This window comes from Methanoculleus sp. 10, assembly GCF_913757945.1.
Lineage (GTDB): Archaea > Halobacteriota > Methanomicrobia > Methanomicrobiales > Methanoculleaceae > Methanoculleus.
The window spans coordinates 162643-271072 of record NZ_CAJYDP010000003.1 but is presented as its reverse complement, the minus strand read 5'-3'; the positions used below and the strand labels follow the sequence as shown (position 1 = coordinate 271072).

114 protein-coding genes, 1 tRNA gene, 1 other RNA gene and 1 pseudogene (2 of these 117 running past the window's edge) are annotated in these 108430 nt (G+C 64.9%); 57 read left to right on the top strand and 60 right to left on the bottom strand.

Going from position 1 to position 108430, the window contains the following annotated elements; genetic code table 11:
* On the bottom strand, nt 1–133 hold the start of the coding sequence (locus QZ408_RS04915) for a DUF2298 domain-containing protein (protein WP_292490094.1). It extends 1196 nt beyond the left edge of the window; only the first 133 of its 1329 coding nucleotides appear in the window; it begins with the start codon at nt 131–133; its stop codon lies beyond the left edge, outside the window.
* A gap of 96 nt (nt 134–229) precedes the next feature.
* On the opposite strand from QZ408_RS04915, the gene QZ408_RS04910 reads away from it, so the two are divergent.
* Nucleotides 230–1084 carry a 4Fe-4S dicluster domain-containing protein gene (locus QZ408_RS04910; protein WP_292490093.1) on the top strand — a complete coding sequence of 285 codons (855 nt, stop codon included), beginning with the start codon at nt 230–232 and terminating at the stop codon, nt 1082–1084.
* 21 nt (nt 1085–1105) lie between these two features.
* On the opposite strand, the gene QZ408_RS04905 is transcribed toward QZ408_RS04910, so the two are convergent.
* Nucleotides 1106–1366 carry a hypothetical protein gene (locus QZ408_RS04905; RefSeq protein ID WP_292490092.1) on the bottom strand — a complete coding sequence of 87 codons (261 nt, stop codon included), beginning with the start codon at nt 1364–1366 and terminating at the stop codon, nt 1106–1108.
* 35 nt (nt 1367–1401) lie between these two features.
* Nucleotides 1402–2661, bottom strand: coding sequence for a transposase (locus QZ408_RS04900; protein WP_292490091.1), 1260 nt, complete (start codon nt 2659–2661; stop codon nt 1402–1404).
* Nucleotides 2662–2909: 248 nt separating this feature from the next.
* Here QZ408_RS04900 and QZ408_RS04895 point away from each other — a divergent pair, with 248 nt between their 5' ends.
* The gene (locus QZ408_RS04895; RefSeq protein ID WP_292490090.1) at nt 2910–3218 is read left to right on the top strand and encodes a nucleotidyltransferase domain-containing protein; all 309 of its coding nucleotides are present in this window, start codon (nt 2910–2912) and stop codon (nt 3216–3218) included.
* A gap of 124 nt (nt 3219–3342) precedes the next feature.
* Nucleotides 3343–3537 (top strand): CxxC-x17-CxxC domain-containing protein, encoded by a 195-nt coding sequence (locus tag QZ408_RS04890; RefSeq protein WP_292490089.1) that lies wholly within the window; start codon nt 3343–3345, stop codon nt 3535–3537.
* A 100-nt stretch (nt 3538–3637) separates the two neighbouring features.
* Here the strand turns inward: QZ408_RS04890 and QZ408_RS04885 are convergent, their stop codons facing one another.
* The 4 genes from QZ408_RS04885 to QZ408_RS04870 all read right to left on the bottom strand — a co-directional run bounded on the left by QZ408_RS04885 (nt 3638) and on the right by QZ408_RS04870 (nt 6110).
* Nucleotides 3638–4507 carry an ATP-binding protein gene (locus QZ408_RS04885; protein ID WP_292490088.1) on the bottom strand — a complete coding sequence of 290 codons (870 nt, stop codon included), beginning with the start codon at nt 4505–4507 and terminating at the stop codon, nt 3638–3640.
* Complete coding sequence (locus QZ408_RS04880; protein ID WP_292490087.1) at nt 4504–5337, bottom strand: ATP-binding protein; 834 nt, start codon at nt 5335–5337, stop codon at nt 4504–4506. The genes QZ408_RS04885 and QZ408_RS04880 overlap by 4 nt, the downstream gene beginning before the upstream one ends.
* Nucleotides 5338–5350: 13 nt before the next feature.
* On the bottom strand, nt 5351–5692 hold the full coding sequence (locus QZ408_RS04875) for a NifB/NifX family molybdenum-iron cluster-binding protein (RefSeq protein WP_292490086.1): 342 nt from the start codon (nt 5690–5692) through the stop codon (nt 5351–5353).
* 61 nt (nt 5693–5753) lie between these two features.
* Complete coding sequence (locus QZ408_RS04870) at nt 5754–6110, bottom strand: NifB/NifX family molybdenum-iron cluster-binding protein (protein ID WP_292490085.1); 357 nt, start codon at nt 6108–6110, stop codon at nt 5754–5756.
* Nucleotides 6111–6270: 160 nt separating this feature from the next.
* Between QZ408_RS04870 and QZ408_RS04865 the strand changes: the two genes are divergently transcribed.
* The 6 genes from QZ408_RS04865 (at nt 6271) to QZ408_RS04840 (ending at nt 12238) form a co-directional block, all read left to right on the top strand.
* Nucleotides 6271–8667, top strand: a complete 2397-nt coding sequence (locus tag QZ408_RS04865) for an ATP-binding protein (protein WP_292490084.1) — start codon at nt 6271–6273, stop codon at nt 8665–8667.
* A gap of 5 nt (nt 8668–8672) precedes the next feature.
* Nucleotides 8673–9845 carry a cysteine desulfurase NifS gene (nifS, locus tag QZ408_RS04860; RefSeq protein ID WP_292490083.1) on the top strand — a complete coding sequence of 391 codons (1173 nt, stop codon included), beginning with the start codon at nt 8673–8675 and terminating at the stop codon, nt 9843–9845.
* Nucleotides 9846–9847: 2 nt separating this feature from the next.
* Nucleotides 9848–11194 carry a phosphomannomutase/phosphoglucomutase gene (locus QZ408_RS04855; protein WP_292490082.1) on the top strand — a complete coding sequence of 449 codons (1347 nt, stop codon included), beginning with the start codon at nt 9848–9850 and terminating at the stop codon, nt 11192–11194.
* A gap of 129 nt (nt 11195–11323) precedes the next feature.
* A tRNA-Ile gene (locus tag QZ408_RS04850) sits at nt 11324–11398 on the top strand.
* A 359-nt stretch (nt 11399–11757) separates the two neighbouring features.
* Nucleotides 11758–11916, top strand: a complete 159-nt coding sequence (locus QZ408_RS04845) for a hypothetical protein (protein ID WP_292490081.1) — start codon at nt 11758–11760, stop codon at nt 11914–11916.
* A 7-nt stretch (nt 11917–11923) separates the two neighbouring features.
* A complete protein-coding gene (locus QZ408_RS04840; protein ID WP_292490080.1) occupies nt 11924–12238 on the top strand; it encodes a hypothetical protein in 315 nt (104 codons plus the stop codon).
* On the opposite strand, the gene QZ408_RS04835 is transcribed toward QZ408_RS04840, so the two are convergent.
* The gene (locus QZ408_RS04835) at nt 12233–12409 is read right to left on the bottom strand and encodes a hypothetical protein (RefSeq protein WP_292490079.1); all 177 of its coding nucleotides are present in this window, start codon (nt 12407–12409) and stop codon (nt 12233–12235) included. The genes QZ408_RS04840 and QZ408_RS04835 overlap by 6 nt on opposite strands.
* Nucleotides 12410–13074: 665 nt before the next feature.
* Between QZ408_RS04835 and QZ408_RS04830 the strand changes: the two genes are divergently transcribed.
* Nucleotides 13075–14283 carry a M23 family metallopeptidase gene (locus QZ408_RS04830; protein ID WP_292490078.1) on the top strand — a complete coding sequence of 403 codons (1209 nt, stop codon included), beginning with the start codon at nt 13075–13077 and terminating at the stop codon, nt 14281–14283.
* A gap of 68 nt (nt 14284–14351) precedes the next feature.
* Here the strand turns inward: QZ408_RS04830 and QZ408_RS04825 are convergent, their stop codons facing one another.
* Together QZ408_RS04825 and QZ408_RS04820 are read right to left on the bottom strand one after the other, a co-directional pair.
* Entirely contained in the window at nt 14352–15722 is a 1371-nt protein-coding gene (locus QZ408_RS04825) for an MBL fold metallo-hydrolase (protein ID WP_292490077.1), read from the bottom strand.
* A gap of 86 nt (nt 15723–15808) precedes the next feature.
* Nucleotides 15809–17905 (bottom strand): acetate--CoA ligase family protein, encoded by a 2097-nt coding sequence (locus tag QZ408_RS04820; RefSeq protein ID WP_292490076.1) that lies wholly within the window; start codon nt 17903–17905, stop codon nt 15809–15811.
* 329 nt (nt 17906–18234) lie between these two features.
* Here QZ408_RS04820 and QZ408_RS04815 point away from each other — a divergent pair, with 329 nt between their 5' ends.
* The 4 genes from QZ408_RS04815 to QZ408_RS04800 all read left to right on the top strand — a co-directional run bounded on the left by QZ408_RS04815 (nt 18235) and on the right by QZ408_RS04800 (nt 22324).
* Complete coding sequence (locus QZ408_RS04815) at nt 18235–19395, top strand: iron ABC transporter substrate-binding protein (RefSeq protein WP_292490075.1); 1161 nt, start codon at nt 18235–18237, stop codon at nt 19393–19395.
* Nucleotides 19396–19425: 30 nt separating this feature from the next.
* Nucleotides 19426–20538, top strand: a complete 1113-nt coding sequence (locus tag QZ408_RS04810; protein ID WP_292490074.1) for an iron ABC transporter permease — start codon at nt 19426–19428, stop codon at nt 20536–20538.
* Nucleotides 20535–21305: an ABC transporter ATP-binding protein gene (locus QZ408_RS04805; protein WP_292490073.1), complete on the top strand. Its 771-nt coding sequence runs from the start codon at nt 20535–20537 to the stop codon at nt 21303–21305. Before QZ408_RS04810 ends, QZ408_RS04805 begins: the two co-directional genes overlap by 4 nt.
* A gap of 686 nt (nt 21306–21991) precedes the next feature.
* The gene (locus tag QZ408_RS04800) at nt 21992–22324 is read left to right on the top strand and encodes a DUF1622 domain-containing protein (protein ID WP_292490072.1); all 333 of its coding nucleotides are present in this window, start codon (nt 21992–21994) and stop codon (nt 22322–22324) included.
* A 21-nt stretch (nt 22325–22345) separates the two neighbouring features.
* Here the strand turns inward: QZ408_RS04800 and QZ408_RS04795 are convergent, their stop codons facing one another.
* Both QZ408_RS04795 and udg read right to left on the bottom strand, forming a co-directional pair.
* Nucleotides 22346–22777 carry an NUDIX domain-containing protein gene (locus tag QZ408_RS04795; RefSeq protein ID WP_292490071.1) on the bottom strand — a complete coding sequence of 144 codons (432 nt, stop codon included), beginning with the start codon at nt 22775–22777 and terminating at the stop codon, nt 22346–22348.
* A gap of 6 nt (nt 22778–22783) precedes the next feature.
* A complete protein-coding gene (gene udg / locus QZ408_RS04790; protein WP_292490070.1) occupies nt 22784–23401 on the bottom strand; it encodes a type-4 uracil-DNA glycosylase in 618 nt (205 codons plus the stop codon).
* A 339-nt stretch (nt 23402–23740) separates the two neighbouring features.
* On the opposite strand from udg, the gene lysS reads away from it, so the two are divergent.
* Nucleotides 23741–25267 carry a lysine--tRNA ligase gene (gene lysS, locus QZ408_RS04785; protein ID WP_292490069.1) on the top strand — a complete coding sequence of 509 codons (1527 nt, stop codon included), beginning with the start codon at nt 23741–23743 and terminating at the stop codon, nt 25265–25267.
* 20 nt (nt 25268–25287) lie between these two features.
* Nucleotides 25288–25482: a YwbE family protein gene (locus QZ408_RS04780; protein WP_292490068.1), complete on the top strand. Its 195-nt coding sequence runs from the start codon at nt 25288–25290 to the stop codon at nt 25480–25482.
* A gap of 12 nt (nt 25483–25494) precedes the next feature.
* Here QZ408_RS04780 and QZ408_RS04775 read toward each other — a convergent pair whose 3' ends face one another.
* From QZ408_RS04775 to QZ408_RS04760, 4 genes are all read right to left on the bottom strand, one after another.
* Nucleotides 25495–27381 (bottom strand): HAMP domain-containing sensor histidine kinase, encoded by a 1887-nt coding sequence (locus QZ408_RS04775; RefSeq protein WP_292490067.1) that lies wholly within the window; start codon nt 27379–27381, stop codon nt 25495–25497.
* A complete protein-coding gene (locus QZ408_RS04770) occupies nt 27378–29258 on the bottom strand; it encodes a HAMP domain-containing sensor histidine kinase (RefSeq protein ID WP_292490066.1) in 1881 nt (626 codons plus the stop codon). Before QZ408_RS04770 ends, QZ408_RS04775 begins: the two co-directional genes overlap by 4 nt.
* A 230-nt stretch (nt 29259–29488) precedes the next feature.
* Nucleotides 29489–31144 (bottom strand): thermosome subunit alpha, encoded by a 1656-nt coding sequence (gene thsA, locus QZ408_RS04765; RefSeq protein ID WP_292490065.1) that lies wholly within the window; start codon nt 31142–31144, stop codon nt 29489–29491.
* 57 nt (nt 31145–31201) lie between these two features.
* Entirely contained in the window at nt 31202–32116 is a 915-nt protein-coding gene (locus QZ408_RS04760; protein ID WP_292490064.1) for a transcriptional regulator, read from the bottom strand.
* Between the two features lie 48 nt (nt 32117–32164).
* On the opposite strand from QZ408_RS04760, the gene QZ408_RS04755 reads away from it, so the two are divergent.
* The 5 genes from QZ408_RS04755 to QZ408_RS04735 all read left to right on the top strand — a co-directional run bounded on the left by QZ408_RS04755 (nt 32165) and on the right by QZ408_RS04735 (nt 36888).
* Nucleotides 32165–33445: a tRNA(Ile)(2)-agmatinylcytidine synthase gene (locus QZ408_RS04755; protein WP_292490063.1), complete on the top strand. Its 1281-nt coding sequence runs from the start codon at nt 32165–32167 to the stop codon at nt 33443–33445.
* A 513-nt stretch (nt 33446–33958) separates the two neighbouring features.
* On the top strand, nt 33959–34894 hold the full coding sequence (locus QZ408_RS04750) for a deoxyhypusine synthase (protein ID WP_292490162.1): 936 nt from the start codon (nt 33959–33961) through the stop codon (nt 34892–34894).
* Nucleotides 34891–35526, top strand: coding sequence for an orotidine-5'-phosphate decarboxylase (pyrF, locus tag QZ408_RS04745; RefSeq protein ID WP_292490062.1), 636 nt, complete (start codon nt 34891–34893; stop codon nt 35524–35526). The genes QZ408_RS04750 and pyrF overlap by 4 nt, the downstream gene beginning before the upstream one ends.
* Before the next feature lie 115 nt (nt 35527–35641).
* Complete coding sequence (gene nrdD / locus QZ408_RS04740; RefSeq protein ID WP_292490061.1) at nt 35642–36004, top strand: anaerobic ribonucleoside-triphosphate reductase; 363 nt, start codon at nt 35642–35644, stop codon at nt 36002–36004.
* Complete coding sequence (locus QZ408_RS04735) at nt 36001–36888, top strand: adenosylcobinamide amidohydrolase (RefSeq protein ID WP_292490060.1); 888 nt, start codon at nt 36001–36003, stop codon at nt 36886–36888. The genes nrdD and QZ408_RS04735 overlap by 4 nt, the downstream gene beginning before the upstream one ends.
* A gap of 6 nt (nt 36889–36894) precedes the next feature.
* On the opposite strand, the gene QZ408_RS04730 is transcribed toward QZ408_RS04735, so the two are convergent.
* Nucleotides 36895–37089 (bottom strand): DUF1858 domain-containing protein, encoded by a 195-nt coding sequence (locus QZ408_RS04730; RefSeq protein ID WP_292392004.1) that lies wholly within the window; start codon nt 37087–37089, stop codon nt 36895–36897.
* 278 nt (nt 37090–37367) lie between these two features.
* Between QZ408_RS04730 and QZ408_RS04725 the strand changes: the two genes are divergently transcribed.
* Nucleotides 37368–38594 (top strand): nucleotide-binding protein, encoded by a 1227-nt coding sequence (locus QZ408_RS04725; protein WP_292490059.1) that lies wholly within the window; start codon nt 37368–37370, stop codon nt 38592–38594.
* On the top strand, nt 38591–39157 hold the full coding sequence (locus tag QZ408_RS04720; protein WP_292490058.1) for a nucleic acid-binding protein: 567 nt from the start codon (nt 38591–38593) through the stop codon (nt 39155–39157). The genes QZ408_RS04725 and QZ408_RS04720 overlap by 4 nt, the downstream gene beginning before the upstream one ends.
* A gap of 97 nt (nt 39158–39254) precedes the next feature.
* Here QZ408_RS04720 and QZ408_RS04715 read toward each other — a convergent pair whose 3' ends face one another.
* The 7 genes from QZ408_RS04715 to QZ408_RS04685 all read right to left on the bottom strand — a co-directional run bounded on the left by QZ408_RS04715 (nt 39255) and on the right by QZ408_RS04685 (nt 45599).
* Nucleotides 39255–39611 (bottom strand): DUF134 domain-containing protein, encoded by a 357-nt coding sequence (locus tag QZ408_RS04715; protein WP_292490057.1) that lies wholly within the window; start codon nt 39609–39611, stop codon nt 39255–39257.
* 69 nt (nt 39612–39680) lie between these two features.
* Nucleotides 39681–39863, bottom strand: coding sequence for a DUF5320 domain-containing protein (locus tag QZ408_RS04710; protein ID WP_292490056.1), 183 nt, complete (start codon nt 39861–39863; stop codon nt 39681–39683).
* A gap of 139 nt (nt 39864–40002) precedes the next feature.
* Nucleotides 40003–41067 carry a hypothetical protein gene (locus tag QZ408_RS04705; protein ID WP_292490055.1) on the bottom strand — a complete coding sequence of 355 codons (1065 nt, stop codon included), beginning with the start codon at nt 41065–41067 and terminating at the stop codon, nt 40003–40005.
* A gap of 258 nt (nt 41068–41325) precedes the next feature.
* Entirely contained in the window at nt 41326–44097 is a 2772-nt protein-coding gene (locus QZ408_RS04700; protein ID WP_292490054.1) for a hypothetical protein, read from the bottom strand.
* 13 nt (nt 44098–44110) lie between these two features.
* Nucleotides 44111–44242: a hypothetical protein gene (locus QZ408_RS04695; protein WP_292490053.1), complete on the bottom strand. Its 132-nt coding sequence runs from the start codon at nt 44240–44242 to the stop codon at nt 44111–44113.
* Between the two features lie 268 nt (nt 44243–44510).
* Complete coding sequence (locus QZ408_RS04690) at nt 44511–45215, bottom strand: hypothetical protein (protein ID WP_179965928.1); 705 nt, start codon at nt 45213–45215, stop codon at nt 44511–44513.
* 81 nt (nt 45216–45296) lie between these two features.
* Nucleotides 45297–45599, bottom strand: a complete 303-nt coding sequence (locus QZ408_RS04685; RefSeq protein WP_292490051.1) for a hypothetical protein — start codon at nt 45597–45599, stop codon at nt 45297–45299.
* A 533-nt stretch (nt 45600–46132) separates the two neighbouring features.
* On the opposite strand from QZ408_RS04685, the gene QZ408_RS04680 reads away from it, so the two are divergent.
* The 5 genes from QZ408_RS04680 to QZ408_RS04660 all read left to right on the top strand — a co-directional run bounded on the left by QZ408_RS04680 (nt 46133) and on the right by QZ408_RS04660 (nt 49990).
* Entirely contained in the window at nt 46133–46510 is a 378-nt protein-coding gene (locus QZ408_RS04680; RefSeq protein ID WP_292490050.1) for a hypothetical protein, read from the top strand.
* A gap of 54 nt (nt 46511–46564) precedes the next feature.
* On the top strand, nt 46565–47587 hold the full coding sequence (locus QZ408_RS04675; RefSeq protein ID WP_292490048.1) for an AI-2E family transporter: 1023 nt from the start codon (nt 46565–46567) through the stop codon (nt 47585–47587).
* An 82-nt stretch (nt 47588–47669) separates the two neighbouring features.
* Complete coding sequence (locus QZ408_RS04670) at nt 47670–48191, top strand: DUF1269 domain-containing protein (RefSeq protein WP_292490047.1); 522 nt, start codon at nt 47670–47672, stop codon at nt 48189–48191.
* Nucleotides 48192–48384: 193 nt separating this feature from the next.
* Nucleotides 48385–48996 carry a hypothetical protein gene (locus QZ408_RS04665; protein ID WP_292490046.1) on the top strand — a complete coding sequence of 204 codons (612 nt, stop codon included), beginning with the start codon at nt 48385–48387 and terminating at the stop codon, nt 48994–48996.
* A gap of 127 nt (nt 48997–49123) precedes the next feature.
* Nucleotides 49124–49990 (top strand): PHP-associated domain-containing protein, encoded by an 867-nt coding sequence (locus QZ408_RS04660; RefSeq protein WP_292490045.1) that lies wholly within the window; start codon nt 49124–49126, stop codon nt 49988–49990.
* Nucleotides 49991–49996: 6 nt separating this feature from the next.
* Here the strand turns inward: QZ408_RS04660 and cls are convergent, their stop codons facing one another.
* On the bottom strand, nt 49997–51430 hold the full coding sequence (cls, locus tag QZ408_RS04655) for a cardiolipin synthase (RefSeq protein WP_292490044.1): 1434 nt from the start codon (nt 51428–51430) through the stop codon (nt 49997–49999).
* Between the two features lie 295 nt (nt 51431–51725).
* Between cls and QZ408_RS04650 the strand changes: the two genes are divergently transcribed.
* From QZ408_RS04650 to QZ408_RS04620, 7 genes are all read left to right on the top strand, one after another.
* Nucleotides 51726–52277 (top strand): DUF308 domain-containing protein, encoded by a 552-nt coding sequence (locus QZ408_RS04650; protein WP_292490042.1) that lies wholly within the window; start codon nt 51726–51728, stop codon nt 52275–52277.
* 236 nt (nt 52278–52513) lie between these two features.
* Nucleotides 52514–52909: an STAS/SEC14 domain-containing protein gene (locus tag QZ408_RS04645; protein ID WP_292490040.1), complete on the top strand. Its 396-nt coding sequence runs from the start codon at nt 52514–52516 to the stop codon at nt 52907–52909.
* 240 nt (nt 52910–53149) lie between these two features.
* Complete coding sequence (locus QZ408_RS04640; RefSeq protein WP_292490039.1) at nt 53150–53680, top strand: LURP-one-related family protein; 531 nt, start codon at nt 53150–53152, stop codon at nt 53678–53680.
* 28 nt (nt 53681–53708) lie between these two features.
* Nucleotides 53709–54710 (top strand): AI-2E family transporter, encoded by a 1002-nt coding sequence (locus QZ408_RS04635; protein WP_292490037.1) that lies wholly within the window; start codon nt 53709–53711, stop codon nt 54708–54710.
* Between the two features lie 35 nt (nt 54711–54745).
* Nucleotides 54746–55771, top strand: coding sequence for a hypothetical protein (locus QZ408_RS04630; protein ID WP_292490036.1), 1026 nt, complete (start codon nt 54746–54748; stop codon nt 55769–55771).
* Between the two features lie 12 nt (nt 55772–55783).
* Nucleotides 55784–56094, top strand: an RNA gene (gene ffs / locus QZ408_RS04625) — signal recognition particle sRNA.
* 11 nt (nt 56095–56105) lie between these two features.
* Nucleotides 56106–57059, top strand: coding sequence for a malate dehydrogenase (locus QZ408_RS04620; protein WP_292490034.1), 954 nt, complete (start codon nt 56106–56108; stop codon nt 57057–57059).
* A gap of 27 nt (nt 57060–57086) precedes the next feature.
* On the opposite strand, the gene QZ408_RS04615 is transcribed toward QZ408_RS04620, so the two are convergent.
* From QZ408_RS04615 to QZ408_RS04605, 3 genes are read right to left on the bottom strand one after another with little or no spacing between them, the layout of a single operon-like run.
* Complete coding sequence (locus tag QZ408_RS04615) at nt 57087–57341, bottom strand: elongation factor 1-beta (protein WP_292490033.1); 255 nt, start codon at nt 57339–57341, stop codon at nt 57087–57089.
* A gap of 3 nt (nt 57342–57344) precedes the next feature.
* Nucleotides 57345–57506, bottom strand: coding sequence for a zinc finger domain-containing protein (locus QZ408_RS04610; RefSeq protein ID WP_292490161.1), 162 nt, complete (start codon nt 57504–57506; stop codon nt 57345–57347).
* Between the two features lie 48 nt (nt 57507–57554).
* Entirely contained in the window at nt 57555–58157 is a 603-nt protein-coding gene (locus QZ408_RS04605) for a uridylate kinase (protein ID WP_292490031.1), read from the bottom strand.
* Nucleotides 58158–58196: 39 nt separating this feature from the next.
* On the opposite strand from QZ408_RS04605, the gene QZ408_RS04600 reads away from it, so the two are divergent.
* Nucleotides 58197–59870, top strand: a complete 1674-nt coding sequence (locus QZ408_RS04600; RefSeq protein ID WP_292490030.1) for a phospholipase D-like domain-containing protein — start codon at nt 58197–58199, stop codon at nt 59868–59870.
* A 4-nt stretch (nt 59871–59874) separates the two neighbouring features.
* Here the strand turns inward: QZ408_RS04600 and QZ408_RS04595 are convergent, their stop codons facing one another.
* Both QZ408_RS04595 and QZ408_RS04590 read right to left on the bottom strand, forming a co-directional pair.
* Nucleotides 59875–60192: a helix-turn-helix domain-containing protein gene (locus QZ408_RS04595; RefSeq protein ID WP_292490028.1), complete on the bottom strand. Its 318-nt coding sequence runs from the start codon at nt 60190–60192 to the stop codon at nt 59875–59877.
* A complete protein-coding gene (locus QZ408_RS04590) occupies nt 60189–60422 on the bottom strand; it encodes a winged helix-turn-helix domain-containing protein (protein ID WP_292490027.1) in 234 nt (77 codons plus the stop codon). The genes QZ408_RS04595 and QZ408_RS04590 overlap by 4 nt, the downstream gene beginning before the upstream one ends.
* 70 nt (nt 60423–60492) lie before the next feature.
* Here QZ408_RS04590 and QZ408_RS04585 point away from each other — a divergent pair, with 70 nt between their 5' ends.
* Entirely contained in the window at nt 60493–60858 is a 366-nt protein-coding gene (locus QZ408_RS04585; protein ID WP_292490026.1) for a hypothetical protein, read from the top strand.
* A gap of 1 nt (nt 60859) precedes the next feature.
* Here QZ408_RS04585 and QZ408_RS04580 read toward each other — a convergent pair whose 3' ends face one another.
* From QZ408_RS04580 to QZ408_RS04565, 4 genes are all read right to left on the bottom strand, one after another.
* The gene (locus QZ408_RS04580; protein ID WP_292490025.1) at nt 60860–61075 is read right to left on the bottom strand and encodes a hypothetical protein; all 216 of its coding nucleotides are present in this window, start codon (nt 61073–61075) and stop codon (nt 60860–60862) included.
* Nucleotides 61076–61157: 82 nt separating this feature from the next.
* Nucleotides 61158–61670 (bottom strand): ferredoxin-thioredoxin reductase catalytic domain-containing protein, encoded by a 513-nt coding sequence (locus tag QZ408_RS04575; RefSeq protein ID WP_292490024.1) that lies wholly within the window; start codon nt 61668–61670, stop codon nt 61158–61160.
* The gene (locus QZ408_RS04570; RefSeq protein ID WP_292490160.1) at nt 61663–61938 is read right to left on the bottom strand and encodes a glutaredoxin family protein; all 276 of its coding nucleotides are present in this window, start codon (nt 61936–61938) and stop codon (nt 61663–61665) included. Before QZ408_RS04570 ends, QZ408_RS04575 begins: the two co-directional genes overlap by 8 nt.
* A 63-nt stretch (nt 61939–62001) precedes the next feature.
* Entirely contained in the window at nt 62002–63645 is a 1644-nt protein-coding gene (locus QZ408_RS04565; RefSeq protein ID WP_292490023.1) for an MBL fold metallo-hydrolase, read from the bottom strand.
* 134 nt (nt 63646–63779) lie between these two features.
* Here QZ408_RS04565 and QZ408_RS04560 point away from each other — a divergent pair, with 134 nt between their 5' ends.
* Complete coding sequence (locus tag QZ408_RS04560; protein WP_292490022.1) at nt 63780–64337, top strand: hypothetical protein; 558 nt, start codon at nt 63780–63782, stop codon at nt 64335–64337.
* 28 nt (nt 64338–64365) lie between these two features.
* On the opposite strand, the pseudogene ftsA reads toward QZ408_RS04560, so the two are convergent.
* Nucleotides 64366–65589 (bottom strand): annotated as a pseudogene (ftsA, locus tag QZ408_RS04555) (coenzyme F390 synthetase); the annotation flags it as partial.
* Nucleotides 65590–65727: 138 nt separating this feature from the next.
* Between ftsA and QZ408_RS04550 the strand changes: the two are divergent.
* Complete coding sequence (locus tag QZ408_RS04550) at nt 65728–67323, top strand: IS1634 family transposase (RefSeq protein ID WP_292490020.1); 1596 nt, start codon at nt 65728–65730, stop codon at nt 67321–67323.
* Here the strand turns inward: QZ408_RS04550 and QZ408_RS04545 are convergent.
* Nucleotides 67295–67462, bottom strand: a complete 168-nt coding sequence (locus tag QZ408_RS04545; protein ID WP_292490018.1) for a hypothetical protein — start codon at nt 67460–67462, stop codon at nt 67295–67297. The two genes, QZ408_RS04550 and QZ408_RS04545, sit on opposite strands and share 29 nt — an antisense overlap.
* 41 nt (nt 67463–67503) lie before the next feature.
* Complete coding sequence (locus QZ408_RS04540) at nt 67504–69012, bottom strand: SLC13 family permease (protein ID WP_292490017.1); 1509 nt, start codon at nt 69010–69012, stop codon at nt 67504–67506.
* 194 nt (nt 69013–69206) lie between these two features.
* Here QZ408_RS04540 and QZ408_RS04535 point away from each other — a divergent pair, with 194 nt between their 5' ends.
* Entirely contained in the window at nt 69207–70226 is a 1020-nt protein-coding gene (locus QZ408_RS04535; RefSeq protein WP_292490016.1) for a DUF3821 domain-containing protein, read from the top strand.
* Between the two features lie 7 nt (nt 70227–70233).
* Here QZ408_RS04535 and QZ408_RS04530 read toward each other — a convergent pair whose 3' ends face one another.
* The 6 genes from QZ408_RS04530 to QZ408_RS04505 all read right to left on the bottom strand — a co-directional run bounded on the left by QZ408_RS04530 (nt 70234) and on the right by QZ408_RS04505 (nt 76534).
* Nucleotides 70234–70536 carry a HEAT repeat domain-containing protein gene (locus QZ408_RS04530; protein WP_292490015.1) on the bottom strand — a complete coding sequence of 101 codons (303 nt, stop codon included), beginning with the start codon at nt 70534–70536 and terminating at the stop codon, nt 70234–70236.
* Nucleotides 70533–70889: an STAS domain-containing protein gene (locus tag QZ408_RS04525; protein WP_292490014.1), complete on the bottom strand. Its 357-nt coding sequence runs from the start codon at nt 70887–70889 to the stop codon at nt 70533–70535. Before QZ408_RS04525 ends, QZ408_RS04530 begins: the two co-directional genes overlap by 4 nt.
* 232 nt (nt 70890–71121) lie before the next feature.
* A complete protein-coding gene (locus tag QZ408_RS04520; protein WP_292490013.1) occupies nt 71122–72300 on the bottom strand; it encodes a DUF333 domain-containing protein in 1179 nt (392 codons plus the stop codon).
* A 101-nt stretch (nt 72301–72401) separates the two neighbouring features.
* Nucleotides 72402–74174, bottom strand: a complete 1773-nt coding sequence (locus tag QZ408_RS04515) for a DUF2207 domain-containing protein (RefSeq protein ID WP_292490012.1) — start codon at nt 74172–74174, stop codon at nt 72402–72404.
* A gap of 6 nt (nt 74175–74180) precedes the next feature.
* Nucleotides 74181–74759, bottom strand: a complete 579-nt coding sequence (locus QZ408_RS04510; protein WP_292490159.1) for a LemA family protein — start codon at nt 74757–74759, stop codon at nt 74181–74183.
* Between the two features lie 98 nt (nt 74760–74857).
* The gene (locus QZ408_RS04505; protein ID WP_292490011.1) at nt 74858–76534 is read right to left on the bottom strand and encodes a PAS domain S-box protein; all 1677 of its coding nucleotides are present in this window, start codon (nt 76532–76534) and stop codon (nt 74858–74860) included.
* 507 nt (nt 76535–77041) lie between these two features.
* Between QZ408_RS04505 and QZ408_RS04500 the strand changes: the two genes are divergently transcribed.
* The 3 genes from QZ408_RS04500 to QZ408_RS04490 are packed head-to-tail and all read left to right on the top strand — an operon-like array spanning nt 77042 to nt 79181.
* Entirely contained in the window at nt 77042–77398 is a 357-nt protein-coding gene (locus tag QZ408_RS04500; protein ID WP_292490010.1) for an STAS domain-containing protein, read from the top strand.
* Between the two features lie 5 nt (nt 77399–77403).
* The gene (locus QZ408_RS04495; RefSeq protein WP_292490009.1) at nt 77404–78771 is read left to right on the top strand and encodes a SpoIIE family protein phosphatase; all 1368 of its coding nucleotides are present in this window, start codon (nt 77404–77406) and stop codon (nt 78769–78771) included.
* On the top strand, nt 78771–79181 hold the full coding sequence (locus tag QZ408_RS04490) for an ATP-binding protein (RefSeq protein WP_292490008.1): 411 nt from the start codon (nt 78771–78773) through the stop codon (nt 79179–79181). Before QZ408_RS04495 ends, QZ408_RS04490 begins: the two co-directional genes overlap by 1 nt.
* On the opposite strand, the gene QZ408_RS04485 is transcribed toward QZ408_RS04490, so the two are convergent.
* Complete coding sequence (locus QZ408_RS04485; protein ID WP_292490007.1) at nt 79173–80012, bottom strand: nucleoside 2-deoxyribosyltransferase; 840 nt, start codon at nt 80010–80012, stop codon at nt 79173–79175. The genes QZ408_RS04490 and QZ408_RS04485 overlap by 9 nt on opposite strands.
* Before the next feature lie 35 nt (nt 80013–80047).
* Here QZ408_RS04485 and QZ408_RS04480 point away from each other — a divergent pair, with 35 nt between their 5' ends.
* The 3 genes from QZ408_RS04480 to QZ408_RS04470 all read left to right on the top strand — a co-directional run bounded on the left by QZ408_RS04480 (nt 80048) and on the right by QZ408_RS04470 (nt 83733).
* A complete protein-coding gene (locus tag QZ408_RS04480; RefSeq protein WP_292490006.1) occupies nt 80048–80539 on the top strand; it encodes a DUF367 family protein in 492 nt (163 codons plus the stop codon).
* Nucleotides 80540–80626: 87 nt separating this feature from the next.
* Nucleotides 80627–82489 carry a hypothetical protein gene (locus tag QZ408_RS04475; RefSeq protein ID WP_292490005.1) on the top strand — a complete coding sequence of 621 codons (1863 nt, stop codon included), beginning with the start codon at nt 80627–80629 and terminating at the stop codon, nt 82487–82489.
* Entirely contained in the window at nt 82486–83733 is a 1248-nt protein-coding gene (locus QZ408_RS04470) for a LarC family nickel insertion protein (RefSeq protein ID WP_292490004.1), read from the top strand. The genes QZ408_RS04475 and QZ408_RS04470 overlap by 4 nt, the downstream gene beginning before the upstream one ends.
* 268 nt (nt 83734–84001) lie before the next feature.
* On the opposite strand, the gene QZ408_RS04465 is transcribed toward QZ408_RS04470, so the two are convergent.
* Entirely contained in the window at nt 84002–84196 is a 195-nt protein-coding gene (locus tag QZ408_RS04465) for a hypothetical protein (RefSeq protein WP_292490003.1), read from the bottom strand.
* A gap of 325 nt (nt 84197–84521) precedes the next feature.
* Between QZ408_RS04465 and QZ408_RS04460 the strand changes: the two genes are divergently transcribed.
* Complete coding sequence (locus QZ408_RS04460; protein WP_292490002.1) at nt 84522–85349, top strand: PDC sensor domain-containing protein; 828 nt, start codon at nt 84522–84524, stop codon at nt 85347–85349.
* 177 nt (nt 85350–85526) lie between these two features.
* Here QZ408_RS04460 and QZ408_RS04455 read toward each other — a convergent pair whose 3' ends face one another.
* On the bottom strand, nt 85527–86264 hold the full coding sequence (locus tag QZ408_RS04455; protein ID WP_292490001.1) for a methyltransferase domain-containing protein: 738 nt from the start codon (nt 86262–86264) through the stop codon (nt 85527–85529).
* Between the two features lie 52 nt (nt 86265–86316).
* Complete coding sequence (locus QZ408_RS04450) at nt 86317–87576, bottom strand: transposase (protein ID WP_292490000.1); 1260 nt, start codon at nt 87574–87576, stop codon at nt 86317–86319.
* A 325-nt stretch (nt 87577–87901) separates the two neighbouring features.
* Between QZ408_RS04450 and QZ408_RS04445 the strand changes: the two genes are divergently transcribed.
* The 3 genes from QZ408_RS04445 to QZ408_RS04435 all read left to right on the top strand — a co-directional run bounded on the left by QZ408_RS04445 (nt 87902) and on the right by QZ408_RS04435 (nt 91348).
* The gene (locus tag QZ408_RS04445) at nt 87902–89836 is read left to right on the top strand and encodes a PAS domain-containing protein (RefSeq protein WP_292489999.1); all 1935 of its coding nucleotides are present in this window, start codon (nt 87902–87904) and stop codon (nt 89834–89836) included.
* Nucleotides 89837–90019: 183 nt separating this feature from the next.
* Entirely contained in the window at nt 90020–90523 is a 504-nt protein-coding gene (locus QZ408_RS04440; RefSeq protein WP_292490158.1) for a HEAT repeat domain-containing protein, read from the top strand.
* A gap of 177 nt (nt 90524–90700) precedes the next feature.
* Nucleotides 90701–91348: a hypothetical protein gene (locus tag QZ408_RS04435; RefSeq protein ID WP_292489998.1), complete on the top strand. Its 648-nt coding sequence runs from the start codon at nt 90701–90703 to the stop codon at nt 91346–91348.
* Here QZ408_RS04435 and QZ408_RS04430 read toward each other — a convergent pair.
* From QZ408_RS04430 to glgP, 5 genes are all read right to left on the bottom strand, one after another.
* Entirely contained in the window at nt 91345–91941 is a 597-nt protein-coding gene (locus QZ408_RS04430) for a hypothetical protein (protein WP_292489997.1), read from the bottom strand. The genes QZ408_RS04435 and QZ408_RS04430 overlap by 4 nt on opposite strands.
* A 5-nt stretch (nt 91942–91946) precedes the next feature.
* Entirely contained in the window at nt 91947–92891 is a 945-nt protein-coding gene (locus tag QZ408_RS04425) for a hypothetical protein (protein WP_292489996.1), read from the bottom strand.
* Nucleotides 92892–93177: 286 nt separating this feature from the next.
* On the bottom strand, nt 93178–94086 hold the full coding sequence (locus tag QZ408_RS04420; protein ID WP_292489995.1) for a sulfite exporter TauE/SafE family protein: 909 nt from the start codon (nt 94084–94086) through the stop codon (nt 93178–93180).
* Nucleotides 94083–94250 (bottom strand): hypothetical protein, encoded by a 168-nt coding sequence (locus QZ408_RS04415; RefSeq protein ID WP_292489994.1) that lies wholly within the window; start codon nt 94248–94250, stop codon nt 94083–94085. The genes QZ408_RS04420 and QZ408_RS04415 overlap by 4 nt, the downstream gene beginning before the upstream one ends.
* Before the next feature lie 16 nt (nt 94251–94266).
* On the bottom strand, nt 94267–96489 hold the full coding sequence (glgP, locus tag QZ408_RS04410; protein WP_292489993.1) for an alpha-glucan family phosphorylase: 2223 nt from the start codon (nt 96487–96489) through the stop codon (nt 94267–94269).
* A 555-nt stretch (nt 96490–97044) separates the two neighbouring features.
* Between glgP and QZ408_RS04405 the strand changes: the two genes are divergently transcribed.
* Nucleotides 97045–97419, top strand: coding sequence for a hypothetical protein (locus tag QZ408_RS04405; RefSeq protein ID WP_292489992.1), 375 nt, complete (start codon nt 97045–97047; stop codon nt 97417–97419).
* Here the strand turns inward: QZ408_RS04405 and QZ408_RS04400 are convergent.
* The 7 genes from QZ408_RS04400 to QZ408_RS04370 all read right to left on the bottom strand — a co-directional run bounded on the left by QZ408_RS04400 (nt 97409) and on the right by QZ408_RS04370 (nt 103000).
* On the bottom strand, nt 97409–97777 hold the full coding sequence (locus QZ408_RS04400) for a YigZ family protein (RefSeq protein ID WP_292489990.1): 369 nt from the start codon (nt 97775–97777) through the stop codon (nt 97409–97411). The genes QZ408_RS04405 and QZ408_RS04400 overlap by 11 nt on opposite strands.
* Nucleotides 97774–98283 (bottom strand): dual specificity protein phosphatase, encoded by a 510-nt coding sequence (locus QZ408_RS04395; RefSeq protein ID WP_292489989.1) that lies wholly within the window; start codon nt 98281–98283, stop codon nt 97774–97776. Before QZ408_RS04395 ends, QZ408_RS04400 begins: the two co-directional genes overlap by 4 nt.
* A 16-nt stretch (nt 98284–98299) precedes the next feature.
* Nucleotides 98300–99229 (bottom strand): ROK family protein, encoded by a 930-nt coding sequence (locus QZ408_RS04390; protein WP_292489988.1) that lies wholly within the window; start codon nt 99227–99229, stop codon nt 98300–98302.
* Between the two features lie 60 nt (nt 99230–99289).
* Nucleotides 99290–100549: a transposase gene (locus QZ408_RS04385; RefSeq protein WP_292489987.1), complete on the bottom strand. Its 1260-nt coding sequence runs from the start codon at nt 100547–100549 to the stop codon at nt 99290–99292.
* A gap of 182 nt (nt 100550–100731) precedes the next feature.
* Entirely contained in the window at nt 100732–100971 is a 240-nt protein-coding gene (locus QZ408_RS04380; protein ID WP_292489985.1) for a KTSC domain-containing protein, read from the bottom strand.
* 66 nt (nt 100972–101037) lie between these two features.
* Nucleotides 101038–101250, bottom strand: a complete 213-nt coding sequence (locus QZ408_RS04375; RefSeq protein WP_292489984.1) for a KTSC domain-containing protein — start codon at nt 101248–101250, stop codon at nt 101038–101040.
* Nucleotides 101251–101320: 70 nt separating this feature from the next.
* Nucleotides 101321–103000: a hypothetical protein gene (locus tag QZ408_RS04370; RefSeq protein ID WP_292489983.1), complete on the bottom strand. Its 1680-nt coding sequence runs from the start codon at nt 102998–103000 to the stop codon at nt 101321–101323.
* A gap of 457 nt (nt 103001–103457) precedes the next feature.
* On the opposite strand from QZ408_RS04370, the gene QZ408_RS04365 reads away from it, so the two are divergent.
* A complete protein-coding gene (locus QZ408_RS04365) occupies nt 103458–103742 on the top strand; it encodes a DUF5661 family protein (protein ID WP_292489982.1) in 285 nt (94 codons plus the stop codon).
* A gap of 105 nt (nt 103743–103847) precedes the next feature.
* Nucleotides 103848–104057 carry a hypothetical protein gene (locus tag QZ408_RS04360; protein WP_292489981.1) on the top strand — a complete coding sequence of 70 codons (210 nt, stop codon included), beginning with the start codon at nt 103848–103850 and terminating at the stop codon, nt 104055–104057.
* Nucleotides 104058–104252: 195 nt separating this feature from the next.
* Here QZ408_RS04360 and QZ408_RS04355 read toward each other — a convergent pair whose 3' ends face one another.
* Nucleotides 104253–104834, bottom strand: a complete 582-nt coding sequence (locus QZ408_RS04355; RefSeq protein ID WP_292489980.1) for a GNAT family N-acetyltransferase — start codon at nt 104832–104834, stop codon at nt 104253–104255.
* Between the two features lie 280 nt (nt 104835–105114).
* Here QZ408_RS04355 and QZ408_RS04350 point away from each other — a divergent pair, with 280 nt between their 5' ends.
* The 4 genes in view from QZ408_RS04350 to QZ408_RS04335 are tightly spaced (at most 56 nt apart) and all read left to right on the top strand, a layout consistent with a single transcriptional unit that may run on beyond the window.
* Nucleotides 105115–106140: a type II glyceraldehyde-3-phosphate dehydrogenase gene (locus QZ408_RS04350; RefSeq protein ID WP_292489979.1), complete on the top strand. Its 1026-nt coding sequence runs from the start codon at nt 105115–105117 to the stop codon at nt 106138–106140.
* Between the two features lie 56 nt (nt 106141–106196).
* A complete protein-coding gene (locus tag QZ408_RS04345) occupies nt 106197–107144 on the top strand; it encodes a tyrosine--tRNA ligase (RefSeq protein WP_292489978.1) in 948 nt (315 codons plus the stop codon).
* A gap of 7 nt (nt 107145–107151) precedes the next feature.
* Complete coding sequence (locus tag QZ408_RS04340; protein ID WP_292489976.1) at nt 107152–107928, top strand: serine protein kinase RIO; 777 nt, start codon at nt 107152–107154, stop codon at nt 107926–107928.
* Nucleotides 107929–107949: 21 nt separating this feature from the next.
* On the top strand, nt 107950–108430 hold the 5' portion of the coding sequence (locus tag QZ408_RS04335) for a KH domain-containing protein (protein WP_292489975.1). 62 nt of this gene lie beyond the right edge of the window; 481 of the gene's 543 nt are visible here — the first part of the coding sequence; it begins with the start codon at nt 107950–107952; its stop codon lies off the right edge, out of view.

Here is a 108430-nt window from a genome sequence, read left to right as displayed (position 1 = left end):
GGGAGGCCGGGTAGGCCGCCGGGTAGGCGTAGTCCCCGAGTGCGGGACGGAGACGGGGCCAGAGGGCGAGCTGGAGGCCTTTCAGGAGCCCAGCCCAGAGGAGGAGGGAGGATGCCTGCAGGAGGAGGTCCACACGCAGGTATCGGGGAGAGGGTATATGCGCTTTGTGCTCTCCGAACAAAGACATAGTTTAAACCGATTCCTGCCATACCCTACAGCCAGGAACCACATGACCGACAGGAAGAAGACCAGTGAGCCAGGGATCATCCGCCTCCGGGAGAAGGGAAAAGTCGCCGTGCGGGGGAAGATCCCCGCCGGCGTCATGACCGCGCCGCAGATGGCGGCGGTGGCGCGGATCGCCGAAGAGTTCGGGGACGGCACGGTCGGCCTGACCACCCGGCTCAATATCGAGATCCCCGGCATCGACCGGCGTGACGCTGGTGCGGTCGCGGAGAGACTCCGGGAGGCGGGGATCGAGCCCGGGAGCACCGGGGCCGCCCTCCGGTCGGTCGTCGCCTGCAAGGGCACGGTCTGCAGGCACGGGTGCTGCGACACGCAGGGGATCGCCCGGGCGATCGAGGAGCAGTACGGCGGATGCGTTCTCCCGTGGAAACTCAAGATCGCCGTCACGGGGTGCCCGAACAACTGCGCAAGGGTCCAGTCAAACGACATCGGCATCATGGGCCGGCGGTTCCCGGCGTTCGGCGCCGGGGAGTGCAACGGCTGCGGCGCGTGCGAGACGGTCTGCCGGGAGGGGGCGGTCCGGGTCGTCGACGGGGAGGCCCGCTACACCGAAGAGGCCTGCGCCGGCTGCGGTGACTGCATCGCGGTCTGTCCCACAGAGGCGATCGGCGTCGCGGCGGAGGGGCTGCGCTTCTCCATCGGCGGGAGGTCGGGCCGGGTCGTCCGGGACGGCGTCGAGGCCGACGGGCTGGCCGGCGAAGAGGAGGGGGCCGCGGTCGTCGGGCGGCTGCTCGACTACTTCCGGGAGAACGCGCGGCCGGGGGAGAGGCTCGGGGACCTCATGGAACGGGCCGGGGTGGAGGAGGTCTTTGCGGCCGCCGGGATGCGGCCGCGGCGGTGAGCGGAGACCCCGCTCACCTCGCTACAGGGGCACCTCCACTTTCTTCTTCTCCCGACGCCCCCTCTCGTAGCGGTCCCAGTCCCCGCACTCGGTGAGAACCTCCCACCTCTGCTGTATACCTTCCTCCTCCAGCCGCACAATCCGGGCAGTCCCGCCGAGGCTCTCCTCGACCTCGAAGAACTCCCGCGCCTTCTGCTCGTTGAACGGACCGTAACGCCTGACGTCGTCGTGGTCGCAGAGGACCTCGACCCTGTACTTCAGCCGGGAGATGTTCATCATCATTCACCGGTCCAGAGAATCGCCTGCAGATCTGTGAACTACCCCCCGCTTGCGCAGGGGGCTTCCTGCGAGTGCCCGGGGGTCTCGGGGATCCTCGGACCTGTTTGTCGCAGATTACCGGCGAACTGCCGGTAGCCCGTCCACAGGGCATTCTGTGATAGGAACCGTACCATGATGTTGACCGCACTGTTGTGGTCGCGATCGATGCAGTTCCCGCAGGCACAGTCCATAACGCGTTTCCCGAGCGGCATCTCGTGAACCGCTCCGCAGACACAGCAGGTCTTCGTCGTGTACCGTTCATCGACTGGTATTACTCTCTTACCTGCAAGGGCTGCCTTGTAGGTCAACAATCCGATGAACCGTGAGAGGTGTCCCGCGTTCTGGGTGGCGCGGTTGAGTCCGGGCGTGGCCTGCTTTGACTTGGGCATCTGCTTGACGGAGAGGTCGCCAACCAGGATCGTGGCGGCCCGGGTGTTCTCGATGAGCTTCCTGCTCAGTTTGTGCTGGAAGTCGTTGAGCTGGTTGCTCCGCTTCCGCTCCATCGTCCGCTTGGCACGGTTGAGTCTCTGCCACTGCCGGCTCTTCTTCTTGCAGTGGTCTCGTCGGGACTGCACGGCATCGATCTTCGGGTTCCAGTACTTATCCGGTCGGGCGTTGGTGACTTCAAGGAACTTCCCGTGGCTGTTGACCGCGACGTGCTGCGTGACCCCGAGGTCCCAGGCCTGGTAGAACCCGTTGTCAGCGTATTTCTGGTCCGGCTGAACCTCGTGGATGATGGAGATGTAGTACGCTTCCTGCAGATCGTCGTAGAAGAGATTCACCTGCTTGACGTTGAGGAACGTCCGATCTTCGGGCAGATCGAACGCCAGCGGTACATCGTTGTAGAAGTGCGAGAACCGGATACGCCCGTCGGTGATCGCAAACCCGCTCTGGTTGTAGCGCAGTGTGCAGAAGTGGTTTTTGCCCTTGAACCCCGGGGGGTTAGCATCTTCATCGCCGTTCTGTCGCAGGGCAAAGAACGACTTGAAGTTGTCGTCCAGCGATTTGAGGGTGGTCTGCAGAACTTTGGAGTAGACCCACCGGTACTCGGGGTACTTCTTCTTCAGGTCGGGAAGGGCGTTCGCCTGCTGCACATACCCGATGTACTGCTTATCGGGCCGATCCTTGTTCTCCTGGTAGTTCTGGTTTCGTTCGGCAAGAGCAAAGTTGTAGAGTAACCGGCATTTTTCGGAGAGGTGCCAGAGCACATCGGCCTGATCGGGTGTCACCTGAATCTTGATCTTCGTGGTGATGTGCATCAGAACCTCTCCTGTCGGTTATCCCATGAGGTATCTGCAGTTCTTTTGCTATAAAGAAGAGCCATGCAGGGTGAAAGTGAAACAAAACGAAGGGGCGCCGCTCCCATCCCCCAGCTTGCGCAGGGGGTCTTCCCGCTCTCCCCCTTCAACCCCGCAGAGATAAACCTTGGGGATCCCTCACCGGCACCGGGCAGAGAGACAGATAAACGATTCTTCCGCCCATATACCCTTAAAGGAGGCGTCTGGAAGTGCCGCAAAGGCCCGAGGATATCTCTCCGCACCGGACCGTGCGGTCGGTCGTCGATGTTTTGAGGAAGGCAAAACCCTGCCTTGAGCGGAGGTATCACATCCGCGCGCTCGGCATCTTCGGTTCCTACGCCCGAAACGAGCAGGGTCCGGGGAGCGATATCGAAGAGCCGATCGGCCGGGATGTCGCGGACGAGAAAGTTGACCTGGAGAGGATGCTCGGCGTCTCCGTGGACCTCGCCCTGAAGGGCGGGATCGCCCGGCGGCCGCGGCTCATGCACGCCGTCGAGGCGGAGGCGGTGTATGTCTGATTGTGCGGCAGCGGGTGCCCGGATCGCATCCCGGGCAGCTGGGGGTGCGGGGGGCACGCAAGGTGCCGTTGAAGTACCTTATATACTATACACCCGTATCTCTACAGGCAGTGTTCTTATCTGCATGAGCAATCCAATGGATTATAACAGAAGCAACAGAAATTTCGGTGGACCGAGGAACTTCGGCGGCCCCCGTGAAATGACGAAGACCGTTTGTTCAGACTGTGGGAAAGAGTGCGAAGTCCCCTTCAAGCCGACCGAGGGCAGACCCGTCTATTGCCAGGACTGCCTCCCGAAGCACAGAAAACCCCGGTTCTAAAACAATACCAAACCCTCTTTTTTCACAACGTCTTCCGGCCGGAGACGGGACGGTCGCGATACCCCGAACTGCGGCGCGGGTCACAAAAAGGGTGGCGGGCTCACGGGAGCCCGAGTTCGGCGAACAGGGTATCCCGGAGCGCCCGGAGTGCCTCCGCCGCCGGCGAGTCGCCCCGCGTCACGGGCCGGCCCTCCCGCACCGCGTCGACCACCGCCGGGTCGAACGGGATCTTCCCCGCCACCCGGATCCCCTCCCTTTCGCAGTAGTCCTCGATCCGCGCGCAGATATCCTCCACGAGATCGAACCGGTTGATGACGACGAAGATCCGGACGCCGAACCGCCGGCAGACCGTCACGAGCCGTGTGAGATCGTGGAGCGCAGAGACCCCCGGCTCCGTCACGGCGAGGACCGCGTCCATGCCGCTCACCGTCGCGATCAGCGGGCACCCGATCCCCGGCGGCCCGTCGGCGAGCAGCAGGTCGGCACCCTCCGAGAGGGCCACCGCCCGCTTCTTCACCCCGGTGACGAGCAACCCTGAGTTCCCGGAGCCCGGGAAGAGCCGGGCGTGGGCGAGGAACCCCCGGTCCGTCGCCGATGTGCAGATCCTGCCGCTGACCCGCGGCTCCATCGAGACCGCCCCCGTCGGGCAGACGTAGGCGCAGACGCCGCAGCCCTCGCAGTGGAGGGGATCCACTCTCCAGGCATCGTCCCGGCGCACGATCGCCCCGAACCGGCAGCGGTCCGCACAGATCCCGCAGTCGCGGCAGACCCCGAGATCGATCCGGGCCGCCGCAAGCCCCCGGAACTCCTCCGTGGTGAGCCGCCGGGGCTCGAGGAGAAGAGAGAGGTTCGCGGCGTCGACGTCGCAGTCGGCGAGGACCTGCGGCACCCCGCTCGTATCCGCGAGCGCCGCCGCCACCATCGTCTTCCCGGTGCCGCCCTTGCCGCTCACGACCGCGAGCCGGATCACGGGCTCACCCCCGCAAAGAGGTCAACGAACCGCTCCTCCCACCCGGGGAGGAGCGCGGCGATGAGCCCGCCCCGGTTCTGGACGGCGGCGATCTCCCGCGAGAACGGGATCGTCATGAGGACGGGGAGCCCGCGCTCCCGGCAGAACGCAACCGTCGCCGCATCCTCTCCGTCGCTTCTGTTGATCACGACGCCGGCAGGGATCCCGACCTCCTCCGCCACCTCTGCCGCGAGGCGGAGGTCGTGCAGCCCGAACGGCGTCGACTCCGTGACCAGGAGGCAGAAATCGCTCCCCTCGAGGGTCTCGATCACCGGGCAGGCGATCCCCGGGGAGGCGTCGTAAATGACGAGCGGGTGCCCCTCCGCACGCGCCTTTGCCGCCCGGATGACCGCCGGGGCCTGCACCTCCCCCTCGTTCAGGACCCCGCTGATCAGGACCAGCCGGGAGAGCGGGCGCGAGCACGCGATCCGGCCGATGGTCCGCGGGACCTCCCGGACGGCTCCCTGCGGGCAGACGAGGGTACACCCGCCGCAGGAGTGGCAGAGGTGCGGGAAGGTGAGGACGCAGTCCTTCACCACGGCAAGCGCCCCGAACCGGCAGAACTTCCCGCACTCCCCGCAGAGGGTGCAGCGGGCGGGGTCGATCACCGGGACCGGGGTCGTCACCGGCACATCCGTCGTCGCGGCCGGGAAGAAGAGGTGGAGGTTCGGTTCCTCGACGTCGCAGTCGACGAGCGCGACGTCCCGGGAGCGGGCAAGCGCCCAGGCGAGGTTCGCCGCCACCGTGCTCTTCCCGGTCCCGCCTTTGCCGCTTGCAATCGCGATCTTCATGCCGGATCCCGCCTCAGGCGAGGGAGATCGGCTGCAGGTCCCCGGCGGTATACGCCGCGAGGGCGTCGGCCGCGCTGCCGCCCCCGCGGCAGGCATACACCCTGATCCCGCCCGCCTCAAGCGCTTTGGCGGCGTTCCCCCCGACCTGCCCCGTGATGAGGACGGTTGCGCCATGCTCCGCGAGCACCTGGACCGCCCGGGGCCCGACCCCGCCGGCAGCGTTGATGAGAGGATTCTCAACCGATTCCGACTTTCCCGTCTTTGTATCGACGAAGACGAAGTAAGGCGCCCGGCCGAACCGCTCTTCGACCGGGGCGTCCGTGCCCGCGGCGCGGGCCGTGATACAGACAATCATAGCGTTACCTCATGGGAATTATTACCCATATGAGCATAATACTATAGGTCGATGCACCCGCTCAATGCCCACCGCACTCTCCGCCGTCCTCGTGGTGGCAGGAGCTCTCCCCCGGCGAGAGGCGGCCGGCGATGTAGTCCTGCGCGATATAGTCCACGTTCCCGCTGACACCGAGGAGCACCTCGATACCGTTCCCGCGGAAGAGGTCGACGGCCCGCGGCCCCATCCCGCCGGCGATGATCAGGTCGATCTTGTGCTCCGCAAGGAAGACCGGGAGCCGTCCGGGTTCGTGGCCGGGGTTCTTGAGGTCGCCCCTCCGGTAGATGATCGACTCCTCGACGTCGAAGATCGCATACCCTTCGCAGTGCCCGAAGTGCCCGGACACCTGGTTTCCGTCCTGTGCTATTGCAATTCTCATAGGGACACCTGTTCCTCGCGATCTCGTGCAGGGAAGACCGCACGCAAACATACTACACATAAGCGCGAATTGAGTTAAAACCATCCATCATGGCACCCGGGGAACCTTTTTTAAGGCGGGCGACACCCTGCGGTGTAGTTGTAGGAACCTGGTGAGAGAGATGGTTCAGCCACTGGATATCGGAGAGTACCGGAACGTCTACGAGCCGGGAAAGGTGCAATGCGCCAGCACCGAAGAGATGCGGCCGCTCGAAGAGATCATCGGCCAGGAACGGGCGCTGCGGGCGCTGCGGTTCGGCCTTGAGATCCGGGAGCCCGGGTTCAACGTCTACACCGCGGGCGCCCAGGGCACCGGGCGGATGAGCGCCGTCAGGAGTTTCCTCGACGAACTCGCGAAGGCCAAGCCCCGGGCGAGCGACTGGGTCTACGTCCACAACTTCGGGAACCAGTATGAACCGGACGCCATCCCCCTCCCGGCGGGGAGGGGGCCCCGGTTCAGGGAGGATATGAAGCGGTTCATCGAGGGTGCCAAACGAGCGCTCCCGCGGGCGTTCGAGAGCGAGGAGTACGCCAAGCGCCGGGACGAGACCCTCCAGTCGCTCCAGGGGAAAAGGACCGACCTCATCGCCCGGATCAACCAGCGCGCCCAGGAGGCCGGGTTCGTCATCCAGATGAGCCCCATCGGCCTCCTGACCATCCCGATCATCAACGGGAGACCGGTCCCCGAGGAGGAGTTCATCAACCTCCCCGATGAAGTGCGGGCGGAAGTCCAGCGGCGGCGCGACGCCCTCAATACCGAACTCCGGAGCACGCTCCGGCAGGTGCAGGAGATCGAGCGGCAGGGGGCCGAGGCGGTCACGAGCCTGAACCACGACATCGCCCTCTACGCGATCGGGAACCTCGTCGCCGAGCTCAAGGAGAAGTATGCCGACGTCCCGGAGGTCCCGGCCTACATCGACGCCGTCCAGAACGACATCCTCGAGAACCTCCAGGCCTTCCTCGGGATCCCCGAACAGCCGGGCGCCCCGCCCCAGTTCCAGGCCTTCATCCGGGAGCTCCCGTTCCGGAAGTACGACGTGAACGTCGTCGTCGACAACACCAGGACCAGCGGCGCCCCGGTGGTCGTCGAGCAGAACCCCACCTTCCAGAACCTCCTCGGGAAGATCGAGAAAGAGGTCCAGTTCGGGATCTTCACGACCGACTTCACGATGATCCGGCCGGGCTCGCTGCACGCGGCAAACGGCGGCTACCTGGTCCTCAGCGTCGAAGACCTCCTGCGGGCGCCCCTCTCCTGGGACGGGCTCAAGACCGCCTTGAAGACCGGGAAAGCCGTCATCGAGGAGCCCGGAGAGCGGATGGGGTTCATCACGGCAAAGACGATCAAGCCCGAGCCCATCCCTCTCGACATCAAGGTGGCCCTGATCGGGACCCCGATGCTCTACCACCTCCTCTACCAGATGGACCCCGACTTCAAGGAGCTCTTCAAGGTCAAGGCCGATTTCGACATCGTGATGGAGCGAAACGACGAGAACGCCGGGAAGTACGCCGACTTCATGTGCAACCTCGTCCGGGAGGAGGACCTCCGGCACCTGGACCGGGAGGCGATCGCCCGGGTGATCGAGTACGGCTCGCGCCTCGCTGAGGACAAGCAGAAACTCTCGACCCGGTTTGCCGCGATCGCGGACCTCATCCGGGAGGCGAACTTCTATGCGGCAGGCGACGGCGCCGACCAGATCGGGAGGCAGCACGTCACGAGGGCGATCGAGGAGAAGGTCTACCGCTCGAACCTGATCCAGAAGAAGATCGAGGAGTACATCCAGCGGGGGATCTTCCTCATCGAGACCGAGGGAGAGAAGGTCGGGCAGGTGAACGGCCTCTCGGTCATCGGGCTCGGGGACTTCGCGTTCGGCCGGCCGTCGAAGGTGACCGCGAGCATCGGGGTCGGGCGCGAGGGGGTCATGGACATCGAGCGGGAAGCAGCGCTCGGCGGGCCGATCCACACGAAGGGCGTCCTGATCGTCAGCGGCTACCTCAACAACAACTACGCGCGCAACAAACCGCTCGCCCTCTCGGCCCGGCTCGTCTTCGAGCAGAGTTACGAGGGGATCGAGGGCGACTCCGCGTCGAGCACCGAGCTCTACGCCCTCCTCTCGGCGCTCTCGGGCCTCCCCGTAAAACAGTACCTCGCCGTCACGGGCTCGGTGAACCAGAAGGGGGAGGTCCAGGCGATCGGGGGCGTCAACGAGAAACTGGAGGGGTTCTACGAGGTCTGTAAGGCAAAAGGCCTCGACGGCACCCAGGGGGTCCTGATCCCGGCAAGCAACGTCCAGAACCTGATGCTCAAAGAGGAGATCATCGAGGCGGCGCGAGCCGGGAAGTTCCGGATCTACCCGGTGCGGACGATCGACGAGGGGATCGAGGTCCTCACGGGCGTCCCGGCGGGCAGGCGGCGGGAGGACGGGACGTATGAAGAGGGGACGGTGAACTACCTCGTGGACCGGCGCCTTGGGGAGATGGCGGAGACGATGCGCGGGTTCCAGCCGATGGCGGCGAAGTGACCGGAATGGAGCAGAGGCGAACGGTCTACATGGACCATGCGGCGACGACGCCGGTGCGGCCGGAGGTCGCCCGCGCGATGCTCCCCTACTTCTCGGAGCGGTTCGGGAACCCCTCCTCGCTCTACGCCCTCGCCCGGGAGGCGAAGGAGGCGGTGGAGGAGGCGCGGAGACGGGTGGCGGCGGCGATCGGGGCCCGGCCGGAGGAGATATTCTTCACCTCAGGGGGCACGGAGGCCGACAACTGGGCGGTCAAGGGGGTGGTGGCGGCGAGCAGGAAGAAGGGTGACCACATCGTCACCTCCGCGATCGAGCACCACGCGGTCCTCCACCCCTGCCGGGCGCTCGAGAAGCAGGGCTACCGGGTCACCTACCTCCCGGTCGACGGGTACGGCCGGGTGGACCCCGAGAGGGTCGGGGAGGCGATCACCAATAAGACGGTCCTCGTCTCGGTGATGGCCGCAAACAACGAGATCGGGACGATCCAGCCGATCGCGGCAATCGGCCGGATCGCGCACGACCACGGCGTCCCGTTCCATACCGACGCGGTCCAGGCGATCGGAGCATACCCGGTGGACGTCGACGCCATGGGGGCGGACCTTCTCGCCATCTCCGCCCACAAGTTCGGCGGCCCGAAGGGGGCGGGAGCCCTCTACGTCCGGCGGGGGACCCGGGTCGGGACGTTCATGGACGGCGGGGCGCAGGAGCGGGGCCGCCGGGCCGGGACCGAGAACGTGCCCGGCATCGTGGGGCTCGGCCGGGCGATCGACCTTGCGGTCGGGGGGATGCCGCAGAACCCCACCCGGCTCGCCGCGATGCGGGACCGGCTGATCCGGGGGATCCTCGACGGGATCCCGGATACCCGGCTGAACGGCCACCCGATGGAACGGCTCGCAAACAACGCCAACATCTCGTTCCGCTACGTCGAGGGGGAGTCGATCCTCCTGTCGCTCGACGCCCTCGGGGTTGCGGCGTCGACGGGGAGCGCCTGCACCTCCGCGTCGCTTGAGCCCTCGCACGTCCTCACCGCCTGCGGCCTTCCGCCCGAACACGCCCACGGTTCGCTCCGGCTCACCCTCGGCTCCCGGAACACGGACGAGGACGTCGACTACGTCCTCTCGGTCCTGCCCGGGGTGATCGAGCGGCTCCGGGCGATCTCGCCGCTCCGGGGGGAGGCGTGAGCATGGCCGGGATCTTCCGGGCCTACGACATCCGGGGGCGCTACCCGGACGAACTCGATGAAGCGGAGGCACGGCGGATCGGGAACGCCTTCGTCCGGCTCCTTTCCGCGGAGCGGGTCGTCGTCGGGCGGGACATGCGGCTCTCGTCGGGGTCGCTTGCCCGGGCGTTCGCCGAAGGCGTGATCGAGGCCGGGGCGGATGTCGCCGACGCCGGCGAGGTGAGCACCCCGCTCCTCAACTACGCCATCATCGCGGGGGGGTTTGACGGCGGCGCGATGGTGACGGCCTCCCACCTCCCGGGAGAGATGAACGGGCTCAAACTTGCGCGAAAAGACGCGGTGCCGCTCTCCGGGGACCGGGGGCTGCCGCGCCTTGAGGCGATGGTCGGGGAGGAGCCGGTCGCCCGCGCCCCCGGGTCCCGCCGCCGGGTCGATATGCTTGATGCCTACATCGGGAAGGTGGCCGGGTTTGTCCGCAATCCCCGGCCGCTCACGATCGTCGTGGACGCGGGGAACGGCATGGCCGGGCCGGAGGTGCCCCGGCTCTTTGAGCGGGTCCCGGCGTGGCGTCTTTCACCGCTCTATCTTGAGCCTGACGGCCGGTTCCCCCACCACCACGCAAACCCGCTCGACCCCGATACCACCCGGGAACTCCAGAGCCGGGTGGTCGCGGAGGGCGCGGACCTCGGAGTGGCGTTCGACGGCGATGCCGACCGGTGCGGGCTCATCGACGAGCGGGGAGAGCGCGTCCGGGAGGACCTGGTGACCGGGCTCATCGCGGACTACCTGCTCGGCGAGGTGCCGGGGGCGACGATCCTCTACGACCTGCGGTCGAGCAGGGCCGTCGTGGAAGCGATCGAGCGGGCCGGGGGGCGGGGCGTCCGCTCAAGGGTGGGCCACGCCTTCATCAAGGCCCGGATGCGGGAGGAGAACGCCCTCTTTGCCGGGGAACTCTCCGGGCACTACTACTACCGGGATATGGGGTTTACGGACAACGGGCTCGTGACGATGGTCATGGTCGCAAACATCCTCGCCGCGAGCGGCCGCCCGCTCTCCGAACTCATCCGGCCGCTGGACCGCTACCCCTCGACCGGGGAGGTCAACCTCCGGGTGAGCGACCCGGAGCAGGTCTTTGCAGCGCTTGCGGCGCGCTACCGGGACGCGGGCCTCGACCATCTCGACGGGCTGACGGTGGGGTATCCGGCGTGGTGGTTCAACATCCGCCGTTCCCACACCGAGCCGGTGGTGCGGCTGAACCTCGAGGCGGACACGGAGGGGCTGATGCACGAGAAGGCGCGGGAGGTCCTCGGGGTCATCCGGGAGGCCGACCCGGGGGTAAGGGAGGTGTAAACCCGGGGACCGCACAACGTATTTATCGATCGAGAGGGGATGTTTATATGCACCATGATCTGCACGGAGCCAGGGAACTGCAGCAACCCGCGCCGTTCCCGGATTTCGTGGATCAGGACGCTTGTTTCCGGGCCCGTAGCTTAGTCCGGTCAGAGCGCCCGGCTCATAACCGGGCGGTCGTGGGTTCAAATCCCTCCGGGCCCATGGTAATTCTTGCCCCGATTGGGAAATGAGGACGAGATTATGTGGTGTTACTTTTCTAAGTTCAGAAATTGCTCTATCAAGTAATTGGCCTGCATTTAGGGCCGTTTCCTTCAGATACTCGTAAGTCTCTGGCGATACCGTTGTGTGCAATCTTCTCCTAATTCGATGGATTACGGTTTTTTTGCTTTTTCTCCGTTTTTCATTTCCTATTCTCCTGTCCAGACATGTCCGGACATGTCCAGACATATACGGATAGCAGTATCTCCGCGTGAGGGGACTTAAAGAGAGGGCGCCACAGTCGGGCGGGGCGGTTTTTTGACACCCTCTTGTTAAGTGGTTGCACTTGCCATGTATCGGCTATGAAACGAATCAACGCAAAGGGAGAGGTCTTTCAACAGACTTCCGTCTACATCCGTGAGAACGTCTACCTCCTCGCCAGGGAGGAGCGTATCCCCATGTCTGAGTCTGCAGAGTGGGGTGTGATCGCCGCGCTGCGTGCGCGGGGCGTCGAGGTCTGAGGGATGTATGACGAAATACGAGATCGTATACACAGAGACGGCGGAAAAACATCTTGATGCAATTGAGCGCAGAGATGGCGAGTATTTAGCAAAAATCATCCAGAAGATAGAGTTTTGCTTGGGTGAACACCTCTTCGACCGGATCGGACTATGCAACAAGAAGAAACTGAAAGGGAAGGAGAACACTCACCGGTTACATGTTCAGATGAAATACACCGTGTTTTACAAGGTTATGGGGGCGAAAGGGAACAGATTTGCTCAAATTCATCTGATCGTGGGTTTCGAGGAGGCACACCAGATGTACCCGCACATCGATTTATAACCCATATTTCTTTTTTATCTCAGCATGAGTATATTTCCGACCTTTCCCCGCTCTCTCCATGTCTGCATCCAGTCTATCGATACTGGCTTGGATTTCAGCCTGAGTAAGGGTCCTTTTAGGCGTGGTCTTCGAGGTTGCCTTCTTCCGCTCGACTACCGTCTTCGTCGGCATACATGATGATGTCTGTATCTGGAAAGATATAGTTTTGGGCGAGGATCACTTTCACACCGCACGGTTACTGATTTAACGGTTCGGAGGGTGTAGATACCCTTGAGGTGGCCTGTGACCTCCGAAACAGTAACGATAGAGTGTGCGGTTGCGGCCCCGGAACCCGATCATAGGCGCGCAAAGGGTGCAGCAACGGAGAACCGACGGCAGTACTCCGGAGGATGCCATAGAAGACTGAGGCTTCTTCCTTCCGGAGATGTGGCATACTGTGCCAGAAAGAACCTAGTAACAGATGGGAGTGAACGCTTCAATCCATGCGTGACATAATCCACTGCATCATCAAGGTTTAAGACAACAAACTGCTCTCCGGCATCCGTTTTGCCGGATATGCCTGTATCTCCCGCTAAACCTCCCCCGTTTTTCCATCTTAGTAAATATCGCTCCTTTCGTCAATCGGGGCTATTTCCGGCCCATAACCGGGCGGTCGTGGGTTCAAACCCCACCGGGCACACTGTTATTCCGCGAAATTTCCAGTTTTAGCGCTCGCGGTGAGAGATTCAGTGAATCGGGAAGCGCGATACTGCCGCAACATCACAGGAGGCCCACTACCGCAATCAAAACCCTCCCGGTTTATTGCCCCGTGCAGCAACTGTTCAAATGCTGTTATCATGTCCCGCATCCTCCAGATCCTCATCCTCTTCACCGTGACGGCGGCGATCCTCGCCGCCGGATGTATACAGACCGCAACGGAACCTGCGGCCCCGCCGGTGAACGTGACCGTCCCATTCCCGCCCATCCCGGTCGCCAGCGAGGGCGGCGTCAACCTCGCGTACGAACTTGAACTCTCCCCGTCAGAAAACCGGACGTTCGTCCCGGAGAAGGTCGAGGTCATCGATCCCGACACGGGGAAGATACTCTGGACGCTCGACGGGGAACTGCTCGCCGCACTCTACCACCCGGCCGCAGACCCGCCCCCGACCGCGGCGGAGCTCGAGAACGGTACCGGAAAACTACCCGTCCCGCGGATCTCGCTCTGGTTTGGGGTCAGCCCGGACGCCGTGCCGGACCGGCTCGTCCACCGGCTCACCCTGAACGGGAGCGGGCTCGCGCCGGCCACGTTCACCGGCGGCAACGTCACGGTGCGCAAAGACCTTGCGCCGGTGGTCATCGGCTCACCGGTACGCGGTCCGGGCTGGACGGCGATCGAGACCACGGCGCCCGTGACCCACCATTTTCTTGCCCAGATCACGATGAACGGGGTGACCCGCGTCCCCCAGCGGTACGCACAGGACTGGATATACGTAGACCCGGTCACCGGGCAGGCGGCCGCCGGGAACGCGACGCTCGCAAAGAACTTCCTCGGGTACGGAAGAGAGATCTACGCGGCCGCGAACGGGACGGTGGTGGACGTCCTGGACGGCCTCCCCGACCTTGAGACCATCTACTCCCCCCGGCAGGCCACCATCGCAACCGCAGCCGGCAACTACGTCATCGTCGATATCGGGGACCAAAAATACGCCTGCTACGCCCATATGGCCCCCGGCTCGATCCGGGCCGGAGTCGGCGATGCCGTCGCGGAGGGGCAGGTCCTCGGCCTGATGGGCAACAGCGGGAACTCCGATCTCCCGCACCTCCACTTCCAGGTCGTGACGGATACGCCCTCCTTCCTCGGGGCCGAGGGCTATCCCCACGTGTACCGGTCGTTTGACGTGATCGGCACCGTCAACCAGACCCTTGCAGAGGAGAGAGCCTCCCGGCCCGATTACCCGGTGACGCGGTTGTGGTCGGAGTTCGGCGATCTCGTCACGTTCTCAGGGGAGCCGGTATCGCAGGAGAACAACCTGACGGAGAACCGGGCCGTCGTCCGGCTCCCCTGACCGCACCCATTCTCCCCCTCCACGGCCCGGAAGGAGGAGATCCCCCACTCACCCCCTCCCGGAAGAGATCAATCCCTGACCAGCGGGTAGTTTGCCGCCTCCCACCCGATGGTGCCGCCGAGCAGGTTCGCGACGTGCCGGAACCCGTGCCTCTCGAGGATGCTTGCCGCAAGGCTCCCCTTGAACCCGGCATCGCAGTGGACGACGATCTGCCGGTCCTCCGGGATCTCCGCGATCCGCTCCTCGAGGTTGCCGACGTAGATGTGGTGGGAGCCCCGGATGTGGCCCGACTCCTCCCGGTGCCCGATCGTGCGGACATCAAGGATGTAGATCGACGGGTCGTCGAGGCGCTCCGCGAGGTCGGAGGGCGACCAGGTCCCGGTCCGCGCGATCCGCTCGCCCTGCTCGAACCAGGCCGCGAATCCGCCGGCAAGGTATCCCGCGATGTTGTCGTAGCCGAGCCGCACGAAATGGCGCACCACGTGGCCCATTGAGAGGTCAAAGTCGTCGACGAGGACGATCGGGTCTTCGTAGTTCAAGTAGTAGCCCATGTAGAGCGGGAGGCCGTTGCGCCAGATGTTGATGGTTCCCGGGATATGCCCGCCGGCGAACCCCGTCGGCGACCGGATATCGACGACCTGCGCCTTCTGGTCGAGGAGAGAGCGGAGCTCGCGGGCCGTATAGGGCCGCAGGTGCGGCAGGTTGTAGATCAGGGGCGGGCCGGCCCTGTTGAGGTCCCGCATCCGGGCAAAATACGGCGGCTCGTAGAGCCGCTCGTTCACCTTGTACTCGACGAACTCCTCCCTCCCCAGGGAGAGGAGCCGGTTCGCCGCCCGCTCAAAACCGATGGACGTGTACTCCCGGTCGCTGATCTTCCCGCCGCAGACCGAACCGGCGCCATGAGCCGGGCAGACGATCACGCCGTCGGGGAGCGGGAGGAGCGTCTCGTGCAGGCTTTCGTACAGCATCTCCGACATCTCGCGCCGCCGGTCCTCGCCGGCAAGGTCCGTCCTCCCGACTTCGCCCGCAAAGAGCGCATCGCCGGTAAAGACCATCAGGGGGTCGTCGGAGACCGACCGGTCACGCACAAGAAGCGATATGCTCTCGACGGTGTGGCCGGGCGTCTCCAGGACCTCGACCTCGAGCGGCCCGAGTTCGAACGTCTCCCCTTCCCGCACGGGGGTGCCGAACCCGAACTCCTCCCGCGCCCCGTGCAGGATCTCCGCCCCGGTCGGACGGGCGAGTTCCCGGGAGCCGCTGATGTAATCCTCGTTCTTGTGCGTCTCAAAGATCGTCGTGATCTTCATATCCAGGTGCCCGGCGACGGTCGTGTAGACCCGGCAGTCGCGCCTCGGATCGATGACCGCCGCCTCCCCGCCCGCTCCGATCATGTATGAATTGTGGGCGAGGATATCGGACTTTATCTTCTCAAACAGCATCCGTATGCATCTCCCGGGTGGCAGGACCCTTTTTGATGTGCCGGGATGCGGAGGGAGTATATAAAAGGTTTACGGGAGTGCGGGCGCTACCGCTCGCCGCCCGGGCACCGGTCGGGCGCGGGGAGGCGGGACGACCCGCCCGACCGTGCGGTCCTGACCGAGAGGATGTTCCCCACGGCCTTGAACGCGTCCTCAAGCTCCGAGAAGTTCGGGATCCGGCAACTCCGCAGGATACGCAGCCCGCTCCTGATGCTGTCGCCGCCGAGCATGCAGCCCACCACCATCTTCTCCGTATTCCGGGAGAACCGGACGATCTCGTTTGCAACGTGCGCCGGGTCGGCGAGCGTCGTCGGGACGGCGATGACGAACGCGATGTCCCAGAAGTCCTGGTGCCGGATCAGCACATCGAAGAGGGCGGCGAACCGGGCGGCGTCGGCGTCCCCGATGATGTCCATCGGGTTTGCGTGGTTCCAGAACGGGGGGAGGAACGCGTTGAGTTCACGGAGCACGTCGTCGGGGAGGTCGACCATATCGACCCCGTGCGCCTCGGCGTAGTCGGAGGCGAGAACCGCAAACCCTCCCGCGCTGGTGACGGCGATCGCGCGGTTCCCCTGCGGGTAGCCCTCGCTTGCCAGGAGCTCGGCGAGATTGAAGGCGTCGCGGAGGGTCCGGGCCGGGATCACCCCCGCCTGCCGGAACGCCGCGACGTAGACGTCGTAACTCCCGGCAAGCGAACCGGTGTGGGATGAGGCCGCAGCCCTGCCTTTCCGCGACGACCCGGACTTCACCGCCACCACCGGTTTCCTCCCGGCGACCTCGCGCACGATCTGCGCAAAACCGCGCCCGTCCTGGATCTCCTCGACGTAGAGGGTGACCGACCGGGTCGTCGGGTCCTGTTCGGCGAACCGGAGGTAATGCTCGAACCCGAGGTCTGCCTGGTTGCCGACGCTGATGACGCTTGAGAACCCGAACTCCTCCGGGAGGCTCCAGTCGACGACGGTGGTGATGATCGCGCCGCTCTGGGAGATGAAGGCCACGTCCCCGGGTTTCGGTGAGACCGGGTCGAACGTGGCGTTGATCCCCTGGTGGGGCATCATGACCCCGAGGCAGTTCGGGCCGATGATCCGGACGGAGTGCCGGCGCGCGATCTCGACGACCTTCTCCTCGAGGGCCGCGCCGGCGCCGCCGATCTCGCGGAACCCGGCGGTGACGATGATGGCGAGCCGGACGCCTTTCTCCCCGCACTCCTCCACCACCCCCGGGACGAGCGGGGCCGGCACGGCGATGACCGCCCAGTCGACCGGGCCGGGGACATCCTTCACCGAGGGGTAGGCCGTCCGCCCGAAGAGTTCTTTCCGGGCCGGGTTGACCGGGTAGAGGTTCCCCGGGAAGGAGAGCAGGTTCCGGAGGACGGAGTAGCCGACCTTGTTCGGGCTCGCGGACGCGCCGATCACGGCGATGGACCGGGGGTAGAAGGTCTCCGGGGGCGCCCGGACGCTGATCCGGGCAGCCTCGCCCCCCGCGGTATCCCCGACGATGATCCTCGCGTCGACGACGCTCGCTCCTCTCTCGTAGAGGATGACCGGGTTGAGGTCGAACTCCCGGATCTGCGGGTTCTCGGCGAACTGGCGGGCCACCGTCGCGATGATCCGGACGAGCGCCTCCTCGTCCTTCGGGGGCTCCCCGCGGTATCCCCTGATGAGCCGGTAGCCCTCGATCTCCCGGATCATCGCCCGGATATCGTCGTCGGTGACGGGCAGGACACGGATGGCGACGTCCTCGAGGAGTTCCACGAGCTTCCCGCCAAGCCCGAACGTGATGACCTTCCCAAACGAGGGGTCGGTCTTCCCCCCGATCAGCACCTCAAGCCCCCCGGGCACCTGCTTCTCCACGATGATACCGGCGATCGCCGCTTCCGGGGCACGGGCGGCGCTGTTTTCCATGATCGTCCGGAACGCCTCCTCGGCGGCGTCCGGCCCCTCGATCGCGGTGACGACGCCGCCGACGTCGCTTTTGTGGATGATCTCCGGTGAGACGACCTTCATGACGACCGGATAGCCTATCCGCCCGGCGGCCGCCCGTGCCTCGCCGGCGCTGGTGACCACCTGGTGGGACGGCACGGGTATCCCGCATGCCGCTAGCAGGCTATACCCTTCCGATTCGGTTAACATTCGTTCCGGCATCTGCATTCCTCGCTCTGAGAACGGTCATGCAGGGGTTGCACGACAGGCGCTCTCTTTCCCTGAGGTATTCCGGTCACCCGGCATAATAGTTATCCGGCCGGGGGGAAACGGGGCCGGCCTCTCCCCACCGGGAGAATGGCAAAGGCCGTGCAGACCGGCTCCGGAAGAGAGGTATTCGGGCCTGCAGGGGGTTCCAGGGCCGCCGGCAGGAACGTTCTGAGGAATATTCTTCGATGTCCGCAGAGGTAACGCGAAACGATATTCCTTCGCACAAGGTGGATATCCTTTCATCAGATATATTAATTAATGCTACACTTACAGTTAGTAGTATGATGCCTTTCAGATACACCCGATTGCTCACGGCCGCGGTGCTCGCGGCTCTCGTACTGCTCATGGTCGCTGCCGGATGCACCGGCACCGGTTCAACCGTCAGCGGGAACGCTGCCGGCGAGGAGGCCACGATCACCGACGGGTTCGGCCGGAGCGTCACCGTCCCGTCCGCCCCACAGAGCGTCGTCTGCTCCGGCTCAGGGTGCCTGCGCTACCTCGTCTACCTGCAGGGCCAGGATCTCGCCGTCGGTGTCGATGACATCGAGAAGAAGGAGCAGGCGATAGAAGGCCGCCCCTACGCCCTCGCCTACGGGCCGCAGTTCAAAGGGCTCCCGCTGATCGGCGAGTTCAGGGGCAAAGACGACCCCGAGAAGATCATCGGCGTGGGCCCCGATCTCATCTTCAAGACGGGTTCGAGCGGGACGGCATACGGGACGAGCGCCGCAGAGGCCGACAAACTCGAGGCAAAGACGGGCATCCCGGTCGTGGCCTTCCCGTACGGCTCGCTCAGAAACGACGCCGAGAAGGCCGAGATGTACGGCGGCCTCCGCACGATGGGCCAGGTCCTCGGGAGAGAGGACCGGGCCGAAGAAGTGATCGCCTACATCGATGCGACGATGGCCGACCTTGAGCGCCGGACCGCCGATATCCCCGAGACCGACCAGAAGAGGGTCTACGTCGGCGGCGTCTCCTCGGCAGGCGCCCACGGGATCATCTCCACTGAACCGGCCTACCCGCCGTTTTCCTGGGTACACGCGAAGAACGTCGCAGCCGGCCTCGGCACGGCCCACGCCGATGTCGCGAAAGAGGCGCTCGTCGACTGGAACCCCGATTACATCTTCATCGACGCCGGGACCCTCCAGATGGAGGGCGACGGGGCGATCGGCGAGTTGAAGAACGATGCGGCGCTCGCGGGCCTCTCCGCAGCGAAGGAAGGCCGGGTCTACGGCGTCCTCCCGTACAACTTCTACAGCACGAACTACGAGACCGTGCTTGCCGACGCCTACTTCATCGGGAAGACCCTCTACCCCGACCGGTTCGCCGACGTCGACCCGGTAAAGAAGGCAGACGAGATCTACACCTTCTTCCTCGGCAAACCGGTCTTTAGCGACCTGAACAGCCAGTACAACGATCTCGGGTTCACCGCGATCCCGCTGTAAGACATGAGATAATCAGGAGGGCAGGAAGAGATGCACTTTGCAGACGGGACCATTCCCCGGGAATACCTCGGGTACGTGCGCAAGAAGCACCTCTGGATCCTTTCGGGGATCGTCCTCCTCTTCATCCTCCTCGTGGTATCCATCTCGGTCGGTGCGGCCGGCGTCCCCCCGTACGACGTCTTCCTCTCCATCGTGAACGGCACCATCGACCGGATCGCGGCGCTCCTTCACCCCGGCACCACCCTCAGCATGTCGAGCACCGACCGGATCGTCTGGAACATCCGCCTCCCGCAGGCGCTTGCCGCGATCGTCGCCGGGGTCGGGCTCTCGGTGGCGGGGGTCGCCATGCAGTCGATCCTCCGTAACCCGCTCGGGTCGCCGTTTACGCTCGGCATATCGAACGCCGGTGCATTCGGGGCGGCCGTCTCGGTCATCCTCCTCGGCACCGGACAGATGCACTCGACGGTTGCCGACGCCGTCACCCTGAACAATCCCTGCCTGACGACGGTCGTGGCGTTCATCTTCTGCCTCCTTGCGACGGCCGTGATCCTGATCATCTCCCGGGTCCGCGGGGCGTCACCGGAGGTGATGGTGCTCGCCGGCGTCGCCCTCTCCTCCCTCTTCACGGCGGGGACGATGTTCCTCCAGTACTTCGCGAGCGACACCCAGCTCGCTGCGGTCATCTTCTGGACCTTCGGCGACGTCAGCCGGGCCAGCTGGCAGGAACTCGGGATCATGACCCTCGTCGTCGCGGGGGCGAGCATCTTCTTCATCGCGAACCGCTGGAACTACAACGCGATCGACGCCGGCGACGAGACGGCAAAAGGGCTCGGGGTCAGCGTCGAAGCGGTGCGGAACATCGGTATGGTCGTCGCGGCGCTCGTCTCCGCCGTCATCGTCTCGTTCCTCGGGGTCATCGGGTTCGTGGGGCTCGTCTGCCCGCACATGGTGAGGAGGCTCATCGGCGACGACCAGCGCTACCTGGTCCCGGGCTCCTGCGTGGCGGGCGGGATCCTCCTCCTCGCCTCAGACACCGTCGCCCGGGTCATCGTCGCGCCCTACGTCCTCCCGGTCGCCGTGCTCACGGCGTTTCTCGGCGCACCGGTCTTCATCTACCTGCTTCTCCGGGGGTACCGGCGATGATCCTCGAGGTCGACGGTGTGGCATTCACCTACCGGAGCGCCCCGGTCATCCGGGAGATCACGTTCGGCCTCTCCCCCCACCAGATCCTCGCGATCCTCGGGCCGAACGGTGTCGGGAAGACGACGCTCTTGAAGTGCATGAACGCCATCCTGCAGCCGAAGGCCGGGTCCGTCCTCGTCGACGAGACCGACCTTCTCAGGGCAGACCGGACAGAGATTGCGCGGAAGATGGGCTATGTGCCGCAACGGTGCGAAGCGGGCAGATTGACCGCGTTCGACGCCATCCTCCTCGGCCGGCGGCCGCATATCCGGTGGAACGTCACGGAGGCGGACCTCCGGATCGTCGAGGCGGCGATCCGGATGCTCAGCCTCGAGGACCTGTCGCTAAGGTATATCGACGAGATGAGCGGCGGCGAACTCCAGAAGGTGAGCATCGCCCGGGCGCTCGTGCAGGAGCCGCGGGTGCTCCTCCTCGACGAACCGACGAGCAGCCTCGACCTCAAAAACCAGCTCGATATCCTCGGGATCGTGAGAAGCGTGGTGACCGATCACGACGTCGCGGCGGTGATGACGATGCACGACCTGAACATGGCGCTCCGCTACGCCGACCGGTTCATCTTCTTAAAAGAAGGCGTCATCCACGCCGCGGGGGGACCCGGGGTGGTGACGCCCGAGACCATCGAGGCGGTCTACGGTGTCGCCGTGACCGTCGAGCGATACAACGGGTTTCGCGTCGTCGTCCCCCTCGCGCCGGAGAGCGCCGGCTGAGACGCCCCGGGCCGGCGTGACGGGGAGCGGCCCCCTTCACGCGAACCGGTTATCCACATCGCCGATCCGCGCGGGCGCCGGCAGCCGGTCTCGCGCCCGCCCTACCTGGTACTTCGCTCATTTGGGCGCCCGGTGTCAAACGATGCGGTCCCGCGCAACACCGCAACGAAGAGTTAGCGCTCACTTTGCGAACCCTTTCGGAGCTCCGCCTACAATTTCGTCGTTTACAAAACATGTACCATCTGCGTTGTTGGCGGCCTCTTGCCAGAAGCATGGGGAGACTCTGGAGAAGACCCGTGCACGGCTTCCTATTGGTTATCACCACGCACTGCCCTGCTGGGGCGGAGGCTTCCTTACGGGGAGTTACTGAGCCGTGGTGCTCCGGGTGCTGCCCCCGGAGTGGGGACGGGAGCAGAATATCTGCTGCGGTCTGGATAGCAGGTGAGAAAAATGCCAGGGTAGGTGAGGGTAAGGTCTCGCAACGAAGAGTTAGCGGTACCCCGGGTACCGGACTTCGCGTCCTTCCGCGGCTTCGCGCGAACTAACGGGTGTGGATAACGAGAGAGCCTCGCGCGAAGAACCGCGAAGGGGGATGGTTGATGGTTTGACCTGCGGAGGGGCTTCCTAAGAGATTTAGCGAAGGCTGATACCTATAAGTTCATCCGCTGCCGATACACCCGCCGGGCATGGTGCTCGAAACGTTCATCAGGGTCGCCGGGCTGGTCATCGGGACGTTCGGGGGGCTCTTCATCGTCTACGGGGCGGTGATCGCGATCATCGAGCTCCTCGCGCGGGAGACGCGCATACGAGAGAAGAGTTACCACGACATCCGGTGGTCGTTCACCACGCGCATCCTGATCGGCCTTGAGTTCTTCGTCGCTGCCGACGTCTTGAAGACGATCCTCGAGCCGACGTCCCAGGACCTGATCATCCTCGGGTCGCTCGTCGCGATCAGGACCGTCGTGAGTTACTTCCTCGGGAGGGAGGTGAGCGAGCTCCCGGAAGACAGGAAACAGTGAGGATGGACAGGACCTTCGCGGTCACCCGCTCTCCTGAGTTTGCAGCGCCATAAGGTGCTCGTGCGCCTCGCTGACGATCCTTTTTGAGTTCCCGAAGGTGATCGCCCGGACGGCCTCGTCGTAGGGGAGCCACTGGTAGCCGACATGCTCGTCCGAGAGCGTCACCGCCGCTTCCGGGGTCTCGATCAGGTAGTAGACGACCTCCTTGTAGACCGTGCGCCCCCGGCGCTGGAAGAAGTAGGAGATCTCCTCCCGGAACCCGGGGATGAATGTGGCCCGGGTGATCCCGGTCTCCTCCTCCAGTTCACGGAGTACCGTCTCCTTCTCGCTCTCGCCGCGCTTGCCGTGCCCCTTTACGAGGTCCCAGTGCCCGGCCCCGTACTGCAGGATGAGGTACTGGAGTTCCCTGTCCCGCCGGACGACGACCGCCCCGTACGACTTCTCTCTTGCCATAACCGTTCAGTCCTGTTCTGCAGGTCCTCCGGCCCCTGCAAGCTCGCGCCCGACGACCCGGAAGTCCTCTTCCAGGGCCTCCCGGTACGCCGGGTTGTAGAGCGCGGCGGCGGGGTGGAGGGTGGGAATGAGGCGGACCGGGTGGCCGAAGAGGGAGCAGGGGTAGACGGTCCCCCGGACCTCCGTGATCCGGTCGAACGCGACGGGGAGGAGGGAGAGGATGTGCCTGCTCGAGTGCCGGCCCAGCATCACGATCACCCGCGGCCTGACGATGCGGATCTGCTCTTCAAGATACGGGGTGCAGGCCCGGACCTCCTCGTCTCTCGGGTCGCGGTTCTCGGGCGGCCGGTGCTTCACGATGTTCGCGATGAAGACCTCGTCCCGTGAAAGACCGATCCCTGCAAGGAGACCCTCAAGGAACTTCCCCGCCCGCCCTACAAACGGCCGCCCGGTGAGGTCTTCCTGTTTTCCCGGCGCCTCGCCGATCAGCATGAGGCCGGCCCGGGCGTCACCTTCCCCGGGGACCGCGTGATGGGAGTTCTCCCAGAGCGGGCACTTCCGGCACTCGCCGATGACGGCGGCGAGCCGCTCTATCGCCACCTCCCTTCCCGTCTCCTGCGCCATGCCCACACTATTGACGATAACTCGTATAACCTTCTTATGCATTGCGTTTTGCCGCCGATAGCCGGCGGACCCGGAGGGGTCCACCGGCCGGATAGATCGGGAACAACCGGTCCCCCCACGTGCGCGTGACGCCACAGGGGACGGCCTGCGACGGGGTCCGGGCCGCACCCCGGGCGCTTACGCCGTCCCGGTCCACCCTCCCTCAAAGGTTAATAGCACCGGAGCGGAAGTATATGTAGGATTTATCAATGAGATTGCAGCCCCGTCTCCCCGGAAAAGCGGCGAACCCGGTTCTGGAGTGCAGGGGCGGGCGCGAGGACGAATGGAGCTGTTTACACAATGAGCGATATGGATCATCTCTGTTTTGACCCAACAAAGATCGATAAACTACAGGATCTGCGCGAGCGCGGGGTGACGGTATACCCCTACACCTTTGAGCGCAGGGATACCGTCGGAGAGATCAAGGAACGGTTCTCCGGGATTGGGCACGAGAAGAGCGCTGAAGAAGTCAGCACCGCGGGCAGGATCTATGTTGTCCGCGAGCACGGCAAGACGATCTTTGCGGACATGGGGGACGCGGACGGCAGGATACAGCTCTACCTCCGCAAAAACGACCTCGGCGATGAGCAGTTCGACCTCTTCCGGCAGTACGTCGACGCCGGGGACATCATCGGCGTCGTCGGCCACGTCTTCCGGACGAAGATGGGGGAGATCACCATCTGGGTCGACCGGTTCGAGCTCCTCGCAAAATCGGTCTGCCCCCTCCCGGAGAAGTTCCACGGCCTCAAGAACGTCGAGACCCGCTACCGGCAGCGCTACCTCGACCTGATCATGAACGAGGAGAGCCGCGAGACGTTCCGGACCCGGAGCAGGATCATATCGCTCCTGCGGCAGTTCCTCTTCGAGCGGGACTACCTGGAGTTCGAGACGCCGACCCTGCAACCGGTCTACGGCGGCGCGAACGCCCGGCCGTTCACCACCCACCACAACGCCCTCGACCAGAAGCTCTACCTCCGGATTGCGCCGGAACTCTACCTCAAGCGCCTTGTCGTCGGCGGTTTCGAGAAGGTCTTTGAGATCGCGAAGAACTTCAGGAACGAGGACATCGACACCAACCACAACCCCGAGTTCTCGATGGTCGAGATCTACGAGGCCTACCGGGACTACAACGACATGATGGACCTCACCGAGGAGATCCTCTCCTACCTCGCAGAGAAGGTGCACGGGAGAACCACGCTCCCGTTTGCGGGGCACGACCTGGACTTCACCCGCCCCTGGCGCCGCCTCTCGATGGAGGAGGCGGTGCAGGAGTATGGCGGCATCGACGTCCGGGCTCACACCGTCGAGGAACTCCGCGCGTTCGCCCGGGAGCACGGTGTCGAGGGCTGCGAGAGCGCCACGACCCGGGGCGAGTACCTGGTCCTCTTCTTCGAGCACTTCGGCGAGAAGCAGCTCATCCAGCCGACGTTCGTCTACGACTTCCCCATCGAGAACTCGCCGCTTGCAAAGAAGCACCGGACGAAGGAGGGGATGACGGAGCGGTTCGAGCTCTTCATCGCCGGGATGGAGATGGCGAACGGCTTCTCGGAGTTAAACGACCCCCTCGACCAGAAGGCCCGGCTCGAACTCCAGGACGCCAGGCGCCGCCGGGGCGACCTTGAGGCGCAGATGATCGACTACGACTTCATCAACGCGCTCGGCTACGGTATGCCCCCGACGGGCGGCGTCGGGATCGGGATCGACCGCCTGGTGATGCTCCTCACGGGGAAGGACTCGATCAAGGAGGTGCTCCTCTTCCCGCAGATGAAGACCGCTGTTGTGGGACCAAACGGGGGAGAACCCGGGCAGGACGGCAGCGAGGAGTAACCCCGCCGCCCTCGTTTCGTATGAACGGACAGAACCGTGCCGCCATCCGCCCCGGTATGACGGTGGATATCGTGCTCAAACGCGACCAGCGGACCGGGAAACGCACCCGGGGCGTTGTCGCCGAGATCCTGACGAACTCGTCGTTCCACCCCCACGGGATCAAGGTCCGGCTCCGGGATGGAGAGGTCGGGCGGGTGCAGGAGATCGTCGGGTGAGGAGAGCGGACCTCACCCGGCCTTCCGGAGGGTGAACCGGATGACCGTGCCGCACTCCGGCCGGCCCTTCACCCGGTCCTCCGCCCAGATCCTCCCCTCATAACGCTCGACGAGTGTCCGGCAGATGTAGAGCCCGAGACCGGCCCCGGCAGGTGACCCCTCCCCTTTCCAGAAACGGCCGAAGAGGCCCTTCTTCACCGCATCGGGAATGCCGGGCCCGGTATCCTCGACAGAGACCGTGACCTCATCGCCGTGCTCCGCGACCCGGATGGTGATCTCGACGTCCGGCCCGCCGAACTTCGCAGCGTTGCCGAGCAGGTTCAAAAAGACCTCGGGGAGGAGGTCGTCCGCGAGGACGTCGACCGGGCGGCCCTCGTACCGGACCCGGGCCGCAAGATGGCCGGCCACCTGCGCCCGTATCACCCGGTCGAGGTCCACGCGCACCAGCGCCGCCCCGACCTCCCGGGCCTTCCGGAGGGTGGCGACGCGCCCGATGATCGACGAACTCTGCTCGATACCTGAGAGCATCTTTTGCGCTATCTCCTGCCGCTCACCCTCGAGCACGTCGATCAGGAGCTGCGTATACCCGATGGCGATGGTGTTTGCGTTGTTGATGTCGTGAACCATGATATCCAGGAAGAGGTTCACCGTCTGGCCGGACTCCTCAAGTTCGGCCGTCCGCTCCCTGACCAGGTCCTCGAGCCGGGCATCGTACTGCCGTACAGCCTCCTCCGACTCACGGAGGCGCCGGATGTTCTCTTTGAGAGAGTCGACCATGATACCGATGCTCTCCGAGAGGCGGGCAAACTCGGTCCCCGTGGAGACCCGGATCCGGTGGTCGAGATCCCCGCCGGCGATCCGGTCGACGTCGTCGACGATCTCCTGCACCGGCCGGGTGATCCGCCGCGAGACCGGGACCGCGATGCAGCAGGCGGCAAGACTCGCGAAGAGAACGATAACGGCGTGGCTGAACCGCACCTCCGCGATCCGGGCGTCGAGGGAAGCGGTGGTGTAGATCAGCCCGACGACCAGGCTCGTGTCCGAGGGGTTGCCGGGATCGGAGAGGTCGACGAAGATATACCGGGTGATGGTCCCGGCAGCCCCGTCCACCATCGTCCTGTCTTCCCTCTCTTCAAAGATCGCAACGGCGACCGGGTCCACCGACGTGGGCACGACCGGGCCTTCCAACCTGGTCACGTTGATGAACCGCCCGTAGCAGTCGTAGATCCGGACCTCTTTGAGCGTGGGGTTCAACCGCATCAGGTCTTCCCCCAGGGCCTGGTAGTCCGGGGCGTAATGACCGGCTTCGGTCGCATTGCAGGCGAGCCCGAGCTCGAAGAGGTAGCGGTGGTCGGGAGAGGGCAGGTAGGCATACTTCCGCAATACCCCGCTTGCCGACTCCGCCACGACGCGATCCGCCACGAACGCATCGCCGAGCCGGATCTCCGTTATTCTGTCGTAAAAGGAGGGAAGTTTCCGGAAGTCGAGGCCGAAGTCCGGGGGGTAGGTGGTGTACTCGACGACGCCTGATTCGTTGATGATGTAGATGTCCATCTCCCCCCCGAGTTCCTCCCGGACCCGGGCGAGGTCCATGGCGCCCGGGTCTCTCCCGGCGCGCTCGTACTCGGCGAGGACCGGACCGAACCCCTCCGCCATCCGGGAGTCCAGCGTGCCGTCGAAGAGTTTCAGCCCCGCATCCGTGAGACGCAGCGACTGGACAATGCTCTCCCCCGTCTGCTCCCGGAGCAGGGCATCCCCGGCGGTCATGGCCTCCTCGACCTCCCGGCAGTCCAGGACCGAGATCAGCCCGATCACGGGGAGCGTGATCAGGATCATGATGAGCAGCAGGTGTGTGCCAAAACGGCGACGCCGCCTCCCGCCGCCGCCCGTCGCCGTCATGGACTGTCCCCCTCTCCAGCCTTCCGGAGGGTGAACCGGATGGCCGTGCCGCACCCCGGCCGGTCCTCCACCCATATCCTCCCGCCGTACCGCGCAATAAGCGTCCGGCAGATGTAGAGGCCGAGCCCGGTCCCCGCGACCCCGCCGGTTCCCCGGGCCAGCCGGTTGAAGAGCCGCGGTTTTACGGCGTCGGGGACACCCGGCCCGGTATCCTCGACAGAGACCGTGACCTCATCGCCGTGCTCCTCGACCCGGACGGCGATCTCGACGTCCGGCCCGCCGAACTTCGCAGCGTTGCCGAGCAGGTTCGAAAAGACCTCACGAAGGAGGTCGTCGGCGAGGACGACGGCCGTGGTGCCGGTATACGTTATCCGGGAGCCGGGGAGAGACTCAATCTCATTCCTGATGATCCTGTCAAGGCCGATAGCCCTGAAGGCGCCGGGCCTCCCCTCGATATGCTGGATGGTGTTGACGTTGCGCACGATCTCGATGCTCTTCGTAAGTCCCGCCTTTGCCTTCCGGAGGAGCTCCGCCTCAGGCTCCCCCTCAAGGTCGGCGAGGAGGAGGTCCGAGTAGAGGTTTGCGACGTTGTTTGCGTTGTTGATGTCGTGGCCCATGATGTCGAGCAGGAACGACGCCGTCCGGTTGGACTCCTCGAGGGCGGTCGTCCGTGCCCGGACCTCGTCCTCGAGGGTATGGCTGTGGCGGATGATCGCCTCCTCCGAATCCCGGAGCCTTTGCAGGGTTTCTTTCAAGGATGCGACCATTGCCGACACGCTCCCTCCAAGGCGGACGAACTCCTCGTCCCCGCTCACCCGTATGGGGCGGTCCAGGTCGCCGCGGGCGATGGCGTCGACGTCCTCGACGAGGGTGCGCACCGGCCGCGTCAGGGAGTGCATGGCAACGGCGGAGAGGCAGGCGATGAGAGAGAACCCGATGAGCAGGATCCCGGCGGCCTGGGCAAACATACCCGCGATCTTCTCCTCGACGACCTTCGTGGTGTAGGTCAGCTCGACGACCACGCTCATGTCTGACGCGTAAACGCTGTCCGCCCTGTCGACGAAGAGGTACCGGACCAGCTCGCCTGTGGTGGCGTTCTCCACTTCAAGCGTGGTCCTCTCCCGGTACGCCTGCCGGACCATGGCCAGCCGGCGGTCGTCGTCGGGATGCGCCGCGCCCGCGATCAGTTCGCCCCGGCAGTCGAAGATCCGGATCTCGCTGACGTACGGGTTGTTGTCCGCCACCTCCCGGACCGCATCCGCGCAGTTCAGCGCCGCGCGCTGCTGCCAGAACTCCGGCGCCGCTTGCCCGAGCTCGAAGAGGTAGCGGCGGTCGGGGGAAGGCAGGTAGGCATACTTCCGGAGCACCCCGGTGGCGAGCTCGGGGACGACCCTGTCGTCCGAGAAGGCGCCGTTGAGCCGGATATCCGTGATGCGGTCGTAGAAGGCAGGGATCTCCTTGAAGTCGTACCCGAGCTCGGGTGGATAGGTGGTGTACTCGATGACGCCGCTCTCGTTGACGATATAAAGGTCCATCCTGCCCCCGAGCTCCTCTTTGACCCGGAAGAGGTCCATGGCGCCCGGGTCCCTTCCCGCCCGTTCATACTCCGCGACAAACGGACCGAACCCCTCCCGCATCTCGCGGTTCAGGGTGTCGTCAAAGAGTCTCAGCCCGGCATCGACCAGGTTTATCGTGAGGGCGGTACCGTACTCGGTCTGGCCCCGGAGGTCTTCGGTGTCCGCCTCCAGCTCCTGCCGGACACCGGTGTACCCGGCAAACGATATCAGGTAGATGACGGGGGCCATCGCGAGCAGGACGGCGAGAAGGAGGTAGAGCGTGAACGGGAGCGACGGCCGCACCGATCTCTTCACCGCCATCCCGGTACACACTCCACGCTCCGGGCACGGAGCATTCTCACAAACGAGTATATACCTGTAGGTATTTAGCGTGAACGATTTTGTTGCGATAGGAAGGATTTTACCGGTTATTTCTCCCGGAAGAACCCGGAGAAGCGGCGCACCGGCGAAACCACAGGGAGGAGCGGGAAAAAGAGAATGCCGGGGCCGAAACACGGCCCCGGATCGTATCGTGGGGCGGTACGGTGATCTTACATCGGGGGCATGCCGCCCATGCCGCCCATGCCGCCACCCATAGCGGCCATCTCCTCAGGAGAAGGTCCGGCAGACTTGGATGCGGCGATGACGTCGTCGATCCGGAGGATCATGACGGCGGCCTCGGCGGCGCTGGAGACCGCCTGGGTCTTCACCCGGAGGGGCTCGACGACGCCGGCCTTGAGCATATCCCCGGAGACGGCGTTGAAGACGTCGAGGCCCATGTACTTCCCGCTCGCGCCGCCCTTCTCGTGGGATGCGCGGAGGGCGACGAGCATGTCGATCGGGTCGAGGCCTGCGTTCTCGGCAAGCGTCCTCGGGATGATCTCAAGAGCATTTGCAAACGCCTCGATGGCGAGCTGGGCGCGTCCGCCGACGGTTGCAGCGTAGTCGCGGAGCCGGAGCGAGAGCTCGATCTCGGGCGCACCGCCGCCGGCGACGAACTTCCTGTCCTCGACGGCCACGCTGACGACCCTGAGAGCGTCCTCGATGGCGCGGTCGAGCTCGGCGACGACGTGCTCGGTGCCGCCGCGGATGATGACCGAGACGGCCTTCGGGTTCTCGCACCCGGTCACGAAGATCATCGCTTCACCGGAGACCTTCTTCTCCTCGACGGTGCCCGCCTTACCGAGTTCCTCGGGGGCGATGGCGTCGATGGAGCTGACGATAGCCCCGCTGGTGGCGCGGGCGAGTTTCTCCATGTCGCTCTTCTTGACACGCCGGACGGCAAAGATCCCGGCCTTTGCGAGGTAATGCTGGGCGATGTCGTCGATGCCCTTCTGGCAGAAGAGGACGTTTGCGCCGCTCGCGATGACCTTGTCGACGATGCCCTTGATCATCCGCTCCTCTTCGTCGAGGAACATCTGGAGCTGGTCGGGGCTCGTGATGCTGATCTCGGCGTCGACCTCGGTCTTCTTGAACTCGACGGCGGCGTTCAGGAGCAGGATCTTCGCATCCTTGACGATGCGGGGCATCGCGGGGTGGACGCGCTCCTTATCGACGATCATGCCCTCGACGATCTCGGAGTCCTCGATGGACCCGCCGACCTTCTTCTCGACCTTGACGAACTCGGTGTCGACGGTGCCGTCGGCGTCGGCGACCATCGTGATCGCCCTGACGACGAGCTCGGTGAGTTTCTCCTTTGCAGCCTCGGCGCCCTTGCCGGTCATCGCGGTATCGGCAAGCTTCTTGAGCATCGCCATGTCGTCGGGCCTGACGTCGACGGCGATCTCGTCAAGAATAGCCTGCGCCTTATCGGCGGCCATCCGGTAGCCGTGGGCGATGACCGTGGGGTGCACGTCCTGGTCAAGGAGGTCCTCGGCACGCTTCAGGAGTTCGCCTGCGATCACCACGGCGGTCGTGGTGCCGTCGCCGACCTCGTCGTCCTGGGTCTTTGCGATCTCGACCATCATCTTCGCGGCGGGGTGCTCGATATCCATCTCCTTTAAGATGGTCACACCGTCGTTTGTGATGACGACGTCGCCGATGGTGTCGACGAGCATCTTGTCCATGCCCTTGGGGCCGAGCGTTGTCCGTACAGCGCTTGCGACGGCCTTTGCGGCAGCGATGTTGCCTGACTGTGCGTCACGACCGCGGGTACGCTGGCTACCCTCTTTCAGAATAAGGATTGGTTGTCCTCCAAGACTTGACATAGGTATCACCGTTGTTAAGCGATAGAAAGGTAGGTTTGTGGTTCTATATAAACCTATTCACTCATTTATCATATCAATGAGCTCTGAGCCGTCTTCGAGGGTATGGAGATGCTCTTCGCCGATAAGGAGGGTTTTACCGATCTTTTTCTGCTTTTTGTAATCCGTGACGACGCACATGGCAAACGTCTTCGTGATCTGGGAGATGTTGCCGATGAGGGAAGCGCGCTTCACGATCTTCTGGGTGGTGCCGTAGGCCGTCAGGATGGTATGCCGGTCAAAGAGCGCCAGCGCCTGGAACGGGGCCTGCCGCATCGCGTGGATCTCCATCCCCATCCGTTCGAGATCGACGAAGGCGTCGCTGGTTGCGGATTGCGGAGGGGTCCCGGGCTCGGGGGAGTGGTAGCCGACGAGCTCGATCGTCTCGACGAGCGGAGCGCTGAAGAGTTCCTCAAGCCGTATCGCGACATCGAGCGTGGTGCCCATGCCGCTCTCGTACTTGCTGATGGTCCGGCGGGAGACTCCGAGGTGCGACGCGAGGTCCCCAAGCGACATCCGGGAGCGCTCCCGGACCTCGCGGAGAAGGTCGCCTTTGATCTTCACGTAGAGGCCGCCCGGGGATGCATAGACCATCGGCGAGAGCCCTTCTGCGAAGTAGTCGTAGAGCGTCTCGGGGCTCAAGGCAAAGAGGCCGTAGCGGATGTAGACGACGCCGCGCTCAAGCTCCGCGTCGCGGGCCCGCTCCCCGACGATGAGCGGGGTGGCCTGGAGATACCGGGCGATCAGGTTGAGGTCCCAGGCGATATCGGCGGTCACGCTGTCGATGTGAGAGACGACTTTGATGATGACGAGGACGTCGCCTTTCTTCGCGATAAGGTCGAAACTCCGCGGACGGATGTTGCACCGCTCCGAGACGTCGAAGTCCGCAAGGAGCATGATGCTGATGACCATCTGGGGAAGGCGATCCTGTGACATAACCCTTAAGAATCGATATAGCCGGAGAATGATATAAATTATGGTGTTATGCGGATCGGGATCGACGACACGGATTCCCCTGCCGGGATGTGCACCACCTATATCGGGGCGGTGCTGGTGCGGCGGCTGGAGCAGAGTGGGATCCGTGTCGCCGAGGCCCGGCTGGTCAGGCTGAACCCGAACGTCATCCACAAGACCCGGGGAAACGCGGCGGTCTGTATCGAGGCCGAGGGTGATGCTGAGATGGCGTTCGCGCTCGCCTGCGCGTGCGTGGAAGAGCTCGCAGAGTTCGGTGCCCCGGAGACGAACCCCGGCGTGGCGGTCGCCGCCGTCCGGCCGCCGCCGGACTTTTACTACGCGGCGCTCCGGGACTTCTGCACCGTCGAGGAGGCAGTCGGGGTGCTCGAATCGGTCGGGGCCCGCTATAAGGGCTACAAGAACCGGCGCGGCCTTATCGGGGCGGCCGCGGCGGTCGCAAGCGACCTTCCCGACCGGACGTATGAACTGCTCGCCTACCGGAAGCGGGAGATGTGGGGCGCTCCCCGGCAGGTGGACCGCGAGAGCCTCTTTCTCGCCGACAGGGCGACCTATCCCCGTACCTGGGACACGGTGGACCGGAAGAACGACGTCGTGGTCTGCGTGCCCCACACGCCTGACCCGGTCCTCTTCGGCATCCGGGGGGAGAGCCCGATCGCTGTCCGTGAAGCGCGGTCCTGTGTCCGCTCGGAGGAACCCGCCTGCGAGCAGGTCTACACCACCAACCAGGGGACGGACGCCCACCTGCTGCCGGGAACGATCGGAGAACTCCGGGAGGGGCGGTCCTACCTGGTGCGGGGCACGGTCGCCGGATTGCCGGTCACCGGGCCCGGCGGCCACGTCTCGCTCCTCCTCGAGGACGGCGGCGCTGAGGTCCGCTGCATGGCCTACGAGCCGACCAAGGGGTTCCGCGACGTCGTACGAGCCCTCGTACCCGGGGATACGGTGGCCGTGGCCGGGAGCTACAAGGGGGGGAGCCTCAACCTCGAGAAGATCGGGGTTTCCCGCCTCGCCGCCGCGGTCCGCATCCGCCCCCCGGTCTGCCCGGCCTGCGCAAAACGGATGACGAGCGCCGGGACCGCGAAGGGTTACAAGTGCCGGATCTGCGGCGCCCGCGGCCGCGAACCGGAGGTGGAGAGGCTGGAGCGCCGGATCCGGCCGGGGTGGTACGAGGTCCCTCCCGTCGCCCGCCGGCACCTCTCCCGGCCGCTGGTGCGCGGCGTCCCCGGATGGGAGGAGGCTCTCCTGCAATCCGACAGGAAACCGGGCCGTAACCTCCACGAACGGCCGTGACCGGGAGAGACGGCATAAGCGGGATCCTCCTCCCCCCGTCAATCAAACGGACTTTACAAAAGAAAGTTTATAATGTTTGTGAGTTAACATAACCGTGGTGATCCCGTGCCGACTGTCAGCGGCGATGGCGCACGCGCTCTGACCCTCCTGCCCGCGACGGTGCCGACCCCCGGCAAACAGGGTTCAGCGGCAGGCTGCACAGAACCGCGGTCGAGTATGCACGGAGCGGAGATGAAGACATCCCTCCGGAAACCCTCCGGTTTCCCGGCCCGAAAGTCCGCTCTCTAACGAGACTATCCGGCTTACATCCGGACCCCCGACACGGCGGGACGAGCGGGATCATCCCGTGTCGGCCAATCAGTCATCCCCTGTCTGGCAGCGGGGACCCGGTCTCTGGGTCCCCGCAACATCTCAATACCTTTTTGATCGCCGGGCCTTGCCGCCGGCGGGAAGAGACAAGGTGTTATTGTGCATGAATGCCAATACCATCTCAAGAACTGGTGTAGCGGTATCATGACCTTCAAGTACGGGGATGCGGTACAACAGGCGCGGGTGCGCCCCGGTATGACGGTCGGCGAACTCGTCGACGAACTCGGAAAAGCGGGAGCCTACAACGGGGGGTCCCTGTGGCAGGCGGTCAACATCTACGAGCGGATGCTCCGCGACGAGAAGGCGCTGAAGTTCTTCGGCCTCTCGGGCGCCATGGTGCCCGGCGGGATGGGGGGCATCGTCGCCGACCTCATCCGGCGCCGGCACATCGACGTCCTGGTCTCGACGGGGGCGAACCTCACCCACGACACCATCGAGGCGATCGGCTGCCACCACTACCACGGGACCGCCGAGGTCTCCGACGCCGAACTCTGCGAGGAAGGGATCAACCGGATCTACGACATCTTCCTCCCGAACGAGGCGTTCATCAGGTTCGAGGAGTTCATGCAGGACGTCTACTCGACCCTCCCGGAAGGCTCGACGGTCTCGATCTCCGACCTCCTCAACCGGATTGGGAAGAGGCTTGATGCCGGGATCCTTGCCGAGGCGGCAAAGGCCGGGGTGCCGGTCTACTGCCCGGCGATCCAGGACTCCATGATCGGGCTGCAGTACTGGCTCTTCTCCCAGACGCACCGGGTCACGGTCAGCGCGTTCGGGGATATGCCCGGCCTCCTCGACCGGTGTTTCGAGGCCGAACGGGCCGGGGCAATCCTCGTCGGAGGCGGCGTCCCGAAGAACTACATCCTCCAGAGCAAACTGATGACCGAGAACGGGTTTGACTACGCGGTGCAGCTCACCGGCGACCGGCCCGACCTCGGCGGCCTCTCGGGCGCGACGCTCGACGAAGCGCGGTCGTGGGGCAAACTCACCGGAGAGGCCACCGCCGTGACGGTCTACGGCGATGCGACCATCAACCTGCCGCTCCTTGTGGCCGCAACCCTCGAGAGGCTGGAAGGATGACCGAACTCATCCTCTCCCTCGACGTCCCCGACCGGAAGCGGGCGGTGGGGATCGCAGAGTCCTGCGCTCCCTTCATCGACGCGATCAAGGTCGGCTACCCGCTCGTCCTCCCGGCCGGCCTCGCGATCGTCGAAGACCTCGCCGCCCTCGGCCTCCCGCTCATCGCCGACTTCAAGGTCGCGGATATACCGAACACCAACCGCCTCATCTGTGAAGCGGTCTTCTCGGCCGGGTTTGACGCCGTCATCGCCCACGGGTTCGTGGGGGCCGATGCGGCGCGGGCCTGCGTCGAGGTGGCGCACAACCACGACGGGGCCGCCTACATCGTCGCGGAGATGAGCCACCCGGGGGCGGCAGAGTTCTTCCACGGCGGGGTGGCTGAACGCCTCGCGGCGCTCGCGGTCGCCTGCCGGGCCGACGGGATCATCGCCCCCGCCACCCGCCCGGACCGGATCAGCCGGCTCCGCGAGATCGTCGGTGAGAAGACGATCTACTCCCCGGGCGTGGGGGCCCAGGGCGGCGACCTCGATACGGTGGCCCGGCTGGTCGACGGCGTCATCGTCGGGAGGAGCATCTACGAGGCAGAAAACCCAGGCGCCGAGGCCGAACGGTTCTCCCGCATCCGCCGGTGATGAGTTCTCCGTTCCGATCCCCTGGGGATATGACGAACCCTATGAGTGGTCTGAGGCGGATGCGGGCCATTGCGCATCTGTAGGGTTAATATATTCTCCTGCAGATACTGGTATTATGAACTGGAGCCCAGAACAGCAGAGACTGGCGGAGAAATACCGGAGTCTCAACGATATTCCCGCAGATGAGCGGCGGTACAAGTGCCACACGTGCCACTTCGTCGTGGACGAGACCCCCTGCCCGCACTGCGGCGAGACCTCGCTTGAGGTCATGTGCCCGCTCGACCACTGCGACTGCCACCACTCCATCGTCGAGAGTATTGAATACTGCCCCCTCTGCGGCCATGCCGTCTGCCCGGAGTGCGGGAGCCACGATGTCGTCCAGATCAGCAGGGTCACCGGATACCTCCAGGATGTTGCAGGCTGGAACGCAGGCAAACAGCAGGAACTGAAGGACCGGATCCGCTACTCCGCCGTATGAGGCATTTTGTCAGGGACGATACTCTTTTCCTCCGCGGCCGCTTCCGGGCGGCGAGCACCGGCCTCAACGGCGGTATCGCCGACGTCACGACGATCCTGAACCACGCGGTGCCCCACGATTTTTGCGACGAACCGCGGCGTTACCTCGACCTTCTTGCCGCCCGGCACGGCCTCTCCCGCGAGTATTTCGGGCTCCTGACGGCCGTCGAGATGCGCCACCTCTGCGTGCTCCAGTACGACTTCGTCACGGTCTTCATCACCGCCGGGGTGACGAACCCGACGCCTCCCGTCGACGACGCTCCACACACCATCAACATCATCGTCCACAGCCGTGAGGGGATGTGCGATGCCGCGCTCCTTGAGATGATCATCACCGTGACCGGGGCGAAAGCCCAGGCGCTCCACGATCTCGGCTACGATTTTCCCGGCACCACCACGGATGCGGTCGCCGTCGCCTGTGAGCGTGACGCCTCCGGCGTGCATACCTATGCCGGGACACTGACCGAGGCCGGGCGGCGGGTCCACGAGGCCGTCCTCTACGGCGTGCCGGAGGCCCTCGCGCGGCACCAGGGGAAGGTCCGGCGGGACGGGCCGTCGTTCTTCATCTACAGCCGGTACGGCGGAGACCACTGGGTGGAGTGGGAGAAGGAGGGGTGCCCCTACTACCCCTGCCACTTCCCGGGCCAGCGGTGCGACTACTGCTACTGTCCCTGCTACCCCTGCGCCGATGAAGAACTCGGGGAATGGGTCGAGAGCTCAAACGGCGGCAGGGTCTGGGGGTGCGCCGGCTGTACGCTCCTGCACGTCCCCGCGATCGCGGATTACGTAAAAAGAAATCCCGAGGCCACGCTCGCCGAGCTCAAGCGCCTCCGGGAAAGGTTGTGAGAGGGTTCACGCCTCGGCAACGCCGAGGGCGGAGAGCATCTCTTCGAGGGGGACGCCGTGGGCCTGGGCGGCTTCCCGGATCGTCTCGTTATTTGCGATGGCGCAGCCAAGGCAACCCATGCCGAACCGGAAGAGTACCTGTGCCGATTCGGGCTTCTCCCGAAGGAGGTCTGCTATTGTACTGTCCGCAGTTAATGCCATACATCTGATGTTATCCCTGCCGGTATATATACGTTCAAGGATCGGGGCAGATCCCCCTCAATTCGGCCCCAAACTCCGGATCGGCGCAACTGGGCGCTTCTGCCCGGCATAAGCGACCCTTCCGGGGCGGCATACCCGCGGCCGGCCCGTCGCCGCCGCGCTTCTCCCCTGAGGGCCGCGCCAGCGGGGACCGTGATGGGTGGTCAGGGTTTCACTTTCACCCCGCACGCCGAGCCTTAATACCCTCATGATGTGAAGTACAGACTGGAGATGTATGTATGAACCTATCAGAGGTAACAGAAAGAATCTCCCGGAAACTTGAAGCAAAGGGCGCACAGCCCGACCGGCAGAAGATCGAATCACGCCTCCGCCGCCTCGTCGAGGAGTTCGGCGTCAACGTCGCCGAGGCCGAGCGGACGGTGACGGGCGATCTCGCCCGCGAGTACAAGGTCACCGGCGTCGGGGGCACCTCCACGGAACTCCGCCCGATCAGCGAGATCGTTCCCGGCGAATGGGTGACCGTCGAGGGAAAGATCATCGCCCTGACCCCGTCGCTCTCCCCCTCGATCGCACAGAGCGGGATCGTTGCCGACTCGAGCGGCGCCATCCGCTTCGTGACCTGGACCCGGGCAAACGCCCCCGCGATGGAGTACGGCCACTGGTACCGGATCGAGTCCGCGGTCGTCGACGAGTACAAAGGCGCACCGAACCTGAAGATCCACTCGGGCACCACCATATCCCGGATGGAGAAGGATATCCCGCTCCTCCCGTCGATCACGCCGATCGCGGAGCTGAAACCGGGCGTGGGAAGCGTGCGGGCCAAGGTCGTCCAGGACTGGGAGGTCTCCCACGAGCGGATGCTCCAGACGGGGCTCCTCGGTGACGAGACCGGCACCATCAAGTTTGTCATCTGGAACGATGACGGCAAAGAGAAACTGGACCTTGACGCCGTCTACAATATCTTCTACGCCACCGTCGACGAGTACAACGGCAGGCTCTCCCTCACCCTGAACACCGCGATGTACATCACGGATGAGGGTGATATCGAGGTCGGGCGGAGCGAGACCGATGCCCAGGGCGCTCTCGTCCACATTGCCCCGGGATCGGGCCTGATCAAGCGCTGCCCCGTCGAGGGGTGCAACCGGACCCTCTCCCGGCAGAACTACTGCCCGGTGCACGAGATCCAGCCCAACTTCCGCTACGATCTCCGCCTGAAGGCGGTCCTGGACGACGGCATACGTGCCCGGAACGTCCTGATGCAGCGCGAACTCGTCGAGAGACTCGCCGGCATCACCCTCACCGAGGCAGTTTCGATCGCGGAGTCGAACCCGCTCGGCATGGACGAGATCTTCTACCGCATCCGAAACGCGGTGCTCGGGCGTTACTACACCTGCAGCGGGAGCGAGTTCGGCGGTAGATTGCTCGCCAGCTCCTGCACACCCGTTGCGTTCAAGCCCGAGGAACTGGCTGCACTGCTGAACCGCGCCGGGGGTGAGCCGGCATGACGCCCCAGACCACGTTTGAGCGTGAGCCGGCCCGCAGGGTCTTTGCATCCGAGCTCCGGGAGACCCGCTACCAGTTCAAGGACGGCGATGACGAGAAGAGCCCGACCTACGTCATCCTCCCGACCGGTATCCGGAGCAACCGCATCTTCATCGTCGGGACCCTCACGGAGAAGCAGCGGCAGGGCGACCAGAATATCTTCTACCGCGGGCGGGTGGTCGATCCCACAGGCACCTTCTTTGTCATGGCGGGGTCCTACCAGCCCGAGGCGATGCAGCAGCTCGCCCGGATCGAGGCCCCGGCCTTCGTCGCCGTCGTCGGGAAACCAAACCTCTATACGACCCCGGACGGGACCTGTCTGGTCTCGGTCCGTGTGGAGTCGATCTCGGTCGTCGACCGGGAGACCCGCGACCTCTGGGTGCTGGATACCGCCCGCGAGACCCTGGACCGGCTGGAAGCGTTCGGGACCACCGAAGACTCGAGGAAGGCGCAGGAGGAGTACGGGACGCAGCCGGCGATCTACCGGAAGATCGTCTACGATGCCCTCTCGCAGGTGCAGCTGTAGGGCTGCCGCTCCCGACAATTTTTGAGTCAAAACAGGGCTGACTCCCGCTATTCCAATAGCGGGATACGGCCCGTTTATCGCGCTATTCCAGGCTGTTTTAGGTATCCCCGTCTCCGGGGCACCCCTCTTCCCGCCGGCGGCCGCACCCGGCGATCCGGATCGTCTTCCCGTGCACAAGGGCGTCGGCGACCTTCCCCCGCGCCTCGTGGAGGTCGCGCCAGAGGGTCTTTCGGGAGATGCCGAGCGCGAGCGCGGCCTCTTCCTGTTCGAGCCCCTGGAGGTCAACGAGCCGCAGGGCCTCGACCTCCTCGGGGAGGAGGAGGACGGTCTCGTCGGGCTGCCCGCAGAGGGGGCCGAAACACCGGAACGCCCCCCGGTCACCGATCATCCGGCGGACCCGGGGGCGGCCCCGCCCGCGGCGGCCGCGACCCTCACCGGGCCCTCTCTCGTTCATCTTTCATTCTCCCAAAGAAGAGATCCGCGCCCGGTGCAGATAGCGCCTTCGCTCCGGCACCGGTCGTCATCACTGGCCTCGCGCCCGGCCGCCACAGAAACCGCGGCCGCATCCCCGCGGGACACCGCCGCGGGGGACCGGGGTGGCGGACTCGCCTTCCGACGCCTCTGTCCGGGGCAGAACGCACCGGCCCCGGCGGCCGCCCGTCATCGGGCCGCGGCCGGCGGGTCCGGTTCCGTCAAATCCTGGCATGGTGTATCACCTCAATTAGTACACATATGAGGAGAAATATATTAAATACCCTTTTGCGGCAACCGGGTGGTGACCACGGGATCGGGACTGCTGCCCCCGCCGGAAGAAGGGAGGGGAAATGCCCCCATGCAGAAGATGGTCAGCCCCGGTTCCGGAGGAGGAAGGCTGCCCCGGCCAGGGCCGCAAACCCGGTGAGCCACGGGAACGGCAGCCCGGCCTGTCTCACGGCGACCCCCACTGCTGTGACCCCGAACGTCGGAGTTTCCACACCGGCGGGAACTGCCGCAGCCGTGGCCTCCGGGGCCACCTCCGCCGGCACGGCACAGACCGCAACCAGGGTGAAGTGCGGGACCGTTGCGGTGATCGTGCGGGTCGAGGCGCGGACCGTCGTCGCAAGGGGTTCCCAGGCGCCGGTCGCGCTGTTGTACCACCGGACGACGAACTGTCCGGTCCCGGCCCGTCCCCACTCCTCCGGCGTGAGGGTGAACGAGACCTCGATCGCCGGGTCGAAGGTCGCCCCGGCAGGACCGCACCGGACCGCCCGGACGGCCGGCGCTTCCCCCTCACCCGGGGCGGGGAGGTCGCCCGGGGGCACGGTCTCGACGTTCACCGCATCAAGGGGCCTTCCCGAGTGATCCAGCGCCCGGACCCCGCGGCCGATGGAGAGGCTGGCATCCCCTCCCGCGGCGGCGATGACGGTCGTGGATTGCACCGCACCCCCGGCATCGGTCTTGAGGGTGCCACTCCCGGTGAACTCTGTTGCCGGCGCTGCGGTCGTGGTGGGGGAGGATGGGGCGCCGTCGCCCGACGATCCGGAAGAGGTGCCACCGGACGAACCGCCCTTCGTCACCGCGAAGGCGAGGGAGGTCGAGGTGCCGGGGGTGTAGACCGCAGTCCCGGCGGGAATCCCGTCGACGAGGAAGGTGATCGACTTTCCGGCATCGCCGTCCTCCCCGCTGACGAGCAGGCGCTTGTCAAAGGTGGAGTCCCCGCCGAAGGCCCCGGCAGTGGTGAGCGTGAGCGACCCGCAGTCCCGGTCGCCGATCCGGGCGGTGATGACGGTCCCTGCCGGCGCCGGGCTCCCGTCGATCGTGACCGAGCCCGAGAACTCCGCGGGGAGGACGGGGATTGCGGTTGCTGTTCCCGCGAGGGCAAGCATGAGGATGAAGATCCAGGTGGTGCGTGCCATATTGATGCGTATCATAGGTATCACACTCCAAGGGCGCAGAGGGTGCCCGGCCCGGTCATGTGGAGCCAGTAGCCCCTGCCGGGGTAGACCGATCTGGTGTCGGCGTTCGCGCCGCTCCCGCCGTTGACGACCCCCGATTCAAAGGATTGGGATCCGGCATTAAACCCGATCAGAGTCGACCACTCTCTGTTGACCGAGTAGAGGGTGTCCCTCGCCGTCGCCGGCGCCGTGCCGGTGGTCCCGACGGCATTCCAGCCCGCCGAGAGGATGCGTTCAGCAGGCGGGAGGAGGGGATCGGTCGAGAAGTTGAGCGGGACCGTTGTTGGATTGGCCGAGTAGATCCAGAACCCTTCGAGGGGGACGATTCGGTCCTCTTTGTCGAGCTGCGTCCAATCCCTTATGGTGGTGTTGTACCGGAGGACCGAGCGGCCGGTGGTATTGACGCCGGCAAAGATCATCGCGGTGTCGTTCCCGGCGGCAAGCGGCCGGGGGATCGAGATGAAGTTCCAGCCGGGGCGAGGGTGAGGTTGTCGGGGAGGAGGGCGGGGTCGGGTTATTCCCGGTCGGGGTGAACGCGAGACGGTGCTCGCTGCCCGGAATGATCCTGCCATCAGCGCCGCGCTGGAGAATCCGGAGGAGGACCGGATCCTGGGTTCCCGCAGTTTCCGGCACCGTGCCGGAGAGATGGAGAATGATGCGAACATCCCCCCGGTAGCCAAGCTCCCAGCTCGATAGCGCAAACGATCGGGAGGTGATGGCCACCGGTTCGGTGTAGATCAGATGCCCGTCCACCTTGAGATTGTAGGACCATCGAGGAGCCTTGATGTCAGTGATAAACTCAAGGCGCTCTGGAGGACCGGATGGAGAGTCAGGATGACCAATGGCACCGTCAAGCCTGATGATCCCGTTAAGTGCAACCTCTTCACCAGGGGAGAGGCTATCAAGGGACGGGGTTACGCCAACCCTCTCGACCCGGTAGGAACCGCCTCCCGGCGGGATGGGGTGGGTGATATCGTCGTAGATATCAAAGAGCACAGTTGCCGATGCCTGTCCATCAGGGGCCGAGATATGGAAGGCGTATGCGCCGGGTCCGATCGCGGTTGTGTCCAGATCGATACTCCATTCTCCATTATCGGATATAACCGTCTCACCGGAGAGAGAAACCGCCCCACTATCCTGTGCGGCTATCCAGTATCCCAGCACCGTGCCCGGTGAGGAGTCGGTCGTGCCGGTGATCCTGAAGGTTTCCCCGTAGGTCTGGTCACTGAGCCCGTCGATCCGGATCCAGGATCCGTCTACCGTAAAGGAGAGCTTGATGTAGATGTCGTCGATATTCGGAGAGTTAAGGGCGTTGATCAGCGCGGATGCGGCGGCGGGGGCCTGCAGGCTGGTGAGTGTCACGTTGTTGATGCCATATCCATAAATCGTTCCAGTGGCAGGGTCAGCTTTGACTCCGAATTCATTACCCGCTGGGTGCTGGACAACCACGTAGTACTGGCCCTTTGCAAGATCAGCGGTCTCGGCGCCCGTAAGGACGTACTCGAAGGATCCATCGCTCTCCACCGCCACCGGCATTCCGAGCTTGTAATAGTTCTTACCAAAGATCCAGATCTGGACGGCCTCCGGCGCCCCCGTTGCGATCCCGCCGATCCGGTAGTCATCGCCCGGGGTAAGGGTGGCACCGGAAGTCCGTGCACTGAGGGTGGGGGCCCTCAGCCCGATCGATGTCGTGGCGAACCGGACGCGGGTGAGAGAATCCTTGCTCCTGGGCTGTGAGACCGCGTAGATCGTGTAGGTGCCGGCATCGAGAGCCCTGGCGAGATCGGCGGTGCTCCATTTGTAGGACCAGGTATCGTCAGCCTCGACAGCCGCGCAGGTGAATGTCGTCGGAGTACCATTCACCACCCTGACCACGACATTCGAGAGACTGACGCCGCTGGGCGCAAGGTTCGGGCCGGTCAGGAAGAGGTAGGTGGTGGCGCTTGCGGTGTTCGTCCCGGAGAGGGTGATCTCCTCGCCGAGATAGTAGACGCCGGTGCCGGAGGCAGTGATGGTGACGGCACCCTCCTCGACCCGCACCTTGACCTCATCGTAGATCTCTGGATCTGCCGGATCCGCGACGCCAACTGTGAAAGTCCGGGTATCGGTGCTCTGGTTGGTGTTGAACTGGATAGACCGGGTGCCGCCGGCGTTGGTCCGAATGGTTACATTGGTGGGATTATAAGGGCTTACAACCCCGACCTGACCGGGTGCAACCACCGGATGCCCTCCGGGGCCGGGGCCTTCGACCTCATCGATGAAGAGGTGGTACTCCTTGCTCGATTCGCCGGTGATGGTCACAACGAAACTGTTTCCGCGAACAACTGTATTCTTGTTTGACACGATCTCAAGTGTCCCCGGGATTATCGGGGTCGAGGTTGGAGTTGGAGTTCGTATCGGGGTCGGGGCAGGGGTCGGGATCGGGGCCTCTCCGACCAGAATCACCCGGGAGAGAGCCTCCACCCCGTCTATGTAGACTGTCACCGTCACGGTGCCCTGCTCGAACCCTTCGATCGCAAACGAGATCGCGCCATCATCAGGCCCCTGCTTCATACCCATCAGCGTCAGATCAGTGATAATGCTCCCCGCCGCAACCTTCCCGTCGAGGGCGATAAGGCTGAGGGTTCCGTTTCCGATGTTCCTGGGTTGAGTGCTCCGCACCTCGCCGTTCTTAGCGGTGTGATTCATGCTGAAGGAACCCCCGTCCGGTAGTTCCGCCGAGAGCTTGGTCCAGGTCGTGCCCTGCGTGTAGGCGTTCATCTCACCCTGGTTGAGGGAGAAGGGAAAGGAAAGGTCCCGGATAGCGAAGGTAAAAGTGTCACCTGGAACCGTGGCGAACTCGCCGCGGATACCAAGCGAGAACGGAGTGTTGTCAGGAAGGTCGTTTACGCTCACGGTAACTGTATCTCCAGGCTCTATTGCACCAGGGCTGATGCCGATCGTGGCCGCCATCGCGGTCGGGATCAGTAACACAAGCAGGAACAGAATTCCACCCAATCTCTTCATGAATTCCAACCCCTCAAATCTGTTCGCCAACATAAGTGCCGACATCATTCACTATGATCTCTTCTGCCGCAACCGGCGCAACAATCAGCGCAGCCAGGAGGGCCACGACGATAACCACCGAAACTTTCGCCCGATCGGGAATCATGATACAATCTCCATAGCGCGTTGCCGGAAGGGCTGGGGTTTCGCAGGATGCTGGTTACAGGGAGTTAAACGCGAGAGAGAATCGCTGGACCGGCAAAAGCCCTCTTTTCCGTGCGCAAGGTTCTGTCTCGTGCTGGGTAGAATAAATGTGTCGTTATTGTCCGGGCCGTAAAATCAGGGGCTGGTGTAATACATCATTCCAAGGGAGCCCTGATCACCCTTTCAGGGAGCCCCGGGCGCTGCCGGGCCGACCCGGCGCCTCAGGCATATCAGAGAACGCCGACAGAACCGATCTCAATGACGTTCACGTTAGGAATGCAGATCCCACTTTCATCAAATATGGCCGTTATAGACTCGATCTCTCCCTTAAGCCTGCCAATAATCTTCTGGCTGTTATCATTGGAATCTACCACCAACACCTCTATATCTGGTTTCTTATAGGTCAATGATCTGATCCTCATATGGCCGTCCCAGAACGAGTATGCGATCGGGTCTCCATCCAGTGTGGGCCTGATCAATGAGAATACCTCTTTTGGGCACTTTGTACAACTTATCTCGCAGGCATCCAGTAGCCTGAATATCGAGCAGATCAACCTCAGGCGGACCCTGCTTCTCATCTTTGGAACCGTATCGATAGGGTATATGGATGAGTGCGAGTTGATGACATACTTCAGATCGTGGAGGACGTTACCGTTGACTGCATTTATCGAATTGCAGATGCTCTCATTTCGGGCTAAAATCTGGAAGGATACCTCGTTGTGATGCTCTCTGTCACAAATGCACCCGATATCATGGAGCCATGCAGCAAGATAGAGCAGGTATCTTTCATCTTCACTTAATGAGATGCTCCAACCGTCAACAAACGCATTTGTCAGGTTTATGATGTTTATCGAGTGATCCATTCCGTGGGATGGGAAGTTCTTGATGTTCCGCGGTATAAACCTCAAAAATTGTTCCGCGTATATCCCGACCATCTTTAGCGTGTCGGATTGTATATCCGAGATCCCGACGTAAATTGGATCGTATGGGAAGATATTGGGCCTGGGTAAGCATTCTTACTGATAAACGACAGGTTTCCAGTACTTCTCGTACAGTTCCTTGATCAGGGGTCTGGCCTCATTGCTTATCATCAGGAGGCGCCCGGCCCTTCCTGTCTCTGTCTCGCCAAATTCTGCCTTTATGATCCCCCAATCGAACAGGGTTTCAATAGCGTTCGATATTGTGTTTTTACTCACCACCCCTGCCAGTCGCTCAACCAGTTTCCCGTACCACACCACCTCATGATTAATCTGACAGTGATAGATCTCTGCTGCCACTTTAAATTCATTGGATAAGGGATTTTTTGCCTCTGTGCGCATGAATATCCTCCTCCTTTCTGGCAGAACTATGTTATCAGGAGGAAATATAATGCTTTTTGTTTGATCCTTACACCCAAAATATGGGCATAAGGGTCATCAAGCATAAGTAATACTTTACCTCTGAGTGTAGAGACCACAAATTGACAATTTTTTGCAGAACTGCACGATTTAGCCGACTTTCCGTAGTAGGGCACCTGTCCCAATGGTCTAGTGGTATGACTCCGCCATACCACGGCGACGCTATAACCAGCTAGGCCATTACGCTCGCGCGCCAAAACAGTTCATACAAGGCCCGATGCCCGTTCCAGGCCTATCTGGCCGGGCTCCTGGTCCAGCAGTCCGGCTCGCACAACGTCGCCCTAACAAGGCGGCGTCACAACCAGCTAGACCACGAGCCGGACCACAGCGCCCGGGGATGCTCAACCGCCCCTCCATCAACTATCCGGAGATCCCGGATAGTTGCCCGGCACCGCATCGAAGGAGCGCCCGGGCAGGGGGCAACCTATATCCCGCGCCCCGCACTCTCCCGGAGCATGCCCGCCGGTGAACCGCGCTGGAGGAAGAGCCTCCCCGCCGGGATCAACCCGATCTACGGCCTCTACACCGCCGCGTTCGCGACGGCGATCGGGGCACTCCTCACCGGCTCCTCTTTCCTCAAGATGATGCTCTCAAACGTCCTCGTGGTCTCCCTCGACTTCGGTCCTCGCCCCGGTCCCGGAGGCCGACGTCCCGGCCACCCCCTTTGTCCTGACGTTCCTTGTCGGGCACTTCCAGCCCGGGTTCGGGCTCATCCGGGCCTCGGCGAGACCGGGGCGACGGCGGCCGTCGGCCCCGGGAACATATTCGTCGCGACCCCGGTCATCGGGGAGTCGCTCATGGAGGCGATCCGGACGGGGGAGGCCGGAGCGTGAGACCCCGCCCGGAAAACTCTTTCTTTCCCCAACACCCATACCCTCCCATTGGATATGATCCCCGAGAGCCTCTCCCCCCCTGCCCGTATCGCGATCGTCGGGGCGGCGATCGTCATCGTTCTCGCGGGGATCCGGGCGGCCACCCCGATCCTCGGCCCGTTCCTCGTCGCCGTCTTCTTCGCCATGATCACCGCGCCCGTCATGGCGTGGCTGACCCGCCGGGGAGTGCCGCGGGTCCTCGCCGCCGGGACGGTGGTCGCAGGGCTCGCCGCGGTCCTCGCCGGGACGATCGCCTTCCTCGGTGCGGCCCTCACCGGGTTCCTCCTCTCCCTCCCGCGCTACGAGAAGGCGCTCGAAGCGCAGGCGACCATCCTCGCCAACTACGGCATCGATCCTGCCAGCATCCAGGTCTGGGACTACGTCGACCAGGGGTTCGTGATCCAGCAGGCGGCGGAGCTCGCCCGGCAGGTCGGGAGCATAACCTTCAACGCCTTCATCATCGCGATAGCGATCGGGTTCCTCCTCCTCGAGGCGCCCCGGCTCAAGGCCGGGCTTGCGCGGCGCCTGGGGCCGGAGAGCCCGCCCTACCGGCACCTCACACAGTCGGGCCGGCTCCTCATCGAGTACGTCGTGATCAGGACCGAGGTGAACCTGATCACCGGGGTCGGGACCGGGCTCTTCCTCGCCCTCCTCGGGGTCGAGTTCGCGGTGCTCTGGGGGTTCATCGCCTTCGTCCTGAGTTACGTCCCCTACATCGGCCTCGTCGTGGCCGCAATCCCGCCGACGCTCCTCGCCCTGGTCGGGATCGGGCCGGCGGGGGCCCTGGCCGTCATCGCCGCCATCACCCTCATCGACGCCGCCGCGGAGAACCTGATCCTCCCCCAGATCGCGAGCAGAGGGCTCAACCTCTCGCCGTTCGTCGTCCTCTTCTCGGTCGTCTTCTGGGGCCTCATCCTCGGGGCGGTCGGGGTCTTCCTCGCCATACCCCTGACGATCGCCGTGAAACTCTTCCTCGAGAGCTGGGAGGAGACCCGATGGATCGGGGAACTGATGGACGCAGGGGACCGGCGGGAGTAGGCCGGGATAGCTCCCGGACCGACCACAGGCGTTATATACCTCGCGATATATCTTGTGCCGAATATTATTCAGGAGGGTATGTATGAGCGATCTGGTTGCCATCGCCTACGATGGTGAGGATACCGCGTTCCGGGTCAGGGACCGGCTGGTCAGCCTGACAAAGGAGCACGTCATCGAACTGGAGGACCTGGTGGTCGTCGTCCACCACCGGGACGGGAAGACCGAGATCAAGCAGTCCACCGACCTGACCAGTCTGGGGGCGCTCTCCGGCGCCTTCTGGGGGCTCCTGATCGGCCTGATCTTCTTTGCGCCGATCTTCGGGCTTGCCATCGGCGCGATCGCCGGCGCACTCGCCGGGCGCTTCTCCGACTACGGCATCGACGACAAATTCATCAAAGAGGTTGCGGAGAGCGTCGGCCCGGGCAACTCCGCGGTCTTCCTGCTCATCAAGAAGATGACGCCGGACAAGGTCGTCGACGCCATCAGGGAGTATGGGGGCCACGTCATCAGGACGTCGCTCTCGGAGACAGAGGAGGCGAACCTCCGCGACGCGTTCGGGGCCGGGAGGGCAGCAAAAGCAGAAGTGCCGCCGCCCTCCGCGTAGGCGGAGGCTCAGGGACAGGAGCCCGCCCCGGCACGGCGGAGAGCCCACGCGGGAAGGCAGGGGGAGGTCAGAGTCACCCGCGCAGGGCGGGGCGGGACTCGCGGGCATGGGTACCCGGGTCGAGGGGCGGTGATGCAGCAGAGCAGGCCCCGGCGGCAAAGAATGTTTACAGGCGGCCGTCCAATACAACCCTATGAAGAGACCCGCCGGGCTCTACCTTGCCTACCTCTTCCAGTTCCTCATCGCAGGGAACATCCTCATCGCATTCTCGCTTGGAGAATACTCGCAGGTCTTCGGCGGCATCATCGCGCTCGGCTTAACGATGGTCCCCGCCGCCGTCACCCGCAGAGGATACATCACGCTCCCCTGGGAGATCAACCTCCTCGTCGCCCTCTCCCTCTACCTCCATATCGCCGGCGGAGTCCGGGGGTTCTACGAGATCTACTACCCTTACTACGACAAGGTCGCCCACCTCATCTCCGGAATAACCGTCTCGGTGCTCGCCTTCGTCGCCGTCCTGCTCCTCGACCGGTTCAGCCGGCTCAACCTCTCCCGGCGGATGATCGTCGGGTTCGTCATCATCTTCGCGATGGCGATGGAGGGGTTCTGGGAGATCTACGAGTGGACCTTCGACACCTTCCTCGGGACAACCCTCCAGCACGGCCTCGACGACACCATGCTCGATATGATCTTCGTCCTCGTCGGGGCAGTCGCCGTGGCACTCGCCGGGAACCGTTACCTCTCGGAGTTCTCAAAGGAGGAACTCACGAGAAAGATGGTCCATGAAGAACCCCGGGGAGAATGACCGCGAGAGCAACCACCCGGCGGCAGCCCTTGACCGACTGCGGGAGCAAGGTCGGGGGGGGCACGGGGTGACAAGGAACCCTTTTTTACCCCGACGACCCACCGTTGATCAGACGGCCAGCGATCCCATGCGCTATTATAAGGACATTATATTCGAAAAACCCCTGCCGGAGACGATCCGGCGGCTCGGGCTCCTCCCGGCAGACCTGCACTTCCATACCCGCTACTCCGACTCCGCCACCCGCGTGCGGGACGCGCTCAAACTCGCCGCCCGGCGGGGGATCGGGCTTGCGATCACCGACCACAACCAGGTCGGCGGCGTCGTCGATGCCGGGCGGCAGAAGATCCGCGTCCCCCTCATCCCCGGGATCGAGGTCAGCGCCAACGACGGCCCGCACATCCTCCTCTACTTCTACTCGACCGCCGACCTCCTGGACTTCTACCGGCACCACATCGAGAAGAACCGGCGGAACGGCCCGTTCACCGCGATACGCCTCGACACCCCCGATATCCTCGACCGCCGGGAAGATTACGCCTGCATCGCCGCCGAGGCGCACCCCTGCGGCTACGCCTTCCTGAACCGGGGGGTCCAGCGGTGCGTCGCCGGCCGGTGCATCGGCGAAGAGGTCTTCTCCCGCCTCGACGCCCTCGAGGTGATCTGCGGCGGGATGGCCCGGTCCCACAACCAGAAGGCCGCCGGGCTCGCCGCCGCCCACGGCCTCGGCCGGACCGGCGGGACCGACGGCCACCTCCTCCATGAACTCGGCGGAGTCGTCACCTGCGCCGGGGCCGACACCGTTGAAGAGTTCCTCGACGCCGTCCGGGCGAGAACAACCGTCGTCATCGGCCGCGAGCGGCCGCTCGTCGAGAAGGCCGTGATGGGGACCGCGGTCCTCCCGCACCACCTCCCCTACGCCGTCCCCATCCTCCAGGCGCGCTGGGAGCAGAACCTCCCCCGGATCAAGAGGTTCGTCCAGGCCCACCTCAACGGGTGAGCCGGCTCACCCAAGGGGCGAGAAGAGCCGGGAGACCGACTCCTTGAACCGGACCCGGCGGGACCGCGCGCGGTAGCGTTCCGGCGTGATCTCGGTCGAGACGGCGAGATCCTCCTCGAACGCCCGCGCGAGACCGGCCCCGACCGCCGCGTCGTAGAAGAAGGCGTTCGCCTCGAAGTTCAGCCGGAAACTCCGGACGTCCCAGTTTGCGCTCCCGACCGAACCCGCCTTCCCGTCGACGACGATCGTCTTCGCGTGGAGAAACCCGGCATCGTAGGTGTAGGCCCGCACCCCGGCGTCGAGGAGGTCGCCGACGAACGAGAGCGTCGCCCAGTAGACGAACGGGTGGTCGGGCTTGCAGGGGATCATGATCCGGACGTCGACGCCGGAGAGCGCCGCGAGCCGCAGGGCGTCGGTGACGCTCTCGTCCGGTATGAAGTAGGGCGTCTGGATGTAGACCGATTCCCGGGCCGAGTTGATCAGTTTGATGTAACCCTCCTTGATGGCGTTCCACCGGGTATCCGGGCCGCCGGAGACGATCTGGACCGGGGTCGTGCCGGAGGACCCCGGGTCGGGGAAGTAGCGGGGGAGAAGCCCCGGGTACTCGTCGGTCACATAGTGCCAGTCGAGGAAGAACCGGAGCTGGAGGAGCTGGACGGCCTTCCCGGTGACCCGGAAGGCTGTGTCGCGCCATGGACCGAGCGGCCCTTTCCCCAGGTAGTCGTCCCCGATGTTGAACCCGCCGATGAACCCGGTCACCCCGTCGATGACCGCGATCTTTCTGTGGTTGCGGTAGTTGACCCGGTAGACCGAGGGGAAGAAGACCCCGATCTTCCCGCCGGCGTCGGTCAGTTCAGAGAAGGCCTTCCGCGACCCGCCCCCGGCCCTTGTCCCCATCGCGTCGAAGAGGAGGCGGACCTCGACGCCTTCACGTGCCTTCTCGGCGAGGGCGTGGATGACCGCCCGCCCGAGGTCGTCGTTGTTGAGGATGAAGTACTCGAGGTGGATGTGGTCGCGTGCCCCCCGGATCGCGGCAAAGAGCGCATCGAACTTGTCCTCCCCCCGGGTATAGAGATCGATCCGGTTCTCCTCCGTCAGGAACGCCCGGTTGTTCCGGAGGAGGAGAACGATCGTCTCGCGGAACTCTTCCGCCTCCGGCGTGGCGAACCGGTAGCGGCGGTCGGTGAACTCACGGTACTGCTCCTCAAACGTCTCCCGGAGGAAGCGGCGGTCTTCCTGCTCCTTGATGACGAACATCCTCTGCCGGGTGTAGTTCTGCCCGAAGATCAGGTAGAGCACAAAGCCGATCGAGGGCAGGGAGAAGAGGACCACCAGCCAGGCCAGCGCCGCCGTCGGGTTTCTCCGCTCAAAGAAGACGATGGTGACGGCGAATATGCTGTTGAGGATAAGGATGATGGCGGGCAGAAACTCCAGGTTCACTCCGTTGCCTCCCTGCCGGGACCGGGCATAGGCATCCTATCTCTCCGCGGGGGTATATCAGTTTGCCTTTCAGGTGAGCGGAGACGCCGATCCCAACCGGCGCCATGACCGCGGGCTGCACTCCCGCACCGGCAGGGGCGGTGTCTGCCTGGAGGACGGCGGCCGTCCGGGATACGAATCCGGGCTGTGGGTCCGGGTTACGCACCAGCCTTCCCGGCTGCCGCCATCCGGGCTCGAACCGCCAGGATGGCATACGTTTATATACAAGGACCGGACCCCTTCCCCCGGTGGCGTTATGGTAGACGCAACATCCGGCATCGGCACGCCCGGGCTCGCCCGGCTGGCTCCCCTGCCCCGGTGGCTCGTTCTGCTCCAGGGCATCATCGCCCTTGCCCTCGGTATCCTGCTCCTCGCATACCCCGTCGGGACGCTCGTCGTTCTTATCATATTCCTCGGCGCATACTGGCTCGTCAACGGGATCTTCGTTCTCGCGAGCCTCTTTTCGGACAGATCGGACCTGGGGTGGAAGTTGCTTGTCGGTATTCTCGGCATCCTCGGCGGTATCCTGCTCCTGGTCTACCCGCTCTACAGCACCATCCTCATCCCGACCATCCTTGCCATCCTCATCGGCGTGGAGGGGCTGCTCATCGGGGTCGTCCAGCTGGCGCGGGGATTCGGGGGCGCAGGATGGGGAGCCGGGATCCTCGGGATCGTGAGCATCATCTTCGGGATCATCCTGATCGCAAACCCGTTCGTCGCCGCTATCGGCCTGGTCGTGGTCTTTGCGATCCTCGCCATCGTCGGGGGGATCCTCGCGATCATCTTTGCGATCCGGATGCCGGGATGAACGGCAGGCGGGGGGAGACCACCCCGCACCCGGCACCATGACTGCCGGGGGCCCGGCCGGCCCGGAGGCGAGACCGCGGGGGAGAGGGGCTGCGGCGAGTTGGCGGGATGAGGCAAAGCGGCCCCCGCCACCCGAACGCGGGCTGAAATACGGAAAACTGGTGCCGGGAACCCCCGAAAGAGGCACCCGGCTGGATGGCCGCAGCCTTTTTCTCCCTCGGGTGCGAAAGGGCACCCATGCTTGACCGGATGAAGGAGAGTTCGGGACCCGTGGTCGGGTTCCGGTTCGATGGGAAACTGAGCGAGAGCGATTACGCCACCGTCCTGATCCCGGAGCTCGAGCGAGCGATGAAAGACCACCAGAAGGTCCGGATCCTCTTAAAGATCGAGGGGTTCCGGAGCTGGAGGCCGGGAGAGCCCTGGGACGCGTTCAGGCAGTGGCCCGGGATAGAGAGGGTCGACCGGATCGCCGTCGTCGGCGGCGAACGGTGGCGGGAGTGGATGAACCGCATGCCGGGGCTCTTTGTCGGGTTTAACGGCATAGACGTCCGCTACTTCCCGGAAAGCCGCCTCCGTGACGCCTGGGGCTGGCTCCGGGAGGGGTCGGTCCAGGTCCTCCTGGCCGCGCAATAGGACCTGGGCAGGCTTTCCGCAGGCCCGGATCCTCCTGCCGAGGCCGGAGAGGGCGCCGCGCCGGCGACCAGCTGGTTTTTAACCCCTCGCGGAGTTAGACAGACGACTCTATCCGGTCGGGACTTCCTGCCCTCCCGCCGGGAGATGACCACAGCACCGGCAACGGGACTCCTGCCACGGCAACCCGGCCGGGACACCGTGCAGGGAGGCCGGCCGGAGCGAGTCCACAGGTGATGAACCATGATGCGAAGAAGGGCGGCGGGCGGCCCGGGAGGCCGCGAGGAGGGTGCGCACCGCTACAGGATGCGGGAAAGGCTCGTCTCCATCGGAGACGACTACTGGATCGAGGACTACGCCGGAGAACGGGTCTTCAAGGTGGACGGTAAGGCGCTGCGCCTCCGGAGCACCCTGGTCCTCCAGAACAAGGAGGGGCAGGACCTCTACCGGATCCAGGAGAGGATGCTCCGCATCAGGGATACAATGGAGATCGAGCGGGCGGACGGCGGCGTGGCGGCAACGATCAGTAAAGCCCTGATCACTCCTCTCCGCGACCGGTGGACGGTCAGGGTGGCCGACGGCCCGGAGATGGACGTCCAGGGGAACATCCTGGACCACGAGTACCGGATCAGCGCCGGGCGGGAACGGGTCGCCGAAGTCTCGAAGAAATGGTTCCGGGTCAGGGATACCTACGGCGTGGAGATCGCCCCGGGACAGGACGACGCGCTGATCCTCGCGATCACGGCGGCAATCGACCAGATGGCGCACGATTAGGGAGGGTGAACCCCCCGCCCATCCCCCTATGCTCGCCTCGCTCGCCCGTGTCCTTGTCATCGGCGCCATCCTGGTCACCGGGATGCACCTTGCCGCCCGACTGGTCAACCCGGTCCTCGTAGCCATTGTCATATCCGTCATCGCCGCTCCGGCCGTCCACCGGCTGGAGCGGCAGGGCCTCCGCCAATGGATGGCGGTGCTCGCCGTCGTCGGGATCGCCGCCGGGGTAAGCCTGCTCCTGATCGCCGTCCTGGGCGTCTCGCTCCTCCAGATCGACAGGGCGCTCCCCGCCTACCAGGACCTCCTGGCGGGGCAACTGGCGATCCTCGGCGGCACAGGACAGGACCTCGCCGGGCAGCTCCCGGGGTCGCCCGGCAACCCGTCACTCCTCCCCTCCATCGGGACCATCGTCGCGGGGACCGTTGAACTGACGGTCGACTTCCTGGTGACCATCACCGTCACGGTCTTTATGCTGCTGGAGATCGCCGGGCTCCGGCAGAAGCTCCGTACCGTGCCGGGGGTCGGCGGCACCGGTCTTGAAGAGCAGGGTGCTCTGTTCTGCCGGAGCCTGAACAGGTACGCCGGCATCCGGACACGGGGAAGCCTCGTCACCGGGGTTCTGGTCGCACTTCTCCTCTGGCTCATGGGTATCGACGCGCCGGTGCTCTGGGCGATCCTGCTCGTTCTCTTCAGCTACATACCTTACCTCGGCCTCCCTATCGCGTCCGTCCCGCCCATCGGCCTTGCCTGGCTCCGTTACGGGCTTGCCGGCGCCGTGGCCGTCGCCGCCGGGATCGCGGTCATCGACTTCCTCTCCCGGACCCTGCTCACCCCGCACCCTGCGAGAAGGGAACTCGACCTCTCCCCGGTCGTCATCATCCTCTCGGTCTTCTTCTGGCCCCTGGTGCTCGGCGTCCCGGGGCTCTTCCTCGCCGTGCCGCTGACGCTCCTCGCAAAGGCGGCGCTCGCCTCGGTCGACGAGACCCGCTGGCTCGCGGCGCTGATGGAACCGGCCGACGGGTCGGCATGAAACGCCTATATACCCCGGCCCCCAACCCATCCGGTATGCACTGTCCGGTCTGCGGGCACGACTGCGTCACGGACGCCCGTGAACTTCTTCTTGCCCTCCCCGAACGATTCGCCCCCTGCCCCGACTGCACCGGGCTCGTCTACGACAAACAGAACCCGCCGCCCGATATCGATGCCGCGGAGCCCTGTCCCTCCTGCGGGAAACGGTTCATCGACGAGGTCTTTGCCGATGTCTACCGGGTGATGGCCGCTGAGGGCGATCTTCTGGGGACCGAACCCCTTGCCGCCGCCGGAACGCCGCTCGTCCACCCCGGGTTTGCGATGCACAGGCCCCCCTACCTCCCGCCCCGGTCGCTCGTCCTCCTCTCCCGGTCGGTCGGGGCGCGGGCGGCAGCCCGCCTGGTCGCCACCGTCCCGGAGGTCCGGGGAGTCATCCGGGCGGGGACCGGGACGCCGGGGATCAGGGATACCGACGCCGAACCAGAGACTCATACCCTGCTTGCCGGGTGCGACGTCCGGGCGGACGTCTTCCCCACCCGGGCGGGACCCGTCGTCGTCTACAAACAGCAGTCGGCCCTGCACGTCGAGTTCCCCCGGGCCCACGATCCAAAGATCCTCTCCCTCGAGCGGGAGATCGGGCGGCACCGCCCCCGGACCTTCGTCGACGCCTGCTCCGGCGCCGGCACCCTCGGCCTTGCCGCCGCCCGGGCGGGTGTCCCTCGCGTGATAGCAAACGACGCCTGGTATGCGGCCGCCTACTGGACCGCCCGCAACCTCCAGGTGAACCGGGAGTTCCTCGGCATCGAGAGGGTGACGATGCACCAGTCCTACGACGACCTCCGGCGCCGGGAGGTCGCGCGGGAACCGATCAGGGTCGCCACCGCCGCCGGCGCGCAGGAGGTCGAGGTCTACCAGGGCGACCTCCGCCTGCTCCCGGCCGTCCTCCCGGCCGGAGTCGACCTTGCCGCTCTTGACCTCTTCGAGAAAGCGGATGCCGAGAAGGTCGACCGGATCACCCGGGCATGGCGGACCCGGGTGGGCGGAGCTATTTTTATCCCGTAGATCACAGTATATACGGGGACTAGCCCGGGTGGCTCGGCGTCACCTGTCACCCGAAACCGTCGTCATGCGGGGGGCGAAGTCTGAGGAAGGCCGCAGCGGCCTGCAGGATCCTCTATGTCCCGACGGAGAAGCCTCGTCCCATGAGGTCGGCGGAGAGGTATCAAAGCCCCGGAGGGGGCGGCGACCTCTTGCCGCGGGTACCGGTTCAGGCCCGGAAGGGAGCAGACTTACCGTGGACGTTCGGCGCCCATGGGGTTGCGGGGTGGAGGAGGGATGCAGCGGTGAATGCCTGTGCGCACGGTCGACCGAGGACACGTCCCCAACGGCGATCTCCATGGCAAAAGTAACAATTCTTGGGGCTACCGGGAACGTCGGCATGTTTGCGGCCCACACCATATCCGAGATCCCGCACATCAGCGATATGCTGCTCGTCGGGAGGCCCGGACGTGAAGATTTCCTTGCAGGCTGCTGCCGCGACCTCTCCGATTCGTTTGCTGCGCGAGGCACCCACGTCAGGCTCTCGTACAGCACCCGCCTTGCCGATGCGGAAGGCTCAGACATCGTCATCTGTACAGCAGGCGTGCCCCGCCGGCCCGGCCAGGACAGGAACGACCTCGCCTTCGAGAACGCGAAAGTTGTTGCCGAAACCGCCGAGACCATCGGCCGGTCTTCGCCGGACGCTATTCTCTTCATGGTCACGAACCCCGTCGACGTCATGACCGCCGTCGCCCTGAAGTATTCGGGGCTCCAGCCGCGGCAGGTCTTCGGCCTCGGGACGCACCTCGACTCGATGCGCTTGAAATCCCTGATCGCCCGCTACTTCCGTGTCCACGTCAGCGAGGTGCATACCCGCATCATCGGCGAGCACGGGGAGAGCATGGTCCCGCTCTGGTCGGCGACGACGATCGGCGGCATCCGGATCAGCAACCTGCCCACCTTCTCGGGGCTGCCCGCGCAGGAGATGATCGGTACGGTCAGGACGAGCGGCGAGACGATCATCCGGGAGAAGGGCTCCACCATCTACGGACCCGGGGAGGCCATCGCAACCCTTGTCCGGACGATCCTCGGGGACGAGAACCGGATCCTCACCGTCTCAAGTTACATCACGAGCGAGATCCACGGGATCGGCGACGTCTGCATCGGCGTGCCCGCCCGCCTCAACCGAAACGGCGTCTTCCCGGTGCCCATCAGGCTCGAGGAGAACGAGGTCGCCGGGTTTGAGGAGTCGGTCAAGAAGATCCGGAAGATCACCGCCGACGTGATGGAACGGCTGGAAGAAGCCCGCTAGGGCGGAAAAGTGGGTATGGAGATCCACTTATACAAGTGTTGATTCGACAATCTCGGCGCTGCCGACACCGTCAAGGTTCTGGAGCGCTGTCTCGACCTCATCGGGAGCCCCGGCTTTATCGGGGACGACGACGGCGACTTTCAGCGCCACGAGGCCGAAACCGATCGGCTCTTCCCGGATATCGTTGACCGGAACGGCCGCCTTGACCGCGGACTTGAGCGCTTCACGGTCGACGTCGGGGGACTCGGGCATTATCTTCAGGATGATGGCGACGTTTCCCATCGGTTATGGCCCCCGGAATCCGCATTTTTGGCATGTATAGGCTATGCTCTGCTCCCTGCACCGGTAGCACCTGTTGATCCCGTGCCCACATACCGGGCATGGGAACCCTGTGGAACCTTCCTCGGCCAGCGTGGCGTTGCAGGAGGTACATCGATCTCTCGCTATCATTGCAGTTTCCTCAAAAGTTAGCTTATCATATCGCCCCCGCGACAATTAAAATCTCGGGTCGATGAGAGTCCCGGTGACGGCCTCGTCCCGGAGAGCTCCGCGGACCCGGTCGTCGTGCCGGCCGTTGACCACCCGGGCCACGAGATCGTGCTCAAAGACGAACCGGATGAACGCCGGGTCGACCTCATCGGCGGTGAGAGAGGGATCCTCGACCCGGGAGAGGAGACGCCGGCGGTGGTGGATGCCGTCGACGGATTTGAGGAGGAGGAGGTCGGTCGAGAGTTCGCTTGCGACCCAGGCGGCGATGGTGTCGGAGGTGACGTTCCAGGAGTGGGGAAGGGGGTCGATCTTGCGCAGGGCGCAGTAGGGGAGGAGGACCGTCACCTCCGCCGGGAGGACGGGTTTGGTGACCGCCGGGACGCCATGCGAGGCGATGTACCACCCGAACTGCTCCATGCCGGCGATCGCCATCCAGTGGGCGGCGGTATCGGAGACGGCGAGGCGCCTGACGAGGTCGGCGAACTTCCCGCCGCCGGGGACGATCAGCACCGGGCGGCCGACCTCCCGGAGTATGCCGAGCAGCGGGATAACCCGGTCAAAGAGGCTGCCGCCCACCTTGACGACGAGCGGGGGCGCGGGCGTTGTCATATCGTTTGTTCTTTATCCGGAGACTACATAACCCTGCGTATGCGCCGGATCGCTCTGGTCGTCCTGCTCCTCTGCCTCCTTGCCGGCACAACCGGCGGTATCCTGATCGTCGAGTTCTGCCCGGACCCCTACCGGCCCGGCGACCCCGATGAGTACCTGGTGCTCGAAGGGGAGGGGATGCTCGACAGGTTCGTCCTCTCGGACGGCAAAGGCGGTTTCCGGTTCCCGCCGGGGACGCGGATCGACGGACGGCTGGTTGTCGCGAGGAACGGCCCTGCGTTTGAAGAGACGCACGGCTACCTGCCCGACTTCGAGATCGAGGGGCGGACGCCGGCCGTGCCGGACGTCGTCTCGAGCGGGAACCTCCTGATGGCGAACCAGGCCGACGCGCTCTACCTCTACCGGGGGGCGACCCTCGTCCAGCAGGTCGCCTGGCCCGCCGACGTCCGGCCCCGGGAAGGGCAGGTCCATTACCTCGAGGAGGGCGTCTGGGACCCGCGCCCGTTCTTCATCGGCCAGTCCCGCTTCTCCCCCGCGACCTTCGACGGCGTCGCGGTGACCGCGTTCGCCGCCCCGGACTGCGCGTATGACGCCTTCTCGGCGGCCGTCGCGTCTGCAGAGCGCGAGGTCCTCGCAAACGTCTACGAGTTCACCGATCCTGCGATGGCAGCCGACCTCATCCGCGCCCGCGAGCGGGGCGCGGCCGTGACCGTCCTCCTCGAGGGCGGGCCGGTCGGCGGCATACCGCCGGAGGAGCGGGCGATCGCAGGCATCCTCAACCAGAGCGGTATCGTGGTCCTCTCGATGACGACGACCGACGCGGCTCACGCGAAGTACCGCTACGACCACGCGAAGTACATCGTCATCGACGCCGGGACGGTCCTCATCGGGAGCGAGAACTTCAAGCCCGGCGGTTACCCGGCGCCGGGGCTGCAGGGCAACCGCGGGTGGGGGGCGTGCCTCGAAGACCCGGGGCTCGCGGCCTACTTCCGGGAGGTCTTCCTCTTCGACGCCGCCGGCGGGGATATCGTCCCGTTCGAGGGCACGGCGGCCGGGGTCCACGTCCCTTACGCGCCCGCCTACACGGCGGAGTTCGCCCCCTGCCGCGCGGAGGGGGCGCGGGTGACCCCGGTGCTCTCCCCCGACACGAGCGCCCTCATCCTCCGGCTGATCGAGGGAGCAGAAGAGAGCATCGCGATCGAGCAGGCCTACATAACAAACGAGACCGCCTATGAGCTCAACCCCTACCTCGCGGCCGCGATCGACGCCTCCCGGCGGGGGGTCGCGGTGCGGGTTCTCCTTGACGCCTGCTGGTTCAACGTCGAGGGCGATGCGGACAACGACGAGATGGTCGACCTGATCAACCGGATCGCCGCGGCCGAGGGGCTGCCGCTCGAGGCGCGGATCGTCGACCTCGCGGCGAACAACCTCGCAAAAGTGCATAATAAGGGCGTCATCGTCGACGGCCGGGCGGTCCTTGTCAGCAGCATCAACTGGAACGCCAACTCGCCGGCGTTCAACCGGGAAGCGGGCGTGATCATCGAGCACCCGGGTGTCGCCGCCTACTACGCCCGGGTCTTTGCGGACGACTGGGACGCCGCGGCTGCCGGCGGGACCGTGATCCCGGGGCCGGACCGGCTCAAGATGGTGGCGGCGGCGTGCATCCTCGCCGGGCTTATGGGGCTCTACGTCTACCGGCGGGGCCGCACCTGAGGCCTCACCGTCGGCCGGCGAGGTCGGCGGAACGGCAGACGTCGCAGATGGTGATCGTCCCTTCGCCCGAGACGATGGCGGAGACCCACCGCTCGATGACGACCTCGAGGTCGCCGGGGAAGTCCTGCCGGGTAAACCCGCGTTTGCGGCTCATGTACTGGGATATCGCCGCCCGGCTGATACCGAGGCGCTTGGAGGCCTCGCTCTGGCTGATGCCGCGCTCGTTCACCAGGCGGTAGACCATCTCGGCGCGCATCTGGGGGAGCAGCCTCCGGGCAAGGGTGTCGCAGCGCATGATGTCACAGGAGGGGGGTTCGGTCATTGCGCCGACACCATCGGGGAGTCTTTGTACTCGTAGAGGATCTGGCGGGCGTCGCGGAAGTTGAACTTCTCCACGATCATATCGTTGTCTTTGAGCCTCTTTAAGGCATAACGGACGGTGCGGGGTGCCAGGCTGCTGAGGCGGACCAGCTCCTTGTGGGTCAGGGCGCCCCCGTCCTCGAGGAGGAGGAGGATCTTCCGGGAGGACGGGGGGAGGTTCACATCATCCATACAGATCAGTTAACGCCGTTAACATATCAAAGTGACGGAAGTTATAACCCCGGGGGGCGATAGGATACCTATGCTGGAACGGCAGGAGAGAACGGCCCTCGTCGTGCTCGTATGCGTCGTCGGGATCGTGCTTGCGGCGCACCTCCTCTTTGACGCCGTCGCCCGGCCGCTCGTGGCGACCCCGTACTCCGAAGAGGTCCCGGACGGGGCGCTCGTCCTCCTCGAGGGCAGGGTCGAGGAGGTCAGAACGACCTCGACCGGCGGGCACCGGATCCTCACCGTCAACGGGACCGCCGTCTTCCTGCCGCAGGACGTGGCGGCCGGGCTCGAAATCGACAAAGACGCAAGCGTAGCGCTCTACGGGGTCGTGCAGACCTACCGCGGGAAACGGGAGGTGGTGGTGGCCTCCGCCGCCGATATACGGGTGCTGGAGTGATCTATTTCCTCGTGAAGAAGATATCGGCGCCGCCCGCGTCCCCAAAGAGGGGGCGCCCCCTCTTCTTTGCGCCCGTCTCCTCCCTCGCGGGCGCCGGTTCCTTCTCCGCGGGCTTCTCCCGGGGAGGCGCCGGGCTCTCGTCGCGCTTCTTCTTCCGGCTCCCCTCCACGCCGGCCCCGGAAACCAGGTCTCCCTCGTTGATCCTCACTCGCGGCATACAGGAGAATTGCCGGCCCGGTATATGACTCCTCTGGATCGGCCCGCAGGTAAAAACGGGCCGTCTGCCGCCTCCGCCCGGCTCACATGAACCGCTCGAACCGGTCGCGGGACACCCGGCAGATCGGGCAGGTCTCGGGCGGTTCGTCCCGTGCACAGAGGTAGCCGCAGACCCGGCATCGCCAGACCGGGTACTTCAGGCCTCCCGGGACCGGGCCGGCCCTGGTGCGTTCCTCCTTCTGCCGCTCCCGCTCTCCCGGCGGCGGCCGCCGTTCGGGGACGGGGGCGGGGGTGCGGACCCCGGCCGCCACGTCGGCGGTGACGTAGAGGGCGCAGTAGCAGGCCCCGTAGTCGGCGAGATCGGGGTCGCGATAGTCGCAGGGGCAGATGATATCGAGATCGTCCTCCCGGTTCCCGGAGGCGAGACGGCAGGGACAGGATATGTAGCCGTAGCGCTCACGGTTCGCAAGCAGGCCCCGGACGAGGGACCGGGTGAACTCCCGGTCCGGGTTCGTGTGGTAGCCGCCGGCCTCCGCCTCCCGGGCGAGATCGCGCACAAAACCGTCGATCTCCCCATCGTTCACCTCGTCAGACACCGACCGCCTCCCGGATCTCCTGCTCCCGGAACCCCACGATCACCTTCGCGCCGTCGACGACGACCGTCGGGAACGAGAGTCGCGGGTTCCAGCGTTCAACCTCCCGGACCACCCGGTCCCGCTCCTCTCCCGCGAGCAGGTCCACGTAGACGTACGAGAACGCGACGCCGAGGCCGGCAAGGAGGTCTTTTGTCCTGGCACACCAACCGCAGGTGCTCAGGGCGTAGAGGATCACCCTGCCGCGGTCAACTCCAGGCACATGCTGCATCTCCGTCACGGTCACCCTGCTACGGGGGCCGGAGGTAAGTAGCTTGCCCCCGGAGGATCCGGGTCAGGAGGGGGCGGGCCGAAGGAGGAGAAGGAGGCCGGGATCGTCCCCGAAAGTCTCAAGCGATGCCCCCGCGAGCCCGAACTTCCGCCGGTAAAACCGGAGCCTCCGCGCGGAGAGCGGGGCGGGGCCCCGGATCAGGAGCCCGACCGCATCCTCCTCCCGCCGGAGGGTGAGCCGGATCTCCCGGGCGCCGGCGGCCGCCATATCCTCAAGCACGCCGGCGACCTCGTCGGAGAACCGTTCCCGGTCGACCAGCACCGGCGGGAGGGGGCTCTCTGCGTCGAGAGAGAGGTCGACGCTCTCGAAGAGCGGGAGGTAGGCGAGCCGGGAGACAAGCTCCGCCCGGTAGGCCGCGGGGTCGTCCGCCGCCTCGATGAACGCCTCGTCCGAGAACGGGGGGGTCAGGGCCTCCGCGATGAGGTCGCGGAGCACCGGCGGGAGGTCGGCGGCGGCGAGGCAGGCGTGGTCCCGCGAGCCCGTGATCGTGGCCATGAAGTCGGCAAGCAGGCGGCCGGCCCGGCGGAGGAGCGACGCCTCGACGACGTGGTTGAGCCGGTCGCCCGCGAAATGGGCCTCGATCCGCTGGATGACCTGGACGGCCTTGAGGACCAGCTGGACCTCGAGTTTCTTCCCCGTCTCGAACTCGTCGGCGAACCGCGAAAAATCGGCAAGGAACGTGTCGATCTGGTCGGACTCGAGGAGGTCCTGGTAACGCCGGGCCTCGGCGGCCTCGCCGAGGTCATCGAGGCGATAGGCAAGGGCGTAGAGGCGCCCCGCGATCGCCGCGAAGATCCGGTTGGACTCCTGGAGAAGGTCGACGGCGTGCTCGAGAGCGTCGGCGAGCCGCTCCCGGTCGAAGGCGCCGACCTCCGCCATCCCCTCCGCCTCCTCCTGCAGCCGGTCGAGGAGCGCCGGCATCGCCGCGGCCGGGATGCTCCTGCCGTGGCCCGGGCAGCAGAGGCTCACCGGTTCGTGGGCGAGGATCCACCGGACCCTTCCCACGGACGCGAGCAGCGCCGGCTGGTCCCACCCGGCAAGCCCGGCGACCCCGGGGCTTGTGGAGAAGAGGAGGTCGCCGATGAAGAGGCACCCGCCGAGCCGGATGCAGATGCTGTCGGGCGAGTGCCCGGGGGTGTGGTAGACGAGAACGGTCTCCCCGGAGCGGAGGGGGATCTCCTGCCGGTGAAGGGCGATCCCGCCCCCCATCTCAAGGGCCTCGCGGTCGCGGGCGGCAAGCAGGGGGAGGCCGACCGGGAGCGGCTCGATCTCCCATCCCATGAGTTCCGCAACTGTCCGGACCGGATCGCCTGATTCGAGCGCCCGGGCGCCCGTCTCCTCTGCGGCGACGGTGAGGCCCGGGATGGCCCGGAACCGGCGGTCGCGGGCGGCCCGGTAGCAGTGGTCGGCGTGGCAGTGGGTGAGGAAGAGGGTGACCGGCCGCGGGGCCTCCCGGAGGAGGTCCTCCACGAGCGAGAGGATCCGGTCCATCTGGCCGGCGTCCGCCCCGGTGTCGATGAGCAGGATATCGCCGGGCGTCCGGATGAGGTAGGCGTTCGAGCAGCAGACGTCCGGTTTCCGGAGAAAGGGGTAGATCTCGGCGCCGGCGGTCCCCGGCACCGGCTGCCATCGCTGGTCCTCAAGCATGGTCCGCACCTCGATGGAGAAGAGTCGTGGAGAGTGTTGCGCCGCAAAGAAGAAAAGACCGGTAGGTTCCGCCCGGGAGAGGGCGGGGCCGGGATCGGATACACTTATCCCGCACGGGGGAAGAAGGGGTGCGGGTGAAGAGGATGAACGCGAGAAGACTTGCCCGGGTCGCGGTCGTGCTCGTGCTCGCGGCATGGATCTGCGGCACCGCGGCCGCAGAGGAGCTGACCGTCAACGATCCGGGGAACGTCACCGCCGGGGAGACGGTGACCATCAGCGGGACGACGAACATCGCGCCCGGCAACCGCCTGGCCGTCACGGTGGCGCCGGTCGGGTTCGGGCCGGCGAACAAGTCCGCGCCGGCCGGAGCGGCGGGGACGTCAGGAACGGTCGTCGTAGAGGCGGGGAACGCCACCGCGAACACGTGGTCGTTTGCAGCGAACACGGCCGGGTTTGAGCCGGGTGAGTACAGCGTGGCCGTGGAGTGGGTCGAGGGCGACGCCTCGGCAAGCACCACCTTCACGGTCACGGCCGCCGCGGCCGCCACACCGTCGCCGGCGGTGACGAGCCCGGCCGCCACCGGTACCGCACCGCCGACGACGAGCCCCACCCCGACCGCGGCGGGACCTGCTCTCCCGGTGGCGGCGGCCCTCGCGGCCGGTGTGGCTGGATGGCTGGCGCGGCGGCGGTAGGGGCCCGGAAGACTCTTTTTTCCGCACCCTACCGCCGGTCCACGACCCGTTTCGGCCTGCCGGGCGCCCGATGGAGTTCGAGGCCTCCCGGCGGCGTGATGTTGCAGAGGATACGGAGTGTTCCGTCCTCGTAGGGCGCAAAAAGCCCCGGGGCAGACCTGAAAAGGGCGGCGAGAAATGTCTCCTCGACCTCGCCCGGGTCGACCCGGGCGGGGTCGGGACACTCCATGCTCACCCGGAGGATGGTCTCCCCTGCCTCGTCGCCGCCGTAGATGAACGCCTCGTACTCCCCGTTCAGGTAGGCCATGTTCCGGGGCGCAAAGACCGCCGCCTCCACGTCCACCCGGGTGAGCAGGGCCTCCCCGATCCGGAACGTCTCCGCCTCGCGCCGGGGGTAGTCGATCCGCATATGCGTCCGCCCGCACTCGCACCGCTCCCGGGAGACGATCGAACAGGTGTCCTCCGTATCGTAATTGATGAGAAGCGTCCCCGCTCTCCCGCCGGGCGCAAGAAGGGTCGTATAGACCAGCCGGCCGGTCTCACCGTCCCGGACGAACCGCTCCATCCGGGGGTTGTAGAGATCAAAGTGGACCAGGTCCTCGGGGACGTGGAGCCCCGCCTGGCGGGTGCACTCGCCGCACATCGTTCCCTCGGTGCTCCCGTAGGTGTTATAGACCGGGCAGCCCCAGACCTCCTCCAGGTAACGCCGGGACTCCGGGGCGAAGCTCTCGCCGCCGACGACGAGGCGCGCGACGCCGGCCTCCCGCGGCGGGATCCCTTCCGCCTCCATCCGGCGGGCGAGCCGGAGGAGTTTGAAGACGCTCCCGATCACGGCCGTCGGGCGGTAGTGCGCCATCACCCGGACCGGGAAGGTGCATTTCCCCTCCGGGATGACCGTCACCCCGATATCCCGGGCGGCAAGCGTCATGGTGTTTGCGCCGACGTTCATCCCGTAGGAGGTGCAGACCACCACCCGGTCGCCGGGCAAAAACCCCTGCGAGACGAAGAGCCGGGCGTACTTCCCGGCATACCGCTCCCAGTCCTCCCAGGTGAGGAAGAAACTCTTCGGGACCCCGCTCGTCCCGGAGGTCTCGTTGACCGTGAAGACCGCTTCCCAGGGGACGCTCTTGAAGCAGAACTCGGTGGTGTGCGGGGGCTGGTAACGCCGGATCGTCGCCCCGGAGATGATAGGGAGGTCGCGGAGGTCCTCGTGCTCCCGGATCGCTTCCGGGCGGATGTTGTGCCGCTCAAACCTTAACTCCCGAACTCTTTAGGCGTATGTCTATTCATCTACCGCCTTTCCTCGGGCATTCTCTGATTTAATTGTCTCCCCTTCTACTTTACCGGAAGATCTATATATTTAGTGCGCCTATAATGATATAGGCGCATTATGAAGCCAACACGGCGAATCAAACGGATCAACGGGATCGAATACTGGTATGAGGAGACCCCCTATTACGATCCGGTCTCCAAACAGACCCGGCACACCTCCCGGTATCTTGGCCGGAATGTCGATGGGGAACCTGTCCGGATGCGATCTGCCCCAGATGAGGTCATTGCCATGATCCGGAAACCGGAAGTGGCGGTTGTTCGTTCATCGTTTGATTACGGTTCGATCTTCCTTCTTCAGCAGAACCTGCAGGATCTGCACCTCGATCAGTACCTCAATGAACTCCTATCAGAGACCGAAGTTGCCATGGTCACCGCATTGACCTTCAATCGCCTCATCCGGCCTCTGGCAATGAACCATATTGACGCCTGGTACGCAGGAACCACCCTTGCTCTTGATGGTCCGGCGATCTCCCTCTCCGGTCAGCGAATCAGTGAGCTCCTGGAAAAGATCGGCACGAGTAACATCCCGGATGCTCTGATGGGCCGGCTCCTTGCTGAGAACAACACACAACGAACTCTGGTGTACGACATCACCAGTCTCTCCAGTTACTCCTCGTTGATACAACTCCTTGAGTATGGGTATAGCCGGGATGCTCTGACACTCCCCCAGATCAACCTCTCCCTGATCATGGACAAAGACCTCGGCATACCAGTGATGTATGATATCTATCCTGGTAGCATCACCGATGTCACTACCCTTACCGGAACCCTCACCCGGCTTGAGGCGTATGGGATCTCGGACTGTACCGCCATCATGGATCGCGGGTTCTTCAGTCAGAATAACCTGCGCGAGATGCTTGACCGGCAGATCTCATTCATCATCGCCGCAAAATTCAGTCTGAAAGAACTCAAGGAGTTGCTGACTGAGGAGCAACGGGATATCGATCAGGTTGTGTATCTCCAGAAGTTCCACGGACAAACAATCTACGCCAAACCGGTAGTGTTTGCCCTTGGTGACCACCTGTTGAAGGGGTATCTGTATTACGACCCCAAACGTGAGCAGGAAGAGAGAGAGGCACTCACCAGCCGTCTGCATGATATCCGTGAGGCACTCTTGAACGTGAGGCTGAAGAAAAATCAGAGTGCATATCATGTGTTTTCCGAGAAGGCCGGTAAACTCAAGAATTTCTTTGACTGGAATCAGGTGGAAAACCGGATCGAGGTGACCATCCGGCAGAATGCAGTTACTCAGCGGACGAACCGGATGGGGAAATACATGCTGTTCTATTCGGGTGATGTGGATTGGATGACATGCCTTTCCCGGTATCGAGAACGGGATTGTATCGAGAAAGAGTTCAAGGGGCTGAAGAGCGAACTGGAGACTCTTCCCTTAAGGACGCACAGCACTGCTACGACCCGAGGCTACCTCTTCATTGCGTTTCTCAGTTTGATCCTGCGGTCGCGCCTGCTGGGAGTGATGAAAGAGTCGGGACTCGCGAAGAAGTACTCGGTGGAGGGAGTGCTGCTTGAACTGGAGAAGTGGAGAAAGGTCACCCTGGCGGATGGCCGGGTGATGATGACGGAGATGACCAAGAAACAGAGGACAATACTAGAGGCACTCGACCTCATGCGCCTAATTTCTCCGGGAGATTAGGCTCAAACCACCGGCGATAGAAGGGAGAGTGCTCCTCTGCGTACCGGACGGTGGAGCGGACCCGTTCGTCGATGAGCGTGTCGAGGTCCGGGCGGGCAAGCGTCTCCACCGCCGGATGGTAGTATCGGTCGTCAGCCATCCACCCGGGATAGACCCCGGGGATAAAATAGGTGTCGGGGGTCAGAGCGCCCAGGCGGGGAGGGCGGTGGAGATCCCGAGCGCCCAGAGGACGACCGTGAAGAGGAAGAAGGTCCAGACAGCGACACCGATGAGGTTGAGTCCCCACCCGGACCGGAGAAGGTCGCTTGCGGTGACGTAACCGCTCCCGTAGGCGACGGCGTTCGGGGGGGTGGCGACCGGGAGCATGAACGCCATCGAGGCGCAGACCGCCGCGGTCATCATCAGGATGATCGGGTTGATGCTCATGCTGATGGCCGTGGCCGCCATGATCGGCATCAGGACGGCGGCCATGGCGGTGTTCGAGGTGATCTCGGTCGCAAACGAGACCGCGAGCGCCACCACGAGGACAAGGAGGATGATCGGGAGACCGTGGATGAGGGTGAGGGACTCGACGATCGTCGCGGCAAGCCCGCTCTGGATGAACCCGTTCGAGAGGGCGATGCCGCCGCCGAAGAGGAGGAGGATGCCCCAGGGGATCTTCACCGCCCACTCCCAGTCCATGGTGAAGATGCCCTCCTTCCGGTCGACCGGGAGGACGAAGAGGAGGAGCGCACCGAAGATCGCGATGGTGGAGTCTTTGATGCCCGGGAAGAGCATATCAAGGCCCGGGATGACGATGCCGCCGATCACCTTGGTCTGCGCAAATATCCAGGCAAAAGCGGTCAGGGTGAAGACAAAGAGCGTCCACCGCTCCCCCGGTGATATGGACCCGAGTTTCGCGAGTTCTTCCTGGATGATCCCCCGGGCGCTCGGGAGGGTTGGCACCATCCGGCGGTAGGGGACGAACGTGAGCCAGAGCCAGGCAAGAAAGAGGAATACGGCTGCGAACGGGACGCCGAACTTCATCCAGGTGAAGAAGTCGATGGTGGGTGCGGCAGGGAAGATCGTCGCGAGCTGGGTGATGAAGATCCCGTTCGGAGGCGTCCCGATGATCGTGGCGATGCCCCCGATGCTCGCGGCGTAGGGGATGGATATGATCAGGCACCGGGCGAGCGCCTGATCTCCTCCTTCGAGGTTCTCAAGCGCCCGGTCGGTCCCGGGGATGAGCGTCAGGATGATCGCGACCGCGATCGGGATCATCATCATTGCGGTGGCGGTGTTCGAGATCCACATCGAGAGGAACGCGGTGGCGACCATGAACCCGAGCACCAGGCGCCGGGGGCTCGTCCCCACAACCCGGATGATGTGCAGGGCAATCCGCCGGTGCAGGTTCCACCGCTGCATCGACATGGCGATGATGAACCCGCCAAGGAAAAGGAAGATCACCTCGTTCCCGTAAGACTCCGCCACCTTCACCGGGGAGAGGACTCCGAGTGCCGGGAAGAGGACCAGCGGGAGCAGGGCGGTCGCCTCCAGGGGGATGACACCCGTGACCCAGAAGAGGACCATGAGGACGGTCACCGCCGCGACCGACTGCGCCTCAGGTGCAAGAACGGCGGGATCAACGGGGATCGCCAGGACCGCGAAGAAAATAAGGATTGATAGAACGATGAAGGCGACCTTTTTCATCCTAAAACCTGGGAGAAAGAATTATTTAAGCGTGCGGAATTGAAATCGCGCCGGACTGGAATGACGGGAGCCAGAACAGGCCGCCTCGCCCCGGCAGGCGCCGCCGGGCCGGTCCCACCGCGCACCTGCACATCCGGGGCGGGCGGGCCCGGCCCGCACCAACCTATATCTACAGAATCAGCACACGGGATACCATGGCACCAGAATGGATCCGCAGGCGCGGCCTCCCGCTCGTCCTTCTCGCCGTCTGCGTCCTTGCTCTCTCTGTGGGGCAGGCAGGGGCCCGCGGCCCGACGATCAGCGACATCCAGCCCTACGACACGATCTTCGTCTACGAAGAGGGGCTCAACCTCACGCAGCTTCGCAACGCAACCACGGATAACCCTGTTGTGGCGCTCCGGAGGTACCAGGACGACAACCCCGGTAAATCGCTCATAAAAAGTATCCCGGTCGCCGACGACACCGACTTCGAGGTGCAGGACCTCCTCGTCGGCGGGGAGTATGGAACCTACTTCGCCTTCAACCCCGCCGACGGGGAGACGGCGCTCGTGATGATCCGCGAACCGAGGGTCTTCCTTGACGTTGTGCTCGCAAACCCCTACCACAACGAGCCGCTGGCCGGGCTCTCCGTCTCCGAGAACACCCGGATAGCGTTCCGGGTAGCCTCCCCCGACGTCGGGGCCTTCTACCAGGCGGGCGGCGTCTACCCGGCGACGATCGACATCGTGCTCACCCACCCGGGCGGCGCGGAGAGCACCGTCATCAGCGGGCTTAACTTCGCCGGACTGAACGTCAGTTCGACCCGGTTCTACACCGACGATCCCGGCAGGCCCGGGGCGATCCCGCTCTCGGGCCTCCGCGAGCAGGGGACCTACACCGCCCGGGCCGTATGGAGGACGCCGGAAGGCTTCGATGCGTACGCCCCCGACTCGGAGCCGGTGACGTTCACGGTCGGGAACCGGGTCGGTGTCGAGACCGGGACGCCGACGCCTGCCGCGACCGCGACGGCCACGCCGACGGTAACCGCCGTACCGGCGACCGCAACGCCGACGACGGCCCCGCCCACGACCCCGCCGGCGGCGACGGAGACGGCCACGCCGGCCGCGACCGCGACGACGGCGCCGGCAACCCCCACGCCGACCGCAGCGCCGCTCCCGGTTGCGGTTGCCGTCGGGGCACTGGCCATCGCCCTTGTCATCAGCAGGCGCCGGTAGAGGAAGGTCAGCAGAACCGGCAGCCGCAGCCGCCGGCCGCATCCCGGATGCTCTGGAGGGCCGCGGCCGCCCATTTCACGACGCCCACATCATCGTCATCGAGCGCCGCGATGAGCGCCGGGACCGCCCCCGGGTCCCCCAGGACCCCGAGGGTGTAGGCCGCCCACATCCTGAGACGAGGATCGGGGTCGCCGAGCGCCGAAAGAAGCGCCGGGAGGGCGGCCGGGCCGAGCGCGGCGAGGGCCTCCGCCGCCGCCATCCGGTCGGCGCTCCCGCCGTCGCGGAGGATCCGGATCAGGCCTTCCGTCACGGCGACTCCCTCCTCTCAGCCTCAGTCCCGGCGAGGATCTCGTCGATGCCCGCGTAGATCGGGAAGACCTCGTGGACGCCCGCGAGCAGGAAGACCCGGTAGACGTCGGGCCCAGGCGAGCAGAGCGCCATCTCCCCGTCCGTCCGCCGCAGGTCGCGGAGTCTCGCGAGGAGCACCCGAAGGCCGCTGCTGCTGATGTAGGCCGCCTTCTCCAGGTTCACGAGCACCCGCCGGCCGCCCCGGGCCAGCACCCCGGATATCGCCGTATCCAGGCGTTCTGCCGATTCCGCATCGATCCTGCCGTCGACCGATACGATTGCCGTATCGCCGCGTTCGCTGACCGTCACGTCCATAGTCTTCTCTCGGCGCGGGAGGGGAAAAACCGCTCGTCTTATGCCGGAGTGGAAGAGGGAGTAGCACGGGATCGTGCGAGGCCTTGATGGGGAGTTGCACGCCAGTCTCATCTTCGCGGCAATGCGAGTGGTAACCTGTAGCGGCCGGTAATGCGGCCTCACGCGAAGGGAGGAGAGAAGTGGTCCGGGCCGGGGCAACCGGGGTTCCCCCGGCTCCGGCCCGTGGAGAGGCTCAGTGGTTCTGCCGGTAGTAGTCCCAGGCGTCGACTACGGTGCCGTTTGCAAAGATGCAGACGCCGTACTCGCTGCCGTCGGGGTTCTTCCGGATCTCGTAGGCGTGGCCCTGCTCCAGGCACCAGACCGCGGCCGGGTCGGCGATACCGGCGCTCCCGCCGCACGAGGAGCAGGCCCACGGGACGGCGAGGATCTCCACCGGAACCCCCCACTGCTGGATGGTAACGGTGTCGCGTGCGATCTTCCCGGCGAAGGTGATCCGCATCCCGTCGACACGGTAGCGCTCCTCAAGCCCGAGCGGGAGATAACGCGTGCCGTCATCGGTGACGATGCCGTAGAACCCGCCCTCGAGGTCGATGTAGGTGACCGTGCCGTTTGCGGCGACGAACGTCGTGTTCCCGGCCTTATCGATGGCGATGACCTCGACCGGAGTCCCCCACTGCCCGATGGTCGCGACATCCTCCCTCACCTGAGCAACGAACGTCACGTTCATGCCGTCGACCAGCCAGGTCTCGCCGAGGCCGAGCGGGAGGTAGCGCCCGCCGTCGTCGGCGATAATCCCGTAGAACCCGCCCTCGAGGTCGACATACGTGACCGTCCCATTCCCGGCGACGAGCCGGACACTACCGATGGGCTCGATAGACCGGATCTTCACCGGCATTCCCCACATGGGAAACCCTGTGACGTCGTCTTCCAGATCGGCAGAGAACTGCACCGAAAGACCATCGATCCGGTACTCCTCCGGGAGGTTCGAGGGGAGGCAGTTCATACCGTCTTCCGCGATGATACCGTAAAATCCGCCCTCGAGGTCGATGTAGGTGACCGTCCCGTTCGTTGCAATCGTCCGGCGGGTATCGCCCTTCTCCATGCTGACGACATCGACCGGCGTTCCCCACTGCTGGATGGTCGCCGTCTCCTTCGCCACATCAACGACGAACGTGACCCGGAGGCCGTCCTGCCGGAAGTCCGCCGGCAGATCGGCGGGGAGGTAGCGCTCGCCGTCGTCGGCGACAATCCCGTAGAACCCGCCCTCGAGATCGACATAGGTGACCGTCCCGTTCCCGGAGATGCGGTCGGCATGGTCGTCCTCCCCCCCGGCAGCCATGCACCCGCAGGCGATGACGGCCAGAAGAAGCGTGAGGACGATGACCGGATAGTTCGGATAGGATCCCGTCATAGGCATCAACACCGCTACATTCTCCCGCCGGAGGTAAGTAGGTTGCCTTAACTACGAACAAATTCGGACCTATCCGGCCGAGGGGCTCGAAAAAAAAGGTATTATCGGCCCCCGACACCGCCGCTGCCGCCCGAGGACGGCGGCGAGTAGAGGACGATCGGGGCAAAGATCACCGGCATGTTCGAGTAGAGCGGCATCCCGACGTCCGGGAGGCTGATGTGTAAGTTCTTCATCGCCTGCTCAACCTTATCGCCGAGGCCGAGCGCGGTCCCGTAGACCAGCCACTCTCCCCACATCGAGAGGTCGGCGGGGGAGTACTGCCGGATCAACGCGAGGTCCGAGAGGAAGTAGGCGAACGCGTCCCACTCGAGTTTCTCCCGGTAGTGGTCGCCCTTCCAGACCCCAAAGAGGGTCGAGGGGAAGAGGGCCGCGATCCCCACCTGGACCGCGACGATGAAGGAGAGGATCCCGGCCGGGATGAGGAGGTAGGCCGCGCCCGGCGCGAAGATGAACGCGAGGATCGCAAGCCCGCAGGGGATGGCCCCGAGGAAGACGAGCGGGAGGATGAGCCCCCTCCCGTCCCTGACGTACTGCCGGGCCAGCGTCGTATCCACGTCCCGGGAGAGAGCGGTAAGCGACTGCTGGTACTGCAGGATCCGGTGCTGGTAACCCGGGCTCCGCCGGGCGGTCTCGGCGAACGCCGCGAGGTCTTCGGTGTCCACGACGTGGTCGTCTGCGATGTTTGCAAGGAAGTTGAGCACCCGCTGCTCGTAGGGGTCGGTGGACTCCCCCGAGACGATCCGGACCGTGACCCCGTTGCCGTCCGGCTTCTCGGTCACGACGATCTTCTCCTGGCGGTGGAGGTCGAGCACCGTCGCGTAGAACCCGTCGTTGTCGAACTCAAGGGCGTCGCCCTTGAAGAGGAGGTTCACCTGCCAGGGCTTGAGCGCGGTATTCGGGGTGAAACTCAGGTATTCGGGCACCGTGAACGGTTTCTCCCTGCCGTACCGGAGGTAGACGCCAAGGAGGATAAACGGCATCGCGAGGACGAGGAGGGTCGCAAGGCCGTAGAGGAGGCTTGCCGCCCCGTAGAGGAGGGGAGGCCAGCGGTTCGCGTCGGCCGCCTTCTGCCGCACGTCCGGGACGAACGTCCCAAAGCCGCCGACCTTTTTGGTGAACGCCGGGTCGAGGACCATCTCAACGTTCAATGCGTCGTCCTGGGACGCGCTCCCCGTTATGACGACGGCGTCCGCCGTCCGCTCGACATCGAGGGTGGGGGGGTGCGTGTAAACCTCCTCGATATCACCGGCGAACAGGAGGGTGATCCGGAGGTCCCGGTAGGGGACGTGCTCGTCCACGAGTTTCAGGTTCAGGTGCGCCCACTGGTTGTCGTACTCGACCGGCGGCCGGACATGGTAGCGGTACTCCACCGTGTAGGTGCCCGGGGCGAAGTAGCCGGGGTTAAAGATGCCCACCTCGTTCTCGTACGCGAGATTCCGGATCGTGGCGAGGTCTGAGGGGCTCGCGCTCCCGGCGGCCGTCCGGACCTCGCCCCCGGAGTCCCTGACGTAACCGATGGTCCCGGGCGGTGCGGTCATCCCGAGGAACTCGATGTGCGGCCGGTCGACGGCGGCAAAGGTCAGCGGCGCGTTCCAGTAGCGAAAGAGCATCCGGTACTCCCCCGCCGACCGGACGTCGTAGGTGTAGCGCTCGATGAGGGTCCCGTCCTCGTAGAAGACGGCGTCGTAGTGCTGGACGTCCAGGTTTCCCCGGAAGAGGCCGGGGAGCGCGGCCGCTCCGGCGACCGCCAGGACCCCGACAAGCAGGGTGATGGCAACAAGGATGAAGATCTGCTGCCGTTCAGTCACGCGCATGGTCTATCAGAACGCTATCGTCGGGACCCGCTCGATCTCTTCGCCGAACTCCAGGTATTCCAGTTTCTTAAAGCCCATGACGCCGGCAACCAGGTTTGAAGGGATCGTGTCGGTCATGGTATTGTACTGCTGGGCGATGTTGTTGTAGGTGTAGCGGTGCCGGGCGATCTCGTCCTCGACCCCCTTCACCGCGCCCATCAGGTCCTGCACCGTCCGGGAGGTCTTGAGGTCGGGGTAGTTCTCCGCGACGGCAAGCAGCCGCCCGAGAACCGACCGGGACTCGCGTTCGAGTTCGGAGAGGTCGCCGGGGCCGGCGCTGCCGATGCGGGCCCGCATCGCGGTCACCCCGGTCAGGGTCTCCTTCTCGAACGCCGCGTAGCTCTTCACCGCGCCGAGGAGCTGCTCGATCATGTCCAGCCGCTTCTTCATCGCGACCTTCACCTGCCCGATCGTTGCTTCGGCGGAGTTTTTGAGGGAGAAGAACCGGTTGTAGATACCTATTACGGCTGCCGCGACGCCGATGACGATCAGCACCACGACGGCGATAAGGACAAGGGAGATGATGTCCACCAAGGTTGTCACCAGTACTGTATGTGCCCTGCGGCGTATTTAAGAGATGACCCCTGAAACCGTCGATACGGCCGGATCTTCCCGGGTTTTTTGTACCGGCGGGACGGGTCCGGCTACTCTGCAATCTCCTCGCCGGAACTCACCATCGCCGCGACGTTGCCGTCCGCATCGCGGAGGAGGGCGTTGTGCCAGCGGATCAACCGTTCCCGGCCGTCCCGGGTGACGACCGGGCTCTCCTCGAAGGCGGGCGGCTCGGTCCTGCCGGCCACAAGAAGGGCGAAGTTCCGGGCGAGCCGGTCGCGCAGGCGCTCCGGGACGACCGTCGCAAACCAGTTCTTCCCGGCGAGATCGTTGCCGGCATACCCGAGGATCTCGTTCCCCCGCCGGTTGACGAGGTCGATGGTCCCGTCCGCCCCGATCACCGCGATCATCACGCCGGCCGCGTCCAGGTAGCCCTGCGCCCGGTCGCGCTCGGCAACCAGGAGATCCTCGGCGGCGGCGCGGTCGGTGACGTCCTCGGCGATCCCGAGCATGTACCGGAGCGTGCCGTGGGAGTTGAAGATCGGGATCTTCTTCATCAGGATGCTCTCCCCCGTCGGGAGGTGGACCTTCTCCTCGAGGGCGGCCGGTCGCTCCGGCATCTCCCGGTCGCCGTCGGCAAAGAAAGCCGCCATCTCCCGGGGGAAGAGGTCCGCGGCCTGCCTGCCCGCCATCTCCTCCTGTGTCATGCCGAGGAAGGCCTCGGCGGCCCGGTTTGCGAAGACAAACGTGTTCCCTTCCACCTCCCGGACGAAGACCATGCTCGGGACGTTGTTGACGACCGAGTAGAGGAACGACTTCCACTGGGCCACCCTCTTTGCGGCACGCGCCCGTTCGGTGACGTCACGGCAGACCACCCGGTAGCCGGTGAAGTCGCCGAGCATATCGTAGACCGGCGTCCCGCTCACCTCGAGGATGACGGCGCTCCCGTCCCGGTGGAGCATCGTCCACTCGAAGAGGACCCGGGGTGCCGGGTCAGCGAAAAGCGCGGAAAACTGTGTCCGGACCCGTTCGGCCTTCTCCGGGGGCATGAAGTCGCAGGGCGTCATCTGAAGCATCTCTTCGGGTGCGTAACCAAGGATCTCCCGGCTTTTGGGGCTGACGTAGGTGAACCTGAAGGTCTCGTCGACGTTCAGGATCAGGTCGCTGATGTTCTCGACGAGGCTGCGGAAGAGCAGCTCGCTCTCGCGCAGGGCCTCTTCCGCCCGCCGCCCCTCGGTGATATCCTCAAGGATGATGGTGACTCCCGGCGCCCCGTCGTTGAAGACGGTGGGGAGGAACTTGACCCGGAAGAAGAGTTCCCTGTCGTGCCGCAGGAACCGGAGCTCCTCGGTGGCCTCGCGGCCGTTCAGGGCGTCGGTGATCCGGCCCCGTATCAGCGGGTGGTCGAACGCGGCGAGCGGCGACGCTTCAACGCTGTTGCCGATGATATCGTCCCGCTCCTTCCCTGCAAACGTGCAGACGGCATCGTTTACCTGGACGATCCGGAGATCGCGGTCGAGGACCAGCACGGGATCCGACGAGAAGTTGAGCATGGCGGCAATGGGGACGCGCTGCGAGAGGTAGAAGACCTTGGCCTTCCCGTAGGTCTCCATCTCCACCTGGCCCGATACGAGGAGGATGTCGAGGTACCGGGAGACGGTGTTCCGGTTGATTCCAACGGCGGCAGCAAGATCGGAGACCGACATGCCTCGCGGATGCTCTTTTAACGTGCTGAGCAGGAGAGAGAGTGCGTCGGTAGTGGGATCCATGTGCAAACAGAGTTTCGCGCCGGGGGATATAGTGTTTTGCAGTGCTGCATGCTATGGTGCTACATACAATGCCACGCCTCAATGCAAGGCATTGACCAGAAAGAATATATGCGATATCGATCAACGCATGATCCCCCAGAGTCGGCAGAGGTGGGGAAACTCTGCCGGCGACCCGGGCCACACGGGCACAGGTGGTCCGGACCGGCACAAGAACGGCTGGGATCGGTGAACAAAACATTCACCACGTTGATTGCACCAACGTCAGGGTTAACGTCAGCACCGGGGCGGCGCCCCGGTGGAGCCAGTCAGGCACACCTCTCTGAACACGCATACCGGCATGGTGGGACAGGGCGCCGGCGCGGATGGCACAGCCGCTCCGGGATTGCCCAGAACCCCCGTATGGTTATCACACACCCAACAATACACCCTCATTTTTTTTGCTTCCGTCTTAGACGGCCCCAAACCAGAGAGCAACATCTATCTCTCATCAGATCGAACGTTCGTTCAATGAGCGGGCGTGTTGAGATCCTCGAGAGGAGAGCGGGCGCCGTCGATATCATCGCGGTGAAAGGAAGGCTCGACGCAGGTTCTTCGGAGAAGGCGGAAGAACGGATCAACCGGGTGCTCGACGCGGGGGGAAGATGCCTCCTCATCAACCTCTGCGACCTCGACTACATCAGCAGCTCCGGCCTCCGGGTACTGCTTGCCGCGCTGAAACGGCTGAAGAAGGACGGCGGGGTGCTCAGGATAGCCTGTGCACAGCCGCAGATCCTCGAAGTCTTCACGATGGCGGGCTTTCACCGGATCTTCTCCCTCTCCCCCGACGAAGCGGCAGCGCTCGCCGGGTTTTCGGCGGGGCCCTGAGCGGTATGGCGTTCTCCGGCTTTGGCGATCTCTTTTTTGTGCTCCTGCAGATGATCTGCGTCATCGTGGTGGTCGCCTACTTGATCACCCGGACGGCGTCGTTTACCCGGGTGCTCGACGGCCTCGTGACCTGGAAGAGCCAGGCGATCCTCGTCCTCCTTTTTGGGGCGCTCTCCATCTACGGCACCGAGAGCGGCATCACCATCCTCGGCGCCACCGCAAACGTCCGCGACCTCGGCCCCATGGTCGGGGGGCTCGCGTGCGGTCCGGTGGTGGGGCTCGGCGCCGGCCTGATCGGCGCCGCGTACCGCTTCTCCCTTGCGGGGTTCACCGCCGTCCCGTGCGCGACAGCAACCGTCCTCGCGGGCCTCTTCGGGGGGCTGATCTTCCTTCTCTCCGGGAAAAAGTTCGTCGGGATGCACGGCGCGGTCCTCTTTGCCGTCGGCATGGAGACGTTTCACATGGGCCTCACCCTCCTCCTCTGCCGGCCGTTCGACCAGGCGCTCACCGTCGTCGGGGGGGTGGCCCTGCCGATGATCATCGCGAACGCCACCGGGGTCTTCATCTTCGCGCTCATCATCGGGAACCTGATCACCGAGCGGCAGACGAAGGCGGAGCGGGACGCCTACCTCTCGGAACTCGAGCGGAAGAAGGCTGAACTCCGGATCGCGCACGATATCCAGATGAGTTTCCTCCCCGAACGGCTGCCGGAGGTCCCCGGCCTCGAGGTCGCCGCCCTCTCGCTCCCGGCAAAGGAGGTCGGGGGGGACTTCTACGACGCGATCCCCCTCTCCGGGCAGCGGACCGCCTTCGTCATCGCCGACGTCTCGGGGAAGGGCGTCCCTGCGGCGCTCTTTATGGCGCTCTCGCGGACGGTGCTCCGGGCGAACGCGCTGGTCCCGCGGAGCGCTCGCGAGGCCGTCGGTGAGGCGAACGCCCTGATCGCCGCCGACGCGAAGTCCGGGATGTTCGTCACCCTCTTCTACGCGGTCGTCGACCCGGCAGACAGGACCCTCACCTACGTCAACGCGGGGCATAACCCGCCTCTCCTCTTCCGGTCGGGCGGCGGCCGGCCGCTCGAGCTGAAGGGGACCGGGATCATCCTCGGGGTCATGCCGGAGGCCGATTACGGGGAGGAGACCCTCGCGCTCGAGAGCAACGACCTCGTCCTCTTCTACACCGACGGGGTCACCGAGGCGATCAACTCCCGTGAGGAGCAGTTCGGGGAGCGACGGCTGATCGAGACGGTCATGGGCTGCCGCGACCTTCCCTCAGAAGAGATCGTCGACCGGGTCCGCCGGGCGGTCGCCGGTTTTTCGGGGGACGAACCGCAGTTCGACGACCAGACGCTCATGGTCCTCCGGGTGGTGTGATGGCGGAACTCACGGTGCGGGCGGATCTCGGGGCCCTCGCGACGATCGCCGACTTCCTCGCCGCGGTGCTCGCCGGGAGCGCCGACGAGACGGTCTTTGCGGTCCAGCTCGCCGTGGACGAGGCCTGCAGCAACACCATCCTCTACGGGTACCCGGGCGGGGAGAGAGGATCGATCACGATCGCCTGCACCGTGGAGGATGGCACCGTCCGCGTGACGATCACCGACGACGGCGTCGCGTTCGACCCGCTCACCGCCCCGCCGCCGCTTCTCGACGTCCCCGCGGAAGAGCGGCCGATCGGGGGGCTCGGGGTCCACTTCATCCGGACGGTGATGGACAGCGTGGCCTACGCCCGCAGGGGCGACAGGAACGTCCTCTCAATGGAGAAGAGGCGGCCGGCGTCACCCTGACGCCGGAAGAAGCGACCCGAGCGCCCGGGGGAGGTCTTCTTTCTTCGTGACGACCGCGGCCGACTCCTCGAGCATCAGGTTGACCCGCTCGTGGTGGCCGACGACCCGGAAATCGGTCCGGAGAGCGACGAGCCGTTTGCCATGGGCGTAGGCATACCCCATCTCCCAGGAGGTCCCGGAATCGGCGTCCGCGCCGTCGATGACCGCGACGACGATATCGGCGTCGCGGAGGGCCTGGATGTGCTGCGCAAAGATGGCCCGGTGCTCCTCCCGGCACCGGGTATGGCTCGTGTCCCCCACCTCCTGGGGGAGGTAGACATCGAAGAGGTGCGCGTTGAGGAGGTCGCGGAGGACGAGGTTGTAGGTCTGCTCCGCCTCGGAGAAGAGGGGGCCTGCGAGGTAGATGCGGTGGCAGGCGAACTCTTTCACGTCGACTGCCGGGATATCCGGGAACCGGGCGAGGAACGCGCCGCGCCCGGGCTGTTTTACGGATGAGTGGTAGGTGGCCGTCACCCCACAGGCGGGGGAGGAGTCCACCCCGACGATCGCAAGGGGCGGCTCTCGGCGCTCCCGGATCACGGCGCGGACCTCCGCCTCGAGCCGGTCGAGGAGTGCGGCAAACGCGGGGGTCGCGAGACGGTCGAGGTACGAGCCCGGCGGACGGTCCGCCCCGAGATAGATCGTCTCCGGGCAGGGAAGCGGGACCATATCGATCGAGAAGCGCCGGCAGCGTTCGACGGCCCGGCGGAAGTGGCGGAGGTCCTCATCGGTCGTTATCCCGCGGGCGCGGCAGGCGGGGTTCTCGATGCAGGGAGCGATGAGCACGTACATTGATAGGATCTCGGCGGCGTACCATAACAAGGCAGATGATACCGCTCTACGCCTACCGGGACAACACCTGCGACCCGCGGAAGTGTACGGCAAAGAAACTCGCACAGCGCGGGCTTGTCACGATCGTCACGAGCATCGCAAAGATCCCCCGCTCGACCCTCCTCCTCGACCCGACCGCGGAGAGAGCGGTCTCCCCCGCCGACCGGCGCCTCCCCTCGATAACGGCGCTCGACTGCTCCTGGGAGGTGCTCGATACCGGGGCCGTCGCTTCATGGCGCAACCGCCGGGCGCTCCCCTTCCTTGTCGCCGCAAACCCGGTGAACTTCGGCCGGCCGTTTCGGCTGACGTCGGTGGAGGCGATGGCCGCGACGCTCTACATCCTCGGCGAGAAGGAGCAGGCCCAAACCATCCTCGCCCCGTTCGGGTGGGGTCTCCGGTTCCTCGAGGTGAACGCCGAGCCCCTCGAGGACTACGCGCGGGCAAAGGACAGCGCTGAGGTCGTCGCGGCCCAGGCGCTGTACCTGTAGCCGGATCTTCCGGCACCGCCTGCGGGCGGTACTTTTTTATGTCCGAGATCTCCTGTTCACGCACCAACGAGGGAGGTTACCGGACCCATGGAAACAGAACGAGAGCGGGTGCTCCTCGCCGCGGCCCACGCCACGACGTTTGCGCCCGACTACATGACCGTCGACAAGCTGGAGGCGGCGACCCGGGGGCACGGGGCGCTCGTGATCCCGGCGTTTGCGGCGGCGAACTCGCTTGCGGGGGATATCTTCTGCGGCATCGGCGCCCCGGAGATGCGTCTTGTGGACATGACGGTCATCGATGCCTCGGCCCCCCACCTGCCGCTTGACCCCGTCATCGCGAAGGCGGTGGGCGAGGCGAAACGGGGCGGGGCTGAGCCGGCGAACGCGGCCCTGATCGTCGCCACACTCGCCTACTTCTCGGGGAGCTGCGCCCGCGCCGGCGTCCCGCTCGGAAACCGGAAGCTCGGCGCCATCGCCCGGATGCATGCCGGGGGTGACCGGACGAGCGCCATCGCCCTGACGACGAACAAGTTCACCCACCGGGTCCCGGCGTTCCCGGCGTACCTTGCGATCTACGAGGCCCTGATGGATAAGCGGCTGACCCGTCTCGACGGCGCGGTCCTGCCGCCGTTTATCGCCGGCGGGGGAGTCATGGGCCACGCCGCCCTCGGGGAGGACTACAACATCCCCGAACTCGCGAGAAACGCCGCGAAGGTCGGGACCGAAGCGATGATGCGGAGCATGGAGGGGGCCGGGACGACCCCCTATCCCCTCTGGCCCGCCCTGATCGCGGCGGCGGTGACGATGGAGCTCGTCCACCCGGACGCCCTGCTCGGGGAGGAGTTCGGGAAGTTCGGCGAGGTCGATTCCGCCTACCTTGCCGGGAAGGGGGCCGTCGAGGCGGCGGGGCTCCCGGAGAGGCTCCATATGCGGGGGACCGGGGAGGAGTACGAGACCGCCCGGCTCGTCGGCGACTTCGGGTTGATCTTAAAAGACGTCGGCGGGCCGTCGGTGATCGGGTCGATGGTCACAAACGAGCTCTTCGCCGGGTTCCAGGAGTCCGCCGTCATCGGGGCGGGGTTCTCCGGGGGGCCGGTGAACGTCCCCCTCGGCCACCTCGCCGGCGACATCCTGCCGGCGCTCCGGCTGCTGATCGGGAGCGGCGGCGACGTCGAGCGTGCCGCGGCGGCGATCCGGGATTACAAGATGCAGTCCTTCATCGACCCCGAGACCGCCCTCTGCGCCACGAACACCATCGCCCGGAAGGCGGAGGTTGTGAACCGGGGTCCGGTGACGGATGCATGCATCCGGGCGAGCGAACCGGTCCGGGACCGGGCGATCTACCGGCGGGCGGTGAAGGTCTACGAGATGCTCAAAGCGGGGAGGACGCTTGAGGAGGCCGCCGGGGCCCTCGATGAGGAGAAGAAGGCTCTCGTCGAGGAGCGGGGCTCTGCGGTCCTCTCCGGGTTCACCGGAAAGGAGATCGCCTTCCGCTTTGCGGAGATCGCGCCCCACGCGCGCAGGACCGACCCGTTCACCGCGAAGTTCTGGGGGTTCGACGCGTTGGTCTCCTACGATATCAGGATCGACGGAAAGGACTACCATATCGAGAACCTCACCGCCCGGGCGGTCCCGGAGTACGCGCTTGAGGGGAAGGGGCGGGACGACCCCGGTATGGGCACCGCCATATTCGTGGGGGCCGTCCTCACCCAGGAGCTGCAGTACGGCGGGAACACGATCCTCAACATCACCGTGCCCGCCGCGGTCGCGGCCGCGCTCGGCACCGGTCCAGCGGAAGCGGCAAAGAAGGCGGCGGAGGGCGCACACCTCACGAACGCCATCCCCGGCGGCCGGGCGGTGGCGGAACGGGTGGCGGAGATCGCACAGGCGATCGCCTCAAGCCTCAGCGGGCCGGACGAGGGGGGCGTAAGGACCGCCCGGGAAGCATGAAGATCCTCGTCATCGACCCGGGATGCTCGGGGGTCACGGGGGATACGCTCCTTGCGTCCCTCATCGACCTCCTCGGGGAGCCCCGGGCGCTCTACCCGCTCGCGGGCGCCATCCGGGACCTCGGGATCTGCCGGGAGTTCCGCTACGAGGCGGAGAGGGTGGATGCGGGCGGGGTCACGGCGACCCGTCTCTCGGTCACGATCCGGGAGGAGGGCACGCTGGGCGGCGACGACTTCCGGGAGGCGTGCATGGCAGTCGCGGACGATGTGGGCCTCTCGTCGGGCGCGAGGGACCGGGTGTCTTCGATCCTCGACGACCTTGCCGCCGGCGGTCCCGGGCCGGCGGCGGAGACGATCTTCTCCGTCGTCGGGACGATGCTCCTCCTCGACCGGGCAGGGTTCTTCGAGGGGGCGATCGTCGCGACGCCCCCGGCGCTCGGTTCCGCGATCACGAGGACGGAATGCGGCGATATCCCCGGACCCGCACCGGCGACGCTTGCGATCCTCGCCCGCCACCGGTTCCCCTTCACCTCCGTGCCCGTCGACGCGGACCTGACCACACCGGCCGGGGCGGCTCTGCTCGCCGCCATCGCAAAGCGCACCGCAAGCCTCTACCCGGCCATGACCCCCGCCCGGGTCGGCTACGGTATCCGGGCCTCCCGGGCGGGGCCGGCCTTCTCCGGGTGGTGGAGGGGAGAGCCTCCCCGGGGAGGGGGGGTCGTCATGCTCGAGACGAACCTCGACGACACTTCCGGGGAGGTGATCGGCTACGCGGTCGAGCGCCTCTTTGCGGAAGGGGCGGCGGACGTCTTCGTCACCCCGGCGTTCGGGAAGAAGAGCCGGCCGGTCAGCGTCATATCGGTGATGGCCGCGGCTGCAGACGAGGACCGCCTGGTCCGGGTTCTCATGGAGGAGACCGGGACCCTCGGGGTCAGGGTGCACGAGTTCCGGAAGATGGTCGCGGACCGGAGGAGGGAGACGGTGCCGGTCAGCGTCGGCGGCAGGGAGTACCGCATCCGCGTGAAGACCGCGGCCGCGAGCGGACGCCATGTCGCGGAAAAACCCGAGTACGACGACCTCGCGGCGATCGCGCGGGACCAGGGCGTTCCCCTCCGGTTCGTGGACGATGAGGTCAGGCTGCTTCTTTCGGAACGAAGAAGAGAGCGCACGGCGCGAGAAGGGGGTGCAGGGGGTGGATGCCCACCCGACCGCCCGAGCGCGGCAGACACCGCACGCGACGAGTGAGTGCGAGCACCTCCCACCGGGAGGTGCTCCACTCGCGTCTACAGTTCTCTCATGTCACCGGGGTAATAGTTCCCCAAACATTAGGTGATGCATGCGATATTTATGCGATCCTATTTCGTATCGGTCATCGGCCCCCATTTTCAGCGTATTTCACCGAAAGACTTTTGAACGACCCGGCATTTCCGGAACAGATCGCATGTTAACGCCTCCACCGGCGAAATAAACGTGATATATGGAGCCCATCCGGGGAGCGGATCGTTCTCCGCTCTCAGCCGGGCATCTCCCGCCCGAAGAGGCGCAGCATTGCTCTCGCATTCTCAAGCATGGCGTGATCGTTGTTGAAGAAGATATACGCCCGCTCCGGGCCGATGCTGGTAGGTGACGACCGGTTCACCTTGACGCTCCACCGCAGCCCCGACCCCGTGTGAGCCCACGCGAGGCTGCCGCCCCGGTTCCCGCGCATGCCCGGCCGCTCGTGCCGGCAAAGACCTCCATGCGGTGAGGCAGGGCGGCACGAGCGATAAGAATTTCCGGTCGCCCGCCAGGACCCCGGCATCAGGATGAAAACGGCTCGACCCACGCGTTCGCGGCCGTAGCCAGTGGTGCTCCGGGGACGGGGTGATGTCGCCGGGCCTGCGATCTCATCGAGCACCAGGAATTGCAGGCGCGAAAAAAAACTCTACCAATTAACCGGCAAAACAGATTATCCCTCCATTATTATGCCTTATTCTTCCGAGGATCCTCTAAGATACGGTAGATTTTAATATGGGTTAAAAGTACCTTCGATTATGCGCATACACGTGATCTCTGCCGCTCTCCTCATCGCCATCGCGGTGCTCGGGGCGGGTTGCACTGAAGAGAACCAACCCTTCCCGGGGGGAGACCACGAATCGGTCCTCCGGGACGCCGTCTCCGGGATAAACAACGAGATGGAGTCGGTAAAAGCCTCGATTGCGGAGGATGCCCGGGTGTTCGAGGAGACCGGGCTTACCAGCACCGCAGGGAAAGAAGCGCTGAGGCAGACGCTACTCCGGCACCCCTGGATGGAGTCGATCCTGGTGATATCGCGGGATGGCGTCGTGGTCGCGGCCGTGCCTGAGGATTACGCCGACCTGGTCGGCAGGAACCTTACCTACCAGGTGCAGACACAACGGGCAGTCCGGGAGCAGGTGCCGCTCATGAACGAGGTCTTCCTCACGGAAGAAGGATTCTACGGGATCACCCAGAGTTACCCCATCTTCGGGCCCGAATACCTGGGGTACGTGAGTCCCGCATACCAGCCCGACGCCCTTATCGGGCGGGTGATCGTGCCCCTGACGAACGGCACGCCGTACGACATCTGGGTGACGCAGACCGATGGAATGGTGATCTACAGCACAACCCCGGGAGAGATCGGGCATAACCCTCTTTCAGACCCGGACTACCGGTCTCCGGAACACCAGGAAGTGTTCTCCCGCATCGTTGCCGAACCGTCGGGGTCCGTTGAATATGCGCCCCGGGACCAGGGCCGGGAGCAGAACGTGACCAAAGAGGCGAGGTGGGATACCGCCGGGATCGACGGGATCGAGTGGCGCGTCGTCATCGCACGAGATATCGATGTGGTTGAGCGGCGGTAGGTAGCGGGAAGCGAGAGATCGCCTTTCGCGGGAAAACCGGGGAGATGGCGCTCGCGCTCCCCTACCAGCCCGAATTCACCGGGACGCACCATCTCGATCTCCAGGATCACGAGAATGTCTGAGGGGTCCTGATCGAGACCCCCTGCGCACGGCACAGGGGCGGGCCCTCTCCGCCGCTCACCAGAACCCCGGCACCAGGACGAAGAGTGCCCAGTCCATGTACTCCCGGCCGTAGCCGAAGTACTCGTCCTGGAGGCGGTGGAGGTAGTCGACCATGAAGTCGCGGTCGGGGTGATCGGGGTGGTTTCCGAGCCAGGAGAGGACCGACTGCCATATCCCCGACTCGTAGCGGTCCCAGTCAGCCCCGTCAGCCCGGATGACGGCGGCGACGTCGAACCCGGCCTCCCGGGCGGTGCCGAGGATCTCGTAGCCGGTCAGGACGTCGGGCCACTCGCGGGCGAACTCGGGCGGGGTGCGGTCCGACCGCCAGCAGCGGTCGCCGATGACGACGGTCCCCTCGTCCGTGACCATGCCGAGGAGGGCGTCGAGCGTCGCCGCAAACCCGCCCCGGATGTGGGATGCCCCGATCGCCGCGGCGCAGTCGAACGGCTCGTCGGGGACGTACTCCCGGGCGTCCATGCACCGGACGCAAAGCCGGTCGTCGAGCCCCGCCGCCCGGAACGTCTCCTCCGCCCGGCGGCAGGCATCCTCCCGTGCCTCGATGCCGAGGCCGGATATCCCGTACTCGCGCCCCCAGAGCGCGAGGATCGTCCCGTTCCCGCACCCGATCTCCACGACACGGGATCCTTCCCGGAGCCCCGCCGCCCGCCCGGCGGCGAGCACCTTCTCCGGGGAGGTCGGGTTCATGATCGCGAGCCCTCCCTGTGCTATGCTGACGAGTTCGTTCTGCTCCATGGTCGGCGCCCTCCGGGCCTGCCCTGCATAGGGTACGCCGTCCCGCCGTGAACTACCCCCCGCTTGCGCAGGGGGCTTCCTGCGAGTGTCCGGGGATCACAGGGATCCTCGGACCTGTTTGTCGCAGATTACCGGCGAACTGTCGGTAGCCCGTCCACAGGGCATTCTGTGATAGGAACCGTACCATGATGTTGACCGCACTGTTGTGGTCGCGATCGATGCAGTTCCCGCAGGCACAGTCCATAACGCGTTTCCCGAGCGGCATCTCGTGAACCGCTCCGCAGACACAGCAGGTCTTCGTCGTGTACTGTTCATCGACTGGTATTACTCTCTTACCTGCAAGGGCTGCCTTGTAGGTCAACAATCCGATGAACCGTGAGAGGTGTCCCGCGTTCTGGGTGGCGCGGTTGAGCCCGGGCGTAGCCTGCTTTGACTTCGGCATCTGCTTGACGGAGAGGTCACCGACCAGGATTGTGGCGGCCCGGGTGTTTTCCACGAGTTTCCTGCTCACCTTATGCTGGAAGTCTCTGAGCTGGTTGCTCCGCTTCCGTTCCATCGTCCGCTTGGCACGGTTGAGCCGCTGCCACTGCCGGCTCTTCTTCTTGCAGTGGTCCCTTCGGGCCTGCACGGCATCGATCTTCGGGTTCCAGTACTTATCCGGTCGGGCGTTGGTGACTTCAAGGAACTTCCCGTGGCTGTTGACTGCGACATGCTTCGTGACCCCGAGGTCCCAGGCCTGGTAGAACCCGTTGTCAACGTACTTCTGGTCCGGCTGAACCTCGTGGACGATGGAGACGTAGTACGCTTTCTTCAGGTCATCGTAGAAGAGATCCACTTGTTTGACGTTGAGGAACGTCCGATCTTCGGGCAGATCGAACGCCAGCGGTACATCATTGTAGAAGTGCGAGAACCGGATCCGGCCCCCGGCGATCGCAAACCCGCTCTGGTTGTAGCGTAGCGTGCAGAAGTGATCCTTGCCCTTGAACCCCGGGGGGTTGGCCTCTTCGTCGCCGTTCTGCCGGAGCGCGAAGAACGACCGGAAGTTGTCGTCCAGCGATTTGAGGGTGGTCTGCAGAACTTTGGAGTAGACCCACTGGTACTCGGGATACTTCTTCTTCAGTTCCGGAAGAGCGTTCGCCTGCTGCACATACCCGATGTACTGCTTGTCGGCCCGATCCTTGTTCTCCTGATAGTTCTGGTTCCGTTCGGCAAGAGCGAAGTTGTAGAGTAACCGGCACTTTTCGGAGAGGTGCCAGAGCACATCGGCCTGATCGGGTGTCACCTGAATCTTGATCTTGGTGGCAAGGTGCATCTGAATACTCTCCTGCGGACTCTCGCATGAGTATGCGCTGTCATTTGTCATAGAGATATGGGATCAGAGGACACGAGGATCGCAGGGCGAAGGGGCTCCGCTCCCATCCCCCAGCTTGCGCAGGGGGTCTTCCCGCTCTGCCCCTTCAACCCCGCAGAGATAAAGCCGTGGGCCCCGCCCGGCCCTGCCGGCACATCAACGGCCTTCCCATTCCCGGAAGCACGCCCCGCACCCGGGAAGAGGCGCCCGATCCCCGGGGGGTGCGGTTCAGTCGCGATGGGGAAAGATTTATATAGTGTTCTGGCGAGTAAAGCACCGATCCCATATGCAGCCGGAGCAGGACATCCCGGGGAGAATCCTGCGGACCCTCAAATTCCGGCCGAAGGGCCTGACGATCACCGAGATCGCGAAGGCCCTCAAGGCAAACCGGAACTCGGTCTCAAAACACCTCGAGGTGATGCAGGCGTCGGGCCAGGTCGAGGCCCGGCTCGTCGGCAACGCCAAGGTCTACTCCATCGCGCAGCGTGTCCCCCTCTCGGCGTTTCTCTGTTTCACGAAGAACCTGATCCTGGTCCTTGATGCCGACCTCACGATCATCCAGGCGAACGACCAGTGCCTCAAACGGTTTGGGCGCGCCAAAGAGGAACTCGTGGGCCGGAATCTCCGGGAAACAGCCCTCCCGGTCGTCTCCTCGCCGGAGGGCCTCGCCGTCGTCGAGAACCTCGAACGGGAGCAGGTGATCGCCGAGATCCCCCACCTGCGGGACGACGGCAGCGAGTCCTTCTATCATATGCAGGCGATCCCGACGACGTTTGAGGACGGGGGGAAGGGGAGCACGATCGTGCTCGAGGATATCACCGAGCAGAAGCGGCACCTCAACAACACCATGTTCCTCTCCCGGACCGCGATCGACCTCGTCGATCTCCAGCCGGTGGAGGACATCTACCAGTACACCATCGACCGGCTCCTGGAACTCGTTCCGGGAGCGTACGCCTACATCTTCTCCTACAACGAGGCCGAACACCGGTTCGCCATCCGGGCGATCGCGGGCGAGAGGTTCCGTGAGGGGCTCACGGAACTTATCGGACGGGACCCTGTGGGCCTGGTCCTCCCGGCCACCCGGGTCTTCGACGCCCCCTATCACCAGACCCCCCTCTCGCTGCGCGGCCTCCAGGATTTCGTCCTCCATCCCGAACCATCCCCATGGTCGCTCTATGATGTCTGCTTTCGGGCGATCCCGGAAGAGACCTGCGAGGCGATCCTCGAACGGTTCGATATCGTGAGGCTCTGCCTCACGGGGCTGGTCTGGCGGGACCGCCTCTACGGGACTGCAGGCATCTTCCTTCCTCCGGGAAGGGAGGTCGAGAACCGGGAGACGATCGAGTCGTTCCTCCGGCAGGTCTCCATCGCCATCGCCCGGCGCGAGACCGAAGAGCGGCTCCAGCTGAGCGAGGCGCGGTTCCGCGGGATGCTCGATGCGTCCCCCTTCGGGGTCGCGCTCATCGACCATGACAGGCGGTTTGTCTATATCAACCAGCGGTTCGTCGAGATCTTCGGTTCCGAGCCGGACACTGCGACTACATCCGCCGAATGGCTCCGGCAGATCTTTCCCGACGATGGTTACCGGCAGGAAGTCATCGATGCCTGGCATTCGGATCTCAGACGGTCGGTCCCGGGCCGGGTCAGGCCCCGGACGTTCACCATCCGGAACCGGGACGGGACGAAGAAGACGATCCTCTCCCGCGCCGTCACCCTCCCTGAAGGGACGGAGTATATCACCTGCGAGGATATCACCGAAGAGGCACGTGCCTACCGCCTCCTCGTCGCGGATATCGCCGACCTGCGGCGGCGGGAGCAGGAACTCCTCATCAGGGACCGGGCGATAGCCTCCACCCGGCGGGCGGTCGCGCTCATCGGCCCGGAAGGGCTGGTGACGTATGCGAACACCGCGTACCTTGCCCTCTGGGACTACCCGGCGGCAGAGGAGGTGCAGGATTCGCACTTCTCCCGGTTCTGGGAGCACCCCGACGAGATCCGGGAGATCGTCCGGATGGTCCTCGGCGGCGATTACTGGCACGGCGAGCAGACCGGCATCCGGAAGGGCGGCGCGACGTTCCGAGCGGACCTCCTCGGGACGCCGATCGTGACCGAAGACGGCAGGGTGATCGGGATGATGGCGGCGGTGACTGCCGGAAGGGCGAAGGGCGAAAGAGCCGGGGATCGAGCCCGGGAAGAGGCGCCGGATCCAATATCCCGGTGAAAATGCTCAAATTATAGGCAATTCGGGCCTGCACAAAGAGTGTGTAGGCGGATCGCCGGACCGGGCGGACTTTAAAAAACTATGCCCGGCAACACCGATCTACAGTACCGCGCGGCAATTCTGGTTCGTAAAGGCTTATCTTTCCCCCGGGGCACTCCGCATCCGTTCAAGGAGGTGGAAGAGATGCAAAAGACCATCGAGAGGAGAGAGGTACGGGAGGAAGATACTGCAGAGGTTCGGGAGCTGGTGCATGTCATGCTCAACGCCGACACCTACACCAGCCTGCAGGCGGTCAGCAGTCTCGGGGCCATCGGGGCCCCGGCGATCGGGCCGCTGGTGCAGGCACTGCTCGCCGTCGACAGCAATGCACGGTGGACCGTGGCGATGGCGCTCGCCCGGGCCGGGGCTGAAGCGGTGGAGCCGCTCATCGGGGTCGTGCGCGACGCGGACGACGATATCAAAAACCCGGCAATCTGGGCGCTTGCCGAGATCGGCGACCCCCGGGCGGTCGAGCCGCTGATCGCCGTGCTCCAGGGGAGCCACCGGTCCGAGTGCTGCCGGGCCCTGACCGCCGCGGCCCTGCTGAAACTCGGCGACCCGGCAGGCATCGCCGAAGTGCAGAAGGTGTTTGAGCGGGAGGGCGAGCCGTTCAAGGGCCTTACCATGGAGGCGCTCGAGGGGACGTGAACCGCCCCCCCGTCCCGGAACACATCCTTTTTTTATCGAACTTCGCACTCTTCGCGGCACCGCGAGAGGTAACCGGTGCCGGTAGCGATAGAACCTCACGCAGAAGAACCCGTTGCCGCGAAGGGGCGCCGGTAAGGATGGGTAACTACTAATAGCGCCGCTAAACAAGAGCTCACCATGCAAGGGTGTCATATCCTGCTCCTGATCCTTCTTGCGGCGGCCATCGTCGCCTGCGGCTGCACGGAGCCGGAGGAGAGCAGCGAGGCGCAGCCGGCCTCCCCCGCCCCGGCGCCGTCTCCGGCGCAGCCGCAGGCGCTCGGAGGAGGGGGGGCCGCCCCCACACCGGCCGCGCCCGCCCGGGGGGAGAAGACACCGCAGAGCATAGGGTTCGTCGACCCGGGGACCTACCGCATCCCGACCCCGACGCCCACGATCGCGATGACGGCACAGCCAAACGATCTCCGGGTCGCCGAAGGCATGATCGAGTACGCGACGGCGACAAGCGACAACCCTCCCGGCGTTCTTGCCACCGAGACCTACCACATCCCTTTCCCCTACTGGGCCTTCAACGTGAGCGCAACGCCGGCGAACGATCACCCCTGGCTCGCGATCGAGGTCCGCGATAAGGCCGACCCCAACCGGGTCGTCATCGATGACATCCGCTACTCCCAAAACGACTTCCCGTACTCGGGCGGGAAGTTCGGGGAGAAGAAGGAACGGTTCGTCGTCCTCGAGGGCTACAGGGACTACTACTTCATCGCCCGTTCAGGGTCCTTAACGTCGCTTGAGATCTCCGTCCTCGTCCCGGAGAAGTATCTCGTCTAGGCGGGAGGAATCTCTCCCCCTTCTTCTGCTATCCGGAGTTCCCGGTCGTAATCGCCGATCGCGGCGACGTAGTCCTTCCACGCCCGGTCGGCCCCGGCAAGGTGGTCTTTCGCCGCGGCATACGCCTTCGCATCATACGCGGCCGCGGCAGACGACCAGAGCGAGAACGCGCGGTTCAGGTGGTCGAGCGCCCGAATATAGGCCGACTGCACCCCCGTATACGCTTCAGGGACCTCGTCGGCCCCGATGACCTGCCGGTGGTAGGCCGTGACCACCCTGCCGTACTCCGCGATGGCCGCAAACTCCCGCATGGCTGTGTCGGATTCGGCAACCGATGGATATTCCGGGCGGGAACTTATACAGGAGGAGATCTTTGCGGAGACCCGGGCAAGATCGGCCTCCGACGCCGCCACGTGGCCGCCGAACGCCGCAACCTGCCGGTCTTCGGTCCAACCGACATGAAGCGTCCACCCGATGAAGGCGACGGCTATCACGGCAGCCACCGCACCGGCGGCGGTGAGCGCCCTGCGGCGGTCGACGGCGATCTTTGGGAGTCTCAAAACATCCGGTATCTTCGGGATCGCGAGAGCCATGACCCTCACGCTCCCCCCGCCGGCAGGCGGGCCGGGCGGATACGGTACTCGGCAGGAGCGGGGATAGAGTGGAGGGGGACGATCTCCGGTGTTCCCGACTTCACGCTCCCAAACGAAGCGTCCTCCGTATCCCCGATGGGAAACGGCTTTCCCCTGAGCACCGGGGAATCGGCCGAGACCTTCCCCCCGTAATAGGTTGTCCCTTCCACGTAGTAGTAGTGCTTCCCGCCGTAATCGAAGTACTTCGGTGTATATTTCGCATAATAGGGATGAAACCCGTCCATCCGGATGCCAAGAGCCATGTGGTCCGGGTACAGGAGCAGAACCGTATCGTAGCCGAGAGCGTCAAGGAGCCCTGCGAGCAGGATCGCGGAATCCTCGCAATCACCTTTCCCATCGACGAGCGTCTCGGCGGGATACTTCGGATACTCGATGCCGTCCTTTACGGGCCGGGCGTGGCGGGGGAGGGCTCCTTCGATGTAGGAGTCCGTACTGTTGTCGGGTTCGTACGGGATCTGCTGGACAAAGAAGATGAGGTTCATCAGCCCGAAGTACTCCTCCTCCGGGTTGCCGCCGGCGGGGGCTATCCGGCGGGCGAGGTCCGCAAGGATCGGCCGGTCCTCTTCGGCAAGGGCGTACCGCCCCCAGGCGAGCCGGTCAGCGAACCGCGGCGTCTCCCGATGGGCGAGGAAGAGCGCTTCCGGGACCCTGACCTCGGTCGTATGGACGCCGCCGTCGATGGCCGTCCAGCGGAACGTCCGGGTATGGGCCGCGCCGACCTCCGGGAAGGGCGTCGCCGCCGGCAGCGGAGCAGGCGGGACGTATGCGGGCAGGACCGGTCCGGGGGTGGCGACGGCAGGCTCCCCGACGAGCGCGGGTTTCACTACGAGGGCGACGACCAGGATCACGAGACCGCCCGCGAGAACGGGGATGATATCCTTCCACTCCATTTCCGGGGTCCCACCGCGTATCGGTAATAGGATATGGGCGGCTGCCCGCTAAAAACCTTGACAACAACCGGGCTTTCGGCGTGCACCGTAGACACCAGAACCCCGGCAGGGGGGATGAATCGCACCACCGGGTCGACCGGATCCGCGCCGCGCGGGATATCTTCACGTTGATGCGATATCGCGCGGAGGGGAGTTTCGCGGGAGCTGGCGGTGTACGGGCGGCGGTTCTCAAACATGCCGTGCGGTACAGGTGGGCGGACTTCGGGGGAATACGTATGCAAACGGCTCACGGCAACCCAACACTGAAGAACTCGGCGATGAACCGGGCTGCAGCGTAGAGGAAGTAGAGGCCGAAGATGAACTTCAGGGTAGCCGGCCGGAACCGCCCGATCGTCGCGGCCCCCACCTGGGCACCGGCGATCGACCCGGCCGCGAGGACCAGTCCCGCCCCGACGGCGACGTAGCCTTCCACGAGTTTGATCCCGCCGCCCACGATCGCCATCGGGATCATGGACGCAAGCGACGTCCCCATCGTGACGCAGACCGGGGCGCCGAATATGTAGAGCAGCCCCGGGACGAGGGCGTAGCCGCCCCCAAGTCCGGTGACCCCGGTCAGGATGCCGACCCCGGTGCCGAAGAGGAAGTGACCAGGGGGCGTGCCCCCGATGCACTCCGGTTCCGGGCCGGTCTCTGGCCGGAGCCCCTCGCGGATCATGCTGATGGACGGGCCGAGGAACGCCAGCCCCAGGATGAGGCCGAGCAGGCGGGTGTGGCCGACGAGGAAGGAGAAGAGCCAGGACCCGATGAGAACCCCCATAAGGCCGCCGGCGGCGATCCAGGCTGCCACCCGCCGGTCCAGGTTCCCCCGCACCAGGTGGCCGGCGGCGCCGGAGAGCGACGTGAATATGACCACAAAGAGCCCGGTCCCGATGGCGACGGGCTCCGGGAACCCGAGGTAGAAGTACATGATCGGGAGCATGATCGTCGATCCGCCGACGCCGACGAGGCCGCCGAAGACCCCGGCAACGAAACCGATCACAAAGAGGAGGAGCAGGGCGGCCGGCGTGAACGGCGGGGAGTCAGGGGTCACCCCCGTACCGATGGCGAGCGCCGCCCCGAGCATGATAGCGATCACGACCGAGAGCACCGCTACCGGGGCGATGCGCCGCCACCCGGCGATCCAGCCTCCCGTCATTCTTCCGGGTCCCCGCTGCCGGGTTCGAACGCCGGCGGGTAGATGGCTGCCCTGTGGAGACCTTCGAGCGCCACCTCGTCATCACGCGAAAAGATACCCCGGTGCAGGTCGTAGACCCCCGGGTAGCCCTCTCCAGGCCTGACCGCTGCCGGACGGGATATCATACCGTACCGTAGCTCTTCACTTCTCCATGAAACTGCCGGAACCGGGTTCCGTGGGGCAGACTTCCTGAATACCGGCCATCGGCCTCCCCGGCTCAGCCGCATACATGCAGACCGAGGGGTAGTAGTTCGTGATGTATTCCTTGAGCATCCGGAGGGAGCAGTACTGGGGAGCGATGCTCTTTATCGACTCCTTCATCATCCGGACCCACTTGTGCGGGACGTTGTCTATCGTCCGCGAGTAGTAGAGCGGGGCGACCTCGTTCTCGATGAGGTCGTAGAGCGTGTTCGCATCAGCCCGGTTGTTCCCGGTGTAGGGGGCATGGCCCTCGAAACCCCACCCGTTCCTGCCGTTGTAGCCCTCGACCCACCAGCCGTCCAGGACGGAGAGGTTCAGCACCCCGTTCATCCCCGCCTTCATACCGCTCGTGCCGCTCGCCTCCATGAGCGGGACCGGGGTGTTCATCCAGACGTCCACGCCGTGGACCATGTAACGCGCAAGCTGCTCGTCGTAGTCCTCAATGAAGGATATCCGGCCCCCGAACCTGGGGTCCTGGGAGTACTGGTAGATCTTCTGGAGGATATGCTTCCCCTTCTCATCGGCCGGATGCGCTTTCCCTGCGAAGATGAACTGGACCGGTCTCCAGCGGTTGTTCACGATTCCATCGAGCCGGTCCAGGTCCTCGAAGATGAGGTCGGCCCGCTTGTACTCGGCGAACCTGCGGGCAAACCCGATCGTCAGCGCCGTGGTATCGAGCATCAGCCCCTCGGCAGCCAGGTTCGCAGGCTCTTCCCGGTGTCCCGCCCATTTCAGGCGTTTGCGCTCCCGGAGCCGGGCGAAGAGTTTCATCTTCAGCCACTGGTGTTCGTCCCAGAGTTCATCGTCCGGGATCTCGTCGACCACCTCCCAGACGATCGGGTTATCATACTCCTCGCGCCAGTTTGGGTAGATCGGGTCCATGTACCGGTCGAGGAGTGTCTCAACCCGGTGGTTCAGCCAGGTCGGTACATGGACGCCGTTGGTGATGGCATCGATCGGCACCTCTTCGGGAGGGAGGTCCGGCCAGAGAGGCTGCCACATCTCCCGGGTGATCTCGCCGTGCCTCTGCGAGACGGCGTTGTGGAAGAGGCTCATCCGGAGCGCAAACGCGGTCATGTTGAAACCGGCGCCCGGGCTGTGCGGGTCCTTCCCGAGCGCCATGAACTCGTCCCAGTCGAGCCCCAGCGACGGGCAGTAACCGCGGAAGTACTTTGCCATCAGGTCTTCGGGGAAGACGTCGTGGGCGGCCGGGACGGGGGTGTGGGTGGTGAAGACCGATGTGCCCCGGATCCGCTCACGCGCCTCATCAGGAGGCATCCCGGCCGCGAGCCGCTCCCGGAGCCTCTCAAGGAGGGCGAACGCCGAGTGGCCCTCGTTTAAGTGCATCGCCGAGTAGTCCACGCCGAGCGTATGGAGGACCTTCCTCCCGCCGATACCGAGCACCAGCTCCTGCCTGAGCCGGCATTCGAGTTCTTTTAAGTAGAGGCGGTGGGAGATGCTCCGGTTTTCGGGAAGGTTCTCGTCGATATGGGTATCGAGGAGGTAGAGCGGGACACGCCCGACCTGCACCTTCCAGACCGCGACATAGATCGGCGGGTCGATCAGGGGGACCTGCACCACAAGCTGCCTACCGTTGTCGTCGAGCACCCGGAGAACCGGCGCGGCGTCGCGGTCCAGGATCTCAGCGACGTTCTTCTGCCACCCGTTCCCCTCCATGTGCTGGTGGAGGTATCCTTCTGCGTACATGAACCCGACGCCGACCATCGGCAGCCCGAGATCGCTTGCTGCCTTGATGTGGTCGCCGGCAAGGATACCGAGCCCCCCTGCATAGAACGGGAGCGAGTGGTGCAGCCCGAACTCGCTGGAGAAGTAGGCGATCGTCAGCGGCACCCGTCCGGGGTAGCGCTGCGCAAACCAGCTCGTCGTCGGTTCCATGTACTGCCGGAACCGGAACATGATGATGTCGTAGCGACGGAGGTACTCCGGGTTGTTTGCCGCCCGCTCAAAGAACCGCGGGGGTGTCTCAAGCAGCATCCTGACGGGGTTGTGGCGGCTCAGCTTCCACTCTGCCCGGTTCAGCTGTTTGAAGAGCACGCTCGCCGAGGAGTGCCAGCTCCACCAGAGGTTGTACGCGAGGTCCACGAGCCCGAAGATCCGCTCCGGGACGTGGGCGAACCGGTCATAGGGTATCTCCGTCTTCATCACGACAGGCAATGCCCGTCGCACCAGATAAGTGCTTCTGTCAACTACCCCCGGTTAAAACCGGTGGCTTGCCCCCGGGACTGTCTTCGCATGTAGCCCAGAGCAGCGCATCGGCCCACTATAATGCGTACAAAGGTTGCCTGCCGGTCTCGGGGGGTTCCTCAAACGCAAGCCTCATTCGCACGGCCGGTTGACACGACCGCTCCTGATTATCCGCGGGATCACGGGATCACCAGCTACGTTTCTTGCATGGTCGAGCACGCTGTTCACGCCGGCGTTGATCAGAGTGCCGATGATACTCCGGTACAGTCTCCGCTTGACCCGCCGTTTCCTCCCATACGGGGGTTTTTGGATCGGATCCAGCGCTCAAGGGCATCCACCTGCGAGGTGTACGCCTCATCGTGGGAGCCATCAAACCGGATCCCGGCCCGTTCGCATCCGGCTTTGAAAGTGGCAGGCGCGGGAGATGCCGGGGTATTGAAACGCCCGTTCCACCTTACACTTTCACCCCGCACGGCGCGGCTTCATGAGGGGAGACGGAGAGAGACCGGGAGTATGCTACAACGGGCCGGCTACATCCAGAGGGGCAGGTGCTCCGCGGTCGATGAGGATGGAAAACTCTGCCGGATCGTCGAGATCACGCTCGACGGGAGGCAGTTCGGGGTCCGGGTCGGCGAACTCCGGCAGGCGCTCGACGGGCGGCGCCCCGCCCGGGTCGAGCTGCTTCGCCAGGATTGGGGCGCGGTCCTCGGGGGCACGGTCGGCCGCGCGGAACGGTCCCGGTCGGGGGCGGCGATCGTCTTTGCGCTCGCCACCGGGGAACGCTACACGGTGCCGGCAGCGGCACTCCGGGCGCTCCTCGCCCGCACCTCCACCTACGCCCCTGTCGCGGCGGTCCGCGCCCGCGGGTCCTCTCCCGTCACCGGATAAGCTCCGCCTCGCGGATCGCCGCCTCTCGTGCATCGCGAAACGCCCGGCCGACGTTGCCGGGGCCGAGGAGCACCCCGCCAAAGATCCTCGACACGACGAGCACGTGGCTGTCGAGGGCATGCTTCCGGAGCAGGTCGAGGAGCACCCTCCCCGGCCGGCCGACCTCGCCGTCGTTCTTAAACACCTCGACGGAGCCGCACCGGAGTGCGGCGCAGTGGTGGGCGGCCTTCGGGTAGGCCTCCCGGTGGCCGGCGAGGACCGGTGCGAGATCCCCCGGCCCCGCCACCCGGTAGAGGTGAGCGTGGAACCGGGACCGTCGGACCTCGAGGTTTGCCGCGCCGAGCGGCTCGGCGGTCATGCGGCCACCCGCTTCCTCGCATACTCGTCCCAGTGCGCTTCCAGAAATCCCCGTATCCCCCGGCCAGGCCTGTAGGGCGGGTATATCCGGCGGTAAGCCGCCTCGGCCGCAGCAAAGCTCTCCGCCGGCAGGACGTCGGTGTAGGCCGCAAGGTAGAGGAACCCGATCGCCGCCGACCGGGAGATCCCGAAACCGCAGTGGACCAGGACCGGCCGGCCCTTCGCGAGGCACCGATCGATGAAGAGCAGGGCGGCGTCGATCGCCTCCTTCGGGACGTCGTCGGGGTTTCGCGTGTCGACCAGGTTGAGCATCAGCCGGTTGCCCCGCCGGGCGATCAGGCGTTCGGGGTGGTCCTCCGGCACCGTCCCGACGGGCGAGTAGGTGACGGCCAGGCAGTGGTAGGGGCTCCGGCAGGCGTGCACCACGCACCAGGTCTCATGGGCCTCCACCGCGACCTCGTAGTCCTCCTGGGTCCCGATATACAGGTTTGGATAGATCTCGATCATAGTTCCCGTTCCCCCTTCACCGTGCCTCGAGGGCATACGCCGCGGCCCCGAGGAGCGGCGAGCGCCCCCCGAGCCCGGAGACGACCAGCCGCGGGAGGGCGAGGTAGCGGTCGATATAGGGCTCCATATGCCGGATCACGATATCCCCGTGGAAGCGGGCGAGCGGCCCGTCGAGCACGATGATCTCGGGGTTGTAGGCGACGATCACGCCCGAGACTCCCCGGGCGTTCACCTGCCCGAGCGCCTCCATGAAGGCGAGGGCGACCGGATCCTCGTCTCGGGCCGCCTCAAAGATCGCCCGGGTCGAACCGGCGTCAAAGGCGACATCCCGGGTGCCGGCCTCCTCCCGCCACGCCGCGAAGAACCCCGGGAGGTTCTTTGCGGAGGCGTAGGCCTCCCAGTGGCCCTTATAGCCGCACCCGCAGGTGAGGTTGTAGCGGGTATCGACGGGGATGTGCCCGATCTCCCCGGCGTTCCCGGTCGCCCCGAGGAGGAGACGGCCGTTCACCACCGCTCCACCGCCGATCCCGGTGGAGAGGGTGACGTAGACGACGTTATCAGAGCCGCGGGCGGCGCCCGCCCATCGCTCGCCGAGGACGCCCGCCCGGGCATCGTTGATCAGGGCGACCGGCAGCCCGAACCGCTCGTTGAGCGGGCCGGTGATCTCCACGACCGGGAAGGCGATGTTCGGGGAGTTCGTGACCCGCCCGCGGTCGAGGTCCAGGGGGCCGGCCGACGCGACGCCGATCGCCCTGACGCTCCTTCCCGGCGCCGACGCGAGGAGGGCCTCGACCCGGGCGATGATCGCGGCGGTGATCGCATCCCCCGAAGGCCCCGTCACCGGCGTCGGGACGGCAGTGTGGGCCAGTATCGTCGCGTCGGCGGAGTCGATCAGGGCGGCGCGGAGGTTAGTCCCGCCGAGGTCGATGGCAATCACGGTCGTCATATGGTTCTCCCCGGGAGCGGATGCTTCTCTTCACGAGATTACGCGAACCAGCGGCGTGAACTACCCCCCGCTTGCGCAGAGGGCTTCCTGCGAGTGTCCGGGGATCACAGGGATCCTCGGACCTGTTTGTCGCAGATTACCGGCGAACTGTCGGTAGCCCGTCCACAGGGCATTCTGTGATAGGAACCGTACCATGATGTTGACCGCACTGTTGTGGTCGCGATCGATGCAGTTCCCGCAGGCACAGTCCATAACGCGGTTCCCGAGCGGCATCTCGTGAACCGCTCCGCAGACACAGCAGGTCTTCGTCGTGTACTGTTCATCGATCGTTATTACTCTCTTACCTGCAAGGGCTGCCTTGTAGGTCAACAATCCGATGAACCGTGAGAGGTGTCCCGCGTTCTGGGTGGCCCGGTTGAGCCCGGGCGTGGCCTGCTTTGACTTCGGCATCTGCTTGACGGAGAGGTCACCGACCAGGATTGTGGCGGCCCGGGTGTTTTCCACGAGTTTCCTGCTCACCTTATGCTGGAAGTCTCTGAGCTGGTTGCTCCGCTTCCGTTCCATCGTCCGCTTGGCACGGTTGAGTCTCTGCCACTGCCGGCTCTTCTTCTTGCAGTGGTCTCGTCGGGCCTGCACGGCATCGATCTTCGGGTTCCAGTACTTATCCGGTCGGGCGTTGGTGACTTCAAGGAACTTCCCGTGGCTGTTGACCGCGACATGCTTCGTGACCCCGAGGTCCCAGGCCTGGTAGAACCCGTTGTCAACGTACTTCTGGTCCGGCTGAACCTCGTGGACGATGGAGACGTAGTACGCTTTCTTCAGGTCATCGTAGAAGAGATCCACCTGCTTGACGTTGAGGAACGTCCGATCTTCGGGCAGATCGAACGCCAGCGGTACATCATTGTAGAAGTGCGAGAACCGGATCCGGCCCCCGGCGATCGCAAACCCGCTCTGGTTGTAGCGTAGCGTGCAGAAGTGATCCTTGCCCTTGAACCCCGGGGGGTTGGCGTCTTCGTCGCCGTTCTGCCGGAGCGCGAAGAACGACCGGAAGTTGTCGTCCAGCGATTTGAGGGTGGTCTGCAGAACTTTGGAGTAGACCCACCGGTACTCGGGGTACTTCTTCTTCAGGTCGGGAAGGGCGTTCGCCTGCTGGACATACCCAATGTACTGCTTGTCGGCCCGATCCTTGTTCTCCTGATAGTTCTGGTTTCGTTCGGCAAGAGCAAAATTGTAGAGTAACCGGCATTTTTCGGAGAGGTGCCAGAGCACATCGGCCTGATCGGGTGTCACCTGAATCTTGATCTTGGTGGCAAGGTGCATCTGAATACTCTCCTGCGGACTCTCGCATGAGTATGCGCTGTCATTTGTCATAGAGATATGGGATCAGAGGACACGAGGATCGCAGGGCGAAGGGGCTCCGCTCCCATCCCCCAGCTTGCGCAGGGGGTCTTCCCGCTCTGCCCCTTCAACCCCGCAGAGATAAACCTACCCCCGCTCCGGGATCAGACGTCCTCTCCCACCGCCATGCAGGGGTACTTCTCCCGCGGATACCTGCCCTGGATGGACTCGCGGATGAACTGCTCCCGGGCCGGAGCCGCGAGAAGGTTCTCGTAGACCTCTTTCCTGACGCCGGCGTAGCGGTAGGCGTCGCCGCTCTCGCAGATGACGAGAAGCGCCTTCGTCGTGGGGTCATAACCGATGGACCGTATGCCGCCGGTGGATCCCGCTGATGGTTGAGACATGCGGGCTGGTGTGGCGGGCGAAGGTGATAGCGGTTGCGGCGAAAGATCGGCCGGTGGCCGGACCGGTCAGCGGACCTTCTCATAGGGGTAACGCAGCCGGATGAAATCCCCGAAGTACCGGCCCTTCGACCGGGCCGCAAGCAGCCCCTCATAGACCGCGGGCGGCACCCCGACATAGTGGTAGACCCCGCCGCTGTGGAACTCGACCTCCAGGATCTCGTCTTCTTCATTATAACCGACCGATTTTATGTTGGTGGATTCGACGGCCTGGCGTTGCATGGACGGGGGTAGAGGGGGTGAAGGGGTATAAGAGTTGTGGAGGATGGAAACGAACGCCCAAAGAGCGCAGTTACGGCGCGACGGAGATGAATCCGGTCTCCGGCACCCTGTCGTAGAGCGTCCGGTTGAACTTGTCGGGGTTGATGTGGACCTCGCCCGTTCCAAACTTCGTCTCGTATCCTGACGACATCCATTCACGGGTCTGGTCAGTAAGCGGTATCTCAGCGCTGCTCGGCACGAGGGCCGTCTCGATGGAGAGGTTCATTTTCCCGTCGTCGTTCAGGAGCTCCAGGGGGACGCTTGCAAAGATACTGTCGCCCTGCATGGTGACGAGGGGCCGGGCGCTTCTCGCTCCGAATACGCCGCCGGTATTCCCCACCAGCACCGCACCCAGCCTCCCGTTGTAGAGGCAGTAGACGAGAGCCGACTCGAAGAGGCCGTCCGCAGCCTGATCGGTATCGAAGAAGATTGTGGTTACGGCTCCGTCGTCCGGCTCAAGGCTCGCGTAGGCGACTCTCACGAGGAGGACGTTCCCCGCATACCCGGTCTCAACCGAGGCGATGTCGTCGCCGTCATAGCCGGACCCGGCCGAATCCCCCACGCGGTCAGCAGTCTGGGCCGGTCCGGCCCCGGTGTACGAGAGAGGGGGCCGGACCTCCCCCGTCCCGGTATCGAGCACCCCAACCCCCGCATCCGGGACCTGATCCGACGCCCCGGAAGACGTCATCCCGCTGAGCGAGAAGGAGTCAAGGATGATGCTTGTCCTTCCGTCGTCAGGCCCGAGCAGGGCGAGCGGGATCCGGAAGAAGGCCTGGTTGCCGGCAGCCACGAACATGGCGTCGTTGTACGGGACCCCGAGGGGAACCCCCGCCGTCTCCGCGTAGCCCCCTTCCGCGAATCCGGGACCAGTCTTCTCCAGGCTCGCGCCAGTCCCAAGCGCGGATCCGATCGTGTAATCCAGGCGGTAATCAATCCCGAACGACGGCGGCGCCTCTTCGGCGTTCATGAACCCTGTAGCCAGGTTCTGGTCCGCGTCGATGAGTATCCAGCCTTTCAGGTCCCCTCCACTCTCGACGGCGGTCGCGTAAGTCACCAGGATGTCGAGCACCCCGTCGTGGACGTCCGTGCTGAGGCCCGTAACGTCCCCGGACAGCGCGTCCCCCTCCCGGTCGTCATATCTGCTGCTCACCCGTGCGGCCCCGCCCGGGACCTTCACTTCGCCGCTTTCGGCGTTCATGACGCCGTAGTCCGGGGCCCGGTCAAAGGCGAGCGCCCCCATCGTCCCGGTGTAGACGGCGGCAAAGAGATCCGGGTCCGCGGCGCCGTCCCCGGGTGCCCCGAGGGGGATCGCGATATCGATCCGGTTCGCGCTCGGGGAGAGGGTAGCCTCGCTCACCGGTTCGTCGTTCAAGGTCGCGGAGATGACAGGCTCGGCGTAGACGATCGGCATGACGGAGAAGGCGTAGACGTACTCCGCGCCGGTCCCTTCCCGGTAGCCCGTCGAAGGGTTCCGGTCGGCGTCGATGAAGATCGCGCCGCCGTAACTCCCTGCGGGGTCCCGGGCAAGATCCATCCGGACATGCAGGACGCCCTCACGGACGTCGCAGGAGAGGCCGGTGATATCAGGGTCCGGGAAATCCCCCGCCGGATCGGCCACGCCGGCGGCAGAGGCGCACGCCGCGGCATGAGCAAGGAGCAACGCCGGAAGTATGAACAGCACGTAACTCCGCCTTCGGTTCTCCTGCGCCATCGGTCCCGGGTGTGCGGGTGCCGAAGGATGATAAAGGTGCCTGGTGCGGGGCTACCCGGCGGCTCTTTTGGATAGATCTTCCGGAGCAGGAAGACTGCTGGAGAACGTCATACCCGGATTTCGCGGAGTAACCCCTCTTCCCCCGGGCAATCCGCCATGGTGGACCCTGCAGCCCGGCATGCCGAGACGGGGGCTGCGATCGCCGGGCTGAAAACCCGGGCACCCTCGGCCAGTACCGTCTTCAAGAACGGCGAGTTTCGCCCCCTCTCCAGATCGCCGCGGGAGAGCACCTTGACCGAGAGGTTTACGCCCGTTTCGGGATATCACCCGGTCCCGTCATTGCTCCCGGCGTGAGGTACACTCCCCCCAGGGGAAGAAGGAGGCCCCGGCTCATCCGCGCGAGAGATCGTCAGGCTCATAACCTTCGGGCGCCATTCCCTGCCTGAGGAAAACCTGCATGGTACGGACGCATGTAACCCCCGGAGAAGCAAAGGCGATGGGCGAGCAGCTCGGCGTCACCTGGAAGGAGTTCGACGTCGAACAGTTCCGGCGCGGCATGGTCGTCGAACTCGAACACGGTCTCCACGACCCGGCGACGAACGTCACCGACGACGACCTCTTCCTGACGGCGAAGATAGCACTTGCGCACTTAAACGAGTTCCCCGACTACTACGACCGGCTCGAGGAGATGGAGGAGAAGGCGGAGACCTACTGGGCGGAGCGGAAAACAGCGCAACGGTGAGCGCTCGCCACGACGACTCCTGCCGCCACGGCCGATGCCGCCCTCGCGGTAGGGCACCGGGCGGGATGCGCAACAACTATCGCCCGTCCGCATCAACCATGGCGTATGGAACGGCGGGGGAAAGCAGAATGGATAAAGATACGGCAGCGGCGGGTCGTCGACGAGAAAGAGTACTACGCCGACCGGCTCTACGAGACCCGGCGTGACGCAACCTCCTACGCCCGGCAGCTGCAGAACCAGGACAAAGACGTCCTCGTCCTCGGAACCACCCACGAGGGCGGGCACCGGGGCTACGCCGTCTTCGTCAGGAGATAAGGCCCACCTTCGCCGCACAGGCAGCCGCCCGGCGCTCTGTCCGGTGGAGGGGTCGTTTTGCGCGGGCGGACGCCTCCGGCGGGGGGTCGATAACAGAGTGGGGGGCGAACCCCATCCACATTCCCCGTCACTCAGTCGGCCGGGGATGTGATATATACCCCGTACGAGAGGGGTTGGAAGGTCGAACCGGCCGGTTCAACTCACCCGGCACTCCCGGATCGCCGGCCCCGTGCGCCGCTCCCGCCACTCGTCGTGGAGAACGCCGCGGACGTCGACGTCCTCAAAGACCCCCCATCTCCTGATGTGCTCGCGGAGGCGGCCTTCATGGAGCATCCCGCACTTCTCCATCACCCGGCCCGAGGCGGGATTCCGGGAGAAGTGCATGGCATAGACCCGGTGCAGCCCGAGGACCGAAAACCCGTACTCGATCACCGCCCGGACCGCCTCGGTGGCGTATCCCCGGCCCCAGCAGGGCCGTGCGACCCAGAACCCGAGCTCGCCACGGGCGTGACCGCGGTCGATCTGCAGGCGGACGCCGCCGATCAGACCCCCCTCTCCGGCGAGCGTGACGGCGAAGGCCGCGATCTCGCCGCGGTCGATCCCCTCGCGGAGGGAGGCGATCCAGATCTCGGCAAGGCCGTCCGGGTAGGGGTAGGGAAGGAGGGTCGTCGCGGCAACGGCATAGTCGCCGGCGAGCCGCTGCACCATGGAAGCGTCCGCGAGGGTAAACGGTCGCAGAAGCAGGCGATCGGTCGCGAGGATGGGCTGGTTCTCCATGAATATGCTCATTGCACCGGCCGGATATAAGCCCTGCCGCACCGCTGCCCGGACCGCAGGAGAGGGTGACCCGAAGACCCCGGCAACCGCTGCCCGCCCGGCCGTACGACCTCGTGAAAACCACTCCCGGTTATACCTTGAGGTCCCGTTTTCCCGGATTACATGGAGCATTGGCGATTACGAGCCGTCCCGATCTCCCGTCTGGCCTGATACTGCGTAAGGGCCGTCCTATTCCCAAATCAGCAACCTTTATTAATTTTTGTTCTGTATTCCATCATGCATGATCAAAGTCGCAATCAACGGCTACGGCACCATCGGTAAACGGGTTGCCGACGCGGTCGCCGCACAGCCCGATATGGAAGTGATAGGGGTTTCAAAGACAAGCGTCTCGGCGGAAGCGTACATCGCAAAAGAGCGCGGGTTCCCCCTCTACATCGCCGATCTCGGAAAGAAGGCGGCGTTCGAGAAGGCCGGCCTTGATGTCGCCGGCGACGTCGAAGCGATGCTGAAAGCCGCCGATATCATCGTGGACGCCACTCCCGGCGGCGTCGGGGAGAAGAACCGGCCGATCTATGAGCGCCTCGGGAAGAAGGCAATCTTTCAGGGCGGCGAGGAACACGAGGTCGCCGGGTTCTCCTTCAACGCCCACGCGAACTACAAAGAGGCTGCAGGAAAGCAGTTCGCCCGGGTCGTCTCGTGCAACACCACCGGGCTTGTCCGGCTCATCCACGCCCTGGACCAGGCCTTCGGCGTCGACCGGGTCCGGGCGGTGATGGTCAGGCGTGGAGCTGACCCCGACGACATCAAGCGCGGACCAATCGACGCCATCGTCCTCAACCCGGCCACCATCCCGAGCCACCACGGCCCCGACGTCCAGACCGTCCTCCCGCAGATCAACATCGTCACCCTTGCGATGATCGTCCCGACGACCTTCATGCACATGCACTCGATCCAGATGGACTTACAGAAGGAGACCACCCGCGAAGAGGTGCTGAAGGTCTTTGAGAACCACAGTCGCATCGGGCTCGTCCGCAAGGCCACCGGGATCAAGAGCAACGCCCAGCTCCGGGAGTACACCCAGGACCTCGGCCGGCCGAGGACCGACCTCTGGGAGAACGGCGTCTTCGAGGAGTCGGTCTCGGTCCTCGACGGGAAGGAATTCTACTGTTTCCAGGCCATCCACCAGGAGGCCGACGTCATCCCCGAGAACATCGACTGCATCCGCGCCCTGATGGGAACGGTGAAGGATCCGGAAGAATCCATCCGGATGACCAACAAAGCGCTCGGGCTCGTCGCCATCGGGTGAACGGCCGGGCCAGGGGAGGAAGAACCATTAACTCCCCGGCAGACCCACTCTTTTCAATGGATCCATACGAACTGGTGACCCGGAATACCGTAGAGGTCGTCACCGATGAGGAACTGCGTGCGCTCATCGACCGCCCGGTCAAGCGGGTCTACACCGGCTACGAGCCGAGCGGGGAGATCCACCTCGGCCACATGGTGACGGTGAACAAGCTGATGGACCTGCAGCGAGCAGGGTTCGAGGTGACCGTGCTCATCGCCGACCTCCACGCGTTCCTGAACCGCAAAGGCACCATGGACGAGATTCGCGAGATCGCGAAGTACAACCGGCGTTGTTTCGAGGGACTCGGCCTGGTCGGCGCAAAATACGTCCTCGGGTCGGACGTGCAGCTCACGCCGGAGTACGAGCTTAACGTCCTGAAACTCTCCCAGGCAATCACCCTTAACCGGGCGAAGAGGAGCATGGACGAGGTCGGGCGGCAGATGGATAACCCGACGGTCTCCCAGATGGTCTACCCGATCATGCAGATGGTCGATATCGCGACCCTCAACGTGGACGCCGCCCTCGGCGGGATCGACCAGCGAAAGATTCACATGCTCGCGCGGGAACACCTCCCCTCGATCGGGTACCCGGCGCCGGTCTGCATCCACACGCCGATCATCAGCGGCCTCGACGGGAAGAAGATGTCGTCGTCGGCCGGAAACGTCATATCGGTCGCCGAGTCAGAGGAGGATATCCGGCAGAAGATGAAGAAAGCATTCTGCCCGCCGGAGGTCGAGAACAACCCGGTGCTCCAGATCCTGCAGTACCACGTCTTCCCCCGGGCCGGGGCGGTCACCATCCGCCGGCCCGCGAAGTTCGGCGGGGACCGGGAGTTTGCCGCCTACGAGGATCTCGAGCGGGCCTACGCAGCCGGCGAGATCCACCCGCTCGACCTGAAATCGGCCGCCGCCGACCATCTCATCGATATCCTCGCCCCCGTACACGACTACGTCTGCAGCAGGTGATCCGGCCGTGGGCCACGATGAAGAGCACGAGCGGTTCGACCGCGAGATCGAGGCGATGGGCGTCCGGATAAAAGACGCCGACGCACTGAAGGTACGGGCCGACGTCTTTGACGAGGTCACCCTTATCGCGCTCTACAAACTCGTCCACAAAAAACTGATCTCGGTCATCGGCGGCCCCATCAGCACCGGAAAAGAGGCAAACGTCTTCTACGGCGAACACGACGGGAGGGGGATCGCGATCAAGATCTACCGCATCCGGACGGCGAACTTCAAGGCGATGACCGATTACCTCGCAGGGGACCGCCGGTTTGCGAGCGTCCGGGGATCGCGCAAGGGCATCGTCTTTGCCTGGACGAAGAAAGAGTACAGCAACCTCGCCCGGGCGCACGATGCGGGGATTCCGGTCCCCGAGCCCCTCGCGTTCGACCGGAACATCCTCTTGATGGAGTTCCTCGGGCGTGGTGAGGTGCCGTATCCGCAGCTCCGGAACGCCGAAGTTGCGGATTACGGGGTCGTGTACCGGCAGATCCTCGGCTACATCGAACGGCTCTACCAGGATGCGCGCCTGGTCCATGCCGACCTCTCCGAATACAATATCCTCTACCACGAGAAACCATACCTGATCGATATGGGGCAGGCGGTCACCCTGGATCACCCGCGGGCGGGCGCGTTTCTGATCCGGGATATCAGGAACATCAATCGGTATTTCTCCCGTTACTGCGATGTGCAGGACGAACAGGAGATCGCCAGAGCGATCACCGGCGGCCAGGACCGGGAGCGATAACCACCGGGAGATAAGATAATCATGACCAGACAGGAGCTAAAAGTTTCATCCGCAAGGCTCGGTGTACTCATCGGCAAGAGCGGGTCCACGAAACGCGAGATCGAAGAGAAGACCGGAATAACCCTCCGGATCGACAGCGAAGAAGGGATGGTGACGATCGAGGCGGAGGACCCCGTCGCCGTCATGACGGCGACGAATGTCGTCCAGGCGATCAACCGGGGGTTCTCGCCGGAGCGTGCATACCGGCTCCTTGAGGATGAGGATATGATGTTCGACGTCATCGACCTCGCCGACCTCTCGGGCACGGCCCGGCACCTCGAGCGGCTCCGGGGCCGGATCATAGGGAAGGCGGGGACGTCCCGCGCCCAGATCGAGGATATGACCAGCACGGAGATATCGGTCCACGGAAAGACTGTCGCGATCATCGGTCTCCCGGACCAGGTCGAGACCGCGAGGAAGGCAGTGGAGATGCTGATCCAGGGTGTGCCCCACGAGCACGTCT

Excerpts from the sequence above, each read along its gene's own strand:
- QZ408_RS04910 (WP_292490093.1), top strand. The coding sequence starts at position 230 with ATGACCGACAGGAAGAAGACCAGTGAGCCAGGGATCATCCGCCTCCGG.
- QZ408_RS04905 (WP_292490092.1), bottom strand. The coding sequence starts at position 1,366 with ATGATGATGAACATCTCCCGGCTGAAGTACAGGGTCGAGGTCCTCTGC.
- QZ408_RS04900 (WP_292490091.1), bottom strand. The coding sequence starts at position 2,661 with ATGCACATCACCACGAAGATCAAGATTCAGGTGACACCCGATCAGGCC.
- QZ408_RS04890 (WP_292490089.1), top strand. The coding sequence starts at position 3,343 with ATGAGCAATCCAATGGATTATAACAGAAGCAACAGAAATTTCGGTGGA.
- QZ408_RS04880 (WP_292490087.1), bottom strand. The coding sequence starts at position 5,337 with ATGAAGATCGCGATTGCAAGCGGCAAAGGCGGGACCGGGAAGAGCACG.
- QZ408_RS04875 (WP_292490086.1), bottom strand. The coding sequence starts at position 5,692 with ATGATTGTCTGTATCACGGCCCGCGCCGCGGGCACGGACGCCCCGGTC.
- QZ408_RS04870 (WP_292490085.1), bottom strand. The coding sequence starts at position 6,110 with ATGAGAATTGCAATAGCACAGGACGGAAACCAGGTGTCCGGGCACTTC.
- QZ408_RS04865 (WP_292490084.1), top strand. The coding sequence starts at position 6,271 with ATGGTTCAGCCACTGGATATCGGAGAGTACCGGAACGTCTACGAGCCG.
- nifS (WP_292490083.1), top strand. The coding sequence starts at position 8,673 with ATGGAGCAGAGGCGAACGGTCTACATGGACCATGCGGCGACGACGCCG.
- QZ408_RS04855 (WP_292490082.1), top strand. The coding sequence starts at position 9,848 with ATGGCCGGGATCTTCCGGGCCTACGACATCCGGGGGCGCTACCCGGAC.
- QZ408_RS04845 (WP_292490081.1), top strand. The coding sequence starts at position 11,758 with ATGAAACGAATCAACGCAAAGGGAGAGGTCTTTCAACAGACTTCCGTC.
- QZ408_RS04840 (WP_292490080.1), top strand. The coding sequence starts at position 11,924 with ATGACGAAATACGAGATCGTATACACAGAGACGGCGGAAAAACATCTT.
- QZ408_RS04835 (WP_292490079.1), bottom strand. The coding sequence starts at position 12,409 with ATGCCGACGAAGACGGTAGTCGAGCGGAAGAAGGCAACCTCGAAGACC.
- QZ408_RS04830 (WP_292490078.1), top strand. The coding sequence starts at position 13,075 with ATGTCCCGCATCCTCCAGATCCTCATCCTCTTCACCGTGACGGCGGCG.
- QZ408_RS04825 (WP_292490077.1), bottom strand. The coding sequence starts at position 15,722 with ATGCTGTTTGAGAAGATAAAGTCCGATATCCTCGCCCACAATTCATAC.
- QZ408_RS04820 (WP_292490076.1), bottom strand. The coding sequence starts at position 17,905 with ATGCCGGAACGAATGTTAACCGAATCGGAAGGGTATAGCCTGCTAGCG.
- QZ408_RS04815 (WP_292490075.1), top strand. The coding sequence starts at position 18,235 with ATGATGCCTTTCAGATACACCCGATTGCTCACGGCCGCGGTGCTCGCG.
- QZ408_RS04810 (WP_292490074.1), top strand. The coding sequence starts at position 19,426 with ATGCACTTTGCAGACGGGACCATTCCCCGGGAATACCTCGGGTACGTG.
- QZ408_RS04805 (WP_292490073.1), top strand. The coding sequence starts at position 20,535 with ATGATCCTCGAGGTCGACGGTGTGGCATTCACCTACCGGAGCGCCCCG.
- QZ408_RS04800 (WP_292490072.1), top strand. The coding sequence starts at position 21,992 with ATGGTGCTCGAAACGTTCATCAGGGTCGCCGGGCTGGTCATCGGGACG.
- QZ408_RS04795 (WP_292490071.1), bottom strand. The coding sequence starts at position 22,777 with ATGGCAAGAGAGAAGTCGTACGGGGCGGTCGTCGTCCGGCGGGACAGG.
- udg (WP_292490070.1), bottom strand. The coding sequence starts at position 23,401 with ATGGCGCAGGAGACGGGAAGGGAGGTGGCGATAGAGCGGCTCGCCGCC.
- lysS (WP_292490069.1), top strand. The coding sequence starts at position 23,741 with ATGAGCGATATGGATCATCTCTGTTTTGACCCAACAAAGATCGATAAA.
- QZ408_RS04780 (WP_292490068.1), top strand. The coding sequence starts at position 25,288 with ATGAACGGACAGAACCGTGCCGCCATCCGCCCCGGTATGACGGTGGAT.
- QZ408_RS04775 (WP_292490067.1), bottom strand. The coding sequence starts at position 27,381 with ATGACGGCGACGGGCGGCGGCGGGAGGCGGCGTCGCCGTTTTGGCACA.
- QZ408_RS04770 (WP_292490066.1), bottom strand. The coding sequence starts at position 29,258 with ATGGCGGTGAAGAGATCGGTGCGGCCGTCGCTCCCGTTCACGCTCTAC.
- thsA (WP_292490065.1), bottom strand. The coding sequence starts at position 31,144 with ATGTCAAGTCTTGGAGGACAACCAATCCTTATTCTGAAAGAGGGTAGC.
- QZ408_RS04760 (WP_292490064.1), bottom strand. The coding sequence starts at position 32,116 with ATGTCACAGGATCGCCTTCCCCAGATGGTCATCAGCATCATGCTCCTT.
- QZ408_RS04755 (WP_292490063.1), top strand. The coding sequence starts at position 32,165 with ATGCGGATCGGGATCGACGACACGGATTCCCCTGCCGGGATGTGCACC.
- QZ408_RS04750 (WP_292490162.1), top strand. The coding sequence starts at position 33,959 with ATGACCTTCAAGTACGGGGATGCGGTACAACAGGCGCGGGTGCGCCCC.
- pyrF (WP_292490062.1), top strand. The coding sequence starts at position 34,891 with ATGACCGAACTCATCCTCTCCCTCGACGTCCCCGACCGGAAGCGGGCG.
- nrdD (WP_292490061.1), top strand. The coding sequence starts at position 35,642 with ATGAACTGGAGCCCAGAACAGCAGAGACTGGCGGAGAAATACCGGAGT.
- QZ408_RS04735 (WP_292490060.1), top strand. The coding sequence starts at position 36,001 with ATGAGGCATTTTGTCAGGGACGATACTCTTTTCCTCCGCGGCCGCTTC.
- QZ408_RS04730 (WP_292392004.1), bottom strand. The coding sequence starts at position 37,089 with ATGGCATTAACTGCGGACAGTACAATAGCAGACCTCCTTCGGGAGAAG.
- QZ408_RS04725 (WP_292490059.1), top strand. The coding sequence starts at position 37,368 with ATGAACCTATCAGAGGTAACAGAAAGAATCTCCCGGAAACTTGAAGCA.
- QZ408_RS04720 (WP_292490058.1), top strand. The coding sequence starts at position 38,591 with ATGACGCCCCAGACCACGTTTGAGCGTGAGCCGGCCCGCAGGGTCTTT.
- QZ408_RS04715 (WP_292490057.1), bottom strand. The coding sequence starts at position 39,611 with ATGAACGAGAGAGGGCCCGGTGAGGGTCGCGGCCGCCGCGGGCGGGGC.
- QZ408_RS04710 (WP_292490056.1), bottom strand. The coding sequence starts at position 39,863 with ATGCCAGGATTTGACGGAACCGGACCCGCCGGCCGCGGCCCGATGACG.
- QZ408_RS04705 (WP_292490055.1), bottom strand. The coding sequence starts at position 41,067 with ATGATACGCATCAATATGGCACGCACCACCTGGATCTTCATCCTCATG.
- QZ408_RS04700 (WP_292490054.1), bottom strand. The coding sequence starts at position 44,097 with ATGAAGAGATTGGGTGGAATTCTGTTCCTGCTTGTGTTACTGATCCCG.
- QZ408_RS04695 (WP_292490053.1), bottom strand. The coding sequence starts at position 44,242 with ATGATTCCCGATCGGGCGAAAGTTTCGGTGGTTATCGTCGTGGCCCTC.
- QZ408_RS04690 (WP_179965928.1), bottom strand. The coding sequence starts at position 45,215 with ATGGTCGGGATATACGCGGAACAATTTTTGAGGTTTATACCGCGGAAC.
- QZ408_RS04685 (WP_292490051.1), bottom strand. The coding sequence starts at position 45,599 with ATGCGCACAGAGGCAAAAAATCCCTTATCCAATGAATTTAAAGTGGCA.
- QZ408_RS04680 (WP_292490050.1), top strand. The coding sequence starts at position 46,133 with ATGCCCGCCGGTGAACCGCGCTGGAGGAAGAGCCTCCCCGCCGGGATC.
- QZ408_RS04675 (WP_292490048.1), top strand. The coding sequence starts at position 46,565 with ATGATCCCCGAGAGCCTCTCCCCCCCTGCCCGTATCGCGATCGTCGGG.
- QZ408_RS04670 (WP_292490047.1), top strand. The coding sequence starts at position 47,670 with ATGAGCGATCTGGTTGCCATCGCCTACGATGGTGAGGATACCGCGTTC.
- QZ408_RS04665 (WP_292490046.1), top strand. The coding sequence starts at position 48,385 with ATGAAGAGACCCGCCGGGCTCTACCTTGCCTACCTCTTCCAGTTCCTC.
- QZ408_RS04660 (WP_292490045.1), top strand. The coding sequence starts at position 49,124 with ATGCGCTATTATAAGGACATTATATTCGAAAAACCCCTGCCGGAGACG.
- QZ408_RS04650 (WP_292490042.1), top strand. The coding sequence starts at position 51,726 with ATGGTAGACGCAACATCCGGCATCGGCACGCCCGGGCTCGCCCGGCTG.
- QZ408_RS04645 (WP_292490040.1), top strand. The coding sequence starts at position 52,514 with ATGCTTGACCGGATGAAGGAGAGTTCGGGACCCGTGGTCGGGTTCCGG.
- QZ408_RS04640 (WP_292490039.1), top strand. The coding sequence starts at position 53,150 with ATGATGCGAAGAAGGGCGGCGGGCGGCCCGGGAGGCCGCGAGGAGGGT.
- QZ408_RS04635 (WP_292490037.1), top strand. The coding sequence starts at position 53,709 with ATGCTCGCCTCGCTCGCCCGTGTCCTTGTCATCGGCGCCATCCTGGTC.
- QZ408_RS04630 (WP_292490036.1), top strand. The coding sequence starts at position 54,746 with ATGCACTGTCCGGTCTGCGGGCACGACTGCGTCACGGACGCCCGTGAA.
- QZ408_RS04620 (WP_292490034.1), top strand. The coding sequence starts at position 56,106 with ATGGCAAAAGTAACAATTCTTGGGGCTACCGGGAACGTCGGCATGTTT.
- QZ408_RS04615 (WP_292490033.1), bottom strand. The coding sequence starts at position 57,341 with ATGGGAAACGTCGCCATCATCCTGAAGATAATGCCCGAGTCCCCCGAC.
- QZ408_RS04605 (WP_292490031.1), bottom strand. The coding sequence starts at position 58,157 with ATGACAACGCCCGCGCCCCCGCTCGTCGTCAAGGTGGGCGGCAGCCTC.
- QZ408_RS04600 (WP_292490030.1), top strand. The coding sequence starts at position 58,197 with ATGCGCCGGATCGCTCTGGTCGTCCTGCTCCTCTGCCTCCTTGCCGGC.
- QZ408_RS04595 (WP_292490028.1), bottom strand. The coding sequence starts at position 60,192 with ATGACCGAACCCCCCTCCTGTGACATCATGCGCTGCGACACCCTTGCC.
- QZ408_RS04590 (WP_292490027.1), bottom strand. The coding sequence starts at position 60,422 with ATGGATGATGTGAACCTCCCCCCGTCCTCCCGGAAGATCCTCCTCCTC.
- QZ408_RS04585 (WP_292490026.1), top strand. The coding sequence starts at position 60,493 with ATGCTGGAACGGCAGGAGAGAACGGCCCTCGTCGTGCTCGTATGCGTC.
- QZ408_RS04580 (WP_292490025.1), bottom strand. The coding sequence starts at position 61,075 with ATGCCGCGAGTGAGGATCAACGAGGGAGACCTGGTTTCCGGGGCCGGC.
- QZ408_RS04570 (WP_292490160.1), bottom strand. The coding sequence starts at position 61,938 with ATGCAGCATGTGCCTGGAGTTGACCGCGGCAGGGTGATCCTCTACGCC.
- QZ408_RS04565 (WP_292490023.1), bottom strand. The coding sequence starts at position 63,645 with ATGCTTGAGGACCAGCGATGGCAGCCGGTGCCGGGGACCGCCGGCGCC.
- QZ408_RS04550 (WP_292490020.1), top strand. The coding sequence starts at position 65,728 with ATGAAGCCAACACGGCGAATCAAACGGATCAACGGGATCGAATACTGG.
- QZ408_RS04545 (WP_292490018.1), bottom strand. The coding sequence starts at position 67,462 with ATGGCTGACGACCGATACTACCATCCGGCGGTGGAGACGCTTGCCCGC.
- QZ408_RS04540 (WP_292490017.1), bottom strand. The coding sequence starts at position 69,012 with ATGAAAAAGGTCGCCTTCATCGTTCTATCAATCCTTATTTTCTTCGCG.
- QZ408_RS04535 (WP_292490016.1), top strand. The coding sequence starts at position 69,207 with ATGGCACCAGAATGGATCCGCAGGCGCGGCCTCCCGCTCGTCCTTCTC.
- QZ408_RS04525 (WP_292490014.1), bottom strand. The coding sequence starts at position 70,889 with ATGGACGTGACGGTCAGCGAACGCGGCGATACGGCAATCGTATCGGTC.
- QZ408_RS04520 (WP_292490013.1), bottom strand. The coding sequence starts at position 72,300 with ATGACGGGATCCTATCCGAACTATCCGGTCATCGTCCTCACGCTTCTT.
- QZ408_RS04515 (WP_292490012.1), bottom strand. The coding sequence starts at position 74,174 with ATGCGCGTGACTGAACGGCAGCAGATCTTCATCCTTGTTGCCATCACC.
- QZ408_RS04505 (WP_292490011.1), bottom strand. The coding sequence starts at position 76,534 with ATGGATCCCACTACCGACGCACTCTCTCTCCTGCTCAGCACGTTAAAA.
- QZ408_RS04500 (WP_292490010.1), top strand. The coding sequence starts at position 77,042 with ATGAGCGGGCGTGTTGAGATCCTCGAGAGGAGAGCGGGCGCCGTCGAT.
- QZ408_RS04495 (WP_292490009.1), top strand. The coding sequence starts at position 77,404 with ATGGCGTTCTCCGGCTTTGGCGATCTCTTTTTTGTGCTCCTGCAGATG.
- QZ408_RS04490 (WP_292490008.1), top strand. The coding sequence starts at position 78,771 with ATGGCGGAACTCACGGTGCGGGCGGATCTCGGGGCCCTCGCGACGATC.
- QZ408_RS04485 (WP_292490007.1), bottom strand. The coding sequence starts at position 80,012 with ATGTACGTGCTCATCGCTCCCTGCATCGAGAACCCCGCCTGCCGCGCC.
- QZ408_RS04480 (WP_292490006.1), top strand. The coding sequence starts at position 80,048 with ATGATACCGCTCTACGCCTACCGGGACAACACCTGCGACCCGCGGAAG.
- QZ408_RS04475 (WP_292490005.1), top strand. The coding sequence starts at position 80,627 with ATGGAAACAGAACGAGAGCGGGTGCTCCTCGCCGCGGCCCACGCCACG.
- QZ408_RS04470 (WP_292490004.1), top strand. The coding sequence starts at position 82,486 with ATGAAGATCCTCGTCATCGACCCGGGATGCTCGGGGGTCACGGGGGAT.
- QZ408_RS04465 (WP_292490003.1), bottom strand. The coding sequence starts at position 84,196 with ATGCGCGGGAACCGGGGCGGCAGCCTCGCGTGGGCTCACACGGGGTCG.
- QZ408_RS04460 (WP_292490002.1), top strand. The coding sequence starts at position 84,522 with ATGCGCATACACGTGATCTCTGCCGCTCTCCTCATCGCCATCGCGGTG.
- QZ408_RS04455 (WP_292490001.1), bottom strand. The coding sequence starts at position 86,264 with ATGGAGCAGAACGAACTCGTCAGCATAGCACAGGGAGGGCTCGCGATC.
- QZ408_RS04450 (WP_292490000.1), bottom strand. The coding sequence starts at position 87,576 with ATGCACCTTGCCACCAAGATCAAGATTCAGGTGACACCCGATCAGGCC.
- QZ408_RS04445 (WP_292489999.1), top strand. The coding sequence starts at position 87,902 with ATGCAGCCGGAGCAGGACATCCCGGGGAGAATCCTGCGGACCCTCAAA.
- QZ408_RS04440 (WP_292490158.1), top strand. The coding sequence starts at position 90,020 with ATGCAAAAGACCATCGAGAGGAGAGAGGTACGGGAGGAAGATACTGCA.
- QZ408_RS04435 (WP_292489998.1), top strand. The coding sequence starts at position 90,701 with ATGCAAGGGTGTCATATCCTGCTCCTGATCCTTCTTGCGGCGGCCATC.
- QZ408_RS04430 (WP_292489997.1), bottom strand. The coding sequence starts at position 91,941 with ATGGCTCTCGCGATCCCGAAGATACCGGATGTTTTGAGACTCCCAAAG.
- QZ408_RS04425 (WP_292489996.1), bottom strand. The coding sequence starts at position 92,891 with ATGGAGTGGAAGGATATCATCCCCGTTCTCGCGGGCGGTCTCGTGATC.
- QZ408_RS04420 (WP_292489995.1), bottom strand. The coding sequence starts at position 94,086 with ATGACGGGAGGCTGGATCGCCGGGTGGCGGCGCATCGCCCCGGTAGCG.
- QZ408_RS04415 (WP_292489994.1), bottom strand. The coding sequence starts at position 94,250 with ATGATATCCCGTCCGGCAGCGGTCAGGCCTGGAGAGGGCTACCCGGGG.
- glgP (WP_292489993.1), bottom strand. The coding sequence starts at position 96,489 with ATGAAGACGGAGATACCCTATGACCGGTTCGCCCACGTCCCGGAGCGG.
- QZ408_RS04405 (WP_292489992.1), top strand. The coding sequence starts at position 97,045 with ATGCTACAACGGGCCGGCTACATCCAGAGGGGCAGGTGCTCCGCGGTC.
- QZ408_RS04400 (WP_292489990.1), bottom strand. The coding sequence starts at position 97,777 with ATGACCGCCGAGCCGCTCGGCGCGGCAAACCTCGAGGTCCGACGGTCC.
- QZ408_RS04395 (WP_292489989.1), bottom strand. The coding sequence starts at position 98,283 with ATGATCGAGATCTATCCAAACCTGTATATCGGGACCCAGGAGGACTAC.
- QZ408_RS04390 (WP_292489988.1), bottom strand. The coding sequence starts at position 99,229 with ATGACGACCGTGATTGCCATCGACCTCGGCGGGACTAACCTCCGCGCC.
- QZ408_RS04385 (WP_292489987.1), bottom strand. The coding sequence starts at position 100,549 with ATGCACCTTGCCACCAAGATCAAGATTCAGGTGACACCCGATCAGGCC.
- QZ408_RS04380 (WP_292489985.1), bottom strand. The coding sequence starts at position 100,971 with ATGTCTCAACCATCAGCGGGATCCACCGGCGGCATACGGTCCATCGGT.
- QZ408_RS04375 (WP_292489984.1), bottom strand. The coding sequence starts at position 101,250 with ATGCAACGCCAGGCCGTCGAATCCACCAACATAAAATCGGTCGGTTAT.
- QZ408_RS04370 (WP_292489983.1), bottom strand. The coding sequence starts at position 103,000 with ATGGCGCAGGAGAACCGAAGGCGGAGTTACGTGCTGTTCATACTTCCG.
- QZ408_RS04365 (WP_292489982.1), top strand. The coding sequence starts at position 103,458 with ATGGTACGGACGCATGTAACCCCCGGAGAAGCAAAGGCGATGGGCGAG.
- QZ408_RS04360 (WP_292489981.1), top strand. The coding sequence starts at position 103,848 with ATGGAACGGCGGGGGAAAGCAGAATGGATAAAGATACGGCAGCGGCGG.
- QZ408_RS04355 (WP_292489980.1), bottom strand. The coding sequence starts at position 104,834 with ATGGAGAACCAGCCCATCCTCGCGACCGATCGCCTGCTTCTGCGACCG.
- QZ408_RS04350 (WP_292489979.1), top strand. The coding sequence starts at position 105,115 with ATGATCAAAGTCGCAATCAACGGCTACGGCACCATCGGTAAACGGGTT.
- QZ408_RS04345 (WP_292489978.1), top strand. The coding sequence starts at position 106,197 with ATGGATCCATACGAACTGGTGACCCGGAATACCGTAGAGGTCGTCACC.